The organism is Flavobacterium ponti (assembly GCF_042652765.1).
Lineage (GTDB): Bacteria > Bacteroidota > Bacteroidia > Flavobacteriales > Flavobacteriaceae > Flavobacterium > Flavobacterium ponti.
Genome location: NZ_JBHSGW010000004.1, coordinates 1 through 115,343 on the forward strand (window position 1 = coordinate 1; position 115,343 = coordinate 115,343).

Below are 115,343 nucleotides of genomic sequence, written 5' to 3' on the forward strand. Positions count from 1 at the left end.
GCAGATGGTACTGCAGTAATGTGGGAGAGTATGTCGTCGCCTTTCTTTTAAAAACCCTTATCATTTAGTTGATAAGGGTTTTTTGTTGTTGTAAACTTTTTTTAAAATCATTAAAAATTACAAGTGCTGTAATAAAACAAAATTATGATGTTTACTGAGTGTTGCGTGAGGGATAGGAGCAATTGTTTGAGCTCTTTTTTGTCTCGGTTTTAAAAACGAAACAAAAAAAGCGAGTGCGGATAGCCCGACCCAAAGGGACACGCCCAAAAAAAAATTAGGACTTTTGTTGAAAATATTGACAATGAATATTTATAGAACATAAGTCACATTTTGGGTTTTTGGGTCTGCAAATTTCTCTACCTAGAAATGAAAAAGCCATTCCAATTTCATTCCAAATTTCATAAGGTAATTGTTGCATTAGAAGTTTTTCAATTTTATTACCATCTTTAATTTCAGGAGTTAAACCAATTCTAGGAACTACCCTTATTACATGTAAATCCACTATTATTCCTTCTGCTTTTTTGTTCATTTCTCTTAAAATGACATTAGCAGATTTTCTACCAACTCCTTTTAATTTTATTAAATCATCTAAATTAGTTGGAAAATTTTTATTTATCTGAATAATGCTAGCTGTTTCAAATATCCAATTTGATTTATTTGAATAATTTTTTACTGAAGTAATATAGCTACTTATTTCACCAGAACTTGATTTTGAGAGACTTGTTATATTTGGATATTTTTCAAAAAAATTAACTTTAACTTTATTAATATTTGCATCTGAATCTTGAGCTGAAAGGATTACCATGATTAATAACTCATACAAATTATCATAAACTAATGGATGTTTTTTGTCTTTGTATTTATTAATTAATGGCTGGAGGTTTTCTTTCCAATTGTTGAATAACATTTTTATTTTAAAAGTAATAAAAAAAGAGTTCAACTTATAAAAATTGAACTCTTTTTAAAGATTAAAAAATAATAACTAGTTTGTTAATCCTCTTGAAATAACTATTCGTTGGATTTCAGAAGTTCCTTCATATATTTGGGTGATTTTTGCATCACGCATCATTCTTTCTACATGATATTCGCTAACATAACCATTTCCGCCATGGATTTGAACTGCTTCAATGGTTGTATTCATTGCAGTTTCTGAAGCAAATAGTTTTGCCATTGCACCAGAATGAGAAATATCTTCACCATTATCTTTTTCAAAACCTGCTTTATAACATAACATTCTTGCAGCAGTAATTTGAACATGCATATCTGCTAATTTGAATGCTATTGCTTGATGTTGAATGATTGGTTTTTTAAATGCTACTCTCTCTTGAGCATATTTTAAAGCCAACTCATAAGCACCTTGAGCAATTCCTAGAGCTTGAGAAGCAATTCCAATTCTTCCTCCATTTAACACATTCATTGCAAATGCAAATCCAAATCCGTCTTCACCTATTCTATTTTCTTTAGGAACTTTTACATCAGAAAACATTAAAGAATGTGTATCTGAACCTCTAATTCCCATTTTTTTCTCTTTTGGTCCGATTGAAAAACCTTCCCAACCTTTTTCAACTAAAAAAGCATTAATTCCTTTATGCCCTTTTTCTACATCAGTTTGAGCAATTACAATGTATGTTGAAGCAGTTCCACCATTTGTAATCCAGTTTTTTGTTCCGTTTAATAAGTAATGATCACCTTTGTCAATAGCAGTTGTTTTTTGTGAAGTTGCGTCTGATCCAGCTTCTGGTTCTGATAAACAGAAAGCACCTATTACTTCACCGGTAGCTAGAGGTACTAGATATTTTTGTTTTTGTTCTTCGTTACAGTATTTTTCGATTCCTGCACAAACTAAAGAGTTATTTACTGACATAATTACAGCTGCAGAAGCATCCACTTTTGCAATTTCCTCCATCGCACATATGTAAGAAATACTATCTAAACCAGCACCACCATATTTTGGATCAACCATCATTCCTAAGAAACCTAATTCAGCCATTTTTTTGACTTGCTCTTCAGGGAATTTAGAATGTTCATCTCTTTCAATTACTCCTGGTAATAATTCTGTTTGAGCAAAATCCCTTGCAGCTTGCTGAATCATTATTTGCTCTTCGTTTAATTTGAAATCCATAATCTAAAATATAATGTTTTGAATTTATGTTAAAATAAGTTGACAAATGTACTTATTTATTGGCAAATTTTCAATAAGTATTTGTAATTTTAAGCCATGTTTAAGCAGAACTATAACGTTATCGGAGTTATGTCAGGAACTTCATTGGATGGAGTTGATTTGGCTCATATTAAATTTCATAAAGATTTGAATTGGAATTATGAAATTTTAGAAACTAGTACTATTCCCTATTCCGAAAGTTGGCTAAAAATTTTAAAAGGAGCAGTTGGTTTTTCTGAAACAGAATTGGAAAAATTAAATATAGACTACACAAATTTATTAGCCCATATAATTAAAGATTTTATTTCTAATTTTAAAATTGACGATTTAGATGCAGTCTGTAGTCATGGACATACTGTTCTGCATAAACCAGAATTAGGATTTACATTACAAATTGGAAACTTACCAGTTATTTCAGAATTAACAAACCAAACAATTGTTTGTGATTTTAGGGTTAATGACATTCGACTTGGAGGACAAGGTGCTCCATTAGTCCCAATAGGAGATAAGTTATTGTTTTCAGAATATGATTATTGTTTAAATTTAGGAGGTTTTTCCAATATTTCATTTGATGAAAATCAACAAAGAATTGCTTTTGATATTTCACCAGTCAACACGGTTTTAAACTATAATTCAAATATATTAGGTTTTCCTTATGATGATAGAGGTTTAATAGCAAAATCTGGAAATTTTAATTCAGATTTATTTGATAAATTAAATGATTTAGATTTCTATAAATTATCTTTTCCAAAGTCATTAGGAATTGAATTTGTCAATGAATTTATCTTTCCTATAATTAAAAGTTTCATAATTCCTACAAAAGACATAATGAATACGTTTGTAGAACATATTGCATTTCAAATTAGTAAAGTAATTTATAAAAAAAGAGCAAAATTACTAATAACAGGTGGTGGAGCTTACAATGATTTTTTATTAGAGAGAATTAAATTTTATTTACCTAATATTGAGGTGGTTATTCCTGATAATAAAACAATAGAATTTAAAGAAGCATTAATCTTTGCTTTTCTAGGAATTTTGAGAATGAGAAATGAAATTAATGTTTTGAGTAGTGTGACTGGAGCACAAAAAAATCATTGTAGTGGATTGATATTTGAACGAAAAAGATAATTATCTCTTAATGAATAATATATGTTTTAGGTATTGTTATTAAATTACTAAAACTTTCTGTTTGTTTTAAGTAATCATTCAGAATATGTATATTTGTGGAACACAATTTTATAGAATTAATGAAAGATTTATTACAAAAATTTGAGAACAAAGAACCAGAGATAGTTTTTAATTGGAAAGATCCAGAAACAGAAGCAGAAGGCTGGACAGTTATAAATTCACTTAGAGGTGGTGCTGCTGGTGGTGGAACTAGAATGAGAAAAGGATTAGATATGAATGAAGTGCTTTCATTGGCTAAAACTATGGAAGTGAAATTTTCTGTTTCAGGTCCTGCTATTGGAGGTGCAAAATCTGGAATTAACTTTGATCCAAATGACCCAAGAAAAAAAGGAGTTTTAGAACGTTGGTACAAAGCAGTTTCTCCACTACTTAAAAATTATTATGGTACAGGTGGTGATTTAAATGTTGATGAAATTCATGAAGTTATTCCAATGACTGAAGAATGTGGTGTTTGGCATCCACAAGAAGGTGTTTTTAATGGACATTTTAAACCAACAGAAGCAGATAAAATTAACAGAATAGGACAATTACGTCAAGGAGTAATTAAAGTTATTGAAAATCCAAATTTCTCTCCAGACGTTATGCGTAAATATACTGTAGCTGATATGATTACTGGTTATGGTGTAGCAGAAGCTGTTCGTCATTTTTATGATATTTACGGTGGAAATGTAAAAGGTAAGAAAGCTATTGTTCAAGGTTTTGGAAATGTTGGATCAGCAGCAGCATTTTATTTAGCCGAAATGGGAGCTAAAGTTGTCGGAATTATTGATAGAGATGGTGGATTAATAAAAGAAGAAGGTTTCAGTTTTGAAGAAATTACAGAATTGTTTTTAAACAAAGATGGAAACAAGTTGGTTGCTGAAAACATGATACCTTTTGAAGAAATCAATAAAAAAATCTGGAATATTGAAGCTCAAATCTTTGCTCCTTGTGCAGCATCACGTTTAGTTCAAAAGTCACAAATAGATGAAATGATAGCTTCAGGTTTAGAGGTTATTTCTTGTGGAGCAAATGTTCCTTTTGCAGATAAGGAAATCTTTTTTGGACCAATTATGGAAGAAACAGATAAAAAAGTAAGCTTAATTCCTGACTTTATTTCAAATTGTGGAATGGCAAGAGTTTTTGCCTATTTCATGGAGAAAAAAGTACAAATGACAGATGAGGCTATCTTTTCAGATACTTCTTCTATCATTAAAAATGCTATTCAAAAAGCACATGATCTTAATTCAGATAAGAAAAACATTAGTGCTACTGCTTTTGAAATTGCATTAAAACAATTAATTTAAAAATCATAAAAATATAGATGGAAGCAATTTTAATAATTATATTTATTGTAGGGTATTTAGCCATTGCCTTAGAACACAATTTAAAAGTAGATAAGCTAGTTCCAGCACTTGGAATGATGGCAATTTTGTGGGCAATTATTGCAGTTGCTCATTTAGATGTTTTTGAGGTAAATACAGCAACTAAGTCTTTAGAACAACATCATATTGAAGGTGTTTTACTCCATCATCTTGGAAAAACTGCTGAGATTCTTGTTTTTTTATTAGGAGCAATGACTATTGTAGAAATCATTGATTATTTTGATGGATTTTCAACAATCAAATCCTATGTAAAAACTAAACGTAAATCTAGTTTATTGTGGTTATTTACCACATTGGCTTTTATTTTATCTGCTATTATTGATAATTTAACAGCAACAATTGTATTAATAACAATACTACAAAAAATAGTAAAAGAAAAAGAGGTTCGTTTGTGGTATGCTGGTTTGATTGTAATTGCTGCAAATGCTGGTGGTGCTTGGTCTCCAATTGGTGATGTAACTACTACAATGCTTTGGATTGCAAATAAAGTAACTGCTTCTAGTTTAATCGAACATGTACTTTTACCATCAATTTTCTGCTATGCTGTTCCAACATTTATTGCTTCCAAATTAAAAATTTTTAAAGGAAAAATTGCAACTGAAGAATTAAAAGATGAAAAACCAACTTCAAAACATAGTGCTACAATGTTCTATCTTGGTTTAGCAGGAATATTATTTGTTCCAATTTTTAAAACGATTACACACTTACCTCCTTACATGGGAATGATGTTGTCGTTAGCAATAGTATCAATATTTGCTGAATATTTTAGCAGTTCTAAATTTACAATGGCAGACGCTTCTACTGGTGGTGGTGCATTACCAGCAAGTCATAGTCCAATTCATCATTCGTTATCAAAAATTGAAATGCCAAGTATTCTATTCTTTTTAGGAATTTTAATGGCTGTGGCAGCTTTAGAATCTTTAGGAATGTTATTTGAATTTGCAGGAGTTTTAGAAAGTTCAGTTCCTTTGTTAGGTACAGAGCATGCTTCTACTCATATTTCAGATTTAGTAGTTTTATTGTTAGGAATAGGGTCTGCTATAATAGATAATGTACCTTTAGTTGCTGCAAGTATAGGAATGTTTTCTATTCCAACGGATGAACCTGCTTGGCACTTTATTGCCTATTCAGCAGGAACAGGAGGAAGTATGTTGATTATCGGATCGGCTGCTGGTGTAGTAGCAATGGGAATGGAAAAAATTGATTTCTTTTGGTATTTTAAAAAAATTGCTTGGTTAGCATTGATTGGCTTCCTTTCAGGATTTGCAGTTTTTGTCTTATTAAGAGACTTTTTATTAAATGCAGCTTAATACAATTTTTATAGTACATTTACGTTTTAAATACATATTAATAATTCTATGAGTATATTTCTTCAAGCAGATAGTTTAGCAGTTGCTAACCAGGTATTAACAGATGACCAACCAGTAGAACAAACGCTTTCAATTTGGTCTTTATTAACAAGTGGTGGAATTGGTGGTCAAGCCATTATTTTAGTCTTATTTATCTTATTGTTTTTTGCATTATTCTTGTATTTTGAAAGAATTATGGCAATTAACAAAGCTAGTAAAATTGATTCTAGTTTTATGAATAACATTAAAATGAATATCGCTTCAGGAAAAATTGATAATGCAAAAATGATTTGTGCTCAGTCAAACTCACCCGTAGCTAGACTAATCGAAAAAGGAATTTCTCGTATTGGAAAACCTCTTGAAGACATCAATACAGCTATCGAAAATGCTGGTAATTTAGAATTATACAAATTAGAAAAGAACACTTCAATGCTAGCTACTATCTCTGGGGCTGGACCAATGATTGGTTTCCTAGGGACAGTTGTTGGTATGATTCTTGCTTTTCATAAAATGGCAAGTGGTGGTGGACAAATCGAAGTTGGAGCATTAGCTGAAGGAATTTATACAGCAATGACAACAACTGTAGTTGGTCTTATTGTTGGAATTATTGCTTACATTGGATACAATCATTTAGTAGTAAAAACTAACAAAGTGGTTAATCAAATGGAAGCCAATGCAGTAGATTTCCTTGACTTATTAAATGAGCCAGTATAATGAAGTTAGGTAAAACAAGAAATAAAGTCTCTACAGAATTCAATATGTCATCTATGACTGATATTGTTTTCTTGCTACTGATTTTCTTTATGCTAACATCAACAATGGTAACAACTAATGCATTAGATTTAGTATTACCAAAAGCAAAAGGAAAAACCGATAGTAATAAAAACACAACGGTTAACATAAATGGAAAATCTGAATTTTTCATTGACAAAAACCCAGTTTCAAAAGAACAATTAGAAGAACAACTTTTAGCCATTCTTCCTTCTGGAGATGACAAAGCAAGAGCCATTGTTCTTAGAGCTGAGAAAACTGTTGAGTACGATAATATTATTTATGTAATGGATATTGCTAATAGAAACCAAATTAAAACGGTTTTAGCAGTTGATCCAAAATAGAATTTTTAGGAGCTGTTTCCTGCTGTTCACTATATCTTTTTTTTACAAAAAAAGGATGCCGTTACCATCAGGGCTAGGGTAATTAGTTTAAAATAAAAAATTAGTTTACTATGAAACTTATAGAAACACCAGAAGAAAAAAAATCTTTTGCTATTACATCAGGTATTTTTGTAATCATAGCACTAATATGTATATTTTTCGGATTAACTTATATGGATCCACCACCAGAAAACGGAATTGCAGTTAATTTTGGAACTAGCGATGTGGGTCAAGGAGAAGTGCAGCCAACAGAACCTGTTCAAGCAGCAGCTCCACAAACTCCAAGTAAACCAGTTGAATCTCAAGAAAACTTATCAACACAAGACGATGATTCTCCTGTGGTAGCACCTAAAAAAGAAAAAGTTAAACCAACACCAAAAACAACTCCTAAAGAAACAAAACCAACAGAAAACACTAAACCAGTTGAACCTACAAAGCCTAAAAATTCTGTTTTAGATGGAATGATAAAAGGAAAAGATAAAGGAACAACAAAAGGTGGTCACGGAGATGATGGTGAGCCTGGTGACAAAGGAAATATAAATGGAGATTTATATGCCAATAGTTTTTGGGGTAATGGAAAAGGAACAGGTAGCGGAAACGGTACAAAATGGGGTTTAGCTGGTAGAAGTTTAGCAGGAAATGATAAAGTTGTTCAACAATGTAACGAAGAAGGAACAATAGTTGTTCAAGTAACAGTTAACAAACAAGGAAGAGTAATTGATGCTCAATATTCTGCAAAAGGGTCAAATTCTACGAGTCAATGTTTAATAAAGCCAGCTATTGCAACAGCACGAACATTTAAGTGGAATCAAGCACCAGATGCACCAGATACACAAATAGGTTTTGTAGAAATTAACTTCAGAGTAGGAGAATAATCAATTTTTTTAATGAACTATCAAGAAACAACTGAATGGCTTTTTAATCAATTGCCTATGTTTCAACAACAAGGAGCTTCTGCCTACAAGAAAGATCTATCTAACACTTTAGCTTTAGCAAAACACCTAAAAAATCCCGAAAATAAATTCAAATCTATACATGTAGCTGGAACTAATGGTAAGGGTTCAACATCTTCAATGTTAGCTTCAATTCTTAAAGAAGCAGGTTATAAAGTTGGATTATATACCTCTCCACATTTAAAAGATTTCAGAGAACGAATTAAAATTAACGGTAAAGAAATTGCTGAAGAGTATGTTGTTGAATTTGTAAAAGAAAACAAATCCTTTTTCGAACAGAATCAATTAAGTTTCTTTGAAATGACTGTTGGTTTAGCATTTCAATATTTTAGTGATGAAAAAGTGGATTTGGCTATTATTGAAGTTGGAATGGGAGGGAGATTAGACTCTACTAACATAATCACACCTTTAGTTTCTGTTATTACAAATATTGGCTTTGATCACACCCAATTTTTAGGAAATACTTTAGAATTAATTGCTGCTGAAAAAGCTGGTATTATAAAGAAAAATATTCCGGTAGTTATTGGAGAATATCTTCCAGAAACTAAAAAAGTATTTCTTGAAATTGCTCAAAAAAATAATGCACCTATTTATTTTGCACAAGAAAATAAAAACGAAGATTTGCCATGTGGCTTACTAGGTGATTATCAAGTTCAAAACAAAAAAACAGTTTTACAAGCTATTGAATTAGTTAAACAATATTTTTCAATTTCTGATTTAGCAATTGAAAACGGTTTGTTAAATGTTGTAAAAAATACTGGTTTATTGGGTAGATGGCAGCAATTGGGAGCAAATCCAACTATAATTTGTGATACTGCTCATAATGCTCATGGATTACAAATTGTAATGAATCAAATAAAAAAACAAATATTTAAGCAATTGTATATCGTTTTAGGAGTTGTTAATGATAAAGATTTAGATTCGATTTTGCCTTTATTTCCAAAAGGTGCTTTTTTTTATTTTTGTAAACCAAATGTTTCAAGAGGATTGGATGCTGAAGTTTTAAAGCAATTTGCTGAAAATTACAATTTAAATGGACTAGTATGTAATTCGGTTTCAGAAGCTTATATTCTAGCTACACTAGAAGCTAATGAAGGTGACTTTATTTATATAGGAGGAAGCACTTTTGTAGTAGCAGAAATTGTTTAATTTTTTTTTATTAAAATGTTTGCTACATTAAAAAAGTAGTGTATATTTGCACTCGCAATACGGAACAAGTATGGCAAAATTAAAATAGGGCGATTAGCTCAGCTGGTTCAGAGCACCTCGTTTACACCGAGGGGGTCGGGGGTTCGAACCCCTCATCGCCCACAAAAAAAGCAACTCATTTGAGTTGCTTTTTTTATTTAAAGTAATTTTATTATAGTAAATCCAAGGTTCTTTCCAAAGCCATCCCTCTTGACCCTTTTATTAAAAAAAAACTGTCTGAAACAGATTTAAAAGTGTTTGAAAAACTTTCATAATCCTCAAAAAAGAGAATATTTTTTAATTCTTTCTTTACTTGAAAAAAATGTTTCCCAACAAAATATATTTTTATTTCTGGATGACTTACTGCTAAATCAACAATTTTTTTATGTTCTACAAAACTTTCATCACCAAGTTCAAACATGTCTCCTAGAATAGCAATTTTTGGATTATTATCTAATTGAAAAAAATTAATTAAAGCTGCATGCATACTACTTGGGTTTGCATTATAAGCATCCAAAATGATTTCGTTACCATTTTTGCGAATTAATTGCGAGCGATTATTTTCTGGAATGTAATTTTCAATAGCTTTTTTAATGGCTTCGTCATCAACTTTGAAATATTTTCCAATAGTTACTGCAGCATTAATGTTGTTTGCATTGTATATTCCAATTAAATTTGATTGAATTTCAAAATCATTATATCCTATTGTAACCATTGGATTAGTGGCAACTGATGTAATAAATACATTTGCGTCTTTGTTTTCTTGTGAAAAAGTATATCTATTTAGAAGTTTAGACTTTTCATTTTGAATTGTATCATCTAAGTTGACAAAAACAATTCCATTATTTTCTTTTAAGTAAGTATACATTTCGCTTTTGCCTTTTATAACTCCTTCAACACCACCAAAACCTTCTAGATGAGCTTTTCCAAAATTTGTAATGTATCCAAAATCAGGTTCTGCAATAGTGCATAAAAACTTTATTTCTTTTTGATGATTAGCACCCATTTCAATAATACCAATTTCGGTTTCTTTGCTAAGTCTCAATAAAGTTAACGGTACACCGATATGATTATTTAAGTTACCTATAGTAGCAATAGTTTTAAATTTCTTAGATAAAACAACATTTATTAATTCTTTAGTTGTAGTTTTTCCATTGCTTCCTGTAAGGCTAATTATGGGTAATTGAAGTTTTTTTCTATGGAAATTAGCTAACTCTTGAAGAGCTTTTAGACTGTCATCAACTATGATTGTTCTTTCGTCAATATAAAAGTCTTTATTATCAATAATAACATATTTAGCTCCTTTTTCTAGAGCTTCTTTGGTAAAAGTATTAGCATCAAAGTTTTCTCCTTTTAAGGCTACAAATAATGAATTTTTATCGATTTTTCGAGTATCTGTTGAAACAGAAGAGCATTCTAAAAATTTAGAATAAATAGTTTTTATTTCCATAAAGTAAAGATATAAAAAAAGCCCTTTTTGAAAAGGGCTTTTTTTAAAGTATGTTAAAGAAAATTAATTTCTTGCTTTTTTCTTGTTAGTTTTTGGACCAACTTTAGACATTGCACATCTAAATCCGATATAATCAGTTGACATATCTTGTGGAAAATATCTTCTTGATGCTGGATCTAACCAATAAGCTCTATCTCTCCAAGAACCTCCTTTGTAAACTCTTACGTTATCGTCAACTAAAGTAGTTCTGTCGTTAGATTTGTCATATTGTTTTAATAAGTCACCTAAACTATCTCTTGAAACTGAATGCTCTGGAGAATCATACATTCTATGCTTATCTTTTTCTGCTTCTGATTCTTCTTCTGTATTACCAAAGTCAAAATAACGAGTAGATTGTCTATCACCATCTCTGTAATTTCTGTTGTCAGAAGTCGAGAATTGAGTTCTTAAGTAAGTTTCGTTTTCGTCAACTGGTACTTGAGCAATTTGACCTGGGAAGTTACGAGCAACAATTTTACCATTACTTAAAGTATCATAAGCGATGTTGTCCATAGTTACTAATTCAACTGTTCCATCTTCTCCGATTTTGTTTTTCAAATAAACGTTACCTCTATAGTAGTTGAAATCATTTGCTTCATCATCAACAATAGGTCTGTAAACATCAGCAACCCATTCTGCAACGTTTCCTGCCATATCATATAAACCAAAGTCATTAGGAGCATAAGCTTTTACATATTGAGTAATATCTGCACCATCATCTGACCATCCAGCAATTCCACCGTAATCACCTTTACCTTGCTTAAAGTTAGCTAATTGATCTCCTCTTTTCTTTCTTTTTCCAGAACGAGTGTATTGACCATTCCAAGGATATTTCTTTTGTCCTTTGTATAAGTTGTACTCTCTGTTTCCTACTAAAGCTAGAGCAGCATATTCCCATTCTGCCTCAGTTGGTAAACGATATTCTGGTAAAATTAAACCTGAACTTCTTTGAGCATACACATTCGTTGCAGTCTCGTCAGCATTTTCACCTTTTTTACCTTTAGATCCTCTTGCGCCTTTTTGTAGAACGATTTCTTCATTACCACCATAAGTTTGTGTTGGAGCAGCTAAATATGTTTCAGTACTGAAATTTGCATCAGCAGCAACATCAGTGATTTTTGCATCTTTTTTTAAGAAACCTTCTCTTTCAAGGATATTTTCGTTAACACGATCAGTTCTCCATTTACTAAATTCAACAGCTTGAATCCAGTTAACACCAACTACAGGATAGTTTGCATAAGCAGGGTGTCTTAAATAGTTAAGTGTCATTGTTTCATTATAACCTAAACGGTTTCTCCATACTAATGTATCAGGAACTACACCATCATATATGTTTTTGTAGCTTTCTTCAGTTGGTGGGAAAACTTTCTTAACCCAGAATAAATACTCTGTGTACATAAAGTTTGTAACTTCAGTTTCATCCATGAAGAATGATTGAACGTGTTGTTGATTTGGAGAGTTATTCCAGTCATGCATTACGTCATCTTGAACTTTACCCATAGTAAATGTTCCACCTTCGACTGGAACCATTCCTGGAGGAGTTTCTTGTTTTTTGTACTTTGCATTGTACTGAAATCCACCTTTTTTGTCATTAATTTTCCATCCAGTAGCAGATGAAGCTCCTTTTGAACTACCTTTTTTGCTACAACTAGTAAAACTAACTGTTGCTGCAACAGCTATTAATACAGGTAAGGCTTTGAATTTGATACTTTTCATACTTTAAGTAGGTAATAAATTTTGGTTCGCAAGATAATAATTAACCATTAAATCGCAACATTTTTTTATTTTTTTTTTAATTGGTGTATTTTGAGATACAACTTGATAACGTTATAATTTTATTTTTATTGTTTTTTTATTGTGTAGAAGAAAAAAATATTCTCTCTTTGTAATATAATTTTAAGTTTTTCGTTTTGCTATTGATGAAAAAGAAAGTATCCACACTTATTATATTTTTAATGTTTTCTATTACAATTTTTGCTCAAAATAAAGTAGCAATTAAAATTGAGTGGAAACGGTCTGATTATTCAATACTAGATAAACAATTTGTTTTTCCAAGTTTTCAAGAAAAATATTATGATGCTGATGTAGCTATTAAAAAATTGTACTTCAAAAGTAATTTTGCTTCATCAACGATAAGTGTTGTAAATTTAATTGACTTTAAAACTGAAGTGATTAATGAAAAGGACTTATTTGATTTAGATAAAAATAAATTAGAAAATAAAATAAATTTTCAATCAGGTTATTCTAAAGCAAGAGACGAATATTATATTTCATATTCTTTTAATCCTATATTCATCGAAAATGGAATTATTAAAAGAGTAATTTCTTTTGAATATGAAATTGTCAATTCGCAAAGAGGAATTGCAAATAATAATTTTACTCAAAACATTCAAAACTCCGTTTTAGCTTCAGGTGATTGGTATCGTTTTTATGTTGAAAAATCTGGTGTTTATAAAATTACTAAAGGGTTTCTTGAAAGTTTAGGCTTTAATACTAATGTTGATCCAAGAAACATTAGAATATATGGTAATGGTGGAAGAATGGTTCCTTTGTTAAATAGCACACCTTACCCTATTGATTTGGAGGAAAATGCTATTCAGTTTATTGGAGAAGAAGATGGAAATTTTTCAAATCAAGATTATATTTTATTCTATGCAGAAGGGACGGATACATGGAGTGCTGAAAACAGAACACACCTTAATTTATATGAAGATAAATCTTATTATTATGTAACATCTTCTCTAGGAACGGGAAAAAGAATTCAAGAAAGTGCACAACCAACAGGTACTCCTTTAGTAAATTTTACGGTTTTCGATGATTATAAATTTTATGAAAAAGATTTGTTTAATCCAGGGAAAATTGGAAGAAAATGGCTTGGGGATCAATTTGGAGTTGAAAACGAAAAAACTTTTGAGTTTACAATTCCTAATATTGTGACATCTTCACCAGTAAAATTTTATGCTAATTTGGCTTCTTCTTCTTTTGGTAATACAAGTTTTCAAGTAACTGCTAATCAGCAAAATTTAGGAACTGTGAACATTGTCTCTTTGCCAGATTTTACTTTTGCAGTTGAAAATTTTTTAGAAACAACTTTTAATGCTTCTAATCAAAATATTGCAGTTAAATTAACTTACAATAATGGTGGTGTTCCTGCTTCTAGAGGTTATGTTGACTATATTATACTACAAGCTAAAAGAAATTTGACAGGTTATGGAAATCAATTTATTTTCAGAAATCTTGAAGAGGAAACAAACATTGGAGTTGGTCAATATACCATTACAAATGCATCATCTATATCACAAGTTTGGGATGTGACCGATATTTACAACACAAAAAAATACAGTAATAATCAAGGAACTTTTTCGTACAAAGTTAATTTAGGGCAAGCTAAAAAATATGTTGCAGTTGATGTGAATGATTATTTTAATCCTTTAAAAGAGTCAAATTCAAAAGTTGTAAACCAAAATATAAAAGGAACTATTTTTAATTCAGTTCAAGGAAATTTTGAGGATATAGATTACCTAATAATTACACCTAGTTTTTTATACAGTCAAGCTGAAAAGTTAGCCAATTTTCATAGAAATTATAGTGGTTTAAAAGTACGAACTGTAAAGCTTGAAGATATCTACCAAGAGTTTTCTTCAGGAAAACAAGATGTAGCAGCTATTAGAAACTTAGTAAAATATGTTTATGATAATGCTTCAACTCCTAATAAAAAAGTGAAATATGTAAATTTATTTGGAGATGCTTCTTTTGATTTTAAAGATAGAATTCCAAACAATACTAATATAGTTCCTGTTTTTCATGGGTTGAACACAAATGCTACAATGTCAAATAATTCTTCAAATTACTCTGTTTTAAATTCATTCATGTCTGATGATTTCTTTGGTTTGATGGATGATAATGAAGGACAGATGTTGCCAATTAATCCTGATGGAATTGATATTGCTGTAGGTAGAATGGTGGTAAGTTCATCGCAACAAGCTGAAGATGTTGTAAATAAAGTTATTCATTATTATGATGAAAAATCGTATGGAAGGTGGAGAAATAGTTATGTTATTTTAACAGATGATGCGGATTCTGTTTCGGATTCTGGTCTACAGTTTGGTTTAAATGACATGATAGATAATTTAAACAATAATTATCCCTTTATAAATGCTAAAAAAATTCACACAGATGCTTATGTTCAGGAAGTTTCTGCTGGAGGGAATAGATACCCTAAGGCTAAACAGGATTTTGTAGATGCAATCCAATTAGGTGCTTTAGTCGTAAATTATTATGGTCATGGTGGAGAATATGGTTTTGCTCAAGAAAGATTATACGAAATAAATGAAGCTATAAATTTGAGTAATTACAACAATTTGCCTTTGTTTATTACTATGACCTGCGATTTCAGTCGTTTTGATAATCCTTATTTACAAACTGGTGGTGAATTCACTTTTTGGAATCCAGAAGGAGGTGCTATTAATTTGGTAACAACTACTAGGTTAATTTTTGTACCTGTTGCTTCAACGATGAATGATAATTTTAATTTCTTTTTGTATCCTGATGCAAATAATAATCAAGTGTCAATTGGTGAAGCATTGAGAAAAGCAAAAAACATGAACACTAGTGATAACAGAAGAGTTGTTTTTAATATTGGTGATCCAGCTTTAATGTTAGCAATCCCAAAACCAAAAGTTGTTTTGACAAAAATAAATGGGGTAGATGTAAGTCAGCCAACAGACGTGTTAAATGCTTTAAGTTATGTAACACTTTCTGGAGAAGTAAGAAATTTAAATGACAATTTATTAACAACTTACAATGGGGATTTAGCGGTTCAAATTTTTGATAAAACAATACAAAGACAAACGTTAGGGAATGACGGTGTAAAAGATAGTTCAGGGAATTTAATAGTAATGAATTTCACAACTCTTGGAGAAACTATTTTTAGAGGAAATGCATCAGTTGTAAATGGAAAATTTGAGTTTGGTTTTGTAGTGCCAAAAGACATTAAAATTGCAGAAGGAAATGGAAAGGTTAGTTTTTATGCAAAATCAACTAATCCAACTCTGCAAGATCAAACGGGTCATGATTTTTCAGTTAAAATTGGAGGAATAAATCTAAATGCTCCTGAAGATACAACACCACCAACTGTAAGGTTATACATGAATGATGAGTCTTTTGTTTATGGTGGAATTACAAATGATTCTCCAATATTTCTAGCTTTCTTAGAAGATGAACATGGAATTAATACGGCTAGCGGAATTGGACATGATATTGTGGCTATTTTGGATGGTGATGAAATCAATCCATATGTTTTAAACGATTATTACGAAACAGAATTAGATAATTATCAAAAAGGGAAAGTGCGTTTTCCATTTAGAGATTTAGAACCAGGTTTGCATACGATTACTTTCAAAGCTTGGGATGTTTATAACAATTTAATCACAGCTGAAATTCAATTTTTGGTTGTTGGCGATGACGGAATAACATTAAGTAATGTTCTAAACTATCCAAATCCTTTTGTGAACTACACGGAGTTTTGGTTCAATCATAATCGTCCTTTTGAAATGTTGGATGTTCAAGTGCAAATTTTCACAATAACAGGTAAAGTGGTTAAAACTATTAATCAATCTGTTTTAACAGAAGGATTTTTGTCAAGAGAAATAAAATGGGATGGTAGAGATGACTTTGGAGATAAAATTGGAAAAGGTGTTTATGTTTATAAACTAACAGTTGTTTCAACTATAGATGGTAAAAAATCAGAAAAACACGAGAAACTTGTAATACTTTAATAAAATAGTATATTTGTCAATTAAATAAGAATGAAAAAATGAAAAAAATTGCTTTAATAATTTTAATAATCACAACTTTTAAAACTCAAGCACAAGATAGAGTTATAACAACTGGAGTTCCGTTTTTATTAATTGCAGCTGATGCTCGTTCTGCTGGTATGGCTGACATGGGAGTTGCTACTTCTGCGGATGCTTTTTCGCAACAATATAATCCTGCTAAATATGCTTTCTCTTTAAAAGAACAAGGGTTTTCTTTGAGTTATACACCTTATTTGACTGATATTGCAAATGATATTTCATTAGGACAAGTTACTTATTATAATAGAATAAATGAGCGTAGTGCTTTTGCAGGAAGTTTAAGGTATTTTGGATTAGGTGATATTGAATTAAGACAATCTTTTGACGATACACCTAGAACAGTTTCTCCAAATGAACTAGCTCTAGATGGTTCATACTCTTTGAAATTAAGTGAGAGATTTGCAATGGCAATTGCAGGTAGATTTATTCGTTCAAATCTAAAAATTCCAGATGGAACTACTGATGCTTCAGCTGCTTCAACTTTTGCTTTTGATGTGGCAGGTTATTACCAATCAGAAGAAGAAGCTTATAGTGATTTTAACGGTCGTTGGAGAGCAGGTTTTAATTTACAAAATTTAGGACCAAAAATTAAATATGATAATGATGTAACAAATACTAATTTCTTGCCTGCTAATATGCGTTTAGGTGCTGGATTTGATTTTATCTTTGATGAGTATAATAAAGTTGCATTAACAGGAGAAGTAACAAAATTATTAGTGCCAACACCTCCAGAAATTACAGATGTTAATGGTGATGGAGAAATTGATAGTCAGGATTCTTCACAATTATACAATGAATATAGAAATATTGGTTGGGTTTCGGGTATTTTTAAATCATTTAATGATGCTCCAGATGGTTTTTCAGAAGAGTTAAAAGAATTCACTTGGGCTTTAGGTGCAGAATATAGTTATCAAGACTCATTTTCTATTCGTACAGGTTATTTTAACGAAAGTGTAGAAAAAGGTGCTAGAAAATATTTAACTCTAGGAGCTGGTTTCAAATATCAAATAGTAAAAGTAGATTTGTCATACTTATTCTCAGCATCAAAAGTAAGAAACCCACTAGAAAACACATTGCGTTTTTCTTTAACGTTTAACTTTGGGGATGAATATGATGAATATTAATCGATAAGAAATAAAAATAACTAAATCCAAATTCTATTTTTTTAGAATTTGGATTTTTTTTCCCTTTTAAAGAAATAATATGAGAGAATTAAATATAACTACTGCTTTTAAAGTTTATGATTCTATTGAACAATTGGATTTAAGTGTTAAAAACTTAATGGAAAAAGCTATTGAAATTAGAAAAACAGCATATGCTCCCTATTCTAAGTTTTCTGTAGGAGTTGCTCTAATTTTAGATAATGATGAAATTATAACAGGAACAAACCAAGAAAACGCAGCATATCCTTCTGGTTTGTGTGCAGAAAGAGTTGCTGTATTCTATGCAGGTTCCCAATATCCAAATTCAAAAATTTTAAAACTATGCATTAGTGCTTCTCCAAATGACAGAGATTCGGATATTCCCATTCCTCCTTGCGGAGCTTGTAGACAATCAATTGCAGAATACGAATTCAAACAAAATACTCCTATTGAGATTTATTTTATGGGAGCAAAAGGTGAAATTTATAAATCAGATTCATTGAAGAATTTATTGCCTTTTATGTTCGACAAAAACCATCTATAACGATTTCGTTAATTGTTTTTAACGAATTGTCAGTAAAAAACATAAAAATCATGAAATTTAATTTTTTCAATCAGCTAGGAAATAGTATTTTTGCTAATTATGAAGTGAATTTCATTAAATAACATCAAACAATGAAGCCAATTACAAAAGAAGTGTACCTAAAGTGGTACGAAGATATGCAGTTTTGGAGAAAATTCGAAGACAAATTAGCTGCACTTTATATCCAACAAAAAGTTAGAGGATTTTTACATTTATATAATGGTCAAGAAGCTGTTTTAGCTGGAGCATTACATGTAATGGAATTAGGTGGAAAAGATAAAATGATTACAGCTTATCGTAATCACGTTCAACCTATTGGAATGGGTGTTGATCCAAGAAAAGTAATGGCTGAATTATTAGGTAAAGTTACCGGTACTTCAAAAGGAATGGGTGGTTCTATGCATATTTTCTCTAAAGAACATGGTTTTTATGGTGGACATGGTATTGTAGGTGCTCAAATTCCAGTTGGAGCAGGAATGGCTTTTGCAGATAAATATTTTGAAACAGGTGGAGTTACTTTAACTTATTTTGGTGATGGTGCTGCTCGTCAAGGTTCTTTGCATGAGGCTTTCAATATGGCAATGAATTGGAAATTACCAGTTGTATTCATTTGTGAAAACAATGGATATGCAATGGGAACTTCAGTAGAAAGAACAGCAAATCATACTGATATCTGGAAATTAGGTTTAGGTTACGAAATGCCTTGTGGACCAGTTGATGGAATGAATCCTGTTAAAGTAGCTGAAGCAATGCACGAAGCAATGGAAAGAGCAAGAAGAGGAGATGGTCCTACATTCTTAGAAATGAAAACATACAGGTATAGAGGTCACTCAATGTCTGATGCACAATTATACAGAACAAAAGACGAAGTAGAAGAATACAAAAAAATTGACCCAATTACACAAGTATTGGATATCATAAAAGAAAATAATTACGCTACAGAAGCAGAAATTGAAGCTATTGACGAAAGAGTTAAAGATTTAGTGGAAGAATGTGCCACTTTTGCTGAAGAATCTGATTTTCCTGAAATTCAACAATTGTATGACGTAGTGTACGAACAAGAAAATTATCCATTCATACCTCATAAATTATAAAACATGGCAACAGTAGTAACAATGCCGCGCTTAAGCGACACAATGACGGAAGGAACTGTAGCAACTTGGCTAAAAAAAGTTGGGGATAAAGTTAGTGAAGGTGATATTTTAGCTGAAATTGAAACCGACAAAGCTACCATGGAATTTGAATCATTCAATGCTGGAACCCTTTTGCATATTGGTATTCAAGAAGGTGAAACAGCTTCAGTAGATTCATTATTGGCTATTATTGGTAAAGAAGGTGAAGATATATCTGAACTTTTAAAAGGTGAAACTTCTAATGATGAAAAAGAGGAAGAACCAAAATCAGAAACAAAAAAAGAAGAAAAAGAAACTTCAGAAGCTAAAACTACAAATACCGAACTTCCAAAAGGAGTAAAAGTAGTGACAATGCCACGTTTAAGTGACACAATGACTACTGGTACAGTAGCAACTTGGTTGAAGAAAGTTGGTGATAAAGTTAGTGAAGGTGATATTTTAGCTGAAATTGAGACTGATAAAGCCACAATGGAGTTTGAGTCTTTTAATGCAGGTACATTATTATACATTGGCATTCAAGAAGGTGAAACTGCACCAGTTGATAGCGTTTTAGCTATTATTGGACCAGAAGGTACAGACGTTTCTGGAATTGCTGAGAATTATTCAGCTGCTTCTGAATCTAAAGAGGAATCAAAATCAGAAGAAAAAGAATCGACATCAAAAAAAGAAGAGTCTACATCGCAAACATCTTCATCAACTTCAAATGGTGGAAGAATTTTTGCATCTCCTTTAGCGAAAAAAATAGCAGAAGAAAAAGGAATTGATTTAAGTCAAGTTAATGGTTCAGGTGAAAACGGTAGAATCGTTAAATCAGATGTAGAAAATTATACTCCTTCTGCAAAATCAGCTGAACCAGTGGCTCAAGCAGCAGCAACTTCAAGTGACGTTAAACCATTTGTTCCAGCTGGAGAAGTTTATCAAGAAGAAATCAAAAATTCGCAAATGCGAAAAGTAATAGCAAAACGTTTAGCTGAATCTAAATTTACAGCTCCTCACTATTATTTAACAATTGAGTTAGATATGGATAACGCTATTGCTTCAAGAAATATGATCAACGGTTTGCCTGATACTAAAGTGTCATTTAATGATATGGTTATCAAGGCATCTGCAATGGCATTGAAAAAACATCCTCAAGTAAATTCGCAATGGAAAGACGATGCAATGATTATCAATCACCATGTAAATATTGGTGTTGCTGTTGCCGTTGAAGATGGATTGGTAGTTCCAGTATTGAAATTCACAGACCAAATGAGTTTAACACAAATTGGTGCAAACGTAAGAGATATGGCTGGAAGATCTAAAGCTAAGAAAATCCAACCTAACGAAATGGAAGGAAGTACCTTTACAATTTCTAACTTAGGAATGTTTGGAATTCAGTCTTTCACGTCAATCATTAATCAACCAAATTCAGCAATTTTATCTGTTGGAGCAATCGTTGAAAAACCAGTAGTTAAAAACGGACAAATTGTTATAGGTAATACTATGACAGTAACTCTTGCTTGTGATCACAGAACAGTTGATGGTGCAACAGGAGCACAGTTCTTACAAACATTCAAAGCATTTATGGAAAATCCAGTTACAATGTTAGCTTAATTTTCTTAAAAAATTATAACTAGAAAGTCTCGATTTTTGTCGGGACTTTTTTTGTTTTATTTGTTTTAGTTGTGTAACTAACATTTTGATTTTTAGTACTTCCCTAAATTTGTTTAACAATTTAATCTAAAAATTAAAGTTATGAAAAATCAATTAATAATACTTTTAATGGCTTTTGTTTCTATTTCGACTTTTGCACAGACTGAAGCAAAAAGAGCAGAACAATTTAATTTAGAAAAAAATAAAGTAGCAGTTCAAGGCTATGATGTAGTTTCCTATTTTAAGCAAAACAAAGCGGTAAAAGGGAATAAAGATTTAGCTGTTAGTTATGAGGGTGTAATTTATTATTTTTCTTCACAAACCAATAAAGATGCTTTTAAGAAAAGTCCAGCTTCATATGAACCTCAATATGGAGGTTGGTGTGCTTATGCAATGGGAAATTCTGGAGAGAAAGTTGAAATTAATCCAGAAACATTTAAAATTTTAAATGGTAAACTATACTTGTTTTACAACGCTTTTTTTAATAATACTTTAAAAAGTTGGAATAAAGACGAAGTTAATTTAAAGAAAAAAGCAGATTTAAATTGGAAAAATTATATCAAATAAATCATGAAAAAGTCAATTTTAATTTGGATTATTAAACTTGTTGCAGTTGTAATTCTTTTGCAAACCTTATTTTTTAAATTCACAGCAGCACCAGAAAGTGTTTATATATTCACAACTTTAGGCATTGAACCTTATGGAAGAATTGGTTCAGGAATAGTTGAGTTAATTGCATCAATTTTAATTTTAATTCCAAGAACAACCTTATTAGGAGCAATTCTGGGTTTAGGCACAATGGCTGGAGCTATTTTATCTCATGTAACTAAATTAGGAATCGAAGTGAATAACGATGGAGGAACATTGTTCACACTTGCAATCATTACTTTTATTTGTTGTACGATTTTAATTTTCATTTATAAAGAAAAAATTCCATCGCTATTGAAGTTTAAAATATAAATTGTTGATAGATTTAACAATAAACAATACAATTAAAGTCTCGATTTTGTCGGGATTTTTTTATTTTTACTAAAACTTATACAAAATGAAAAAAATATATTTTTTAGCTTCATTATTAGTAATTGCTTGTGGTTCTCCAAAATTACTTTCAACTTCAGATTCAGTTACTACAGAAACTAATTCTTCAATTGCTAAAATAAATTTTGCTAAAGAAGAAAATGTTGCCAAAACATTGAAATTCTTAGCTTCAGATGATAACGAAGGAAGAGATTCTGGTAGCAAAGGAATTGAAAAAGCCAGTGTTTTTCTTGAAAATATGATGAAAGAAAATGGCATAAAACCTTATTTCAAAACCTATCGAGATACGCTTTCTAATTTTGATAAGCCAGCATATAATATTGTTGGATTCATTGAAGGAAATGATCCAAAACTAAAAAGCGAATATGTTATAATAGGTTCTCATTATGATCATATTGGAAAAATTGCTGCTATAAATGGAGATGAAATTGCCAATGGAGCTAATGATAATGCTTCTGGTTCAACAGCAACTTCGGAAGTAATGAAATATTTTGCCAAAAATAAAACCAATAAAAGAAGTTTGATTTTTGTATTCTTTTCTGCAGAAGAAAAAGGGTTGTTAGGTTCAAAACATTTAGCCAAAAAATTAAAAGCTGAAAATTTAGATTTATATTTCATGTTCAATTTTGAAATGATAGGTGTGCCAATGAAAGACAAAGATTTCCTATTATACATTACAGGTTTTGGAAAAACAAATATGGCTTCAAAAATGAATGAATACAATGGTGAAAAAGTAATTGGATATATTCCAGCTGAGACTAAATATCAACTGTTTAGAGCTTCTGATAATTATCCATTCTTTACAGAATTTGAAGTTCCTGCTCAAACGGTTTCTACATTTGATTTTGAAAATTTCGATTTTTATCACAAACCAGACGATGAATTTGAATTAATGGATACCAAACATATGACAAATGTTATTAATACCATGATTCCTATTTTAGAAATTATGATGAACAAACCAACCAAAGAAATTACGATCAATGCAAAATAAAAATATAATAATCACTGGAACTTCAAGAGGAATTGGTTATGAATTAGCTTTGCAATTTGCTAATGAAGGACATAACGTTTTAGCTCTTTCAAGAAAAACTCAAAAAGCATTAATCGAACACAAAAACATAACATGTTTATCGGTTGATTTAAGTTTAGATGCCTCGATTGATGAGGTTGAAAATTTCATTAAAAACAATTTCAAACAAGTAGATGTTTTAATTCATAATGCAGGAGCTTTATTACACAAACCATTCGAACAAATTACTTCAAGTGAATTTGAAAATATTTATAAAGTAAATGTTTTTGGAGTAGCTAGCTTAACGCGAATTTGTATTCCATATCTTCAAAAAGGCAGCCATGTGGTAACCATTAGTTCTATGGGAGGCATTCAAGGAAGTATGAAATTTGCAGGTTTGGCTGCTTATAGCTCAAGTAAAGGTGCAGTGATTACATTGTCAGAATTATTAGCTGAAGAATACAAAGAACAAGGAGTAAGTTTCAATGTGTTAGCCTTAGGTTCAGTAAATACAGAAATGTTGCAAGAAGCTTTTCCAGGATATGAAGCACCTCTTTCAGCCTCAGAAATGGCAAATTATATTCACGATTTTGCATTGACAGGAAATAAATATTACAACGGGAAAGTATTGCAAGTTTCCTCAACAACGCCATAAAATTGAGTAACGTTTTAGAAAAATATTTGCCTTCTCACGCTGTGGAACCTTGTTTTGAACTTATCAAAATGAATCATGTGCATTTAAAAATTGTTAATGAGCGTCAAACTCGTCATGGTGATTATAGAAAAGATGCACAAGGTTTTCACTTAATAACAATTAATGCCAATTTAAATAAATACAGATTTCTCATAACATTGATTCATGAAATTGCTCATTTAGTTGCTTTTCAAAAATTTGGAAGAAACATAAAACCACATGGAGTAGAGTGGAAACATACTTTTCAAAGATTAATGGTGCCATTCATTAGACCAGAAATTTTCCCAAATTCCGTTTTGTCTTTAGTAGCTAATCATTTTAGAAATCCAACAGCAAGTAGCGATACAGATGCACGATTGGCTTATGCCTTAAAACAATTTGATGAAAGAAAACCTGATGTGTATTTCATTCATGAAGTGCCAAATGGAAGTTTATTCAGAATAAAAAATGGCAGAATTTTTCAAAAAATTGGATTGAGAGTTAAGCGTTATGAATGCACAGAAATGAGTAGTGGAAAAACGTATTTGTTCAATGCAAATGCTGAAGTAGAAATAATTCCAAATTAATTAGTCTAAAGTAAAGTGTATTTCAAAGAAGATAATAAACATTTAATAGAATTTGAGATTAATTAGTATATTTAGAAATTAATTTTGTAAATATAAATTACAAAAAAACAATGAATAAAAATTATTATGCAATATTGATGGCTGGTGGAGTTGGTTCTCGTTTTTGGCCAGTAAGTACAGTTGATTTTCCTAAACAGTTTCATGATATGCTTGGAACTGGAGATACTTTAATTCAAAAAACATTTTCTAGATTAGCCAAATTGATTCCAGCTGAGAATATTTTTATCCTAACCAATGAAAAATACAACAATTTAGTTTTAGAGCAATTGCCGATGGTAAAACAAGAACAAGTTTTGTTAGAACCAGCAATGCGAAATACAGCACCGTGTATTTTATATGCCTCCTTAAAAATTCAAAAGCAAAATCCTGATGCTCTAATGGTTGTAGCTCCAAGTGATCATTGGATTGAAGATGAAGATGAATTTACTCAAAATTTAAAACAATGTTTTGATTTTTGTAATTCAGAAAATGCCTTAATGACCTTAGGAATTCAACCAACATTTCCAAATACAGGTTTTGGTTATATTGAATTTGATAAAACAGATTCAAACCCAATAAAAAAGGTAAATCAATTTAGAGAAAAACCAGATTATGAAACAGCAAAATCTTTTTTAGCTAGTGGTAATTTTCTGTGGAATGGGGGTATTTTTATTTGGAGTGCAAAAGCTATAACACAAGCTTTTTCAGAATTTCAACCCATTATGAATAATTTGTTTGTAAGAGGTTTGGATAGGTTAAATACAAGTGCAGAGCGAGATTTTATCAACGATAATTATGCTGGAGCAGAAAATATTTCAATTGATTATGCTATTTTAGAAAAAGCAAATAACGTTTATGTTTTGCCAGCTACTTTTGATTGGAATGATCTTGGTACTTGGGGCTCCTTGCATGAAAAATTAGATAAGGATGAGAATAAAAATGCTGTTGTTAACGCAACTGTAGTTTTAGAAAATGCATCTAATAATATAATAAGAGCTAACAACAAAAAAACAATTGTTATAGACGGATTAAATGATTATATCATTGTAGATAAAGATGATGTTTTATTAATTTATCCAAAAAGCAAAGAGCAAGATATTAAAAAAATTGTTTCAAAATTATAAGAGTCTATTAGTCAAAATCGAATTTTTAATTATCTATTTATGGGAAGAAAAATACTTTTTACGTTTTTTGTTTTCTTGTTTTTTTCTAACCAAAAAACATTGGCATTAGATTTACAATTAACTGTAACAAATGAAACCTGTACAGGGAATGGTTCTTTAGCTTTTACAGTAACCAATCAAACATCTGGAGTGCCTATTTTTTATAGTGTTTATTTACTGCCAAACACAACTACACCAATTGCAACTGTTTCTGGAAGTTCATACGGAGGTTTAGTTGCTGGAAACTATTTAGTTATAGCTTCACAAACAGTAAATGGTGTTCAAACAACAGCAAGTCAAACAGCTACAATTGCCAATAATATTATTCCTCTAACTTTTTCGATTACTGGGACAAACATTTTGTGTGGTAACGATGGAACAATAACAGTTAGTGCTTCCGCAACTGCAGTTTCTTATCAAATTATAGCTGGTCCAATTACAACAGGAGTTCAAGCAAGTAATGTTTTTACAGGTTTAGTTGCAGGAATTTATAACATAAGAGTTGTGGATAATTGTGGAGATGGTACGGTTCAGGCATTTACATTACTAACAACAACTTCTTCTCTTCAAATTTTTCAACCAGTTTTATTGCAAATTTTAGGATGTAATTCAATTAGTGTTTCTCATAATATATCTTCAGGATCAGGAACTCAAATAGTTTATCCTTTGACAATTCAGACTACAATTATTCCTCCAACTGGTCCACAAATTGTTACAAATCAAGTAATTTCTTCTGGAACATCTTTTAATTTGACTATTCCAACTTCAAACAACCAATCATATCCTTATAACTTATTAATAACTGATGGTTGTGGTAATATATATACTCTTAACAATAATAATGTAACATTTACACCTATAGAAATTTCAGATCCGTCTTTAGATGTTTCTTCAACAGCTACTTGTACAGCTGTGAATGTTGTGCATACACTTGATTTAGATGATACAAATGTATTTTTATATCCAATAACAGTGCAAACTACTATTCATCCACCAGCTGGAGCTGATATTATTCTCAATCAGACCATCTCTTCTGGGACAACCTCAATTAATTTGGCAATTCCAATGGAAAATAATGTTTCTTATGCTTACGATGTTTTGTTAACGGATGCTTGTGGAAACACTTATGTTCTTAATAATAATAGTATAGAGTTTAATATTAGCTTAGAGGCAATTACTGGTATTGCAGGTTGTAATGATAATTTTGTGGAATTAGCACTTTTGAATTTTGTTCCACCTTACAATTTAAATTTTATAACTTTTCCACCTGGTTTTAATCCTTCAAGTTATAATACAAATTTTCCAGGACCTTATAATGATGGTAGTACTTTTTTTGGAGGCTTGGGCAATTCATTACCTCCAGGAACTTATGTCGTAGAGGTAATTGATAGTTGTGGAACTATTTCGCAAGTGACATTTGTTATTTTGCCTCCTCAAACAACTATTGTAGAGGATTTAACTGTTCCTTCTGAGTGTGGATTAAGTGCTGGCTCTATATCATTGTTTTTTAACCCTATAAAAGAAATTGATTCTGTAATATTAACAGCTGCTCCATCTAGTTATTCAAATCCAGTTCCTCAAGATGTTTCTACATTTATAGGTACTAATAATGTTTTCCTTTTAGAAAATATACCTGCTGGAACTTACTCTTTTACGTTGACAGACGTTTGTGGAAATACTTATACACACAACGCAACAGTTGATGCAATTGCAGGAAATATTGGTGTTGGTTATAGACCAGGTTGTACTTTAGATATGACATCGATTGTTATTAATGTACAAAATTCAATTATAACTTATGCTGAAATTTTAGAGGCACCAGCTTCTTTTGCATTTGCCTTGCCATACAATATATCCTCAAACATTGCATCAAACGGTTCATTGTATATGAATTCTTTACCTGGAGGACAATATAAATTCAGAGTTATTGATAATTGTGGTTTTGATAGAACTAAGATTAGTGTAGTTGAAGGTTTGAACGCAGGAAACACATCTATTAATATTGCAGAAAATTGTGGTTCATTTAATTTGCAATTAGCACATACAAGTAATGGAAATTACATATCATCATTTTGGTTACAAAAATATAACGCAACAAATGGTGTTTGGGAGCATCCTTCTACTGGGTTTGATTATATACCTGGTAACAGTCTAAATGCAACTAATGCTGTGCAATTAACTAACAACGCAAATAATATAAACTTAGCTTATTCAGGTTTGTTTAGAATTGTAAAAATGTTTTTTAATTATTCTAATGGTTCATCAAGTTTAAACAGATGTATTGTAGTTTTAGATGAGTTTGAATTTCAAGGTGGTCCAAAAATTATTGACGCATATGCTTTCCCATGTTTAAATAATACTCAAGAGGTTGTAATTATTGCCACTGGTTTGCCTCCTCTTCAATACAGTATTACACTAAAAGATGGATTGCCTTTTGTTGTAAGTAATGGTACTTCAAATACTTTTTCAGGATTAGCTCCAGCAACTTATAATTTTAAAGTAGAAGATGTATGTGGCAATTTTGTAAATAGGTTGTTTGACGTAAATTTATTGCCAGAACCAGAAATCATAGCTTCTAATCTTTGTAATGGAACAAATGGTCAATTAGAAATTCAAGATTTTCCATTTGTTACTTATGAGTGGTATAATACTCTAAATCCAACGGTAATATTAAGCACTTCAAATATTTTGCAGTTTTCTCCTTTTAATAGTGCAAGTGACACGGGTACTTATGCAGTTCAATTGTCCACAACAAATGCCAATAGCTGTATAAACCAAACTATAGAATATACAATAAGTCCAAATGGTTTCAACCCTAATGCTGGTGCTGATAATGCTTCATCAATATGTAGAGAAAATACACAAATAAGTTTAAATTCATTTTTAGCAAACCCACATGATAATGGTGGAATATGGACAGACTCAAATGGAGACCCTGTTAGTGCTACAATTAATCCAACTGATTATGCTGTAGGAAACCATATTTTTACATATACAGTTAATGGATTTTGTGCTGTTTCAGACGAAGCAACAATTACAATTACAATCAAAGATTTACCAGCTTCTCCAGTTTTATCGGCTCCAAGTCCAATTTGTGTGGGTGATGATGTTCTGCTTGAAGCTAGTTTGATTACTAACGCTACTTATTTTTGGACAGGACCAAGTGGTTTTACTTCAACACATCAAAATCCATTGATTACAAGTTTTGATAGTACAAACGATGGAACTTATTTTGTTTATGTAACTGTAGATGGTTGTAATTCTGCAACAGAACAAATGGTTGTAAACAGTAATCCTATTCCAGATTTTTCTATTGATGGAACAACTTCAATTTGTATTGGACAAAATGAAACATTGACAATCACTCCAACAAATTTTAATGTAAATTCAGCTACTATAGAATGGTATTATGAAAACAGTTTGCTTTCAAATACAGCTTCAACGTTACAGATTTCAGAAACAGGAAATTATAGTGTGATTATTAATAATAATGGATGTGCCAATCAAAAAGATATTGAAATTATTGAAAAAATAAATTCATTTGATGTGGTTTTAGAACAAGGTTGTAATGGTAAAAACTATGAAATAAACATTGTAAATTCAAGCGACTTTTCTAATGCAACTTATTCCTGGACAGGACCAAATGGTTTTGTTAGCTTTACGCAAAATATAGTAGTTCCAAATTTAGAGATAGGAACATATAATGTTGAGGTCACAGATGCTCTAGGCTGTAAATCAAGTTCATTTGCAGTTGTTGAAAACACAAATTGTTTTATTCCTAATGGTTTTTCACCAGATGATGATGGAATAAATGATTATTTTGATTTAACAGGATATAATGTGAAGAAAATTTACATTTATAACAGATACGGACGATTAGTTTATGATAAAGATAATTATATAAACGAATGGAAAGGTCAAACCAACGATAATAAACGTTTGCCAGCTTCAACCTATTACTATGTTTTAGAATTTAATGAAGGAGAAAGTAAAACAGGTTGGGTTTACGTTTCTTATTAATTTTGATCTTCTTCAATATACATTTTTCTGACTTTTTTGAATAATTCAGATGAATAAACAAAATCGGTAACGGCTTCATTATCGGTTTTAAAGATTTCTCTATTAGAACCTTCCCAAGCTACTAATCCATTTTTTAAGAAAACAATTTTTTCACCAATTTCCATTACAGAGTTCATGTCGTGTGTATTAATTACAGTTGTAATGTTATATTCTTCTGTAATTTCTTTAATCAAATTATCAATAACAATGGCTGTTTTTGGATCTAAACCCGAATTTGGTTCATCACAAAAAAGATATTTTGGGTTATTTACAATTGCTCTTGCAATGGCAACACGTTTTTGCATTCCACCTGAAATTTCAGAAGGTTTTTTATCGTTTGCATCGATTAGGTTTACTCGATTAATTACAAAATTAACACGTTCACTAATTTCCGCTTTTGTCTTTTTGGTAAACATCGTAAGTGGAAAACCAATATTCTCTTCAACAGTCATACTATCAAACAAAGCACTACCCTGAAAAACCATTCCTATTTCAGTTCTTAGTTCTCTTTTTTCATCATTTGATAGGTTAGAATAAATTCTGCCATTAAATGCAATAGTTCCAGTTTCAGGAGTATGAATTCCCAATAATGACTTCAAGAAAACCGTTTTTCCAGAACCACTTTGACCAATAATTAAATTCGTTTTTCCAGCTTCAAAAGTTGTGGATATTCCTTTTAATACTTTTTGGTCACCAAAAGTTTTTTCTAAATTTTTAACTTCTATCATGAGCTTAAAAGGAGTTGAGTTAATACATAGTTAATCAAAATAATTACAACTGAAGTCCAAACAAAGGCAACAGTACTAGCTTTTCCTACTTCAAGAGCTCCACCTTTCATATAATAACCATGAAATGATGGTATAGTTGCTAAAATAAATGCAAACACACAAGTTTTAATAAAAGCATAAGTAATATGAAAAGGAATAAAATCGGTTTGAATACCTTCAATAAATTCAGCACTAGATGTAAAACCTCCATAAACTCCAGCCATCCAGCCACCAAGAACTCCTAAAAACATACTAATTCCAATTACAAAAGGATATAGTAGAAGAGCAATAAGTTTAGGGAAAACCAAATAATTAAGTGAATTTACACCCATAACTTCTAAAGCATCAATTTGTTCGGTAACACGCATAGTTCCTATACTTGAAGTAATGAATGAACCCATTTTACCAGCCATAATTATGGATATAAAAGTTGGAGCAAATTCTAAGATTACAGATTGTCTAGTTGCAAATCCAATTAAGTGTTTTGGAATTAAAGGATTTGTTAAGTTTAAAGCTGTTTGAATGGCTACAACACCACCAACGAAAAAAGAAATAAAAGCTACAATTCCCAATGAATCAATGATTAAGTCATCAATTTCCTTAAAAATAAGTTGTCTCATGACTTTCCATTTGGTAGGTTGCTTGAAAATTTCTTTCAGCATTATAAAATAACGACCTATCTGAGTTAGGTATCGAATTAGCATCATAGTTTTAAAATATATTCAAAAATACTAATTTGTTTGCATTTAAATTGGTTAGATAAGTTTTTCTTTTATTTTTTTCCAACGATAGTTTCTAATAAACTTCGCTTGCTCTTTCGTAACAAATAATTCCTTTCCTGATGCTTTAGCTTTCCAAAAACCATTTATGTAATCTATAAAAAGGAAAGGTTTTCTCTTTCGTAAAGCTAGTTTTAAAGATGCAATTGCTGTAATCCAAAAACCATAACCCAAACTATAAAACGCTTCTCCTTGTTTATAACGAGCTGCTTTGTTGTAATTGGCTCCAGTTGGTTTTAAGTGTTTTACATGTAAGGTTTCATCTGTAACAACTTTCCAATTGTAAAATTTACATAGTAATTCGTCCACAGTATCCCAACCCATAGCAGCTTTTAAACCACCAATTTGTTTAAAAGTTTCTTTTCTATAAGCTTTTAATGCACCACGAATATGGTCTTTATCGGTTAAGTTTTCTAAAACCCATTCATCATTTTTCTCAATATAACAAAAACCACCAACCATTCCAATTGAATCATCAGACTTAAAGTGATTTAAAATAGTTTCAAAGTAATTTAAAGGTAAAATTAAGTCTGAATCTAGTTTTACAATGACATCATATTCATCGTCTAATTGCGATAACCCTTGGTTAAATGCCTTAATGACTTTGCTTCCAGGTAAATGAATGGATTCAGAATTGTTTTTGATTGTAGTTATAAAGGAGAATCTTTCAGCATATTTTTCAGCAATTTCAAAAGTTTTATCAGTTGAATTATCATCAACTATAACTATTTTTTTGGGTAAAACAGTTTGGTTGACAATTGATTGAAGTGTTAATTCAATAAACTGTTCTTCGTTATAAGCCGGAATGATAATGTAATAGTTCATAAGATAAAATCTATTTTCTATACTCTTTTATCTTTTTTCTCTTTCTGCATAAACTAAATAGTAACGATTAGTAAAGTACCTCAATAAAGGTCTAAAACCAATTTTTTTGACTGGATGTGTAAATTTTATGCTATCTACAATTTTGAAACCTGTTTTCTCTAATAACCAATCTAATTGCCAATCTTCAAATTCGTGATAGTGTCTGTCCCATTTATCTGTTTTACTTCTATAAGCTGATGAAAACCACAATCGCATTGGAATAGAAATTAAAATTTTATTGCATTTTACATTTTCTAAAATGGTATATGGATTTAGTAAATGTTCAAAAATTTCAAAAGCAGTTAAGACAGAATAATCTTCTTTTAGTAAGGTAGTTTGATCATTGTCTAAATCTTCACCTTTAGTGTTTTTTACCGAATAGCCATTCTCATCCATAATTTTAGAAAAAGGATTTGGGACACCTAAATCTAAAATAGATTCATTAGTTGAGATGTGTTTTTTTAAAAAATCTAAAGTAATATTGAATCTTTTGCTTGGATATGTCTTTTCGTACATTGTAAAAGGTTAATTGATTTACAAATTTAATTGTTTCTTACAATTTACAACACATCTTGCAACATTTTTACATTTGGTAAGCAATAGCGTTTATGTTCATTCCAGCACCAACAGAAGCGAAAAGAATAATGTCACCCTTGTTTAACGATTGATTTTCAATTTCACCTTTCATGATTAAGTCATAAAGTGTAGGAACAGTTGCAACACTACTATTTCCTAGTTTATGAATACTCATGGGCATAATTCCTTCAGGATAAGGTTCTTTATAAAGTTTGTAAAAACGTTGAACGATAGCTTCATCCATTTTTTCATTAGCTTGATGAATCAATATTTTCTTAACTTGTTTGATGTTGATATTGGCTTGTTCAAGACATTCCATCATCGCTTTTGGGACATTTGATAAGGCAAATTCATAAATTTTTCGACCATACATTTTAATATAGCGAACATCTGGATCATTATCTTGATTGTATGAATTTCCAAAAAATAAATAATTAGCTTCATCGTAGGTATAAGTTGCTGATTTGTGTGATAAAACACCACCTGCTTCTTCGGTTGCTTCAATAACAGTCGCTCCAGCACCATCAGAGTAAATCATACTATCTCTATCATGTGGATCAACAACTCTTGACAAAGTTTCTGCACCGATAACTAGGCATTTTTTTGCCATTCCTGCTTTGATAAATGCTTGTGCTTGAATGAAGCTTTCAACCCAACCAGGACAACCAAAAAGCATATCATAAGCTACACAACTTGGGTTTTTTATACGTAAATTATACTTGACTTTAGAAGCTAAACTTGGTAGCATGTCACCTTGAATAGCTCCTTTTTTAACGTCACCAAAATTATGAGCAAAAATTATATAATCTAAAGTCTCAGGATCAATATTTGCATCTTCAATGGCTTTTTGAGCTGCAATTGTGGCAATGTCAGAAGTGTTTTGATTTTCTTCAGCATACCTTCTTTCAAGAATACCTGTTATTTCAGTAAATTTTTGTGCTATTACATCATTTGGATAATTAAAAGTCGAACCATCTTCATTTAAAAAATCATGATTTGCAAAATCTTGATTGGTAACTTTTATTGTTGGAATATAACTTCCTGAACCTGTTATTTTGATATTCATCCTGTTAATTTAATGAAGTTTAAATGTAAATTTAATAATTATATATTAGAAAACTTTAATTAATTTATTATGCACGCATACTATTGTCATATTGTTAAAAATGTATAATATATATTGTCAAATCTTTATAATTAATATGTTTTTTATGTAAATTTAATTTGCATTACAGTTGCCATACTCAAAGCGTTGGTTTTCATTTGTTCTGCATATTTACCTTCAAAATTAGCATCTATTGTATTGTAAAAATGAGTTAACCAAGTTTCAAAGTGTTCTTTTTTAAAAGCATGTTTTTCGTTTAAATCTTTATGAATTTGAAACATATTGTTGCTATATCCACCTTTTAAAAAAAGTGATTGCTCCCAAAAAGTAGCTAAAATTTCAAAATGATGTTCTAAATGCTTGTCAACATTCGTTATTTTGGTAAAGTAAAAACTTATGCTCTCATCTATTAAAAGTTTATCATAAAATTCTCTCATGATTAAAAGAATATCTTCTCTATTTTCAATATCATTCATTTTATTAAATTTTAGACAAAGTTAGTATTCTCATGATTCAATTATCTGACTTTTATCATAAAAAAGAAAAAGGTTTCAAAAATTAATTCTGAAACCTTTAACTTCTTATTTCTACCTTCGTACTTCGTGCTTACATATAAGCTTCAATAGGAGCACAACTACAAACTAAATTTCTGTCACCATAAGTTTCATCAACACGACGAACACTTGGCCAAAATTTGTTTTCAGTAACATACTCTAATGGATAAGCCGCTTTTTCTCTTGAATAAGGTAATGTCCAAGTATCAGAAGTTAGCATGTTCAATGTATGAGGAGCGTTTTTTAGTACGTTGTTTGGTTCTTCAATTGTAGCTGCTTCAATTTCTTTTCTGATAGAAATCATCGCATCACAGAATCTATCTAATTCAGAAACATCTTCTGATTCAGTTGGCTCAACCATTAAAGTTCCAGCAACTGGGAACGAAACTGTTGGAGCATGGAAACCATAATCCATTAAACGTTTTGCAATATCAGTAACTTCAATTCCTTTGGCTTTGAAAGCTCTACAATCTAAAATCATTTCGTGAGCAGCTCTTCCTTTTTCTCCAGAATATAGAATTGGATAATGTTCTTCTAAACGAGCTTTCATATAATTTGCATTCAGAATAGCATATTTTGTTGCATTTGTAATTCCTTCTGCACCTAACATACAGATGTAACCATAAGAAATCAAACATACTAAAGCTGAACCATAAGGAGCTCCAGAAATTGCAGTAATAGCTTTTTCACCACCAACATCAACTAATGGGTTGCTTGGTAAGAAAGGAACTAATTTTTCATTAACACAAATTGGCCCAACACCTGGTCCACCACCACCGTGAGGAATAGCGAATGTTTTATGTAAATTCAAGTGACATACATCAGCACCAATGGTAGCAGGATTTGTTAATCCAACTTGAGCATTCATGTTAGCACCATCCATATACACTAAACCACCGTTATCGTGAATAATTTTAGTGATTTCCATAATTGCACTTTCAAAAACTCCATGTGTTGAAGGATAAGTTACCATTAAACATGATAATTCATCTTTATATTGAATTGCTTTTTCCCTTACATCTTCCACATCGATATTACCGTTTTCCATAGTTTTGGTAACGATAATTTTCATTCCAGCCATTGCAGCTGACGCAGGATTTGTTCCATGAGCTGAAGCAGGAATTAAACAAACTGTTCTTTGGTTATCTCCTCTTGACTGGTGATAAGCACGAATAGCCATTAAACCAGCATATTCACCTTGAGCACCAGAATTTGGTTGTAATGTAGTTCCAGCAAAACCTGTAATTACATTTAATTGGTGTTCTAATTTTTTAAGCATTTTAGTATAACCTTGCACTTGATCTAATGGAGCAAATGGGTGAATGGTGTTCCAATAAGGCATACTTAAAGGTAACATTTCAGCAGCTGCATTTAATTTCATTGTACAAGATCCTAAAGCAATCATTGAATGATTTAAGGATAAATCTCTACGTTCTAATTTTTTGATATAACGCATCAGACTTGTTTCAGAATGATATTTGTTGAATACTTCGTGAGTTAAGAATTCCGATTTTCTATTTAAATGCATCGGATAATTGTTTTCCAAAGTATATTCAGAAACTTCAAAAGCTTCTTTGTCAACAGCTTCAGCGAAAATAGCAATTACTTCATTCACATCACTAAATAAAATGGTTTCATTCAATGAAATTGAAATCGTTTCATCGTCAATGTAGAAGAAATTTACTTCTTTACTTTCAGCAATAGCTCTCACTTTTTTAGCATCAGCTTTAACAACAATTGTATCAAAATAAGCAGTATTAGTTTGATAAACTCCTAATTTGTTCAAAGCATCAGCTAGAGTAGAAGCCATTCCGTGCACTTTATCAGCAATATATCTCAAACCATTTGGCCCATGATAAACCGCAAACATTCCAGCCATTACAGACAATAAAACTTGAGCTGTACAAATGTTTGAAGTTGCTTTTTCACGTTTGATATGTTGTTCACGTGTTTGCAATGCCATACGTAAGGCACGATTACCATCAGCATCTTGAGAAACTCCGATAATTCTTCCTGGCATTGAACGTTTATATTCTTCTTTTGTAGCAAAATAAGCAGCATGAGGTCCACCATAACCCATTGGAATTCCAAAACGTTGTGTTGTTCCAACTACTACATCAGCTCCCATTTCTCCTGGAGGAGTTAATTTTACTAAGGATAAAATATCAGCAGCAACCGCTACTTTAATTTCGTTTTCATTGGCTTTTTTGATGAAATCAGCATAATCATAAACTTGACCATATTTTCCTGGATATTGAAGAATTGCTCCAAAATACTCGTTAGAAAAATCAAATTCTTGATGATTTCCAATAACTAATTCTACTCCAATTGGTGTAGAACGTGTTTGTAAAACAGACAAAGTTTGTGGTAAAATCTCTTCAGAAACAAAGAACTTACACACATTATTTTTCTTTTGATCTCTTGAACGAACATCAAATAACAAAGCCATTGCTTCAGCAGCAGCAGTGCTTTCATCCAATAAAGATGCATTTGCGATTTCCATACCAGTCAATTCGATAACTGTAGTTTGGAAATTTAAGATAGCCTCTAAACGACCTTGAGCAATTTCAGCTTGGTAAGGTGTATAGGCTGTGTACCATCCAGGATTTTCAAAAATATTTCTTTGAATGGCTGGTGGAACTATAGTTGGATGATATCCAAGACCAATATATGATTTAAAAACCTTATTAGTACGACCCAAAACTCTAATATGATTTGCATATTCATATTCAGTCATGATGTGTTCCAATTCTAACGGTTTTTTCAAACGAATGTCACTTGGAATTGTTTCATAAATTAATTGATCTAAAGTTTCAACACCAATAGTTTCCAACATTTTTGGCAAATCGTTTTCTCTTGGTCCTAAGTGTCTTAAAGCAAATGAGTCTGTTTTCATTTATGTAAAAGTAAAAGTGTGTAATTGTGTTGTTTTGAATCTGAAAACAAATTTCAGATGGAAGTGCAAAAGTAATTATTATACTTTTAATTTTTTCTTAATTTCACTCGAAATTTTGTCTTTTTTTCAACTAAAAGGCATTCTTATTAACACTTTGATTATTTTTGTGGAATGCGAATTCTAAAATATTTGTTTGACTTTTATATTCAAAGCAGTTTACATGTTGCTTTGGCTGTGTATGCATTGATTAGAATTACATTTTTAAAGTTAAACATTTCTTATGATGAGTCGGTAGCTTATTTTGGTTTTTTTGGAACAATTGTAGGTTATAATTTTATAAAATATGATGAGTTAGCTCGTGTAAAAAAAATAAAATTAACCAAAACTTTTAAAGCAATAATTGTTCTGAGTTTTATTTCATCATTAGCTGCATTTTATTACTTTTTAGAATTAAAAACTAAAACCAAACTAATTGGATTTGGAGCTTTGCTACTCTCAATTTTATATACATTACCTTTTTTTCCACATAAATCCAATATGCGAAATTGGAGTGGTTTAAAAATTTATTTAGTAGCTATTGCTTGGGTTGGAGTTACTGTTCTCTTACCTGTAATAAATGCTGAATTTGATTTTTCAATTTTGGTGATTTTGAAATGTATGCAGCGTTTTATATTGGTTTTTGTTTTGATGTTGATTTTTGAAATAATTGATTTGCAATTTGACGAAAAATCATTAGAAACCATTCCGCAAAAATTGGGTGTGAAGAAAACCAAATGGCTTAGTTATAGTTTGATTTGTTCTTTCTTTGTGATGGATTTTTTTAAACCAAATATTACTTCTCAGCAGTTATTGATTACTTTTTTGGTAGCTTTAATTTTAGCTATCTTTACCTTTTTTGCTACTTCAAAACGCAATAAATATTACACTTCTTTTTGGGTAGAAAGTGTTCCTTTTTTTTGGTTGATTTTGTTATTGGTTTTCAGCTAAATTTTTCAAAACAGCATTTCTAGTTTTAACAAAAGTAATCATGTGTTTTTTTAGAATTAGTCTGTCAAATAGTTTTCCAAAAATTCCAAAAGGAGTTTCGTACATTAAATTGTCAATCATAACCGTTTTGCCATTTTTTTCAATGAAAGAATGTTCATGTTTGAAGGATTTGAATCTTCCTTTTATCATTTCATCAGCAAAATAATCGTGTAATTCCATTTCAGTAATTTTACTTGTATGTGTTAGGTAAATTCCAAAATGTTTGCCTTTCCAAGTTAAGGTTTCATTTAAGTTAATTAAACCAGAAGTTGTTCCAGCAATAGCTTTTTCATTGGTTTTGCTTGCTGAATTTTGATGTACATCAATGTTTCTTGCTAAATCAAAAACGATTTGTTTTGAAGTATTTATTTTGGTGATTAGGTTTATGGTTGTCATGTTTTTTTTAAAATAGAAACCCTTTCAGAGTTTTAAACTCTGAAAGGGTGTTAAATGATTAACCGTTGATTACTATTCTAGCTTCTTTGTGATTTTCTTTAGCTTTTCTTTTTCCTCTGAAGAAGAAGTATAAATTTACAAAAAGCATTATTCCCAAATAAATGGCAAATCCACCGATTTTGTAACTTAATCTTTCGATTAATTCTTGATAGGAATTTTGGTATAAATAAAGTTCTAAAATCATTAAAGCAAATCCGAGATTTAAAAGATAAAATCCCGTTTCGAATAATTTATTGGTTGCTTTTGCAATTTCGTCTCTTCCATTGAAGATGTCTTTCATGTAAATTAAACTGTTTTTAAACAAAGTTTTTGATACATAAATGGTTAGCCCAATTGCAATTGGTAAATAAATAGCGTAACCGATTAAAATTTTTGAAGTTTCCATAAGATGAATATTTAAATTAATTTTTTTACTTGTTTGGTGATGATTAAAATATTGAAATAATGCATTATTCCGATTAAAAATAAAATGATGGATGTTTTGATAGCAATGGTTTCTAATAACTGTGTTTGAGTAGTGATTATGTTCCATTGAACTAAAGTAATAGCACAGTAACCCAAATTGAAAAGATAATAAGCAATCAATAAAACCTGATTAATTTTCAAACACAATTCTTCATGATTTGGAATTAATTGAGCTACAAAAATGTTTCCGTTTGTATAACAGATTTTACCCACTTTTAAAATGATTATTGCTGTTATGGATAAGTAAATGATGTAGCCAATGATGTTTAGGTTCATAATGTTAGGTTTTTAAATGCCTTAGTTAAAGTGTCAAATTCAAATTTAAAACCATTTTCTTGTAATCTTTCAGGAATTACATTTCTACTTTTTAAAACCAATTCAGTTTCTGTTCCAATTATTTTTGCGCCAATTTTTAATATTGGTTTTGGAGTTGGAATTCCAATTGGTATTTTTAAACTTTTTCTTAATTCACTCATAAAATCTCTATTGCGAATTGGTTTTGGTGAAACAACATTTATAATTCCAGTCATTTCTTTTTCAATAATAAATTCGATGGTTCTTGCAAAATCTTTTTCGTGAATCCAGCTTATGAATTGATTTCCTTTTCCTTGTTTTCCACCTAAACCAAACTGTGTTAATCTTTTTAAAGGAATGAATGCACCACCATTTTTGCCTAAAACTATTGAAGTTCTTAAAGCAGTTTTTAATGTTTTTGGAGTATCAGTTTGGAAAAATGCTTTTTCCCAAGCTTTGGCAACATTCATTGAAAAGCCGTTTCCAATTTCTCCGTTTTCTTCTGTCATTTGTTTGTCTTCAGAATGTCTGTAAATTGTGGAAGTGGAAGAATTTAACCAATACTTCGGAGGATTTTTGCATTGTAAAACAGCTTCGTTTAAAATTGAAGTACTATCAATTCTTGATGATAAAATTTCGACTTTGTTTTTGTCAGTGTATCTACAATCAACAGATTTTCCAGCAAGATTGATTAATACATCCGCATTTTCTAATTCTTTTTCCCAACCAGAAAGCGTTTTTGCGTTCCAATTGATATATTTAACTTTGTTTTTAGTTTCAGATTTTCCTCTTGTAAGAATTACAATTTCTTCAAACTTATCTTTAAAATGATTTAAGATAACTTGACCTAGAAAACCTGTTCCTGCTGCTATGATTAGTTTATTTTTCATGATTTTCTTTTAATGAGTAAACAAGTATTGAAAGATACAAGCAAAGTATTGGTGGCAGAAACCAAATCCAATTATCTGCTATTTTAGAAAAGAGTAATAGAAAAAATATTATCACTATTAAGAAATATATTTTAATAGATATACTTTTTGGAAACTTTATCCAATATAATATTCCCAATACTACCTGAATAAGACCTGTAACCATTGTTGAAAGTGCGGCTAGAATAAATAGACCTTCAGCCATAAATCCCAATAATCCAATAAATATTGGAATGAATAATGCAATAGTGTTTAATGATTTTAATTTTGTTTCCATAATTCTTTTTATTTTTAAACTTTCAGAAAAAATTGAAAGTTTTGATTAAATTTTTTTAGGTTAAAGTTTATTTAATTCGTTTTGTTTATTGTTTTTTAATGGTCTCATTGAATAGTTTTTAAGTTTTATATTTTCATTTGATTTAAAAACTATTTCATAATTTTAATAACCAATCTTCCTAACCAATTGTCTTTGAATTCTGTTGCTTTTTCTAACATATTGTCGGCTTTTAGAACAAAGTCGTATAATTTGGTTGTTTGATCAATAAAGTGTCTTTCTTCTTCAGTAGTTTTTGAATCAATAGTAGAAACTTCTTTCAAAACTTTTAAAGCAGGTTTGATTTCTCTTTTACTTCTTTCTCTTGAAATTTTTACAGCTAATTCGTCTAAATCTTTTTCTGCTGTGAAAAATTCTCTTCTTTCACCAGCTTTGTATTCTTTATAAACAATTCCCCAATCCATTAAAGCACGAAGATTCATAGAAGCATTTCCACGGGAAATTTGTAATTCTTCCATAATGTCTTCCATAGAAATAGGTTCGTTGCTAACCATCAAAAGTGCGTGAATTTGAGCCATGGTTTTGTTAATTCCCCATTGACTGCCTAAGGCACCCCAAGTTTGAACGAATTTATTTTTTGCTTCTTTGAATTCCATGAGACAAAGATATATAAAAGTTTTTAAAGTTTCAAAAAAAAATGAAAGTTTGTTTCAAAAAAAACCGAATTGTTTCGAATTCGGCTCTTTATTTAATCTTGATATCTTTTTAAAACCTCTCGTTCTTTATATGATTCTTTCCACATTTCTATTTTGTAAAAATCTTTAGGGTTTTCATCATATGCGGATTTTAGGTTACTTGAATATACACGTATTCTATAATCTCCATTTTCAATTTTAGTTTCCATTTCAACTTCAGAAAACGGACAATCTAGTACTTGTAATACCCCAGAATGAATTTTCAAACTTGCTTCGACAACGTGATCAAATTTACTAAAATTGTCATCTAAATTTTTTGAATTTAAAATTTCAAATAAACAATCTACTATACCTTCATCGTTAGCAATTCCAATTCCTAAAACTCCATCCTCTACAGCAAGTTTATCTTGAAATGCAACTTCTGACCAAAAATTATCTGAACTCGTATTTCCTTTTGCATTTTTATCGTTAATATAAAACTGACCGTAATCTGTTGTAAATTTTAATTTTAATTTCATTAATAGTATTTTCTAAATCAACCCAGCTCGTTTCAACAAAGCTTCAGGCTTAGGTTCTTGACCTCTAAATTTTTTGTACAACGTCATTGGATGTTCTGTTCCTCCTTTTGAGAGTACATTTTCTTTGAATTTTGTAGCCACTTCTTTGTCGAAAATTCCTTTTTCTTGAAAATAAGCAAAAGCATCAGCATCTAAAACTTCTGCCCATTTGTAACTATAATATCCAGAAGAATAGCCACCTTGAAAAATATGCGAAAAAGATGTACTCATGCAATTTTCGGCAACATCAGGATATAGTTTTGTGTTTTTAAAAGCTGCTTCTTCAAAAGATTTTACATCTTCAATAGTTTGCGCTTTTCCATGATAGGCCATGTCTAAAAGTCCGAAACTAATTTGTCTCATCGTTGCAATTCCTTCTAAGAAACTAGCACTTTCTTTGATTTTTTCAACATATTCTTGAGGAATAACTTCTCCAGTTTGGTAATGTTTTGCAAATAAAGCCAAAGCTTCTGGTTCGTAACACCAATTTTCCATCACTTGACTAGGTAATTCCACAAAATCCCAATACACAGATGTTCCTGATAAACTTGGATAAACCGTATTAGCTAACATACCATGTAATCCATGTCCAAATTCGTGAAATAAAGTCGTAACTTCATTAAAGGTTAGGAGTGAAGGTTTGCTTGGTGTTGGTGGTGTAAAGTTGCAAACATTAGAAATATGAGGTCTATCGTTCACACCATTTTTAATAGATTGCGATTTGAATGAAGTCATCCAAGCACCATTTCGTTTTCCTTTTCTTGGAAAAAAGTCAGCGTAAAAAACAGCTACTAATTGGTTTTCAAAATCTAAAACTTCATAGGTTTTTACATCTTTATGGTATTTGTCAATATCAAAAACTTCTTTAAAGGTAATGCCATATAATTTTTCAGCAATCGTGAAAGCTCCGTTTAAAACATTTTCTAGTTTGAAATAAGGTTTTAGTTTCTCATCATCTAAATTAAATAATTTTTGTTTCAATTTTTCAGAATAATAAGCACCATCCCATTTTTCTAAATGATCAATTCCATCTATTTCTTTTGCGAAAGCAGTTAATTCAGTAAATTCTCTTTCTGCAGCAGGTTTCGCTTTTTCCAATAAATCATTTAAAAACGATTTTACTTTATCAGGATTTTGAGCCATTCGTTCTTCTAAAACAAAATGAGCATGAGAAGCATAACCCAATAAATTAGCACGTTCATGACGCAAACGAACAATATCTTTTACATTATTTTGATTATCATATTGATTGTTTTGAAAAGCTTTTTTTCCAGCTGCAATGGCTAATTCTTTTCGCAATTCACGATTATCAGCATAAGTCATAAACGGAATATAACTTGGGTAATCTAAGTTAAAAATCCAACCTTCAATTTCTTTACTTTCAGCTAAATGTTTGGCAGCTTCAATAGCTCCTTCAGGTAAACCTTTTAAATCACTTTCATTTGTGATATGCAATTGATAATTGTTGGTTTCAGCCAAAACATTTTCACCAAAAGTCAGTTTTAATTTGGCTAATTGCGTGTCAATTTCACGAAGTTTTGCTTTTTGTTCGTCATTCAATAAAGCACCGTTTCTAACAAAACTTTTGTATTTTTTATCTAATAAAGTTTGTTGTTCAGTGGTTAAATCCAAACTATCTTTTTGGTCATAAACCGATTTTATTCTTTTGAATAAATCTTCATTTAACGTAATGTCATTACTAAATTCAGTTAATAATGGTGAAACTTCTTGAGCAATTTTTTGCATTTCTTCAGAAGTTTCAGCCGAATTTAAATTAAAAAATATCGATGATAATCTATCCAAAGCATTTCCAGAAAAATCCAAAGCTTCTAAAGTGTTTTCAAAAGTTGGAACTTCTGGATTATTGATAATGGCATCAATTTCGGCTTTAGCTGCTTTGATATTTTCTTCAAAAGCAGGTTTGTAATTTTCCATTTTTATTTGAGAAAATGGAGCTGTTTCGTATTTAGTACTGAATTTTTTTGAAAAAAGTGTCATATGATTTTTTTATTACCGATAAAGTGTATACTTTTACCGACGAAATGATGTTAATTAGTTATAAGCCCTTTTTGCCCCAAGCAAATATTTATTTATGCTTAATTGAATTTCAGATGGCTCCAGAGATGGAGCTTTTTTATTTACAGAGACTCTGAAGATTTTATTACAGCTTCTTTAAGACTTTCTTTATAAAAAATAATTTTATCTAAAACGCATTTGTCAGAAGTTCCGATGATTTGAGCGGCAAGGATTCCAGCATTTTTAGCACCATTTAAAGCGACAGTTGCTACAGGAACTCCACCAGGCATTTGTAAAATAGATAAAACTGAATCCCAACCGTCAATTGAATTACTTGATTTTACTGGAACACCAATTACAGGTAAGGGAGACATAGAAGCCACCATTCCAGGTAAATGAGCAGCTCCACCTGCACCAGCAATAATTACTGAAATTCCACGTGTGTGAGCATTTTTACTAAAATCAAATAATTTTTCTGGAGTTCTATGTGCTGAAACAATATCGACTTCTGTTTCGATGTCAAATCCTTTTAAGATATCTATTGCATCTTGCATTACTGGTAAATCGGATTTTGAACCCATTATTACGGCTACTTTCATTTTTATTTATGTTGTTTATTGTTTGTAGTTAGTTTAAAGTTTCTTGTTTTCAACTGAAAGTATAAAAATACGATTATAAATGAGAATAAAACATTTCCAATAAGTCCTTTTTTAAAACCATGATGTAAGTCGTTTTCATCCATTAAAAATTGATAATAAAAAGTAAAAGGGAAACCTATTTCAAAATTTGGAAATGTTCCATTTATCTTATTAGTAATCGTTGAAATTATTAATGATAAAAAATTCACCACACAAAAAGTGATAAAACTATAAAAGCTAATTTTTAGAAAATTTTTAATCATTTCTATAAATTTTTCTTCCATTCTTTAAAACCAAGAGTGTCTTTTCTAATTTCTTTCATCCATTTTTTTCCAAATGTTTTATAGAGATAATCAAATATTATAAAATTATAATTTTCAGCACAATGAGAACCTACACAACCTAGTTCAAAATAATGTAAGTCGTATTTTTCTTCAAACTTTTCATCTTTATAAAATCTAACTGGAGCTATTCCACTTTGAAGAAAAAGGAAAATTGATTTATTATTTATATCTTTTTCAACCAATGAATTTATATTATCACATTCTGTTTCCAAAGTAACTTTTGAAACATTACTTTCTTTATATGCTTCGTCAAAAGATTTAGTTTGACAAAAACCTAAATTAAATATAAATAAGAAAAAAAGATTTTTCATTTAAAATATTTTACTAAACACTAATCACTCTAATCGAGTTCTTAACTTCTTCAGCAATCTTCCGAGCTTCAACCATATCTTCGTTTACAATTGTAACGTGACCCATTTTTCTAAAAGCACGTGTTTGTCTTTTTCCATAAATATGTGGAGTTACACCATCAATGGCCATTATTTTTTCAATATTTTCATAAACCACTTGACCTTCATAACCTTCTTCACCAACCAAGTTTACCATAATTCCAGCAACTTTACTTGAAGTATTTCCCAAAGGGAGGTTTAAAATCGCACGTAAATGATTTTCAAATTGAGAAGTATAACTAGCTTCTATTGAATAATGTCCGGAATTGTGTGGTCTTGGAGCTACTTCATTAACTAAAATTTCATCGTCTTCGGTTTGAAACATTTCTACAGCTAATAATCCAACATGATTGAAACTTTCTGAAACTTTCAAGGCAACGTCAATGGCTTTTTGAGCTACTTTTTCGTCAATTCGAGCAGGACAAATTACATATTCAACTTGATTGGCTTCTGGATGAAATTCCATTTCTACAACTGGATAGGTTTTTACTTCACCAGAAACCGATCGTGCAACAATTACAGCCAATTCATTTTTAAAAGGAATCATATCTTCTGCAATGCATTCCACATCAGGAAGTTTTACTAAATCTAAAGCTGAACGACAAATTTTTACACCATTTCCATCGTAACCAAATTGAGCACTTTTCCATACAAAAGGAAATTCTAATTCGTCTTTTTCAAGCGATTTTTTCAAGTCATTCAAATCTACAAAACGCAAATGTTTTGAAGTAGGAATCTTATTTTCAACATAAAAATCTTTCTGTTTTCCTTTGTTTTGAATCAAACGCAACGTTTTTGGTGATGGAAAAACAGCTAAACCTTCTTCTTCTAATTTATCCAAAGCATCAAGGTTTACGTTTTCAATTTCGATTGTCAATAAATTGACCATTTTTCCAAATTGATAAACGGTGTCAAAATCCATTAAACTTCCTTTGTAGAAAGCGTTACATCCAAATTGAGAAGGTGCTTCTGCACTTGGATCAAGGACTAAAGTTTGTATGTCAAATTTTCTGGTGTCAGCCAAAAGCATTTTGCCCAATTGACCACCACCTAAAATTCCTAATTTAAAGTCGGAAGAGAAATAATTCATTTGTAGTTGTGTTTGCGCAAAGATATAAAATCCCAATCCTAAATGCTAAAAATCAAATTCAGAAATTGGAAAAACTTAAATTTTCTTCAAAATATTTCGAGCACAAGCTTGATAAGCGGCTGAATGTTCAAAAGCATCTTGCGAAATTATAGATTTTAATTCTTCGTAAATCCAATCGTATTTTTTTCCAAAAACAAACAAAGCTTTCATGGCATAAACTTTTGCAGCTACTTTTTCATCTTGAATTAATCGGTCAACTAAATTCTCAATTATGTTGTGTTCTTGATCTTTTGATAATTCAATTCCGTTTTTTCTGTGATTGCTTTTGGCTAAAAACATGCAGATTTTTGTAGCTGGTCGAACAGCTGAATCCTCTTTTAATTTGGGTAAAATTTCACAAAATTCATCAATGTAAGGCACAAACAGTTTTAGTTTTTTATCACAAACTAATTCTAAGGACCAAAAAGCTTTTACATGATTTTTATGCGAAATATCAAAAGCTATGGAAATTAATTCTGCTAAATTTTCCTCACTTTTCATAGCAAAATTACTAACAGTAACTCTACTTTTTTTGTGAGCTGTACTTTGATCAATTTTGGTAAACATTACTGTAATCATTTGGTAAATATATCAAATTTGCAAAAAAGTATAAATATATTAGATGCAATAAATTATACTTCCTTAAATTTGTAGGCACAACTAAAAAATATTCAAGTGATACAATTACACGATAAACATTTTGAACCTTTTATTTCATCAGATGAGATTGATTTTGCAATTCAAAATATGGCAAAACAAATGGACGATGATTTTTTTGACGAAGTTCCAGTTTTTATTGGAGTTTTAAATGGATCTTTCAAAGTTATTTCCGATTTAATGAAATATTATAGAGGCATGTGCGAAGTAAGTTTCGTAAAATTAGCTTCTTATGAAGGAACTCAATCAACAAATGAAGTAAAGCAATTAATTGGTTTAAACGAAGATTTAGAAGGAAAAACAGTTGTAATTGTAGAAGATATAGTAGATACAGGAAATACAATTGAAGAATTAAAAGCTATTTTAAAGGAAAAAAAAGTAAAACACTTAAAAATTGCTACTTTATTTTTCAAACCTGAAGCTTATAAAAAAGACATTAAATTAGATTATGTTGGGATAAGAATTCCAAATAAATTCATCGTTGGTTTTGGATTAGATTATGATGGATTAGGAAGAAATTTACCAGATGTATATCAATTAGCCATAGAAAACAAACACACAGAAATGATTAATATAGTTTTATTCGGAAAACCAGGAGCAGGTAAAGGAACACAAGCCGATTTTTTAAAGGAAAAATACAATTTAGTACATCTTTCAACAGGTGATATTTTTAGATTTAACATCAAAAATGACACAGAATTAGGTCAATTAGCCAAAACTTACATGGACAAAGGAGACTTAGTTCCAGATGAAGTGACTATTAAAATGTTGCAAAGTGAAGTAGATAAAAACCCACAAGCTAAGGGATTTTTATTTGACGGATTTCCAAGAACGATTGCTCAAGCAGAAGCTTTGGATAAATTTTTAGAATCAAAAAATCAAGAAATCACAGCAACAGTTGCTTTAGAAGCTGACGACGAAATTTTAGTACAACGTTTGTTAGAAAGAGGAAAAACTTCAGGAAGACCAGATGATCAAGATGAAGAAAAAATCAGAAATCGTTATGATGAATACAACCAAAAAACAGCTCCTTTAATGGATTATTACAAAGGACAAAACAAATTTAAAGCAGTTGATGGAATTGGAAGTATTGCAGAAGTTACAGAAAGATTAAGTGCTGTAATCGATACTTTATAATTTTTTTTAGATATTTGTATATATTAAAGAGCTATTGTTTAAATAGCTCTTTTTTTTACAACTCAATTTATGGAAATACTTATTATATTTTTTTTAATTCTTTTAAATGGAGTTTTCTCCATGTCTGAAATTGCATTAATTTCGGCAAGAAAAAGTCGTTTAGAGAGTGCAGCCAAAAAAGGAAATAGAAAAGCAAAAGCAGCTTTAGAATTAGCCAATTCACCCAATAAATTTTTATCAACGGTTCAAATAGGAATTACCTTAATTGGAATATTAACAGGTATCTTTTCAGGTGATAAAATTACAACTGATGTTGAAAATTTTGTTAGTTCATTTGAAATATTGAAACCTTATGCAGATTCTATTGCAGTTGGATTAGTCGTAATAACATTGACATTTTTTTCATTGATTTTAGGAGAATTAGTGCCAAAACGAATTGGATTAAATCATCCTGAAGGGATAGCAAAAACATTAGCAATTCCAATGAAATATATGTCAAAAATCACAAGACCTTTTATTTGGTTATTGACCGTTTCAACAGAGTTTCTTTTAAAAGTACTACAAATAAAACCTTCAGCTGATGGAAAAGTCACAGAAGAAGAAATCAAAGCCATCATTAAAGAAGGAACTGAAGTTGGTGAAGTTCAGGAAATCGAACAAGATATAGTGGAACGTGTTTTTCATATAGGTGATCGAAAAGTAAACTCATTAATGACACACAGAAATGCTGTTGTTTATTTGACTTTTGAAGAATCAGTTGAAGAAATAAAAACAAAAGTTCTTGAAGATTTACATTCGTTCTATCCAGTTTGTAAAAACAATTTAGATGAAATAGTTGGGATAGTTTCTCTAAAGGATTTAATAAAAAATTTCGAGAATGAAGTTTTTGATTTGAAAAGTATTACTAACGAAGCCATTTATTTTATTGAATATACTTTAGCTTATAAAGCATTAGAGCATTTTAAAACTTCAAAAATACATTATGCTTTGGTTACAGACGAGCATGGAGTTTTTCAAGGAATGATAACTTTAAATGATATTTTAGAAGCTTTGGTTGGAGATGCAGCAGATTTTTACCAAGAAGATTTTCAATTAATTGAAAATGAAGACGGTTCATGGTTGGTTGATGGTCATTATTCGCTGCATGATTTTTTAACTTATTTCGAGCTAGACGAATATTTATCAGATTATGAGGTTACAACAGTAAGTGGTCTAATTATTACTGAATTAGGAGCAATTCCAAGACAAGGACAAAAATTAGTTTGGAATAAATTAGAATTTGAAGTAAAGAATATGGATGGAGTAAAAATTGATAAAATTTCAGTAAAAAACATCCTAAAAGAATAAGCTATCAAATTGACTAATAAATCTTACCTTTGCAAAAAATAATTTTAGAGTTAGAATTGGCTAATCACTAATTACTAATCACTAATTACTAATAAAAGTTATGACAGAAGGGAATTTCGTCGACTACGTAAAAATATATGTTTCTTCCGGAAAAGGTGGAAAAGGTTCGTCTCATTTACATAGAGAAAAATTTATTGAAAAAGGTGGTCCAGATGGTGGAGATGGTGGTCGTGGTGGACACGTTTATGTAAGAGGAAACAAAAATCTTTGGACTTTATTTAGTTTAAAATTTTTACGTCACGTAAAAGCTGGTCATGGTGGTGATGGAGGAAGTTCAAGAAGTACAGGTTCTGATGGAGAAGATAAATATATTGAAGTTCCTTTAGGTACCATTGTGAAAGACAAAGAAACAGGAGATGTTTTATTTGAAATTACAGAACATGATGAAACCAAAATATTAGCAAAAGGAGGAAAAGGTGGTTTAGGAAACTGGCATTTTAGAAATTCAGTAAATCAAACACCTCGTTATGCTCAACCAGGAATGCCTGTGGAAGAAGTTGACGTAATTTTAGAATTAAAAGTCTTGGCTGATGTAGGTTTAGTTGGATTCCCAAACGCTGGAAAATCTACTTTACTTTCTGTATTAACTTCGGCAAAACCAAAAATTGCAGATTATCCTTTTACAACTTTGAAACCAAATTTAGGAATCGTTTCCTATAAAGATTTTCAATCGTTTGTAATTGCTGATATTCCAGGAATTATTGAAGGTGCAGCCGAAGGAAAAGGGTTAGGTCATTATTTCTTAAGACATATTGAACGAAATTCGACTTTATTATTTTTAGTTCCAGCTGATGCTGATGATATTAAAAAAGAGTATGAAATTTTATTAGATGAACTAAGAAGATACAATCCAGAAATGTTAGATAAAGACAGATTGGTTGTAATTTCTAAATCTGACATGCTTGATGAAGAGTTAAAAACTGAATTAAAAGCACAATTGGATAAAGAATTTAAAGGAACACCCTACATGTTTATTTCTTCAATTACCAATCAAGGATTATCTGAATTAAAGGATAAATTGTGGAAAATGTTAAATGTTGAGGTTTAACAATCTCCAATAAAAAATAAAAACAAAAAGGCTTTCTAAATATAGAAAGCCTTTTTTATTACTATAATTAATCAACTTTTATTGTTGTGTTTGTTGAATGAGTTGAAAATTCTGGAGCATACATACTTTGTAGTGTTGCAATTCCATCATTGAAATTTCCTGAGTTATTTATTCTGACATCATATTCTAAAACATAAGTTCCTTTATTAATTTTATCAAAAAAGTAATGAGTTGCAACATCTTTTGTACTTCTATAATAAGATAAATTACCTCTCCATTCATAATTTGAAATCACATCAACTGGTTCAAAACAAGAAGCTCTTAAGTCTTTTAAGTGTACAAATTCTAAGTCGTTTTCTGTTTTTATAACTAGTCTAATTGTGATTAAATCTCCTGTTTTTAAATCTTCTTTATTTAAATCAATTAATTCATTTCCTATAGTGGTTTTAACTTTTTTGTAAAGTGTTTTGGTTATATTTAATGCTTTTGTACTATCTGTTTTGATGTTTTCTAAGTTTTCAAAATATTGCCAATAAAAACCACCATAACCAGGAACTTTTGACCTGTTTTCTACTTTAACTGTTCCCATTTCTTTAGTAATTTCGTCTGCCTTCCAATTTAGTTTTATGTAGCCTGTTTCTGCTTCTTTGTCTTTTTCTGATAACTTTTTGGTAAAGATTTTTTCATTTCCAATGGTGAATTTTGTGTTATCTTTTATAGAAATCCAATCGCTTCCTTGTAATAATAATGCATAAACAGCTTCGGTTGTAGATTTTGTGGTAGACCATTTATTAACCTGTTTGTTCTTTAACAACCAAACTTTTAATTCATCTAAAATTTTGTCATCATTTTCAATTTCAGCGAAAGCTTCAATAAGCATAGCTTGCGTTTCTATTGCATTTTGATACCAATAATAACCATTAGAATTTTCTACCCAATACATACCATTGTCTTCATTTCTTGCAGCAGTTTCTTTTAGATTTGTTAAGATTTTTTTTGCGAAAGCTTTATCTCCAAATCTATTCATTGTTAAAGCCAATAATGCTTTTGAATATAAAGTATAAGTTAACCAGTCTTTTTTAAATTCGACTTTTTGAATAGTAATTATTGAATCTATCTTTTTTGATATTGGATATTTTTTAACATAAAAACTTCTAGCATATAAATAATGTAAGTTAGAATACCTATAATAATTAATTCTTTTGTTTTTCAAAGTACTATTTGAGATGTAATTCTGATCCAAAAACGGAATTGCTTTGTCGGAAATACTAGTATAAATCGAATCTTTTTCAGGAAAAAGTTTTGCTAAATGACCTAAACCTTTAACAATATGTTGCGTGATGTAAACATTATCATCACCACCATCAAACCATGAAAAAGAACCCGAAGCTTTTTGCTTTTCTTTTAGTTTTTTTAAAGTGGATTCCATGGATTCTTTCATTGAATTTAAATCCATTAAAAGTGCTAAACGTTTGTTTTTGAACTCTTCATTTTGTGCATCTAATAACCAAGGAGTTTCTGCTAAAACAATTGATTTTAATTCTTCATTCATATTTAATTTTGAAGTCGATTTTCCTTCTCTTTTCCAAGACTCAAATAGAGCAGCTATTTTTGGATTACTATTAATAATTTGAGTGGCAATATAATTAGCATAATATCTTGAAAAAGTTTGTTCAGCACATTCATGTTCGTATTCCATTAAATAAGGAAGTGATTGCAAAGCTAACCAAGTTGGATTTGAAGTGTATTCTAAAGTAAACAAATGATTTTTTAAGGTTGTTGATGTATTGTTTTTTAGATTCGGAAATTCATATTCTTTTTTAGTTTCTCCTTTTACCCAAATTGGAATACTTTCTGTTAATAAAACTTTGTTTGAAAGAACTGGTAGAATGTTTTCTTCACCATCAGAGAAGTTACCCGATTTAGCTACAATTTTATATTGTAAACCTTGTAAACCTTCAGGAATTTTGATTGTCCATTCAACAGGAACGCTTTCTTTTGCTTTACATGAAAAGTTTCTAACGTTGTTTTTATTAGCACAAATTTCATCAATTAAAGTATTTGTTGTTGCATCAAATAATTGAAGCATTGCAATACCAGTTTTAATTTCAGAAGTCATATTGACAACTTTTGCACTAATTTTAATTTCGTCTTTTTCACGAACAAATCTCGGCATATTGGTTTGCACCATTACATCTTTTTGTGAAATAATATCAGCTTGAAAATAACCTGATTCAGCATTTTTATTATGAGCATATAATCTAAGTTTCCATTTGGTTAAAGATTCTGGAGTTGTAAATTCAAAAGAAATTTTACCGTTTTTATCGGTTTTTAAATTAGGATAAAAGAATGCTGTTTCATTGAAGTTTGTTCTGGTTTTTACTTGAGCTAAATCTTTCATAGCGTTTTTTGTTGTAACAACAATTACACCATTTTTACCTTTTTCACCATACAAAGCAACACCTTCAGCACCTTTTACAACTCTCATTTCTAAAATTAAATTTGAATTTAATGATTGTAAATATGTAGCTGTACTTATTTCTCCATCAATAACAATTAAAGCTTCGTTTGATCCAGAAATTGAGCGATTTCCTCTTAATACAATCGAGGTTGTTCTTCCATCTGAATTTGTTGTTACTTGCAATCCAGAAACTTTTCCAGAAAGTGCTTGAACCGCATTTTCGTTCGCACTTTGGTTAATTTCTTCAGATTTTATTATTTGATAACTTGAAGTCACTGCATCAGCTTTTCTATAAACACCAATCGCACCTGTTAAGACAATTTCATCACCAACAAAACCTTCTGGAAGGCTAATTTCATATTTACGAATTTTGCCAACATTTAAATAAATGTCTTTTTTTCCAGGAAAAGAAATTTCTAAGACTTCACCTTCTTTAGCTTCAATTTGAAAATTTCCATCAAAATCTGTAGTCACCTTTCTATCTGTACCTCTTACAACAACAAATGCACCAGCAAGCGTTCCTAATTCATCTGAAACAACACCCGTTATAGTTTTAGCATTATTTGGAATTGTTGTTTGAGTTTTAATTTTATTGAGATAATTATTTAAAACATACTGATTTTTTGGGTCATTAAAATTAAATCCAAACCAATTGATTTCTGGTTTTGAGCGATAATCATTGTAGAAATTTTTTTGAATGTGAAATCCATTAAAATTAGCGTAAGTTTTCAAATCTCTATAACCTAAACGAGGAGCATTAAAATAATTTCTATATTCATAAAAATAGGCATTTGTCCAATTTTGAATTGTAAATTGATCTAATGAACTATCATACATACTAGCTAAAACTTCTGCTTCCAATTTTGAGTTTTTAATTTTAAAAGACCATCTTTCATTGCTTCCAGGTTCGATTTTATTTCTTATAAAATTTATTTCAATATTTAAATTATAAGTTGCCTTTTCTTTTTCAATTGCATAAGTTTTTTCAAGATATTTATTTTCCCAAATGGTGGAAAAATGAAAATTTACTGTATCAGTATATTCTTTCTCTTTTTTGATGCTAAAAACTGTTTTTCCATTTACTAATTGCTGTGTTTTTTCTTGTTGTGGAGTAGTTTTATCCGCATAATATCGTTGCGTAATATATAAATTAGGGATAATAGACTGAACTTCAATTTCAAAATAATTGCTTTCTTTTTTACTGATGTCTTTGTAGGTAAATAATTCTGTTTTAGAAATAGGATTTTTTCTAGATTCAGTTTTTATTTTTCGAGTTGCTTCAATTAAATTATTTTTTGAATCTTTTGCACTAATTGTTATTTCAAATTCATTTGCATTAAATTCATTTAAAAAATCTAAATTAATTTCTCTATTAATTTTAGTATCAAAGTTTAAAGTCTTTACTAATTTTTTTTCAACCTTATAGTCCGAGTTGTCATATGGTTCATGTGGAAAAAGTGCTTCAAACTCTTCTCTAGGTATAGTTTGAATTTCAGGAACTTGAAAAGCTCTATCTTTTAAATATTGTTTTTGAATTAATTTATATATTTTTATTTCTCCTTTTGCATCAATACTAAAGTTGTTGTAAGTGGTACTGTTAATTTTAAGGGTGTTTTTATCTTCAACATACACAATGTTATTAGCTTCTATTGACAATTTTAATGTTTTTTGATTAACAAAAACCTGTTTAGAAGCTGTTCTTGTTTCACCATTTGTATCTGTAATTGTTACATTAATTGTATAACTTATGCTTTGTATTGAATCAATAGAAACACTATCAATAACTGCATGAATTGGAATTTTAAAATTTCCCTTTGAATCTGTTAATATTTCTTCTTCGATCACAGTTGTTTCATAATCCCATTCCTCATCAACGGTTTCATAATCTCTTTTAATTGTATAGGCAACTTTAGCATTTGTGATATTATTTCCTGATAAAGCTTTAGCATTTCCACTTATTTGTAAAGAATCACCAATGGTATAATTTTCTTTAATTTCTTCAAAGTTAACTTCAAACGTAGGTCTTTTATATTCTTCTACTTGAAATGTAAACTCAGCATTATCATTAAAATTCACATTGTCCCAAAAAGAATGTTCATCTTCTTTTTTATCATAATATGCATCATCAACTTCATAATCATCTGCTTCTTCAATTGACATTGAAAATTGTCCTGTTAATACATTTTTTGGAATATCAAATTCACCAGAAAAACTTCCAAATTCATTAGTTTGAACTTCAAATTCTTTAAGTGTGTTATCATTTACATCATTGATGCTGACATGAATACTTAAAAAAGGAACAACACTTTTATTGTTATCTTTTTTCTGAACCATCACACCTTTATAATACATTTTTTGACCCGGACGATAAATAGCTCTGTCAAAGAAAACCATTGCTTTGGCTTCAAAGTTTTTGTATTCTTTCTCTTTGGTATTTGTAGTTTTTTCGTAAATATAACTACGATTGTAATTTCGTTTTAGGGTATCACTTTCTTTAGTGATAAATAGAAAATTATCATAAACTTTTGACGAATCATACTTCATTTTATCTATCAAAACTTTTCCGTTTTTGTCTGAAATAAAGTTTTTTTTATCGTTACTTACTTTTGCATTTTCAATAGGTTTTCCTGATTTTGAATCATATAAATATAAGATATCGTTTTTGTCATCTTGACTTTCGGTAACTATAAAATTTGTAGATTTTATTAGTTCGTAATGAAAAGCATTATCAATTGAGTCTTTAGGGGTTTCCATAAAAATTAAATAATTACCGACATCAAAAGGTTCTAAAATAACTTCAGTTGAATGATTGTTGTAATCTGTTTTTTTAGGTAACTTTCTTATAAAGCTTTTATAAACTTTGTTTTTATTAATAAAGTCGAAAACTAATGAGTCTCTATCTATTCTTTTATTTGAGTAATTGTAATATCTGTTATTGATATAATCATTTAAAGCTATTGGAAATTTAAAATAACTAATTTTTATGGAATCAACATTTTTATAATCTATAAAGGCTCTATTATTTTGATTTGGATAAACTTCTTTTAAAAATTGAACATTTAATGTTTTTTGAAGAATGGTATTTCTAATGTTTTCAGCACTTGATAATACATTGATATTTACTTTTGACATAAATATTGAATCAATTAAATCTAAGGCTTGTTTTTTATAATTTATTTGTAAAGAATCATTTTGTTTGTTAAATAAAACCTGAACTCTTTCTAATTTTAATTGTTGTTTTAGAAATTCACTGTCAGTTGACTTTTCTAATTCAGATAATTTTTTTCTGTAAGTAGTATGGTTGTAAACTTTATTAAAAATATAATTTAATCTATAATAGTAAGCTTTATCTAATTTTTCAAGTTGGTTAGTTTTAAATAAAAACCTTTCATTTTCTTGAAGTATTTCAATAAAAGTTTGAGCATTTTTATTGTAATTCTCTGATAGTTTTTGATTGATAAAAGTTTCAGGTTTTAAAATAAAAAGATTTTCTAATTTTATTTCTTTTGAATTTCTATCCCAATAAACATTTTGAGCAAAGTATTGAATGCTTTTTTCATATAAAAAATCATATAAAGTATTATTTTTTGCATCAACATCAGCATTATAATCAATAATTTCTTTATAATTTTCAAGACTAATAGCTCTTAACTCTTGTTTGTTTTTTAACATTTCTTGATAACATTTTTCAATTTCTTTGTCGAAATCGTTATTTGTCCAGGTTAAAAAGTCTTTGTTTTTATTATTTTCAATAGTTGATCTACGACCAATTGCGTATCTATATTGATTTCTATATTTGTCTAAAATTTTAGAATAGATATAATTTAACAACGCTTCATTTTTTTTTGAAGCTTCCTTAATTTCTTTTCTAATGTTTGAAATTATAGTTGATTGAGCATTTTCATCAAATATTTGTTCAAATTTTGACAAATAGAAAAAACATTTAACAATAGTTACGTCATTTTTTTTTCGTTTGGCTTTTTTGTAGATGCTTTCAACTTCTTTTTGAGCCGATTCAATTTTTCCATCTAATTCATATTGATAGACTTTTTTCCATTCATTTTTAAAATCTTGGCTGTAAGTAAAATTTAAAACTAAAAATAAAATGATGAGATATACTTTTTTAAACATAAGAGAGTTTTATACTATAGAGTTGAAAAATACAAAAAAGGTTGGAATGAAACAGAAATATTTTTTTTGTAAATAATAACCAAAATGATTTCACTATTTTTGAGCCTATTTTTAAAGCAATGAAAATTAAACTTTTATTCTTTTTATTTTTCTCAACAGTTATGATAGCTCAATCCAATTTTGAAAGAGCAGAAAAACTATATTCTGAAAACAAACTTTCAGAATCCAAAAAACTGTTTGAAGACTACTTAAAAGCAAACCCTAATCATTCGAAAGCTACAGAATATTTAGGAGATATTGCAGGAAAAGAAAAAAAATGGGACGTGGCTATTTCATATTATGAAAAATTAAAAGAGAAATTTCCTTCAATTGCAAATTATCATTATAAATTTGGTGGTGCAATGGGGATGAAAGCTAAAAATGTCAATAAATTCAAAGCATTAGGAATGATAGATGATATTGAAACCGCTTTTTTAACTGCAGCCAAATTAGACGAAAAACATATTGATACGCGTTGGGCATTAGTTATGTTATATATCGAATTACCAGGAATTGTTGGTGGAAGTGAAACTAAAGCTCAAAAATATGCAACTGAACTCTTGAATCTTTCCAAAGTTGATGGATATCTAGCTAAAGGTTATATTGATGTATATTTTGAAAGATATACAAAAGCTGAAAACAATTACAAAAAAGCACACGAAATAGGAAATTCAAATACAACCTATGAAAAATTATATGATTTGTATCTGAATAAAATGAAGAATAAAACCAAAGCAGATCAGTTAAAAAAAGAATTTAAAAACTAGGTTTAATTGTTGAACTGTTTATTCGTTTAATCGATTTAACAATTCTACAATTTCACAATTCAACATAAAAATGAGAACACATTTCATAGCCATTGGTGGAGCAGCCATGCACAATTTAGCTTTAGCTTTACATAACAAAGGGTATCAAGTTACAGGTAGCGATGATGCTATTTTTGAACCATCCAAATCACGTTTAAATAAAAAAGGTTTATTGCCTAAAGAAATGGGTTGGTTTCCAGAAAAAATAACTTCAGATATAGAAGCTATTATCTTAGGAATGCATGCAAAAGCAGATAATCCAGAATTGTTAAAAGCCCAAGAATTAAGCTTGAAAATTTATTCTTATCCTGAATTTTTATACGAGCAATCTAAGAATAAAACACGTGTTGTAATTGGTGGTTCACATGGAAAAACTACGATAACTTCTATGATTTTGCACGTGATGCATTTTCATAACATAGAAGTGGATTATATGGTTGGAGCTCAATTAGAAGGTTTTGACACAATGGTTCATTTAACGCACGAAAATGATTTTATCGTTTTAGAAGGTGATGAATATTTATCTTCTCCAATTGATAGACGTCCAAAGTTTCATTTATACCAACCAAACATTGCTTTGCTTTCAGGAATTGCTTGGGATCATATCAATGTGTTTCCAACCTTTGAAAATTATGTAGAACAGTTTGAAATCTTTGTAAATCAAATTACAAAAGGTGGAATTTTAATTTATAATGAAGAAGATGAAGCTGTAAAAAAAGTTGCAGAAGATTCGCAAAATACTATTAGAAGATTGCCATACCAAACTCCGAGTTATAGCGTTGAAAATGGAACCACTCTGTTAGATACACCAGAAGGACCAATGCCAATTGAAGTTTTTGGAGCACATAACCTAAATAATTTAGCTGGTGCGAAATGGATATGTCAAAATATGGGAGTTGATGAAGCTGATTTTTATGAAGCCATTGCCACTTTCAAAGGAGCAAGTAAACGTTTAGAAAAAATCGCAGAAGGAAAAGGAAAAGTAGCTTATAAAGATTTTGCACATTCACCAAGTAAAGTTTCTGCCACTACAAAAGCTGTAAAAAATCAGTATCCTGACAGAAAATTAATAGCTTGTTTAGAATTGCATACGTATAGTAGTTTGAATGCAGAATTTTTAAAAGAATACCAAGGAGCATTGGACTCTGCTGATATTGCAGTAGTTTTTTATTCACCAGATGCTGTGAAAATTAAGCAATTAGAAGAAGTGACCTACGACCAAATAGCTCAATCATTCCAAAGAGAAGATTTAATTATTTATACAAGCCCAAAAGAATTTAAAGAGTTCTTATTTGCTCAAAATTTTGACAACTCAGCATTGTTGTTGATGAGTTCAGGAAATTATGGTGGATTGGATTTTGAAGAAGTGAAAGGGTTGATACAATAATTATTTTTGTTTTTCGTTAATAAGAAAAAACACATTTATGAAAAACTTCCTATTAATTATTGCGACAAGTTTTATTTTATTTTCTTGTTCAAAAAATGACGATGATATACAAAATGTCAATACTTCATTTTTTAATATTAATACTGGGAATAAATGGGTTTACAATCGTTATGCAATTAATGCCTTGGGTAGTACCTCTTCAATTATTCAGATTGATTCAGTTTTGGTTATAGGTGACACATTAATTAATTCTATTTCTTATAAGAAAATAGAACACAAAGAATTTACTGTAAATTCTAATAATTTACTCCAAACTTATTATGAATATTTAAGAATAGATAGTAATGACCATTTAGTTGATACAAATGGATATGTTTTTCATCCAGGTTTTGATAGTCAATATCAAAATGTTTACACTCATTTATCATCACTACATTTGGATTATAATACAGGGAATTATGTGCAAGATACTTGGGGAGTTTCAACTTTTCAAAATGTAGCTCCTCAAAATATAATTGTTGAAGGGCAAAATTATTTTGTATACGATTATTTAGGGAATTTTGTCGGAAATTCTAGCTTAGGTATTCCTAATAATACCATTCATTATATGTATGAAGAAGGAATTGGAATGGTTTTAAGAAGATGTCCTTTTGTTAGTTCTGCATCAAATTATTATGAAGACAGATTAGTTTCATATGTAATTAATTAATTTTCAAACCTATAATGTTCAACAATCTCATGACTAAACAAACAATCCTGCAAAACTTGTCCGCCACCAACATTGTGTACAATTAAATTTCGTTTTCCATCTTCAGATTTTAAATGTGTCACGATTCCAATATGAGGTAGTTTTCCATTAATCATCCATGTTACCAGTTCACCTGTTTTGTAGTCAGAGGCATTTTGTGTTACTTTTAATTTTTCTCCTTTTCTTTCAAAAAACACTTCTAAATTTGGAACTCTTCTGTGGTCAATATTTGTGTCAGTTTTAGTTAAACCCCAAGTTTTTGGATATTTTGAAAAATTAGCTTTCATGTCTTCATGAACTTCTTTTTGCAAATCTATATTTAACTTTCGGTAAGCGCGAACTATTACATCTGTACAAACTCCAGTTTTTGCTGGAACATCACCATTTGGATATTTGATGGAAACATAATTGGGTGTGTAAACTATTTTATCATCAATTATTGAAATAGCAGCATTGGATAATTTTTCAGCAAATGAATTTGGGTTTTCAATTATACTATCATAAACAATTTCCTTTTGATTTGAAGAAATTACTTCAGTTAATTTTGACTCTTTTTTGCAAGAAAATAAAGTGATTAAAGAAAATAAGATGATATAAAATGGTTTGTTCATATTAATTAATTTGTGATAATTCGTGAAATTTGCGGTCTATTAAAAAATTCTAACGCTTTTATTTTGAAGTTATTGTAAAATTATTTTCATTTGTACTTTAATTATAAGCCAAACAAATTATGTACACACCAATCAACCAATGGGCTGAAGACGATCGTCCACGCGAAAAATTTCTACTAAAAGGAAAATCTTCCTTATCTGATTCCGAATTATTGGCTATTTTAATTGGTTCTGGTTCTCCAAACGAGAGTGCAGTGCAATTATGCCAACGTATTTTAGCGTCCACAAACAACAATCTCAATCAATTAGGAAAAATATCGGTAAACCAACTCACCAATTTCAAAGGTATTGGAGAAGCAAAAGCCATTTCCATCGCAGCAGCTTTAGAATTAGGAAGACGAAGAAGAGCAGAAGAATCTGTTGAATTAAAGAAAATCACTTCCAGTAAAATGGTTTTCGAAATTATGCAACCTATTATCGGTGAATTGCCTCACGAAGAATTTTGGATTTTATATTTGAACAATTCCAATAAAGTAATTCACAAAGCACAACTTTCAAAAGGTGGTTTAACAGGAACAGTTGTTGATGTTCGCTTGATTTTTAAAACAGCTTTTGAACAAAATGCAATATCAATTATTTTAACGCATAACCATCCTTCAGGAAAATTATTGGCTAGTGATGCTGATATTCAAATTACCAAAAAAATAAAAGAAGCTTCAAAACATCTCGAAATTAACGTTTTAGATCATATTATTATCACTGAAAACGGATTTTATAGTTTTAACGACGAAGGTATTTTTTAGAAAAGTTTAAGAAATAAATACGTTTCAAATTCTTATCTTGCCACTTGTAAAATTAGAATTCAGAATTCAGAAATTAGAATTTCAAATATTGGAATTTGGAATTTAATATATTGGAATTTATAATAAAATGATAAACACAAAAGACATAACCTTCCAATATCCAAAAGGAGAATTGTTTCACATGCCAGCATTATATTGCACAGCAGGAAACACAATTCTAATCACAGGAAATTCAGGAAGAGGAAAAACTACCTATTTGCATATTCTAGCTGGGTTATTACGACCAAAAACAGGTTCAATCGAAATTGACTCAACTGACATCATTACTTTATCCGAAAGAAAAAATGATTCTTTTAGAGGCAAAAATATCGGAATTGTTTTTCAAAAACCTCATTTCATTGCTTCGTTAACTATTTTAGAAAATTTGGAAATGACAAGTTGGTTAGCCACAGGAAAGAAAAATACAGTTTCAGCTAAAAAACTTCTAAATCAATTAGGTTTAACCGAACACACTTCAAAATTACCATCTCAGTTGAGTGTTGGACAACAACAAAGAGTTTCTATAGCAAGAGCTTTAATCAATGAACCAAAAGTGCTTTTAGCAGATGAACCAACCTCAAGTTTGGACGATAAAAATACCGAAACTGTGATTGAATTATTGACTTCTTTGTCCAAAGAATATAAAGCAGCTTTGATTATAGTTACACACGATAACCGAATTAAAGAGAAGTTTCACAACCAAATTACAATGATATGATTGCAAAATTAGCTTGGAGAAATATTTGGTTTAAACCTTTAAATACCATTTTGAGCATCATTTTATTGATGTCAAGTGTAGCGATAATTACGGTTTTAATTTTATTGGAAAAACAATTTGAAGAGAAATTCAATAGCAATATTGATGGTGTAGATTTGGTTATGGGAGCACAAGGAAGTCCATTGCAATTGATACTTTCATCAGTTTATCAAGTAGATGCACCAACAGGAAATATCAGTTATGATTCTGCTAAAGTTTGGATGAAAAATCCATTTGTGGAAAAAGCAATTCCTTTAGCTTTTGGAGATAATTATAGAGGTTATAAAATTTTAGGAACAACTCATGATTATCTTGAAAAATATGGAGCAAAAATTTCAGAAGGTAAACTATTTGAGCACAATTTTGAAGTGGTAGTTGGAAATGACATTGCTCAAAAATTAAACATTAGAGTAGGAGATACCTTTTTTGGTTCACATGGTGATGCTGCTGAAGGAGAAGTGCATGAAAATGAAGCATACACAGTTGTAGGAATTGCCGAAAAAACTGGAAAAGTTTTAGATAATTTAATTTTATGTAACATTCCAAGTGTTTGGCAAATGCATGGAAGTCATGAAGAACATGACCACGAAGGACATAATCATGAACAGGAATTTTCAGAAAATCCACCACACGGAGAAGAAGGTCATATACATCATGAGGATGAACACGAACATGATCACGTTGCAGAAAACCCAGCTCATGGAGAAGAAGGACATGTTCACGATGACCATGAAAATGACTTAACTATTGATGAACCAGGTATGGAAATCACAGCTGTTTTATTAAAGTTCAGAAATAAAATGGGAATCGTAACTTGGCCAAGAATCATAGCTCAAAACACAAAAATGCAAGTGGCTTCACCAGCAATTGAAGTGAATCGTTTATTCAAATTATTTGGAATAGGAATTGAAGCACTTCGTTATTTAGCTTACGGAATCATGTTAATTTCAGGAATTTCAATTTTCATTGCACTATTCAATACTTTAAAAGAAAGAAAATTTGAATTTGCTTTATTAAGAGTAAGCGGAGCAGGACGATTCAAACTTTTAACGTTGGTCATGATTGAAAGCTTGTTATTATGTGTTGTTGGATTTCTTTTTGGAACGATTCTTGGAAGAATTGCCTTGATGTTGCTATCCAATTCGGCAGAAGATGATTTTAAAATGAGTTTCAATCCGTATGAATTTATTTGGGATAAAGAAGGAATTTTATTTTTACTAACTATCTTTGTGGGAATCATTGCAGCATTAATTCCGGCAATCAAAGCCTATAATTTAAATATATCAAAAACATTAGCAAATGGGTAAGTTTACCAAAATTAGTGTAGCACTTTTTGTTGCATTTTTCTTATTTAGTTTTTCAAATTCAACAAAAAGCAATTTCAAATCTTCTAGTAAAGTAATTGTTGAAGACACCTTAACTTGGAAATTATTAGGAGAAATTAAATACAGTAAAAAAACAGTAAAAGATTATGGAGAAGTTGATTTTCCAGTAGTAAATCCAAAATTAAAAGCATTAGGGAAGAAAACAGTTGTAATTAGTGGATTTATTATTCCAATAGATTCAAAAAATTATGCTATTAGTAAAAATGTTTTTGCTGCTTGTTTTTTCTGTGGAAAATCTGGACCAGAAACATTAGCTGGAATTAAATTCAGAGGAAGTTTGCCAAAGTTGAATACAGATCAATATGTTACTTTAAAAGGAACTTTCAGGTATAATGAAACTGACATTGAGGATTGGATTTACCATATTGAAGATGCTATAATTGTAAAAAAATAAAATGTATCATCACAAAAAACACCTTTTTTTTGATTTAGATCATACGCTTTGGGATTTTGATAAAAATTCTGGTTTTGCATTTGAAACCATATTTAAAAAGCAAGGTTTTGATATTTCTTTACAAGACTTTTTAAGTATTTATATCCCAAGAAATCAGCATTATTGGAAATTATATCAAGTCAATCAAATTTCACATGAAGATTTACGATATTATCGTTTGAAAGATGTTTTTGACACGTTAAATTATAAAATTTCAGATGAAGTAATTCATCAATTATCAGAAGATTATATTACATATTTACCTGAAAACAATCACTTATTTGATGGTGCGATTGAATTATTAGATTATTTAAAACCAAAATATCAATTACATATTATCACCAATGGTTTCAGTGAAGTTCAAAATAAAAAAATAAGTAATTCTAAAATTGGACATTATTTTGAAACTGTAACAAATTCAGAATTAGCAGGACAAAAAAAGCCAAATTCTATTATCTTTGATTATGCGTTGAAAAGTGCAAAAGCGTCTAAAGAAGAAAGTATTATGATTGGTGATAGTTTTGAAGCTGATATTTTAGGAGCTTTAGACTTCGGAATGGATGCTATTTTTTTCAACGAGAATAAAACAAAAATTAATCGCGATGTTTATCAAGTAAATCATCTTTTAGAATTAAAAAATATATTATAAAATGAAGAAAATTATTTTCTTATCCGTTTTTTTACTTTCAATGCTAACTGTAGCGCAAGAAAATTATGAAATCATCATTATGCCCAAAAAGTTTGATTTTTTAAGAGAAGAAAATCAATATAATTTAAACGTTTTATGTAAATCTTTCTTTGAAAAAGAAGGATATACTGTTTATTATGAAAATGATATTATGCCTAATGAAGTTGCCAACAATAGATGTAATGCTTTGTTTCTAAATTTGGTTGAAAATAATAGTTTGTTTAAAACTAAAGTAAAAGTTGAATTAAAAGATTGTCAAAATAATTTGATTTCATTTAGTGAAGAAGGAGAAAGCAGGGAAAAAAACTTAAGTAGAGCTTACAATGATGCTACTAGATATGCCTTAAAATCTATGGAAGGTTACACTAAGTTTAAAAATGCTTATGCTTCCACATCTGATAAAAAAGAGAAGATAGAAGAAATTAAATCTCCACAGCCAGAAGTTATTGCTGCTGTATCTGAAAAAATTCCTAATGAAAACAACACAATAAATTCTGTTTTATATTCTAAAATTGCCAAAAACGGTTACAATCTTGTAGATGTTAATGGTGTCGTGAAATTTGAGTTATTCAAAACATCAAATCCAACAATTTTCATTGCAAAAAAAGATAATATTCAAGGAATTTTTACTTTAAACGGTCAAAATTCAAAATTTGAAAGTTATCAAAATAATGAATTAATTTTGGAAGAAGTTGAGGTGAAGTTTTAAACTATTTAACCAACAACCAACAACTAATACCCATACTTATCCTTCCAACGATTCTTCAAAAACTGACGAATTTCTCTTTCACGGGCATTTTCTCCTGGTTCAAAAAATTTAGTTTCCGATATTTCTGTTGGTAAAAATTCTTGTTCAGCAAAATTATTAGCATAATCATGCGAATATTTATATTCATCACCATAACCTAATTCCTTCATCAATTTCGTTGGAGCATTTCTCAAATGTAACGGAACAGGTAAATCACCAGTTTGTTTTACGATTTGTTGGGCTTTTCCAATAGCTAAATAACTTGCGTTACTTTTAGCAGAAGTTGCCAAATAAACCGCGCACTGACTCAATATAATTCGACTTTCAGGATAACCAATCGTAGTCACAGCCTGAAAAGTATTGTTTGCCATAATCAAAGCAGTCGGATTTGCATTTCCAATATCTTCACTGGCTAAAATCAACATTCGTCTGGCAATAAATTTAACATCTTCACCACCTTCAATCATTCGAGCCAACCAATAAACAGCACCATTTGGGTCACTTCCTCGAATCGATTTGATAAAAGCCGAAACAATATCATAATGTTGCTCACCCGTTTTATCATACAAAACCGTGTTTTTTTGAGCCAATTGCATTACTTTTTCATTTGTAATTTCAATATAATCTCCTTCACTAGCATTAATGACCAATTCAAAAACATTCAATAATTTTCGACCATCACCTCCAGAAAGTCGCAACAAAGCTTCCGTTTCTTTCAGTTGAATATCTTTCGTTTTCAAATAAGCATCGGTTTCCATTGCTCTATGTAACAAAGCTTCCAAATCATCTTTCGAAAACGGATTTAAAACATAAACCTGACATCTTGACAATAAAGCCGGAATTACCTCAAAGCTCGGATTTTCAGTTGTTGCACCAATTAACGTAACCCAACCTTTCTCCACAGCAGCCAACAAAGAATCTTGTTGCGATTTACTAAATCGGTGAATCTCATCAATAAATAAAATCGGATTTTTTGCTGTAAACAAACCACCACTTTGTTTTGCTTTGTCTAAAACCTCACGAATATCTTTCACACCACTGTTAATCGCACTCAAAATATAAAACGGACGTTTACTTTCTTCAGCCATAATTTGAGCCAAAGTCGTTTTTCCCGTTCCAGGTGGTCCCCACAAAATCAAACTAGGAATAATTCCTTTCGCAATTTGATGCGTCAACGAACCTTGTTCACCTACTAAATGCAGTTGACTAATATATTCTGATAATTGTTTTGGTCGAATTCTTTCAGCTAATGGTGCTTCCATTTGGTAAAAATACAATAATTTTATTTTTTTGGAGCACTAACTTTAGGCATTTTTAGAAAGGTTACTTCCTGCTTTCCGTTCCAATCTTTTTTTTCAAAAAAGGATTTTCTCTGCAATCAGGGCTAGGGATTTTCTTTAGGCTTTTTTAGTATGGTCTGACAAAAAAGCATAGAAAAAAATTTGGCTTTATCTTTGAACAATTGATTTCAGATTTGTAATAAATTATACTAAGCAACTTAGAATCTTAGTAACTTACCTACTTCAAAAGAATGAAAAAAATACAAGACAATCCATTCAAATTCACACCTTCGGTAATACTATTTCCGTTGTTGTCAGTATTATCTTTGTGGATTGTCTTTTGGATAGAAAATCATTATCATTTAGATTTTGGACATTACGGAATTTACCCAAGAACTGGATTCGGATTAAAAGGAATTATATTTAGTCCATTTCTTCATGGAGATTTGGAACATTTGTTTAATAATTCTGTAGCTCTATTTGTACTTCTGTTATTCTTGCGATATTTCTATAGAGAGCAATCTGTGACTGTTGTAATAGTTGGAATTTTATTTTCAGGATTAGGCACATGGCTCATTGGAAGACCAAGTTATCACATCGGAATTAGTGGATTAGTTTATGCTTTAGTTAGTTTTATTTTTTTCAAAGGAATTTTTACCAAATATTTTAGATTAGTAGCCGTTTCCCTAACTGTAATCTTATTATATGGAGGAATGGTTTGGTACATGTTTCCAGAAGTAGGGAAAAATAACATTTCTTGGGAAGGTCATTTATTCGGATTCTTAACCGGATTTGTATTGAGTTATTTTCTAAAAACACCACAATTTGACAAAGCCATTCATTACGATTGGGAAAGTCCAGATTTCAATCCGGAAAACGATCCTTTTATGAAAAACTTTGACGAAAACGGAAAATTCGCTCCACCTCCAAAACCAGAAGAAGTGGTGAAAGAATATTTCAATTCATCCATAAAAGTGATTTATGATTTTATTGGGATTAAGAAGGATTGATGATTAAAGATTAACGATTTTTGATTGCAGAATTTTGAAATCAAGTTTTCAACATAAAGTTGTCATTGCGTAGGAATCTCATTTGAATTCCAATATCAACTTCAAAAATCTAAAATCAACATTCTTCAATCAAAAATCTATTGCCTCTGTCTAACAACTTCATACAAAAAAGCACCACAAGCCACCGAAACATTTAAAGATTCAATGGTACCATACATAGGTAATTTTGCTTTTTCATCCACAATTTTCAACACAGAAGGGTTTACACCTCTATCTTCGCTTCCCATAATGATAGCTAAAGGTTCGTTTAGCGTTAAATCATAAATATTTTGATCTGTTTTTTCTGTAGCAGCTATGGTTTTTATTCCACTTCCTTGTAAATGAAAAATCGCATCTTTTATGTGGTCAACTTTACAAATCGGAACATTAAAAACAGCACCAGCACTTGTTTTAACCGTGTCACCATTTACTGGAGCTGAGCCTTGTTTTTGAACAATAATTCCATCAACACCAGTACACTCAGCGGTTCTGATGATTGCTCCAAAGTTACGAGCATCTGATAATTGATCTAAGATTAAAAACAAAGGAGTTTTTTCTTTAGCTAAAACACTTTCCACTAAAGTTTCTAAATCATGAAAAGAAACTGGAGAAATCGTTGCCACAGCACCTTGATGATTTCCAGAAGTCAAACGGTTTAATTTTTCTACAGGAACGTAGGAGAAATTCACGTTATTCTGTTTCATGGTTTTCATCAAATCCTTCATCAAGTCACCTTGAAGTTCTTTTTGTAAAAACACTTTATCAATTTCTGTCTTAGATTGAATCGCTTCAATTATAGCACGAATTCCAAATATTTGATTATCTCTTTCCATTCGGCAAAAATAGTCTTTTTATTAGATTTTAAATAGGTTAGGAGTTTAAAAGTTTATAAGGTTAAAAGCTTTTGAGTAAATTAAGTAGTCTAAAATTTTAAATATCCGAAAACCTATTTTAAAAATAAGTCTTAAAACTCACATGTACAATGGAGTTGGAAAGTTTAATAGTTTGGTTATTTGTAGAACCATTGGCATAGATGAAATTAAATAAACCGTTCTTAGTAAAAAGTCCGAATCCAAAACCTAATCCCAATAAACTATCACTCAAATTAGAGGTTTTATCTTGAAAATAACCATAATCAATAATGGAATGAACATAAATACTCGGAGCCATCATGTAGCGATATTCGGTTAAAATTCCACTGTAAGCATTGGCTTGTAAACTATTTTCACTAAAACCACGAATCGAATTTATCCCTCCAAAACGATATAATTCATTGATTACGTAATCATCACTTTGTAAATAAAAAGTTTCGTTTTTAATATTGATGATGTTTTTGTCATTCAAATATAAATTGTGACTAAAATTAACTTGTCCAAAAAATTGATTTGTTTTTTGAGAACTTATGGTTCTGTTTCCAGTTCCAACTTTTATGTTGAATTTAGTCTTTTCAGGAAAGATGAAATCATCATTATTGAAGTTAGTAAAGTCAAAAGTAGAAGTGATGAAAGTATTCGTAAAATCATTAATACTAAACGAATTTGTGTTTTGAATGTCAACTGAAGTCGTTTTTTGGTAACCTAAATATACTTTAGAATTGTACTTGAAATAATACCCTAAATTTAAATCTGTCTTTGTGTTTTGAAAAGTACTGTCTTGTTTGAAAATTCGTAAATCTGCTTTAATTCCAAACGGACTTTTAAACATGTATGGAATTTCAGTGCCTAAATTAAAACTCGATTGTTGTTTTCCATCATTTTTCCAAAACAAACTCAATTTTTCACCTGAATTTAAAATATTCTGCAATTGTAAATCCAAATAACCATTAAAACGAAGATTGGAATTTTCATCGTTAGCAAAACCTATAAAACCATCAAATTTATTAGGTTTAGCTTTCTCTAGGTAAACATAAACTTTAGTGGAATCTTTTGTGAATAATATTTCAGGATATTTAGTTTGGGTTACAAAACGCAACTCATTAAAATCTTTGTAAATTTTAGAAACATTATCCTGATTGAAATCCAATCGTGAAGCTTTCTTGAAAATTGCTTTTTTAATTCCTTTTGGAAATTTGTCATAGCCTTCAATAACGATATCAGTTAAGTTTCTCTTCTTGTTTAAATTCAAAACTAAAAGAGCATACATTTCATTATCAACTTGATTGTAATTTGTCAATTTCAATTGAGCCAACGAAAAACCTTTTTTCTCTAAAAGAGTAATTTTATTTTGCATAAAGGTTTCTACTTCATTTATTGGAAGTTTTATAGAATCATTTTCAATACCTAAAAGTTGTCTTTCTTCATCGGAAATTACACCTATATATATATGTATAAATTTCACTTGATTTTTTAAATGATATTTAAAGAAAAAAATACTATCACTTAATTTTGATTGAATCAGTAATTCATTTTCGAAATATCCTCTCTGTTGAAGCTTTTGTTCAAATGATTTTTGTTCTTCAAGAATTGCTGCTACAGTGGGATGTTTTTTGATATAACCAATGCTGTCTATTGTTTTTGTTTCTGATGCAGAATTTCCTTCCACAAGCATTTCAAATTGTTGGGAAAATGAAAGTTGAATGAATAAAAATAGTAATATGGAAAGATTAAATTTCATAGCATTTATCTAACGCAAAAAAACGAAATTAATTTCAATTTAAAAGATTCAAACCATAAACAATTAACAATTAACCAAAAACAGTTCGAACAATGTTTTGAAAATTAATAAATTAGATTTGTTTTGTAAAAATATATTCATACATTTGCAACCCGTAAAAAAGCGGGATTAATAAATCACAAGAAAAATTAGTATTTAATTATGCCAACAATTCAACAATTAGTAAGAACAGGGAGAACCCAAATGACTAAGAAGAGTAAATCGGCTGCTTTAGATTCTTGTCCTCAAAGAAGAGGAGTATGTACACGTGTTTACACTACTACACCAAAAAAACCAAACTCTGCAATGCGTAAAGTAGCAAGGGTTCGTTTAACAAATGGTAAAGAGGTGAATGCTTACATTCCTGGAGAAGGACACAATCTACAAGAGCACTCGATAGTATTAGTTAGAGGTGGAAGAGTAAAAGATTTACCAGGAGTTAGATACCACATTGTACGTGGTGCTTTAGACACTGCCGGAGTAAGCGGTAGAACACAAAGAAGATCTAAGTATGGTGCAAAACGTCCAAAAGACGCTAAAAAGTAATTTTTAAAGAAAAGACATGAGAAAAAGAGCGGCAAAAAAAAGACCCCTTTTACCAGATCCAAAATTTAACGATCAGTTAGTAACACGTTTTGTGAACAACTTAATGTGGGATGGTAAGAAATCAACAGCTTTTAAAGTTTTTTATGATGCATTAGATATCGTAGAAGCGAAAAAAGGTGATAATGAAAAAACAGCTTTAGAATTATGGAAAGATGCTTTAACAAACGTTATGCCTCACGTAGAAGTACGTAGCCGTAGAGTGGGTGGAGCTACATTCCAAATACCAATGCAAATTCGTCCAGATAGAAAAATTTCTACGGCAATGAAATGGTTAATTCTTTATGCTAGAAAAAGAAATGAGAAATCTATGGCAGCTAAATTGTCATCAGAAATTTTAGCAGCAGCTAAAGAAGAAGGTGCGGCAGTTAAGAAAAGAATGGATACTCACAAAATGGCAGATGCAAATAAAGCATTCTCTCACTTCAGATTTTAATAAATAAGAAATGGCAAGAGATTTAAAATATACAAGAAATATAGGAATTGCTGCTCACATTGATGCTGGTAAAACAACAACAACGGAGCGTATATTATTCTATACTGGAAAATCACACAAAATTGGTGAAGTACATGATGGTGCTGCAACAATGGACTGGATGGCACAAGAGCAAGAAAGAGGTATTACAATTACTTCTGCTGCTACAACTTGTGAATGGAATTTTCCAACACAACAAGGTAAAATATTACCAGAATCAATACCTTATCACTTTAACATTATCGATACTCCAGGTCACGTTGACTTTACAGTAGAGGTAAACCGTTCGTTACGTGTATTAGATGGTTTAGTATTCTTATTTAGTGCTGTTGATGGTGTTGAGCCTCAGTCAGAAACTAACTGGAGACTTGCTGATCAATATAGAGTTCCTAGAATGGGATTTGTTAACAAGATGGACCGTCAAGGATCTAACTTTTTGGCTGTATGTGATCAAGTAAAAGAAATGTTAAAATCAAATGCAGTTGCAATTACTTTGCCAATTGGTGAAGAAAATGATTTTAGAGGAGTTGTTGACTTAGTGAAAAATCAAGCTATTGTATGGCATGATGAAACGCAAGGAGCAACTTTTGATATTATCGATATTCCTGCTGACATGGTTGATGATGTGAAACACTATCGTTCAATCCTTATCGAAGAAATCGCTACTTATGACGAAAATCTTTTAGATAAGTATATGGAAGATGAAAATTCTATCACTGAAGATGAGATTAACAATGCATTACGTGCAGCTACAATAGATATGGCTATCATTCCTATGATTGCTGGTTCTTCTTTCAAAAACAAAGGAGTTCAGTTTATGTTAGATGCAGTTTGTAAATATTTACCATCTCCAATGGATAAAGAAGGTATCGAAGGAATTCATCCTGATGATGCTGATTTATTAGAAGAAGATCAAAAGAAAATTTTACGTCGTCCTGATCCAAAAGAGCCATTTGCTGCTTTAGCATTCAAGATTGCAACTGATCCTTATGTGGGTCGTTTAGCTTTCTTCCGTGCATATTCAGGTCGTTTAGATGCAGGTTCATATATTTTGAATACTCGTTCTGGAAACAAAGAAAGAATTTCTCGTATCTACCAAATGCATGCTAACAAACAAAATCCAATCGAATATATTGAGGCTGGAGATATTGGAGCAGCAGTTGGATTTAAAGATATCAAGACTGGAGATACAATGTGTGATGAAAAACATCCAATTATTCTTGAGTCAATGAAATTCCCTGATCCAGTAATTGGTATCGCTATTGAGCCTAAAACTAAAGCAGACGTTGATAAAATGGGTATGGCTTTAGCAAAATTAGCTGAAGAAGATCCTACATTTACTGTTAGAACTGATGAAGCTTCTGGTCAAACTATTATCTCAGGAATGGGTGAGTTACACTTAGATATCCTTGTAGATCGTATGAGACGTGAATTCAAAGTTGAAGTGAACCAAGGTGAGCCTCAAGTTGAATATAAAGAGGCTTTTACTAAAACAGCTCAACATAGAGAAACGTATAAAAAACAATCTGGAGGTAGAGGTAAATTTGGAGATATTGTTTTCAGATTAGAGCCTGCTGAAGATGTTGATGGTAAGCCAGCATTTGGATTACAATTCGTAAATGAAGTAAAAGGTGGTAACGTTCCTAAAGAATATATACCAGCTGTTGAAAAAGGATTTAGAGAAGCTATGAAAACTGGTCCATTAGCTGGATATGCAGTAGATAGTTTAAAAGTGACTTTATTAGATGGATCTTTCCACCCTGTGGATTCTGATGCTCTATCTTTTGAGTTAGCTGCAAAAATGGGTTACAAGGAAGTGGCTAAAGCTGCTGGAGCTGTAATTCTTGAACCAATTATGAAAATTGAAGTTATTACTCCAGAAGAAAATATGGGTGATATCGTAGGTGACTTAAACCGTCGTCGTGGTCAAGTAAATAATATGGGTGACAGAAGTGGTGCTAAAACTATTAAAGCAGATGTGCCTTTATCTGAGATGTTTGGTTATGTTACAACATTAAGAACATTATCATCAGGTAGAGCAACTTCTACAATGGAGTTTTCTCACTATGCAGAAACACCTTCTAATATTTCAGAAGAGGTAATCAAAAAAGCAAAAGGTAACGCTTAATTCTAAAGAAAATGAGTCAAAAAATCAGAATAAAATTAAAATCTTACGATCACATGTTGGTAGACAAGTCTGCTGAAAAGATTGTAAAAACTGTAAAAAGTACAGGTGCTGTTGTAACTGGACCAATTCCATTACCTACACACAAAAAGATTTTTACTGTGTTGCGTTCACCGCACGTAAACAAAAAATCACGTGAGCAATTTGAACTAAGTTCATACAAGAGATTATTAGATATTTATAGTTCTTCTTCTAAGACTATTGATGCTTTAATGAAATTGGAATTGCCAAGTGGAGTTGAAGTAGAAATTAAAGTATAGTTTCAAACACTGTTCAATCAGTTAAAAATAAAACCGCTAGTATTTGTTTACTGCGGTTTTTTTAATCTTTAATGCTTTATTAATTGCTTAATTATTCATTAAAAAATAGTTAAGTAATTAATTTTGTATTAATTAAATAATATTTATATATTTGCACCCTCGAAAAAAAGTGCATTTATATATTTATGTGCATAAAATTTAAATAGTAATTAATAATTAGTTTAATATGTCTGGGTTAATCGGAAGAAAAATTGGCATGACTAGCATCTTTGATGAGAACGGGAAGAATATTCCTTGTACTGTAATTCAAGCTGGTCCATGTGTAGTTACCCAAGTCAGAACCATTGAGGTTGACGGGTACGAAGCTCTTCAACTTGGTTTCGATGACAAAACTGACAAACACTCTATCAAAGCAGAAGAAGGTCACTTCAAAAAAGCTGGAACAGATGTTAAGAAGAAAGTCGTTGAATTCAAGTATTTTGAAGAAAAACACAACTTAGGTGATGTGTTGAATGTGGATTTATTCACAGAAGGAGAATTTGTAGATGTACAAGGTGTGTCTAAAGGTAAAGGTTTTCAAGGGGTTGTTAAGCGTCACGGATTTGGTGGTGTTGGACAAGCAACTCATGGTCAACATAACCGTTTAAGAGCACCAGGTTCAGTTGGAGCTTCTTCTTATCCATCTAGAGTATTCAAAGGAATGCGTATGGCTGGAAGAATGGGAACAGATAACGTAACAGTTCAAAATCTTAGAGTTTTAAAAGTTGTAGCTGACAAAAACCTTTTAGTAGTAAAAGGATGTGTACCAGGGCATAAAAACTCTTACGTAATCATTCAGAAGTAATGGAAGTAAAAGTATTAGATGTAAACGGAAAAGAAACTGGGAGAAAAGTACAACTTTCTGATTCAGTATTCGCAATTGAACCAAATAATCACGCAGTATACCTTGATGTTAAGCAGTATTTAGCAAATCAAAGACAAGGAACGCACAAAGCTAAAGAAAGAGCTGAAGTTGCTGGAAGTACTCGTAAGATTAAGAAACAAAAAGGAACTGGAACTGCCAGAGCTGGTAGTGCTAAAAACCCATTGTTTAAAGGTGGGGGAACAGTATTCGGTCCTAGACCAAGAAGTTATTCATTTAAATTGAATAAATCTTTGAAGCGTTTAGCAAGAAAATCTGCCTTCTCAATCAAAGCAAAAGAAGAAAATTTAGTAGTAATTGAGGACTTCAATTTTGAGACTCCAAACACTAAAAATTTCATTAACGTTTTGAAAGCTTTAGGGTTAGATAATAAAAAATCGTTATTTGTGTTGGGTGAGTCAAATAAAAATGTATATTTGTCGTCACGCAATTTAAAAGCGTCTAGCGTTATAACTACTTCAGAATTAAGCACTTATGGTATTTTAAATACTAATAAATTAGTCTTAATGGAGAGTTCGTTAGAAGAAATCGAAACTAATTTAAGTAAATAAGAAGGTATGAATGTTATAATTAAACCTATCATTACTGAAAAAATGACAAAAGACGGTGAAGTTTTTAACCGTTTTGGTTTTGTTGTTGACAAAAAAGCAAATAAAATACAAATTAAGAATGCTATTGAAGCTTCTTATGGAGTAACTGTTGAAAATGTTAACACAATGAATTACAGATCTGATAGATCGGTTAAATACACTAAGAGTGGTTTAATCGTTGGTAAAACAAATGCTTACAAAAAAGCAGTTGTACAACTGAAAGAAGGAGAAGCAATAGACTTTTATAATAATATCTAATAAAAGAAAATGTCAGTTAGAAAATTAAAACCTATTACCCCAGGACAGCGATTTAGAGTTGTAAATAGCTTTGACACTATTACAACTGATAAGCCGGAGCGTACATTATTAGCTCCGAAAAAACGTTCAGGAGGTAGAAATAGTCAAGGAAAGATGACCATGCGCTACACAGGTGGTGGTCACAAACAAAAGTATCGTATGATCGATTTCAAAAGAACTAAGCATGGAATTCCTGCTACAGTTAAAACAATCGAATACGATCCAAATCGTTCAGCATTCATTTCATTGCTTGCATATGTAGATGGAGAGAAAACTTACGTAATTGCTCAAAATGGTTTACAAGTTGGGCAAACTGTAGTTTCAGGACCAGATGCAAATCCAGAAATTGGAAATACTTTACTTTTAAGTAAAATTCCTCTAGGAACAGTAATATCATGTATTGAATTAAGACCAGGTCAAGGAGCTGTTATTGCTCGTTCGGCAGGTACTTTCGCTCAATTGATGGCAAGAGATGGAAAATATGCTACAATTAAAATGCCTTCAGGTGAAACAAGATTAATCTTGTTGACTTGTTCTGCAACAATTGGAGCGGTTTCGAACTCTGATCACCAATTAATCGTATCTGGTAAAGCAGGTAGATCAAGATGGTTAGGTAGAAGACCAAGAACTAGACCAGTAGCTATGAACCCAGTTGATCACCCTATGGGAGGTGGAGAAGGACGCTCTTCAGGAGGTCATCCACGTTCAAGAAAAGGTTTACCAGCTAAAGGTTATAGAACTCGTTCTAAGGTTAACCCGAGTAATAAGTATATTGTTGAACGCAGAAAGAAATAATTAGATAGACATGGCACGTTCATTAAAAAAAGGACCATTTGTACATTATAAGTTAGAGAAAAAAGTTCAAGCTAATATTGAAGGAGGTAATAAAGGTGTTGTTAAGACTTGGTCTAGAGCATCAATGATTACTCCAGATTTTGTTGGACAAACGATAGCTGTTCATAATGGTCGTCAATTTGTTCCAGTATATGTTACTGAGAACATGGTAGGACATAAATTAGGAGAATTTTCACCAACTAGATCTTTTAGAGGTCACGCAGGTGCAAAAAATAAAGGTAAAAAATAAGAAGCAATGGGAGTTCGTAAAAGAGAAACAGCAGATGCAAGAAAAGAGGCTAATAAGTCTATAGCTTTTGCCAAATTAAATAACTGCCCTACTTCACCTAGAAAAATGCGCTTAGTTGCGGATATGGTAAGAGGTCAAAAAGTAGAACTAGCTCTTAATGTTTTAAGATTTAGTACTAAAGAAGCTTCAAGAAAATTAGAAAAACTATTATTATCTGCAATCAATAACTGGGAGCAAAAAAATAGTGAAGCTAGTATTGAAGATGCAGGTTTATTTGTAAAAGAGATCAGAGTAGACGGTGGAGCGATGTTAAAAAGACTTCGTCCAGCACCTCAAGGTCGTGCACACAGAATTAGAAAACGTTCTAATCACGTTACAATCGTATTAGGACAATTAGATAACACACAAAGCAATTAATAAACAGTATGGGACAAAAGACAAATCCAATAGGAAATAGACTTGGTATCATCAGAGGGTGGGACTCAAACTGGTACGGTGGAAATGATTACGGTGATAAAATCGCTGAAGATTATAAAATCAGAAAGTATATCCACGCTCGTTTATCAAAAGCTAGTGTATCAAAAATAATTATCGAGAGAACTTTAAAACTTGTAACCGTTACTATCACTACTGCTAGACCTGGTATTATTATCGGAAAAGGTGGGCAAGAGGTAGACAAGTTAAAAGAAGAACTTAAGAAAATTACTGACAAGGAAGTTCAAATCAACATTTTCGAAATCAAAAGACCAGAACTTGATGCCTTATTAGTAGGAGCAAGTATCGCACGTCAAATTGAAAATAGAATTTCTTACAGAAGAGCAATCAAAATGGCTATCGCAGCAGCTATGAGAATGAACGCAGAAGGTATTAAAGTACTTATCTCTGGTCGTTTAAATGGAGCTGAAATGGCACGTTCTGAGCAATTCAAAGAAGGTAGAATTCCTTTGTCAACTTTCAGAGCTGATATTGATTATTCATTAGCTGAAGCGCATACTACTTATGGTAGAATGGGTATAAAAGTATGGATAATGAAAGGTGAAGTTTACGGTAAAAGAGATCTTTCTCCGTTAGTAGGTATGGACAAAAAACAGTCTAAATCTTCAGGATCTTCTTCTCCAAAAAGAGATGGTGGTAGACCAAACAATCGCAAAAGAAAGTAATTATTTAAACTAAAGAAAAAATGTTACAGCCTAAAAGAACAAAATACCGTAAGGTACAAAAGGGTAGAATGAAAGGGAACTCTGGTAGAGGTCATGAACTTTCAAATGGAATGTTTGGTATTAAATCTGTACACGAAAAAGGAATGTTCTTAACTTCACGTCAAATCGAAGCTGCACGTATCGCTGCAACTCGTTTCATGAAAAGAGAGGGACAGTTATGGATTAAAATATTTCCAGACAAACCTATTACTAAAAAACCTTTAGAGGTACGTATGGGTAAAGGTAAAGGTGCAGTTGAATATTGGGCTGCAGTTGTTAAACCTGGAAAAATAATGTTTGAAGTTGGTGGTGTTCCACTATCAGTTGCAAAAGAAGCTTTACGTTTAGCAGCACAAAAACTTCCAGTGAAAACTAAGTTTGTTGTTGCAAGAGACTTTGAAGCATAATCAAAATTTATTATGAAACAATCAGAAATTATAAGTCTATCAGCAACTGAGTTACAAGAAAAACTTAGCCAGTTAAAGAAAACATACGCTGACCTAAAGAATGCTCACGCGATTTCTCCAATTGAGAATCCGTTACAACTAAGAGCTTTAAGAAGATCTGTTGCAAGAGTTACTACTGAATTGACTAAAAAGTTACAATAATTGTACACTGCTGAAAGATGGAAAAAAGAAATTTAAGAAAAGAGAGAATTGGGGTTGTTACTAGTAACAAAATGACAAAATCTATTGTTGTTTCTGAAACTAGAAGAGTAAAACACCCATTATACGGTAAGTTCGTGTTAAAAACTAAAAAATACGTTGCACACGACGAAACAAACGACTGTAACATTGGAGATACTGTAAAGATCATGGAAACAAGACCTATGAGTAAATTGAAATGTTGGAGATTAGTTGAAATCATTGAAAGAGCTAAATAATTATGGTACAACAAGAATCAAGATTAAAAGTAGCAGACAACACAGGAGCAAAAGAAGTTTTGACTATCCGTGTATTAGGAGGAACGAAACGTCGTTATGCCTCTGTAGGTGATAAAATTGTAGTTTCTATTAAAGATGCTACTCCAAACGGAAACGTAAAAAAAGGAGCTGTATCAACTGCAGTTGTTGTACGTACTAAAAAAGAAGTGAGAAGAGCTGATGGATCTTACATCCGTTTTGACGATAACGCATGTGTATTGTTAAACGCTGCAGGTGAAATGAGAGGAACTCGTGTTTTTGGTCCGGTTGCCAGAGAACTTCGTGAAAAACAATTCATGAAAATTGTATCATTAGCACCAGAGGTGCTTTAATTCTAAAAATGATGACAAAGTTAAAAGTAAAATCAGGAGATTTAGTTAGAGTAATTGCTGGAGATCACAAAGGTGAAGAAGGTAAAATTTTAACTATTCTACGTGAGAAAAATAAAGCGATTGTTGAAGGTGTAAATATGGTATCAAAACATACTAAGCCAAGTGCAACTAATCCACAAGGTGGAATCGTAAAGAAAGAAGCGGCTATTCATATTTCGAATTTGTCTTTAATCGACCCTAAGTCAAAAGAAACGACTAAAGTTGGTTACAAGCAAGAAGGAGATAAGAAAGTGAGATTCTCAAAAAAATCTAATCAAGTATTATAGTGATGGCTTATATACCTAGACTAAAAGAAGAATATAAGAGCAGAATAATTGCTGCACTTACAGAAGAATTCGGTTACAAAAACGTAATGCAAGTTCCAAAACTTGAAAAAATCGTTGTAAGCCGTGGAGTTGGAGCAGCTGTATCTGATAAGAAATTAGTAGATTATGCTGTAGAAGAAATGACTAAAATTACTGGACAACAAGCGGTAGCTACAATTTCTAAGAAAGACGTTGCGTCTTTTAAATTAAGAAAAGGAATGCCAATTGGAGCTAAAGTAACTTTACGTGGAGAAAGAATGTATGAGTTTTTAGATAGACTTGTTACTTCTGCTTTACCACGTGTAAGAGATTTCAGCGGAATTAAATCTGAAGGATTTGATGGAAGAGGTAATTATAACTTAGGGGTTTTAGAACAAATCATTTTCCCAGAAATTGATATTGATAAAGTAAATAAAATCTCAGGTTTTGATATTACATTCGTTACTTCAGCACCAACAGATAAAGAAGCAAAATCATTATTAGCAGAACTAGGATTACCTTTTAAAAAGAACTAAGATATGGCTAAAGAATCAATGAAAGCCCGTGAGGTTAAAAGAGAAGCAACTGTTGAAAAATATGCTGAAAAAAGAAAAGCTTTGAAAAAAGCTGGAGATTATGAAGCATTGCAAAAATTACCTAAAAATGCATCTCCTGTACGTTTACATAATCGTTGTAAATTAACAGGAAGACCAAGAGGGTATATGCGTCAATTTGGACTTTCTCGTGTAACGTTCCGTGAAATGGCTAATCAAGGATTAATACCAGGTGTTAAAAAAGCATCTTGGTAATCTCGCAATAAGTTTGTACTTTTGCAATCCAAAAAATAATTTTAACTGGTTAAAGGTTCATTTGGTGAGTACCTTTTGAAAACCATAACCGTAATTCAATACAGATATGTATACAGATCCTATAGCGGATTATCTAACGCGAGTTAGAAATGCTGTGAGAGCTAACCACAAAGTGGTTGAAATTCCAGCTTCAAACCTTAAAAAAGAAATCACTAAGATTTTATTTGACCAAGGTTATATTTTAAGTTACAAATTCGAAGACACTACTGTTCAAGGTAGTATCAAAATCGCACTTAAGTACGATAAAGAAACAAAAGAATCTGTAATTAAAGATATTCAAAGAATTAGTAAACCAGGTTTACGTAAATATTCAGGTTCTTCAGAGATTCCTAGAATTCTTAACGGATTAGGTATTGCAATTGTTTCTACATCAAAAGGATTGATGACAGGTAAAATGGCAAAACAATTAAACGTAGGTGGAGAAGTAATTTGTTACGTATACTAATATAAAAGAAAAATGTCAAGAATAGGTAAAAATCCAATTGCAATTCCAGCAGGAGTAACAGTAGATGTTAAAGAAGCTGTGGTTACAGTAAAAGGAAAATTAGGCGAGCTTACTCAAGAATTTTCTGATGTAACGGTAAAAATAGAAGATAACCAAGTTATCGTTGAACGTTCATCAGATCATAAAGACGAGAGAGCGAAACACGGACTATATCGTTCTTTGATTAACAACATGATTGTTGGTGTTTCTGAAGGTTTTTCAAAACAATTAGAGTTAGTAGGGGTAGGGTATAGAGCTTCAAATCAAGGTCAAAAACTTGATTTAGCTTTAGGATTCTCTCATAACATAGTTCTAGAAGTTGTTTCTGAAGTAACAGTTGAAACAATATCAGAGAAAGGTAAAAATCCTATAGTAAAATTATCATCATTTGACAAACAATTATTAGGTCAAGTTGCTGCTAAAATCAGAGCTTTTCGTAAACCTGAACCTTACAAAGGAAAAGGTATTAAGTTTGTAGGTGAAGTATTAAGAAGAAAAGCAGGTAAATCAGCTTAAAATTTAAGACTATGTCATTAACAAAAACGGAAAGAAGACAAAGAATAAAATTCAGAATTAGAAAGATTGTGAGCGGAACTGCTGCACAACCTAGACTAGCTGTTTTTAGATCTAATAAAGAAATCTATGCTCAAATCATAGATGATGTAAACGGTGTTACATTAGTAGCAGCATCTTCAAGAGATAAAGGTGTTACTAAAGGAACAAACATTGAAACTGCAAATGCAGTAGGTAAGTTAGTAGCTGAGAAAGCTCTTAAGGCTGGTATTTCAACAATCTCTTTTGATAGAGGTGGATATTTATACCACGGACGTGTTAAATCATTAGCTGAAGGCGCAAGAGAAGCTGGACTTAAATTCTAAGATAGTATGTACAATAATTATAAAAACGTAGAACTAGTAAAACCAGGAGGACTTGACTTAAAAGATCGTTTGGTGAATGTTAATCGTGTTACTAAAGTTACAAAAGGTGGTAGAGCATTTGGTTTTTCTGCAATTGTAGTAGTAGGTGATGAAAACGGTGTAGTAGGTCATGGTTCAGGAAAATCTAAAGATGTTTCAGAAGCTATTGCTAAAGCAGTAGAAGATGCAAAGAAAAATTTAGTTAGAATTCCTCTTCAAGGACAATCTGTACCTCACGAACAAAAAGGTAAATTTGGTGGAGCAAGAGTATTTTTAATACCAGCTTCTCATGGTACTGGAGTTATTGCAGGTGGTGCAGTACGTGCGGTACTTGAGTCAGTGGGTATTCATGATGTATTATCAAAATCTCAAGGTTCATCAAATCCTCATAATGTGGTTAAAGCAACTTTCGATGCATTATTGCAAATGAGAAGTGCTTACACAGTTGCAAAACAAAGAGGAATATCTTTAGAAAAAGTATTTAAAGGTTAATAATTCAAGGAAAAATGGCAAAAATATTAGTAAAACAAGTAAAAAGCAAAATCAATTGTCCTCTGACACAAAAGAGAACTCTTATTGCTTTAGGTCTAAAAAAAATGGGACAAGTTGTTGAGCATGATGACAACCAAGCTATCCTTGGAATGGTAAACAAAGTAAAACACTTAGTTTCTATTGAAGCTAAATAACATATACAGTTATGAATTTAAGTAATTTACAACCAGCGGAAGGTTCAACGCACAACCAAAATAAAAGATTAGGTAGAGGAGAAGGTTCTGGTAAAGGTGGTACTGCGTCTCGTGGTCACAAAGGAGCTAAATCTCGTTCTGGTTACTCTAAGAAAATTGGTTTTGAAGGAGGTCAAATGCCACTTCAAAGACGTGTTCCTAAGTTCGGATTTAAAAATATTAACAGAAAAGAATATCAAGGTGTTAATCTTGATACACTTCAATTGTTAGTTGACAATGGTGTAGTGACTGATACTGTAGATTTTACAGCTTTAGTTGATGCAAGATTGGCAACAAAAAACGAATTAGTTAAAATTTTAGGTAGAGGCGAATTAAAAGCTAAACTTAAAGTGAGTGGACACAAATTCACTGCTACTGCTAAAGCCGCTATTGAAGCTGCTGGAGGAGAAGTAGTAATCTTATAACAATATAGTATAGTAAAATGAAGAAATTTATAGATTCTTTAGTCAATGTTTGGAAAATCGAGGAGTTAAAAAACAGAATTCTGTTAACTCTAGGATTATTATTAGTGTACCGTTTTGGTGCACAAATTACTCTTCCAGGAATTGACGCTACTAAACTAGGAAATTTAACCGACCAAACCGATCAAGGTATTGGTTGGTTAATTGACGTTTTTACAGGGGGAGCATTTTCTCAAGCATCGATTTTTGCTTTAGGAATTATGCCTTATATTTCTGCTTCGATTGTTGTACAATTGATGGGAATAGCGGTTCCTTACCTACAAAAACTTCAAAAAGATGGTGAAAGTGGAAGAAAAAAGATAAATCAAATTACAAGATGGTTAACTATTGCAATTACTTTAGTTCAAGGTCCTGGATATATTTATAATCTTTATTCAACACTTCCTCCTGATGCATTCTTATTAGGATTTAATTCATTCCAATTTTTATTCTCAGCTGTATTAATCTTAGTTACAGGTACAATTTTTGCTATGTGGTTAGGAGAAAAAATTACTGATAAAGGTATTGGAAATGGAATTTCTTTATTAATTATGGTGGGAATTATCGCTAGAATGCCACAAGCATTCATGCAAGAGATTGCTTCAAGAACATCTCAAGCAAATGGTGGTGCACTTATGATAGTATTAGAAATTATTATATGGTTATTGGTGATAGTAGCAAGTATACTATTAGTAATGGCAGTAAGAAAAATTCAAGTTCAATATGCACGTAGAACAGTTTCTGGTGATTTTGAACAAGATTTAATGGGTGGAGGAGATAGACAATTTATTCCTTTGAAATTAAACGCATCGGGTGTAATGCCAATCATTTTTGCACAAGCAATTATGTTTATCCCAGCAGCATTAGCAGGATTATCACAATCTGATGGTGCTCAATCAATCGCAACAATGTTTAAAAATCCATTTGGATTAGTATATAACTTAGTATTTGCATTATTAATTATTGTATTTACTTACTTCTATACTGCGATTACAATTCCAACAAATAAAATGGCAGATGATTTAAAAAGAAGTGGTGGTTTTATTCCAGGTATTAAGCCAGGATCAGAAACTTCAGATTTCTTAGATAAAATCATGTCTTTAATAACTTTCCCAGGTTCACTTTACCTTGCTGTTATTGCTGTGTTCCCAGCTATAGCTGTTAGTTTAATGGGTGTTCAAGGTTCATGGGCTTATTTCTATGGAGGTACATCGTTATTAATTATGGTAGGAGTTGCAATTGACACTATTCAACAAATAAATTCTTATTTATTGAATAAACATTATGATGGGTTGATGAAAAGTGGTAAAAACAGAAAAGCAGTAGCTTAATTATTTTATGGCAAAACAATCAGCAATAGAACAAGACGGAACAATAATTGAAGCATTATCAAATGCTATGTTTCGAGTAGAATTAGAAAACGGGCACATAGTAATTGCTCACATCTCTGGAAAAATGCGCATGCATTATATCAAGTTATTACCTGGTGATAAAGTGAAACTAGAAATGAGTCCTTACGATTTGTCTAAAGCAAGAATCACATATAGATACTAAATCTAATAGCATGAAAGTAAGAGCATCAGTTAAAAAAAGAAGTGCCGAGTGCAAAATTGTACGAAGAAAAGGCAGATTATACGTAATCAACAAAAAGAATCCTAGATTTAAACAAAGACAAGGATAATTATGGCAAGAATAGCAGGGGTAGATATACCTAAACAGAAAAGAGGAGTTATTGCTTTAACATACATTTTTGGTATTGGTAATAGCAGAGCTAAAGAGATTTTACAAAAAGCTCAAGTTAGCGAAGATAAAAAAGTTTCAGATTGGAATGATGATGAGATCGGAGCAATTCGTGAAGCAGTATCATATTTCAAAATTGAGGGTGAATTACGTTCAGAAGTTCAATTAAACATCAAACGTTTAATGGATATCGGATGTCAAAGAGGAATTCGTCATAGAGCGGGTCTTCCTTTAAGAGGTCAGAGAACTAAAAACAACTCTAGAACAAGAAAAGGTAAAAGAAAAACTGTTGCTAACAAGAAAAAAGCAACTAAATAATAAGTAATATGGCTAAGGCAACTACAAAAAAACGTAAAGTTATTGTTGAATCAACAGGAGAAGCTCATATTAGTGCAACTTTTAACAACATCATTATTTCTTTAACAAATAAGAAAGGTGAAGTTATTTCTTGGTCTTCAGCAGGTAAAATGGGCTTTAGAGGTTCTAAAAAGAACACTCCATACGCAGCTCAAATGGCAGCAGAAGATTGTTCAAAAGTAGCTCTTGATGCTGGTCTTAAGAAAGTAAAAGTTTACGTTAAAGGTCCAGGAAACGGTAGAGAATCTGCAATTAGATCATTACATAATGGTGGAATTGAAGTTACAGAAATCATTGATGTAACTCCAATGCCTCATAATGGATGTCGTCCTCCAAAAAGAAGAAGAGTTTAATCAAATATATTTACTATATTTGCACTCTTAAAAATAAATTATAAGTATAACCAAGATAGAATTACGATTATCGAAGGATTAGACCTGAATTCATAATCTCTATCTTAAACAATTAGAAATGGCAAGATATACTGGTCCAAAAACTAAAATTGCTCGTAAATTTGGCGAAGCAATATTCGGAGAAGACAAAGCCTTCGAAAAAAGAAATTACCCTCCAGGACAACATGGAATGTCTAAAAGAAGAGGTAAAAAATCTGAATATGCAATCCAGTTAATGGAAAAGCAAAAAGCTAAATATACTTATGGTATTTTAGAAAAACAATTCAGAAACTTATTTGAAAAAGCGTCTGCAGCTTCTGGTGTAACAGGTGAAATCCTTTTACAACTTTGTGAAGCAAGATTAGATAATGTAGTTTACAGAATGGGTATTGCTCCTTCTCGTAGAGGTGCACGTCAAATCGTTTCTCACAGACATATTACTGTTAATGGAGAATTAGTAAATATTCCTTCTTACCACCTTAAAGCTGGTGATAAAGTAGCAGTTCGTGAAAAATCTAAATCTTTAGAAGCTATCGATCGTTCTTTATCTAATTCATCTCAAGTATATGAGTGGATTACTTGGAATAATGATACTAAGGAAGGTACTTTCGTATCTGTTCCTCAAAGACTTCAGATTCCAGAAAACATTAAAGAGCAACTAATCGTAGAGTTGTATAACAAATAAAAATACACATTAGTCGAATTATGGCAGTATTTAATTTTCAGAAGCCCGATAAAGTTATCATGATCGATTCAACCGATTTTGAAGGTAAGTTTGAATTCAGACCTTTAGAACCTGGTTACGGATTGACTGTTGGTAATGCACTTAGAAGAGTTTTACTTTCTGCATTAGAAGGTTTTGCAATAACATCAGTTAGAATTGAAGGTGTAGAACATGAGTTCTCTACAATTCCTGGTGTAGTTGAAGACGTAACAGAAATTATCCTTAATCTTAAACAAGTACGTTTCAAACGTCAAATTGAAGATATCGATAATGAATCAGTTTCAATGTCTTTATCAGGTAAAGAAGTGTTAACTGCAGGTGATTTTCAAAAATTCATCTCTGGTTTTCAAATCTTAAATCCAGATTTAGTTATCTGTAACCTTGATAGCAAAACTGCAATCAATATGGAATTATCTATCGAAAAAGGTAGAGGATATGTTCCAGCAGAAGAAAACAAAAAAGCAAATGCACCAATTGGTACAATATATACTGACTCAATTTATACACCAGTAAAAAATGTTAAGTATTCAATTGAAAACTTCCGTGTGGAGCAAAAAACTGACTATGAAAAGTTAGTTTTCGAAATCCAAACTGACGGTTCTATCAATCCAAAAGATGCATTAACTGAAGCAGCTAAAACGTTGATTCATCACTTTATGTTGTTTTCTGATGAAAGAATTACACTTGAGGCTGATGAAATTGCTCAAACAGAATCTTATGACGAAGAGTCATTACACATGAGACAGTTGTTAAAAACTAAACTTGTGGATATGGATTTATCAGTAAGAGCATTAAATTGTTTAAAAGCAGCTGAAGTTGACACTTTAGGAGACTTAGTTTCTTTCAACAAAAACGACTTAATGAAGTTCCGTAACTTTGGTAAAAAATCTTTAACAGAATTAGACGAATTAGTCGCTGTAAAAGGTCTTACTTTTGGAATGGATTTAGCAAAATACAAATTAGATAAAGAATAAATTACTTCATATTTTGCTCTCCAAAGTGGATAGTAGCAAGATGAAGGTTAAATAAAAAGTCATGAGACACGGAAAAAAATTCAATCATTTAAGTAGACAAAAAGGACATAGAGCAGCTATGCTTGCAAATATGGCTTGTTCACTTATTGAGCACAAACGTATCAACACAACAGTTGCTAAAGCAAAAGCTTTAAAACAGTTTGTTGAACCGTTAGTAACAAAATCAAAAGAAGATACAACTCACAATCGTCGTATTTGTTTCTCTTATTTAAGAGACAAATATGCTGTAACTGAATTATTCAGAGAAGTAGCTGCTAAAGTTGGAGATCGTCCAGGAGGATACACACGTATCATCAAATTGGGTAATCGTTTAGGAGATAACGCTGATATGGCAATGATTGAGTTAGTTGACTTCAATGAATTGTACAACGGTGGTAAAAAAGAAGAGAAAAAAGGAAGAAGCCGTCGTGGTGGAAAAGCTAAAAAAGCTGAAACTACTACTGAAGCTCCTGTTGCAGAAACTCCTGCTCCTGAAACTTCTGAAGAATCTACTGATAAAGCAGAATAATGAATACCAATTCATAAATACAAAAAAGGATAAGCTAGTTTTTAGTTTATCCTTTTTTTTTGAGTTTTATTTTTTTTTGGAGCATTGTGGTTTGGGCTTTATTTGGTTATGTAATTCCTGCTGTCCATTCTATCTTTTTTTACAAAAAAGGATGCCATTCCCATCAGGGCTAGAAAAGAAACTATTTGATTGTTTATAAACTTATTTTTTTAGAAAAAAGAATTATACTAAATTTGCAAAACAACACACAACAAATGCAATATACTACAAAACAAAAAGCCATCGTTTTATTAGCAGATGGAACAGTTTTTCACGGAAAATCAATTGGAATTAGCGGTACAACCTTTGGAGAAGTTTGTTTCAACACTGGAATGAGCGGTTACCAAGAAATTTTTACAGACCCATCTTATTTTGGACAAATCATGGTTACAACCAATCCTCATATTGGTAATTATGGTGTAAATGTCAACGAAGTAGAATCAAATGGAGTTAAAATCGCAGGATTAATTTGCAAAAACTTCAGTTTTAATTATTCTCGTCCTGATGCATCAGAAAGTTTATACGACTATTTTGAAAAGCAAAATATCGTGGCTGTTTCTGATGTTGACACTAGAGCATTAGTAAGTTACATAAGAGATAATGGAGCACAAAACGCAGTTATTTCAACAGACGGAACATCAATTGAAGATTTAAAAGCTCAATTAGCTAAAGTTCCAAACATGAAAGGTTTAGAGTTAGCGTCAACAGTTTCTACAAAAGAACCTTATTTCTATGGTGACGAAAATGCTACTTATAAAGTTTCTGCTTTAGACTTAGGAATCAAAACTAACATTTTAAGAAATTTAGCAAAAAGAGATTGTTACATAAAAGTATTTCCTTTTAATGCTTCTTATGAAGATTTAAAAAGTTTCAATCCAGACGGTTACTTTTTGTCAAATGGCCCTGGTGATCCAGAACCATTACATCAAGCTCAAAAAGTAGCTAAAGAAATTATTGCAGAAAACAAGCCTTTATTCGGAATTTGTTTAGGACATCAAGTAATTGCTTTAGCTAATGGAATTTCAACTTATAAAATGTTTAACGGACACAGAGGAATTAATCATCCTGTAAAAAACTTGTTAACTGGTAAAGGTGAAATAACTTCTCAAAATCATGGTTTTGCAGTAAACAAAGAAGAGTTAGAAAAGCATCCAGATATGGAAATTACGCATTTACACTTAAATGATGATACTGTTGCTGGAATGCGAATGAAATCTAAAAACTGTTTTTCTGTACAATATCACCCAGAAGCTAGTCCTGGACCACATGATTCTCAATATTTGTTTGATACATTTATCGAAAACATAAAATCTACCAGTTTACAAAAGGTTTAAGAAAAGATAACTAAACAAATTCAAGCTTTCGGTTATAACTCACTAAAACGTTATCGTTTATAAGTTTTTGAAGGTTTAAAATATAGAATGTTTAAATTTGTTTATCCAATTTAAAAAAATCATTAAAAATGAGCATAATTATTAAAGTACACGCAAGACAAATATTAGATTCTCGCGGAAATCCAACAGTTGAAGTTGATGTAATTACAGAAAATGGAATCTTAGGAAGAGCTGCTGTGCCAAGTGGAGCTTCTACAGGTGAACATGAAGCTGTTGAATTACGTGATGGTGGAAAAGCTTACATGGGAAAAGGAGTTTTAAAAGCCGTTGAAAATGTAAATACTGAAATTGCTGCAGAAGTTGTGGGAATGTCAGTTTTTGAGCAAAATGCCATTGACAAAATGATGATTGAATTAGATGGTACTCCAAATAAATCAAATTTAGGAGCTAATGCAATATTAGGAGTTTCTTTAGCAGTAGCAAAAGCAGCAGCAAATGAATTAGGAATGCCTTTATACAGATATGTTGGTGGAGTTTCTGCTAACACTTTACCAGTTCCAATGATGAACATCATCAATGGTGGTTCGCATTCTGATGCTCCAATTGCGTTTCAAGAATTTATGGTTATGCCTGTGAAAGCAAAAAACTTTACACATGCTATGCAAATGGGAACTGAAATTTTCCATAACCTTAAAAAAGTATTACACGATAGAGGTTTGTCAACTGCAGTTGGTGATGAAGGTGGTTTTGCTCCAAATTTAGAAGGTGGAACAGAAGATGCTTTAGATTCTATCAAATTAGCAGTTACAAATGCTGGTTATACTTTCGGTGATGATGTAATGATTGCTTTAGATTGTGCTGCCGCAGAATTTTTTGTAGATGGGAAATACGATTATTCAAAATTTGAAGGACCAACAGGAAAAGTAAGAACTTCTCAAGAACAAGCAGAATATTTAGCTGAATTAACTAAAAAATATCCAATCGTTTCTATCGAAGATGGAATGGACGAAAATGACTGGGCTGGTTGGAAAACATTAACAGAATTGGTTGGTGATAAAGTACAATTAGTTGGTGATGATTTATTCGTTACAAACGTAGAAAGATTAGCGAAAGGTATTGCAAATAACACTGCCAATTCAATCTTGATAAAAGTAAACCAAATCGGAACTTTATCAGAAACTATTGCATCTGTAAATATGGCTCACAATGCAGGTTATACTTCAGTAATGAGTCACCGTTCTGGAGAAACAGAAGACAATACTATTGCAGATTTAGCAGTAGCATTAAACTGTGGACAAATCAAAACAGGTTCGGCTTCTCGTTCTGATAGAATGTCTAAATACAACCAATTATTAAGAATCGAAGAAGAATTAGCTGATGTAGCTTATTTCCCAGGAATGAGAGCTTTCAAACAGAAATAATACAAAATTGTCATGCTGAACTTGTTTCAGCATCTAAACCCTTCTAGAGTTTAAAACTCTAGAAGGGTTTCTTTTTTCATCAAATTCTCAACCAAACCACTCAAATTCTAAATCATCATTATTTCCTAAAAAGTAAATGTTACATTTGTTTATCAATAGTAAATAAATGAGAACAAAAATATTCCTATATCTTTTTTTAATCGTTTCTACAATTGTTCAAGCACAAGACAAAGTGATGGACAGTTTGCAGAATGAACTAGAAAAAGCGAAAAACGATATTGATAAAACAATGGTTTTAAATGCTATTGCTGATCAATACAAGTATTCTGATCCAAATAAAATGGCAGAATATGGAAACAAAGCCTTACAATTAGCCAAAAAAATTAATTATAAAGTTGAAGAAGGAAATGCTTATTTAAACATTGGAACTTCAAAAATAATTTTGGGAGATTATAAAAAAGCGTTAGATGACTTTGGTTTAGCTAAAGATATTTTTGAAGAAAATAATAATTCAGCTTCTAATAAAAGAGAAGTCTCACAAGGTTTAGCCAAAGCTTATGGAAGCATGGGAATTGTGTTTTCTGAACAAAGTAATTACGCTAAAGCACTGCAATTCTATTTAAAATCTGTGAAAATTTATGAAAATTTAGATGACGAAAGTAAATGTTCAAAAATCTATAATAATATTGGAGTTGTCTATAAATCACAGAATGCTGATTTCAAAGCCTTAGAGTATTTTATCAAAGCACAAAAGATTCAAGAAAAATTACAAGACCCAAATACCGGAATTACCTTAACCAATATTGCAAATATTTATCTTAAACAGAAAAATTTAGACAAAGCTTCAGAATATTACGATTTAGCTAAAAAGGCTTTAAACAAGAATCCAAATCCAAGAGCATTGGGTGAATGGAACAATAATATGGGTTTATATTTTGCAGCAAAAAATCAAAGTAAGGAAGCTGTTTCAAGTTGGGAAAATGCTATTCAATCTTTTGAAAAGATAGATGATAAATTCGGATTAGCAGATACCTATATTTTTCTTGGAGAATTTTATTTGAAAAAAAATCAATTAGAAGAAGCGCTTCTAAATACAAACAAAGCTTTGAATTTAGCTACTGAAATTAATGTTTTAGAGCAAAAGGCAATTTCAGAAAAATTATTAAGTGAAATTTATACCCAAAAGGGAAACTCAAATTTAGCTTTAGAACATTTTCAAAAATACAGTATTGCTAAAGACAGTTTAACCAATGAAGAAAATATCAGAAAATCTGTTGAAGCTTCATTAAACTATGAATTTGAAAAGAAAGAATTATTGCAAAAAGAAGAAAACGATAAAAGGGAATTATTGTTAAAAGAAGAAGCTAAAAGTTCAAAATTGAAATTGCTATTTGGTGGTTTAATTGCATTATTATTGTTTGGAATTGGGTTTTTAATTTACAACCGAATGCAATTGAAAAAAACGCTAACCTTACAAAAAGAACTTGCAGAATATGAGCAAAAAGCATTGCACTTACAAATGAATCCTCATTTTGTATTCAATTGTTTGGGTTCAATTTCTAGTTTCATTGTGCAAAACGGTACAGATTCTGCCATAAAATATTTGTCAAAATTTTCAAAATTAATGCGATTAACATTGGAATACTCAAAAGAATCCTTAATTCCAATTGACAAAGAAATAGAAAGTTTGCAAAACTATTTGGAGCTAGAGCAACTTAGATTTAATCACAAATTCAATTTTATCATTCGAAAAAGTCCCGAAATTGAAGATGATGTTGCTCTTCCTCCTCTCATTATCCAGCCTTTTATTGAAAATGCGATTATTCATGGAGTTATCCCAAAAAAAGAACTTGGAAGTGTAACTATTAATTTTTCCATTCAAGAAAATTCCTTGATTTGTACTATTTTAGACGACGGAATCGGAATTAATCAATCCAAATTAAACAAAGAAAATTCAGTAATAGCACACAAATCAATGGCTTTGGACATCATCAAAAAACGTTTAGAAATGATTGCATCCTCAACATCAAAAAAAGCCACAATTGAAATTGAGGAATTAACTGAAAATAATGAAATAAAAGGAACAAAAGTGATTTTGCAATTACCTTTACAATATATTGAGTAACTAGTGATTAGTGAAGAGTAATTAGCCAAGTTGCTTTTTACTAATCACTAATTACTAATCACTAATTACTAAAAAACATGATAAAAGCGATTTTAATTGACGATGACCAAAACCTTAGAGAAGGAATGAAAGGTTTGTTGGAACGATTTGCACCTAATATAAAAATTATTGGAGAAGCAGACAGTGTTGCGACAGGAATCGAGGTTATGGATGCCTTGAAACCACAGGTTGTATTTTTGGATATTCAATTAAATGACGGAACAGGTTTTGATATTTTGGAACAATTGGCTGCTAAAAATGGAGCTATTAAATCCAATATAGTTTTTATTACAGCACATGAACAATATGCAATTAAAGCATTTCGATTTAGTGCTTTGGATTTTTTATTGAAACCAGTCGATCCAGATGAATTGCAAAAAGTGATTGTGAAAATAGAATCGGTTTTAGAGAAAACTAATGATTATGCTCATATTGATTTACTGTTAGAAAACATCAGAAAGAAAGTAGATAATTTCAAGCGAATAGCACTTTCTACTTCTGATGGCATTCATTTATTTGATATAAGTGATATTATTCGATGTGAAAGTGAAGATAATTACACTAAGTTTTACATAAAGAATAGTAAACCAGTAATGATTTCTAAAACCTTAAAAGAATATGAAGAATTATTAACCGAACACGGATTTGAACGCATACACCAATCGCATTTGATTAATTTGAATTATTTGAAATCCTATATTAAAAAAGATGGTGGTTATGTTATTATGGCTGATGAAAGCCATTTGCCAATTTCACAACGAAAACGAGAACGATTACAAGAAATTTTAAAAACCATATAAAAATAAAGTGAATATGTCATTCTGAACTTGATTCAGAATCTCAGAATCTAAATAAAACGCGAATTCTAACTCAAAACACTCATTTACTCATTGAGTAAATAATCAATCAAAAAACAATAGTAAATTTATACAAAACATTAAAGTCATGAAGAAAATATTACTCTTACTACTTTTTATAACTGGAACTTTATACGCACAGCCACCCATCGCACAACCAAACGATTTGATTGTTTGTGATGACATGTCTAATGATGGTATTGAAGCTTTTGATTTAACCATAAATGAAACACAAACTCTAAATGGTTTAAATCCTGCTAATTATACAATTACATATCATTTAGATCAAGCAGGTGCGGATGCAAATAGTAATTTAGCATCACCTCCTAATTCTTTTGTTGGTGGGCCAAATCAAACTATTTTTATAAGAGTTGAAGAAATTTCATCAGGGTTGTATTCTACTACAAGTTTTAATTTGATAGTAAATCCGCTTCCAGCTGTTCTTCAGCCAAATGATATAATAGTTTATGAAAACCCTTTTGATGGTTCAGCAACTTTTGATTTGACTCAGAATGAAACAATTATGACAAATGGAGCAACTGGACTTTCTTTTCAGTATTATTTGACTTTAGCAGATGCACAAGCAGGAACAAATGCAATACCAAACCAATCGACTTTTACAAATACTTCAAATCCACAAACAATCTTTGTAAGTGTTGTTGATAATACAACAGGTTGCTTTTCGATAACTAATTTTGATTTAGTAGTTTTAGACTCTAGTCAAGTTATTTATTTTCCTGATGCGAATTTAAAAGCAGCTTTGGTAAGTGCTAATTCATCCAATTCAATTGCTTTGACTAGTTCAGGTTATGGAGCAGTAGATACAAATAGTGATGGTGAAATTCAATTTACAGAAGCTTTAGCAATTACAGGAATTCAATTACAATCATTTGGTATCACAGATTTAACTGGAATACAATACTTTGATAATATCACCTTTTTTGGAAGTTATCATAATAGTATTAATAATTTTTCAATTCTTAATGGTTTACAGCAATTACAAAATATAAATGTTACCTATAATACAGGTTCAGTTACAGCTTTCAACTTTTCAAATTTACCAGCTTTAACTAATTTTAGTATGACGTATTCAAATATAACTTCTTTAGTTTTAGATAATTTAAGCAATATTATTACTTTGAATATTTGGGGAAATACAAATTTATCTTCACTTGATTTACTAGCACTTACTTCATTAAATAAAATTTCAGCTTTTGATAGCAATGTGTCAACTTTATCAATTACAAATTCTCCTGTATTAACAGAAATTGACTTTACAAATAATGATTTAAATAGTATTATAATTGCTAATTTTCCATTGCTAAAAATATTAAAACTTTCGGCAAATAATATTTCTGATACTTCAAATTTTACAAATATCAACAATATAGAAGAAATTAACATTCAAAATAATCAGATAACAAATTTAATTTTACCTACTTCATTACCAGTTTTAAAATACTTGTATTGTGGTAGCAATGGTTTTTCAAATATTAATATTTCGGGATATCCAAGTCTTTTGAATTTTACTGTAAATAACAATAATATTTCAAATTTAGATTTTTCAAATACACCATTAATACAACAACTTAACATATCAAACAACCCTATTGCAACTATTGATTTTTCAAATTTGTCAAACTTAACCACAATTTCTTGCTCCTCTAATACTATGACTGAGCTTGATTTTTCAAACAATCCTAATTTGATGAATTTAAGTTACTTTAATAATACAAACTTAACTAATGTAAACCTTAAAAGTGGAACAATAAATACGATTAATTACAACAGTAGTTCATATTATAACTTACCAAATCTTATGTATGTATGCATAGATGAAGGAGATACTTTTACATATAATAATCTTTCAGTAACCCCTAATGTTCAAGTTGGAAGCTATTGTTCATTCACTCCTGGTGGAAATTATAATACAATAACAGGAATTACGCAATTTGATTTAAATGGAAATGGTTGTGATGTTAATGATATACCTGTTCAATATTTCGGAATTGGAATAAATTTGAATGCAACAGCAACAAATTCATCTGTTTTTTCAAATGGTTTAGGAAATTACTCTATATTCACTAACCAAATAGGTACTTTTGATTTAATACCAAATTTAGAAAACCCTAATTATTTTAATGTCAATCCAAACCCAGCTAGTGTAAATATTCCAGTTATTGATAACAGTACAACCACTCAAAATTTCTGTGTAACAGCTAATGGAGTACATCCAGATTTAGAGATTGTAATTGCTCCAATTATACCAGCAAGACCAGGTTTTGATGCAGTTTATAAAATTGTATACAGAAACAAAGGAAATCAAACCGTTGATGGATATGTTAACTTTACATTTAACGATGCTGTTTTAGATTTTGTGTCTTCATCTGTAACTCCAAACAATAATTCAGGTGGATTCATAAATTGGTTTTTTCCAGGGTTAGTTCCTTTTGAGACAGGAAGTATATTGGTAACTTTAAATGTAAATTCACCAACAGAAACACCAGCCGTTAATATTGGAGATATCCTAGCTTTTAACGCTTTTATAGATGTAACGACTGATGATAATTGGGCTGATAATAATTTTGACTTTAATCAAACTGTTGTAGGTTCTTATGATCCAAATGACATTACTTGTATTGAAGGAGATGTTGTGTCACCATCTTATATAGGAGAATATCTTCATTATGTAATCAATTTTGAAAATACAGGAACTTATCAAGCAGAAAATATTGTAGTGAAAACTGAAATTAATCCAGCGGATTTTGATATTTCAACTTTACGATTATTAGAAGCTTCTCATAATGTTAGCACGAGAATAAATGGAAATATAATTGAATTTATCTTTCAAACTATAAATTTAGATACTGGTGGACATGGAAATGTGTTGTTAAAATTACAAACTAAAGACAATCTTCTAATTAGTGACATGGTTACAAACAAAGCTGATATTTACTTTGATTATAATTTTCCAGTAGAAACAAATTTTGCAAATACAACTTTCCAAGTGTTGAGCAATTCAATAGTAACCAATGATAATTCAGTTGGAATTTATCCAAATCCTGCGAAAGACAATGTAAATATTAAAGCTAATTCTGCAATCACTTCAATTGAAGTTTATGATGCACAAGGAAGAATCGTTCAGAAAAGAATAACGAATGTAGATAATGAGAATCTAGATGTTTCTAATTTAACCAAAGGCATTTATTTCTTAATGATTAAAACAGAATTAGGTCAAAAAGTAGAAAAGTTAGTTAAAGAGTAAGTTAATTTGTTTGTTAATAGGCTTTCACCCGTAAGATATTTAATATTTTACGGGTGTATTGTTTTTGACTTTTTTTAAAATTTAATTGATTTCATAGTTTTTTTATCTTGAAAAATATAAATATATATATCTACTTAGCAAGTTTTAAAGAATAATTAACGAAAACGATATCAAATTTTCTTTCTAATTAATAAGGAATTCCCTAATTTTGTGGAATTGATAAAATTCAAGATTTTAAAACCCTAACAATATTATGTCAAAAACGGCTACATTAGAATTAGATGGCAAAAAATATGAGTTCCCTGTAATTGTTGGAACTGAAAATGAAGTTGCTATTGAAGTAGAAACATTACGTGGTGCAACTGGTGCAATAACAATAGATCCAGGTTACAAGAATACAGGTTCATGCAAAAGTGAAATTACTTTTTTAGATGGTGAAGAAGGAATACTTCGTTATAGAGGATATTCAATTGAAGAATTAGCTGAAAAAGCAGATTTCTTAGAAGTTTCTTTTTTATTGATTTTTGGTGAATTACCAACCAAAAATGAATTAGAGAAGTTTGAAAACGATATCAGAAAATACACATTAGTGAATGAGGAAATGAAAAACATCATTGATGGTTTTCCAAAAACGGCTCATCCAATGGGTGTGTTAGCAGCATTAACTTCTGCTTTAACTGCTTTTAATCCAAAATCAGTTAATCCTCATAATGAAAAAGAAATGTATGATGCAGTTTGCAAAACTATGGCTAAGTTTTTAGTGATTGCAACTTGGACTTACAGAAAATCAATGGGTTATCCATTAAACAATTACGATAATACAAAAGGATATGTAGAGAACTTCATGAGATTGATGTTTGAATTACCTACTGAACCTTATAAATTTGACAAAAAAGTTATTGCTGCTTTAGATAAATTATTTATTCTTCATGCAGATCACGAACAAAACTGTTCTACATCTACAGTAAGAATTGTGGGTTCATCTCACGCTGGATTATTTGCTTCAATCTCTGCAGGAGTTTCGGCACTTTGGGGACCATTACACGGTGGAGCAAACCAAGCTGTACTTGAAATGTTAGAAGAAATTCATAACAATGGAGGTGATGTTGCTAAATATGTATTAAAAGCAAAAGACAAAGATGATTCGTTCCGTTTAATGGGATTTGGTCATAGAGTATATAAAAACTTTGATCCAAGAGCAACAATTATTAAAAAAGCAGCAGATGATGTTTTATCAGCTTTAGGAGTTGATGATCCATTATTGGATATTGCAAAACAATTAGAAAAAGTAGCTTTAGAAGACGAATATTTCAAATCAAGAAATTTATATCCAAACGTAGATTTTTATTCTGGAATCATTTATCGTGCTATGGGAATTCCTGTTGGAATGTTTACTGTTCTTTTTGCTATCGGACGTTTACCAGGTTGGATTGCACAATGGAAAGAAATGCGTTTAAACAAAGAGCCTATCGGAAGACCAAGACAAGTTTACACAGGTCACACATTAAGACCTTTCAAAGAAGTTAAAGATAGATAATCACAAAAAAAATCCCGTTTCAATTTAAAACGGGATTTTTTTATAGTATAAGGGAATTAATCAGCTTCTTCGAAAGTATCTTTTTTACCTCTTAATTCATCAAACTTATCTTCAGCTTTATCTACGAATTTTGAAGTGACTTCTTTAGCTTCATCAGCTTTTTCTTCAACCCATTCTGATGCATCTTCTAATTTTTCTTTGGCAGAATCAACAAATTCAGAAACCTTATCACCGATACCCATTTCATCTAACTTATCAGAAGCACCATCAATAAATTTAGAAGCTTTTTCTTTTAAATCTCCAGTTACCTCTGTGGCTTTATCAGCAGCTTTTCCAGCTAAATCTTCAGCTTTGTCGCTAACATTGTCAGCAGTTCCTTTTGCTTTTCCAAAAAGTGAACTAAAAAAACTTGAAATTCCCATAATTAATTTAATTTTAGTTATTTGTTAATCAAATGTATAGAAAACTTTTAAATAAATAAGTTATTTTATAATTATGTGGATAATTAAACTTTTTAATCGTTAAAATGCACATTCAGTTTTTTATCTTTGTACCTATGCCAAAAAGCAATTATATGTTACAATTAAATATAAAAAACGAAACAGCAAGACTAAGAGCAGTAGTTTTAGGATCTGCCAAAAGTAATGGTCCAACTCCAACGGTTGAAGAAGCTTATGATCCAAAATCATTAGAACATATCATCGCAGGAACGTATCCTATAGAAGAAGATATGGTTAATGAAATGGAAGCTTTTAATCAAGTTTTTCAAAAATATGACGTAAAAGTTTTTCGTCCTGAAATGATAGAAAATTACAACCAAATTTTTACAAGAGATATTGGATTTGTAATTGAAGATACTTTTATTAAAGCTAATATTCTTCCAGATAGAGAAAGAGAATTGGATGCAATTCAATATGTAATTGATCAAATAGACCCAAAAAAAGTAGTCCGTCCACCAGAAGAAGTTCATATTGAAGGTGGAGATGTTATGGTTTGGAATGATTACATTTTCATCGGAACTTATAAGGGTTCAGATTATAAAGATTATATTACAGCTAGAACAAATATGGCTGGAGTGAATTATATTAAAGAATTATTTCCAAATAAAATTGTAAAAGAATTTGATTTAGTAAAGTCAAAAATTGAAGCAAGAGACAACGCTTTACACTTGGATTGTTGCTTTCAACCAATTGGAATAAACAAAGGAATCATTTATAAAAGTGGTTTCCGCGAAGAAGCTGATTATATGTATTTGGTTAAGCTTTTTGGAAAAGAAAATTTATTTCACATTACACGTGATGAAATGTATCACATGAATTCAAATGTTTTTTCAATTGCTCCAGATGTTGTAGTTTCTGAAAAAAACTTCACAAGATTAAACAATTGGCTAAGAGAAAACGGTTTTACAGTAGAAGAAATTCCATATGCAGAAATTGCTAAACAAGAAGGATTACTTAGATGTTCAACTTTACCATTAATTAGAGAGTAATTAGTTCTATGTTGTAGGTTGTAAGTTTTAAAATATTACGATGAAAAGTTATAAAGATTTAGAAGTTTATAGTTTGAGTTTAGAATTGTTTTACAAATGTCATTCGATGTCCTTAAAATTACCAAAACATGAACTGTATGAACTTGGAAGTCAATTGAGAAGATCTGCTGATTCAGTAACAACTAATATTGTTGAAGGGTATGGAAGAAAAAGATATAAAGCAAATTTTATAAAATTTTTAACCTATTCTTGGCAAGTAGTTTGGAAACGGTATTTCACATTGAGAAAATTTCAAAACTTTATCCTGAAATAATAGATAGACCTGAAGAATTTATAAATAAATACAACGAATTGAATTCAAAAATTTACAACTTCATAAAATACTTCGAAGAAAATTGGAAAACTTAAAAAGTTATAGACAACAAAAGTAAACTTAAAACTTATAACATATAACTTACAACAAATAACATAAAAATGAAACAAATTACAAATTCTATATTAATGATTCGTCCAGTCGCTTTTCGTATGAACGAACAAACAGCTGTAAATAATTACTATCAAAAAGTTTTAGACAGTTTAACTCCTGAAAACGTAAACGCAAAAGCTCAAGAAGAGTTTGATACTTTTGTCCAAAAACTAAAAATGGTTGGTGTGGATGTAACGGTTGTTGATGATACTAAAAATCCAGATACACCTGATAGTATTTTTCCAAACAATTGGATTTCATTTCACGAAAATGGTGATGTAGCTCTATATCCAATGTTTGCCGAAAATCGTCGTGCAGAAAGAAGAGATGATATTCTTGACTTATTGGAAGAAAAAGGTTTTCAGATGAATAACATAGTGGATTATACATCAGCCGAAGAGGACGAAATTTTCTTAGAAGGAACAGGAAGTTTGTTATTAGACAGAACTAATGGAAAAGCTTATTGTGCTTTATCTCCAAGAGCTGATGAAGAATTAATGATTGAATTCTGTGAAGATTTTGACATGGGACCCATTATTTTTGAAGCCTTTCAAACAGTTGATGGTGAACGAAAATTGATTTATCATACTAACGTAATGATGTGTTTGGGAGAAACTTTTGCTGTAATTTGTGCAGATTGCATTGATGATAAAAGTGAAAGAAAGCAAGTTTTGCAAAGTTTAAAAGAAGACGGAAAAGAAATTATTTTAATTACAGAAGACCAAGTAAACAACTTTGCAGGAAACATGTTGCAATTAAAAGGTACAGATGATAAAAGTTATTTGGTAATGAGTAAATCAGCTCATGAAAGTTTAACAGCTGAACAAATTGAAAAACTGGAAAAACATGCTACGATTTTAAGTTCAAGTTTAGATACTATTGAAGCTTGTGGTGGTGGAAGTGCAAGATGTATGATGGCAGAAATATTTTTACCAAAAAATTAAATTTTTAAAACAAACAATTTTTAAACTCCAAGTTCCAATTAAGCATGTTGGAATTTGGAGTTTTATTTTTTTTGGAATTTTCTCAAGTGGTTTTAGCAATATTTCTAATCATTCCACCAAAAATAAAATAATGAAAAGGAACTAAGCTATACCAATACAATCTGCCCAATAAACCTTTAGGTCTAAAAGTAGCAATTTGATGCAAGACATTGTTTTCGTCAATTCTAAATTCCAACCAAGCTTCACCTGGCAATCGCATTTCGGCAAAAAGCAACAACCTTTTTTCGTCTTTATCTGCTAATAAAACCCTCCAAAAATCTAAAGAATCTCCAGCAGCTATTTCATTTAAATGAGTTCTTCCTCTTTGTAAGCCAACACCACCAACCAGTTTGTCCATAAATCCTCTAATTTCCCACATCCAATTGCCATAATACCAACCTTTTGCTCCTCCAATAGACCAAATGTTTTCTAAAACTTTGGCAGTGTTTTCAACTTTGATTGATTTTTCATCTTTCAAACAACCATAAGTTGGAACTTGAACATAACCAACCAATTCTTTTTTAAAACGGCCACTAATTAAACTGTCTTTCCAACTCGAAACGACTAAATTTTGTTCAATCTTTAAAAAAGCTAATTTAATGGCATCTACATACGAAATGGGTTTTATGTTTAAAATATCTCTTAAACGATTGTCTTTGCAAATTACTTCCATTCGCATACTGTCCACTAAGTTTACGGCTAATTTATAAGATGTAGAAGTTACGAAATAAAGCCAATAGGAAGATAATTTAGGTGTCATTACAGGCAAAGTAAAAATCCAAAGTTTAATGTTTCGAGTTTCAGCATACAGCAGCATCATTTGTTTATAAGTAATAATGTCTGGTCCACCAATATCAAAAGAATCATCATAGCATTTTTCATTTAGCATTACACCAATTAAATACTGAATCACATCTCTAATGGCTATGGGTTGAGATTTAGTTAAAACCCATTTTGGGGTTATCATCACGGGAAGTTTTTCACACAAATCTCTAATGATTTCAAAAGAAGAACTTCCAGAACCTACAATTATAGCTGCTCTTAAAACAGTAGTTTTAAAATTACCTTTGTATAAAACTTCTTCCACATTTAATCTAGATTGTAAATGTTTTGAAAGATACTCTTGATTAACAATTCCACTTAAATAAATAACTTGTTTGACTCCAATTTCATTAAGGTAAGTGTTAAAGTTTTCAGCGGCTTTGGTTTCTAATTCATCAAATTTATCGGTTGATGAGGTCATAGAGTGAATTAGATAAAAAGCAACATCAAATTTTTTAGGAAGATTTTCTAAAATCGGTTCTTCTAAAAAATCAAGTTCCCAAATAGTTATTTTTGCAAGTGTTGCAGCATCAAGACCAAGTCGGTTTTTGTTTCTCACACAACAAACTACATCATGTCCGTTATTTAATAATTCAGGTAATAGTCTTTTCCCAACATAACCGTTTGCTCCAGTGAGTAGAATTCGCATGTATTTCTTTTTTTCTTAAAGTTAAGAAAATTTGAAACACTAAAAGAGGATGACTAAAATTTTAATACTTGTTTAACCCATTACCTATTACCTAATACCCATTGCCTTATTAAATTCCTCTAATAATACTCAAGATAGCACTAATGATGTATTGAATTCCAATTGCAATCGTCAAGAAACCTACAATTCTAGAAATAGCAACAATCCCTGAAGAACCTAAGATTCTTGATAAGAAATAAGCACTTCTTAAAATGATGAAAATAACAACTGCTATCAAAAGAATAGCAATGCAAGAAGCTATAATTTCACCAGTTGTATTGTGTTCTTGATAAAAAGCAATCAATAAAGACATAGATCCTGGTCCAGCAAGCATAGGCATAGCTAAAGGAGTTAAAGCAATATCACTTCTTTCTTGTGCTTCTTCTTCTGTTTTTTTATTGATTCCTTTGTTTTTGCTGAATTTACCGTTAAGTAATCCAAAACCAGAATTAGTAATTAAAATTCCTCCAGCAATTCTTAAAGCAGTAATTGTAATGCCAAAAAAAGATAGCACATATTGACCAACAAAAAAAGAAATCATTAATATGATGAATACATTTATGGCAGTCCATAAAGAAGTTTTGGAAAGTTCAGCTTTACTATATCCTTCAGTTAATCCTACAAATATTGGAACTGTTCCAATAGGATTTAAAATTGAGAATAAGGCTGCAAATAAGAGTAAGAATACTTCCATTTGTTTTTTTACAAATGTAACATAAATTATTTTTTAATTGGTTTTATTAAAAGGTTAATTTATGAGTTTTAAGTCTGTTTCAATTTTTGATTTTCAATCTTTTCTAGAAATTTCATGAATCTATCAGTCTTTTTTGAAATATCAATGCTAATAAAATGATGATCAATATGAAATGTCATAGTGTTACCCGGTTTAAAAATAACCAATTTATAAAAAGGTATAACTAAAGCATAAACTTCAAGTTGTGATTGAAACCCAATAATAATTCCGCTAGGTCTCAGCTCTATGTTGGCATACTTAATAGTATTATTTTTATTCAAAATAGCACTAATTTCTTGACTTGCTTTCACTATAATCATTCCTGTAGAACCAGTGCCTTTCATTTTGATATTCTCTATGATACCAAATGAATTGCCTACCAAATCATTTATTGCTTTCTTGATTTTTTTATCGTTATGTGAGATATTGAAAAGCATTTTTCCTTAAAAATAATTATAAAATTAAAGTTAAATACAACTCTTTGGAAATATTTATAAATTGTTTATTCGTAATTTTGTTTTATTAAATAAAAAACATGAAAAAGACATTAGTAATCGGAGCCTCAACAAACCCAGAAAGATATAGTTTTAAAGCTATTAATAGTTTGGTGAATCACAAGCACACAGTTGTGGCAATTGGTCAGAAAACAGGAGAAGTTGCAGGTGTAAAGATTCAGTCAAAAGCAATTCCTGTTACAAAAATCCATACAGTAACTTTGTATTTAAACGCAATAGCTCAAAGAGATTATTATAATTACATCATTGGTTTAGAGCCAAAAAGAGTAGTGTTTAATCCAGGAACAGAAAATCCAGAATTTTACCAACTTCTCAAAGCTAACGGAATTAAATATGAAGAATCTTGTACGTTAGTTTTGTTGGCTACGAATCAATATTAGTCCTAAGAAAGTTAAGAATCCATTTACCATTAAAATTTCAAACCCAAAGGTATAATTAAACCAAACTTCTCCATAAGCATTTAATAATAGTGAAATTATTACGGCAGAAAGAGCAACTATAGGAACCAATTTATCTTTTACATTCCACTTGGTGAATAATCCAAAACTGTATAATCCTAATAACGGACCATATGTAAATCCTGCAAATTTTAAAACTTTATCAATGATACTTGCATCGTTGAAACCATATTTAAAAATCAGAATTACAATTATGGATACCAATACAAAAGCTAGATGAATTTTCTTTCTAACAGCTATTTGCTTGGCAGCATCATATCTTTTTTCAATATTTAAAATATCAATACTGAATGAAGTCGTCAGCGAAGTCAAAGCACTATCTGCAGAAGAAAAAGCAGCAGCTATTAAACCTAAAATAAAACTAAAAGCTACAATAACTCCCAAATGATTATTGGCTAAAACAGCAAAAAGTTGGTCTCTGTGAGCATCAATTCCGTTTTTCAAAGCATATTCAGTAAATAAAAGTCCTAGAACTAAGAATAGGAAATTTACAAAAGTCAAGACAATGGTAAACCAAAACATATTCTTTTGAGCATCTTTCAAACTTTTGCATGTTAAGTTTTTCTGCATCATATCTTGGTCTAAACCAGTCATTACAATCGCAATAAAAGCTCCAGAAAAGAATTGTTTCCAAAAATATTTAGGAGAACTCAAATCATCAAAAAAGAAGGTCTTAGAAAAATCACTGTCAGCTACATAGGAAGAAATGGAAGAAATATTCAAGCCTAAATCTTGTGAAACAACTACTATACAAATCACTACCGAAACTAACATAAAAAGCGTTTGTAAAGTGTCTGTCCAAATAATAGTTTTTATACCAGATTTATTAGTGTAAACCCAAATTAAAAATATAATTGAAGTTACAGTAACCCAATAAGGAATTCCAAGTGGTTCAAACACCAAAGTTTGCAATACATCAGCCACTAAAAGCAAACGTAAATTAGAACCAACAGTTCTAGAAACAATAAAAAACCAAGCACCTGTTTTATAGGAATAATTTCCAAAACGCTCTTCTAAATAGGTGTAAATAGAAGTTAATTGTAATTTATAATACAAAGGTAAAAGAATAGCACCAATAACAAAATAACCTAAAATGTACCCAATAACAATTTGAAAATAAGCAAACTGAGCAGCTTCAACTTTTCCAGGAACTGAAATAAATGTTACTCCAGAGAGTGACGCTCCAATCATTCCAAAAGCTACTAAATACCAAGGAGATTGTCTGTTAGCTTTAAAAAAAGTATCGTTGTTTTCTTCTGATTTTTTTCCAGTGAAATAAGAAAATAAAATAAGAACTGTAAAATAAACAAGTACAAGAATTAGTATCGAAATTGGTTGCATAGATTCGGTTTTTGTACAAAATTAATAGAATAAAATTAAGTTCAAATTTTTTGTTGAAATAACTATATTTGTAGGGTATGGAATTATCATCAAAGAAATTAGAAAAAGCCGTTAATGAAATGGCTCAATTACCTGGAATCGGAAAACGAACTGCTTTGCGATTAGTACTTCATTTATTAAAACAACCCAAAGAACAAACACAGTTTTTAGCAGAAGCTTTGCAAAATATGCGTGAAGAGATAAAATTCTGCAACAATTGTAATACATTGTCAGATAATGATATTTGTGAAATTTGTGCTAATCCAAAAAGAGACAAATCTATAATTTGTGTGGTGGAAGACATTAGAGATGTAATGGCTATTGAAAACACAGGTTTGTACAAAGGATTATATCATGTTTTAGGAGGAAGAATTTCTCCGATTGATGGTATTGGGCCTTCGCAATTAAGTATTTTTCCAATTGTTGAAAAAGTAAAAGCAGGTGAAGTGAAAGAGCTTATTTTTGCATTAAGTTCCACTATGGAAGGAGACACAACTAATTTTTATATTTACAAGCAAATTCAAGAGTATTCCATAAATGTTTCAACAATTGCTAGAGGAATTGCTATTGGTGATGAATTAGAATACACAGACGAAGTGACCCTAGGAAGAAGTTTATTACACAGAATTCCATTTGAAATGTCCATTAAAAACGCTTAACAGTTTAATATTGCTATATTTATTACCTCTTTTAATCGTTTTGTTTATATTTGCCTACTAATTGTTAAGGAATGAAAATTTTTAAGTTTTTTATACTGTTTGTTGTGGTTTCAACCTTTTTTTCATGTATTCCAAATAGAGACTTAATCTATCTTCAAGACTATGGAAATAAACCAGAAGGCATTGTAATCAATGAATTTGATGCAAAGCCTTATAGAGTTCAAGTTAACGACATTTTAAGCATAAACATAAAAGCACTTGATCAGAAATTGGTAGAGATGTTTAATGCTTCTACTCAACAAAGTCAACAACCTAATACACAGACAATATACTTTTCTGGATATAATGTAAATCAGCATGGTAATATAAGAATACCGGTTTTAGGTGAAATAAATGTTCTAGGTTTTACATTAGAAGAAATAAGAGCAACTATAGAAAAAAAATTAACGGATGAATATTTTACAGCGGAAGCTAGAATATTTGTTACCGTAAAATTAGCTGGGTTCAATTATACGGTTAATGGAGAAATAGCTAGTCCTGGTTCTAAAGTATTGTTTCAAGAAAAAGTTACTATTCTAGAAGCTATTGCTAATTCAGGAGATATTACAATTACAGGAAATAGAAAAGAAGTCCAAATACTAAGAAAACAACCTCATGGTTTTGAAATGTATTCGTTGGATTTAACAGATGCAGAAATAGTTAATTCACCTAATTTCTATATTCAACCTAACGACTACATTATTGTTAAGCCTTTAAAACAAAAGTCTTGGGGAACAGGAACAACAGGTACACAATCTATCGCTACAATAATAACAGCATTATCACTAGTTACCACAACAATTTTATTGCTTAGAAATTAACTATGTTAGATATAAAAGATTTTAATATTCTAGAAACACAAAACAGCTTTGATTTTAAAGGTTTTTTATCAAAGTTAATCAGCTATTGGAAATGGTTTATATTGTGTTTGATTTTGACTTTTACCATTGCATACCAAGTAAATATTCGCAAAGAGAAAATTTATGGAATGGAAACTCTCATTGTGGTGAAAGATGAAAATAACCAACTTTTCTCATCTAACACAAGTTTGGTTTTCAATTGGGGAGGAACATCAGATAAAGTTCAAACCGTTATTACAACTTTAAAATCTAGGTCTCACAATGAGATAGTAGTTAGAAATCTACAGTTTTATATCAATTACTTAAAACAAGGAGAATATAATTTTCTAGATGCTTATGGAGAAACACCTTTTAAAGTAGTTATAGATGAAAATAAAGGACAAGTTGCCAATCAACTTATAAAGATTAAATTTTTAAACCAAAATCAATTTGAACTTTCTACTACGTTTGAAAATTCCATAGCAGAATTATATCATTATAAAGACAATACAAAAAGTAATGTCAAAGTTCCAATAGGTGATTATAAAAGAACTTTTGAGATTAATGAAAAAGTAGAATTACCTTTTTTAAGTTTTAAATTGACCCAAGATTTAATGAATCTTTCTAATTTGAAGCAAGAATATTTTATTAAGTTTTCAGATTTTAATGCAACGGTTGCTAATTATAAAAATGTAGATGTTGAAGCTGATGTAAAAGGAGGTTCAATTATAAAAATAGCAAAGGCTGGTACTAATAAAGCTAGATTAGTTGATTTTTTAAATTCAACGGTTAAGACCTTGAAAAAAAGACAGTTGGATAGTAAAAATCAATTTGCAACTAACACAATTAAATTTATTGATAGCACCTTAGTTGATGTTGAAAAACAAATGAATGAAGCAGAAGGTGATCTTAAAACTTTCAGAAGAGATAAGAATGTGTATATGCTTGATGGAGGTGGAGAAGCTTTAACTTCAAAATTATCAGAATACGATGTGCAAAAAGACATTGTAAATAGAAAATTATCCTATTACAACTTGCTTAAAAATTATCTTGAAAAAAACAATGATTATTCAAAATTACCAGCACCAACTGTAGCCGGAATTGAAGACCCAAACATCATAGGAAATGTTTCTAAATTGATTCAATTATCTACAGAACGCTCGGAATTAGCCTATTCAGTAAAAAATGATAAGATGTTTGCTGATTTTGATGTCCAAATGGAATCTGTAAAAAAGATATTATTAAATAATATTGAAAGTTCAAAAAGTGCTTTGCAAATTGATTTGTCTTTGCTTTCCAGAAATATTAATAACGCAGAGAGTACCATTAGGCAACTACCAGAACAACAGCAAGATTTAATAAACTTTACCAGAAAATTTAATTTAAAAGACAATATTTATACAACTTTTCTCGAAAAAAGAGCTGAAGCAGATATTATTAGAGCTTCTAATTTGTCAGATATCGAATTTATAGATCCAGCAAAAGATGTGGGTGATGGTTTGATTGGTCCAAAAACAGGAGTAAATTACATTTTAGCTTTATTGCTTGGTTTAGGAATTCCATTTGTTATTGTTTTTATTAAAACATTGTTAGATAATTCGATTCACACAACTGACGATATAGAAAAACTGACTAGAATTCCAATTATTGGAGTAATAGGTAAGAATACTGAAATTGGTAATTTAGCTGTTTTCGACAAACCAAAATCGGCTATTGCAGAGTCATTCAGAGGTATTCGTTCTTCATTGCAATTCATTTATAAAAAACAAAAAATAGAAGGGTCAAAAATTGTGATGTTAACCTCATCTATAAGTGGTGAAGGAAAAACATTTTGTAGCATGAATTTAGCTACTGTTTTTGCAATGAGTGGTAAAAAATCTGTTATTGTAGGGTTAGATTTGAGAAAACCTAAACTTTTTGATGATTTTAATATCGATAATAACATAGGTTCAGTAAATTATTTAATAGGCCAAAAGAAATTAAGCGAAATTGTTCAAAACACACATATTCCTAATCTTGATATCATTACTTCAGGTCCAATTCCTCCTAATCCAGCAGAATTAATTATTAGTGATGCAATGAATGAAATGATTGAAGAATTAAAACAGATTTATGATTACATCATTTTAGATACACCTCCAGTTGGCTTAGTATCAGATGCTCTAGAATTAGCTCAATATTGTGATGCAACTTTATATATTGTCAGACAAGAAGTTACCAAAAAAGGGATGTTGTCTGTAGTAAATGAGAAACACAAAAGAGGAGAATTGCATAATATCAGTATTGTACTAAATGATTTCAGAAAAAAATCAAAATACGGATATAACTATGGTTATGGCTATGGAGACTATAGTGAAAATGACTATGAGGAAACCTCCAATAAAAACTTTTTAAAACGATTAATGAAAAAATAGCAGATGAATATTACCAAAAAGAAAATACTCATAACAGGTGGAGCAGGGTTTATTGGATCCAACTTGTGTGAGTATTTTTTAAATAATGACAATAAAGTAGTTTGCTTGGATAATTTTGCTACTGGTCACAAACACAATATTGATAAGTTTTACTCAAATTCTAATTTCACTTTAATTGAAGGTGATATTAGAGATTTGGATACTTGTAAGAAAGCTGTTGAAGGAGCAGATTATGTGTTACATCAAGCAGCTCTTGGAAGTGTGCCTCGTTCCATAAACGACCCTATTACTTCTAATGATGTGAATGTTTCGGGTTTTTTAAATATGTTAGTGGCTTCAAGAGATGCAAAAGTTAAAAGATTTGTGTATGCTGCAAGTTCTTCCACTTATGGAGATTCTAAAGGATTACCAAAAGTAGAAGATGTTATAGGGAAACCATTGTCTCCTTATGCTATTACAAAATACGTCAACGAATTGTATGCAACTATTTTTAGCAATACGTATGGTTTAGAAACGATTGGATTGCGTTATTTCAATGTTTTTGGTAGAAATCAAGATCCAAATGGTGCTTATGCAGCCGTTATTCCTAAATTTGTAGCCCAATTTATCAATCACGAAAGTCCTGTTATAAATGGTGATGGTATGTTTTCAAGAGACTTTACTTACATTGATAACGTGGTTCAAATGAATGAAAAAGCCTTGATGACAAATAACCCAGAAGCGATTAATACAGTTTACAATACCGCTTTTGGAGATAGAACGACTTTGAATGATTTGGTTAATTATTTAAAAGAATTTTTAACAGCGTACGATGCAGAAATAGCCAATGTTGAAGTGATTTACGGGCCAAATAGAGCAGGAGATATTCCGCACTCTTTAGCAAGTATAGATAAAGCAAAAAACTTATTGGGATATAATCCAAAGTATTCGATGAGAGAAGGGTTAAAAGAAGCAGTGGACTGGTATTGGAAAAATTTAGGGAAGAAGGAGTGAGTAGTGAGTGGTGATTGTTAGGATGACTTTTTATATAAGGGAAATAGCTTTATTTGCAAACTTGTCAGGCTTTAAGGGGTTTCACTAATTTGGTTTTACTCTTAAACTTGATGATCAGAGGGAGGAGCTTAAAGAAAGATAAGAAGAAGTTTAAAATAGTTCAAAAGCAAACATACAATTAACCCTCAGTACAAGTTTGCTGATTCATCGGAGTGTATCGAGAACAGTTTTTTAGAAGAAAATAGAATTTATTAAATAGAAAATAGAATTAAATTATAAAAAATGATTAAAAATATATGTTGTATTGGTGCAGGATATGTGGGTGGACCAACTATGGCCATTATTGCACAAAAATGCCCAGGTATTAAAGTTACTGTCGTTGATTTAAATGAAAAAAGAATTGCCGATTGGAACGACCCAAACGTGGAGAATATTCCTATTTATGAGCCAGGTTTAAGTGACGTAGTAGCTGAGGCTAGAGGTAGAAATTTATTTTTCTCAACGGAAGTAGACAAGGCTATTGAGGAAGCTGAAATGATTTTTATATCTGTAAACACGCCAACTAAAACTTATGGTGTTGGAAAAGGAATGGCAGCTGATTTGAAATATATTGAATTATGTGCCAGACAAATTGCACGAGTAGCTAAAACCAATAAGATAGTGGTTGAAAAATCTACTTTACCTGTTAGAACAGCAAGTGCTATTAAAAGTATTCTAGATCATACAGGAAATGGTGTGCAGTTCCAAATTTTATCAAATCCTGAGTTTTTAGCAGAAGGAACAGCTGTAGAAGATTTATTAGCTCCAGATAGAGTTTTAATAGGTGGTGATTCTTCTGAAGAAGGTCAAAAAGCTATACAAGCTTTAGTTGATATTTATGCTAACTGGGTGCCAAAAGAACAAATATTAACAACAAATGTTTGGTCTTCTGAATTGTCTAAATTAACAGCCAATGCTTTTTTAGCTCAAAGAGTTTCTTCTATAAATGCTATGTCTGAATTGTGTGAACGCACTGGTGCTGATGTAAATGAAGTAGCTAGAGCCATTGGAATGGATAGCAGAATTGGACCAAAGTTTTTAAAGTCATCTGTTGGTTTTGGAGGCTCATGTTTTCAGAAAGACATCTTGAATTTAGTTTACATAGCAAAATCATATGGTTTAAATGAAGTAGCTGATTATTGGGAGCAGGTCATCATTATGAATGATCATCAAAAAAGAAGGTTTGCTAAAAATATAATTAAAACATTATACAATACGGTTTCAGGAAAAAAAATTGCCTTTTTAGGTTGGGCTTTTAAAAAAGACACTAACGATACCAGAGAGTCAGCCGCTATTTATGTAGCAGATGATTTGCTTTCAGAACAAGCTCATATAGCTGTTTATGACCCTAAAGTAAGTGAAAACCAAATTTATTTTGATTTGAATTACTTGGAAAGTCGTTCAGAATTAGAAAATAAAAAAGGACTAGAAGTACTTACTGATCCTTATGAAGTATGCAAAGATGCACATGCTATAGCTGTATTGACTGAATGGGATGAGTTTAAAACATACGATTGGCAAAAAATATACAATCAAATGCAAAAACCAGCTTTTGTATTTGATGGAAGAAATTTATTAAACAAAAAAGAATTAGAACAAATAGGGTTTGTGTATCAAGCCATTGGATCATAAAAAAAAACAATTAATGAGTACAAAGATAGCAGTAGTAGGACTTGGATATGTAGGTTTGCCGTTGGCAAGATTATTTGCTACGAAATTTCCTGTTGTAGGATTTGATATAAATCAAAATAGGATTAATGAATTAAATGCAGGTAAAGACAATACATTGGAAGTAGAAGATAGTATTTTACAAAAAGTATTAGTAAAAACACCTTCTGATGCAAATGGATTATATTGCTCAGCTAATTTAGAAGATATTAAAAACTGTACCTACTATATAGTTACAGTCCCAACTCCTGTAGATAAAAATAACCGACCTGATTTAACCCCTTTATATAAGTCGAGTGAGACTGTTGGAAAAGTGCTTAAAAAAGGTGATATAGTAATTTATGAATCTACTGTTTATCCAGGTGTAACTGAGGAAGAGTGTATTCCTGTTTTAGAACGTGTGAGTGGGTTGAAGTTTAATGTTGATTTTTTTGCAGGTTATTCCCCAGAACGCATTAATCCAGGTGATAAAGAGCATACGGTTGAAAAAATATTAAAAGTAACCTCAGGATCTACTCCAGAAATTGGAAAAAAAGTAGATGATTTGTATAAAAGTGTAATCACAGCTGGCACTCATTTAGCACCTACCATCAAAGTAGCTGAAGCCGCAAAAGTTATTGAAAACTCGCAACGCGATATTAATATTGCTTTTGTAAATGAATTGGCTAAAATTTTTAATTTATTAGATATCAATACCCACGATGTTTTAGAAGCTGCTGGAACCAAGTGGAATTTCTTGCCTTTTAAACCAGGATTAGTTGGTGGACATTGTATTGGGGTTGACCCATATTATTTGGCACAAAAAGCCCAAGAAAAAGGCTATCATCCTGAAATTATTTTAGCAGGAAGACGATTAAATGATAGTATGGGAGAATATGTGGCTTCTCAAGTGGTTAAATCTATGATTAAAAAAGGAGTCACTGTTAATGGAGCTACTTTATTAATGTTAGGAATTACTTTTAAAGAAAATTGTCCAGATGTGCGTAATACTAAAATTGTGGACGTTATTGCTTCATTAGAAGAATATGGTATAGCAGTTACAACTTATGATCCATGGGCAAATCCTGCAGAAGTGCAACACGAATATAAAATTACAAGCACGAATGAGATTCCAAGTCAAAAATTTGATGCAGTTGTGTTAGGTGTTTCACACAAAGAATTTTTAGGATTGGATATTCCGTCATTACAAAAAGAGAATAGTGTTTTATATGATGTAAAAGGAATTTTAGGAAACAACGTAGATGGTAAACTTTAATTGTTTTTAATATAGAGTATTTAAGGCCTTGCTTATTGCAGGGCTTTTTTTTGGAACACAGATTAGAGAAATTAAAAAAAATTTTATAATCTTTTTTAATTTTAATTGCTTTAATCTCTAACTCACAACCGACTGCCTCTCCACAAACTTGTCACCCTGTAAGGGTCTCACTTTTTAGGTTTTCATAACAACGGTTCTCGATACATCCTGATGAATCGGGACACTCAAACTGACGGTTGGGATTGCGTTTGGTTTTTATAAGAACGAAATGCCCCACAAACTTGTCACCCTGTAAGGGTCTTGCCTAAACATTGTTCGTTAGAACTTAATTATCATGATACCACAAATTTTCATAACAACGGTTGTCGATACATCCCTATGAATCAGGACACTCAAACTGACGGTTGGGATTGCGTTTGGTTTTTATAAGAACGAAATGCCCCACAAACTTGTCACCCTGTAAGGGTCTTGCCTAAACATTGTTCGTTAGAACTTAATTATCATGATACCACAAATTTTCATAACAACGGTTCTCGATACATCCCGATGAATCGGGACACTCGAACTGACGGTTGGGATTGTGATTGGTTTTTATAAGAACAAAATGCCTCGCAAACTTGTCATCCTGTAAGGTCTCACTTTTTAGGTTTTCATAACAACGGTTCTCGATACATCCCGATGAATCGGGACACACGAACTGACGGTTAGTATTACGTTTTATTATATTAGAACACCTTAAAATTAATTTATATATTACCTTATAACTAACAATAAGTTACAGTTACAACCTTTATTAAGGTTATTAATTTGTAAATAGGCTTTATAACTCACAAATAAAGTTTATTTTTGCAAATTATCGTTATTTACATTGTTAATTTCATATGCATGAAAAATATACTTATAACTGGAGGAGCTGGTTTTATTGGCTCACACGTGGTAAGAAGATTTGTTACTCAATACCCAAATTATCATATTTATAATTTAGATGCCTTGACTTATGCAGGAAATCTTGAAAATATTAAGGACATTGAAAACCAATCGAACTATACTTTTGTAAAAGGAGATATTCTTAACGAAACTT

General features: G+C 30.7%; 116 protein-coding genes and 1 tRNA gene (1 of these 117 running past the window's edge). 83 read left to right on the forward strand and 34 right to left on the reverse strand.

Going from position 1 to position 115,343, the window contains the following annotated elements; all coding sequences use genetic code 11:
* Positions 1-274: 274 nt before the first annotated feature.
* Together ACFO3U_RS05280 and ACFO3U_RS05285 are read right to left on the reverse strand one after the other, a co-directional pair.
* Positions 275-907, reverse strand: coding sequence for an endonuclease III domain-containing protein (locus tag ACFO3U_RS05280; RefSeq protein ID WP_379738800.1), 633 nt, complete (start codon positions 905-907; stop codon positions 275-277).
* 75 nt (positions 908-982) lie between these two features.
* Positions 983-2,122: an acyl-CoA dehydrogenase gene (locus ACFO3U_RS05285; protein ID WP_379738803.1), complete on the reverse strand. Its 1,140-nt coding sequence runs from the start codon at positions 2,120-2,122 to the stop codon at positions 983-985.
* 96 nt (positions 2,123-2,218) lie between these two features.
* On the opposite strand from ACFO3U_RS05285, the gene ACFO3U_RS05290 reads away from it, so the two are divergent.
* The 8 genes from ACFO3U_RS05290 to ACFO3U_RS05325 all read left to right on the forward strand — a co-directional run bounded on the left by ACFO3U_RS05290 (position 2,219) and on the right by ACFO3U_RS05325 (position 9,480).
* The gene (locus tag ACFO3U_RS05290; protein ID WP_379738806.1) at positions 2,219-3,289 is read left to right on the forward strand and encodes an anhydro-N-acetylmuramic acid kinase; all 1,071 of its coding nucleotides are present in this window, start codon (positions 2,219-2,221) and stop codon (positions 3,287-3,289) included.
* A gap of 119 nt (positions 3,290-3,408) precedes the next feature.
* Positions 3,409-4,635 carry a Glu/Leu/Phe/Val dehydrogenase dimerization domain-containing protein gene (locus ACFO3U_RS05295; RefSeq protein ID WP_379738809.1) on the forward strand — a complete coding sequence of 409 codons (1,227 nt, stop codon included), beginning with the start codon at positions 3,409-3,411 and terminating at the stop codon, positions 4,633-4,635.
* A gap of 17 nt (positions 4,636-4,652) precedes the next feature.
* Positions 4,653-6,023, forward strand: coding sequence for a sodium:proton antiporter NhaD (gene nhaD, locus ACFO3U_RS05300; protein WP_379738812.1), 1,371 nt, complete (start codon positions 4,653-4,655; stop codon positions 6,021-6,023).
* 48 nt (positions 6,024-6,071) lie between these two features.
* Positions 6,072-6,776, forward strand: coding sequence for a MotA/TolQ/ExbB proton channel family protein (locus tag ACFO3U_RS05305; protein ID WP_379738815.1), 705 nt, complete (start codon positions 6,072-6,074; stop codon positions 6,774-6,776).
* A complete protein-coding gene (locus ACFO3U_RS05310) occupies positions 6,776-7,177 on the forward strand; it encodes an ExbD/TolR family protein (RefSeq protein ID WP_379738818.1) in 402 nt (133 codons plus the stop codon). The genes ACFO3U_RS05305 and ACFO3U_RS05310 overlap by 1 nt, the downstream gene beginning before the upstream one ends.
* Before the next feature lie 110 nt (positions 7,178-7,287).
* Positions 7,288-8,091, forward strand: a complete 804-nt coding sequence (locus ACFO3U_RS05315) for an energy transducer TonB (RefSeq protein WP_379738820.1) — start codon at positions 7,288-7,290, stop codon at positions 8,089-8,091.
* A gap of 12 nt (positions 8,092-8,103) precedes the next feature.
* Positions 8,104-9,318 carry a bifunctional folylpolyglutamate synthase/dihydrofolate synthase gene (locus ACFO3U_RS05320; RefSeq protein WP_379738823.1) on the forward strand — a complete coding sequence of 405 codons (1,215 nt, stop codon included), beginning with the start codon at positions 8,104-8,106 and terminating at the stop codon, positions 9,316-9,318.
* Positions 9,319-9,405: 87 nt separating this feature from the next.
* Positions 9,406-9,480 (forward strand) — tRNA-Val (locus ACFO3U_RS05325).
* Positions 9,481-9,529: 49 nt separating this feature from the next.
* Here ACFO3U_RS05325 and ACFO3U_RS05330 read toward each other — a convergent pair.
* Together ACFO3U_RS05330 and gldJ are read right to left on the reverse strand one after the other, a co-directional pair.
* Positions 9,530-10,807 (reverse strand): UDP-N-acetylmuramoyl-tripeptide--D-alanyl-D-alanine ligase, encoded by a 1,278-nt coding sequence (locus tag ACFO3U_RS05330; RefSeq protein ID WP_379738826.1) that lies wholly within the window; start codon positions 10,805-10,807, stop codon positions 9,530-9,532.
* Between the two features lie 63 nt (positions 10,808-10,870).
* A complete protein-coding gene (gene gldJ / locus ACFO3U_RS05335; protein WP_379738829.1) occupies positions 10,871-12,562 on the reverse strand; it encodes a gliding motility lipoprotein GldJ in 1,692 nt (563 codons plus the stop codon).
* A gap of 203 nt (positions 12,563-12,765) precedes the next feature.
* Here gldJ and porU point away from each other — a divergent pair, with 203 nt between their 5' ends.
* The 12 genes from porU (at position 12,766) to ACFO3U_RS05395 (ending at position 29,723) form a co-directional block, all read left to right on the forward strand.
* Complete coding sequence (gene porU, locus ACFO3U_RS05340) at positions 12,766-16,623, forward strand: type IX secretion system sortase PorU (RefSeq protein ID WP_465254190.1); 3,858 nt, start codon at positions 12,766-12,768, stop codon at positions 16,621-16,623.
* Positions 16,624-16,661: 38 nt separating this feature from the next.
* On the forward strand, positions 16,662-17,825 hold the full coding sequence (gene porV / locus ACFO3U_RS05345; protein WP_379738835.1) for a type IX secretion system outer membrane channel protein PorV: 1,164 nt from the start codon (positions 16,662-16,664) through the stop codon (positions 17,823-17,825).
* 79 nt (positions 17,826-17,904) lie between these two features.
* Positions 17,905-18,387, forward strand: a complete 483-nt coding sequence (cdd, locus tag ACFO3U_RS05350; protein ID WP_379738838.1) for a cytidine deaminase — start codon at positions 17,905-17,907, stop codon at positions 18,385-18,387.
* Between the two features lie 131 nt (positions 18,388-18,518).
* On the forward strand, positions 18,519-19,520 hold the full coding sequence (gene pdhA / locus ACFO3U_RS05355; RefSeq protein WP_379738841.1) for a pyruvate dehydrogenase (acetyl-transferring) E1 component subunit alpha: 1,002 nt from the start codon (positions 18,519-18,521) through the stop codon (positions 19,518-19,520).
* A 3-nt stretch (positions 19,521-19,523) separates the two neighbouring features.
* Positions 19,524-21,152: a pyruvate dehydrogenase complex dihydrolipoamide acetyltransferase gene (locus tag ACFO3U_RS05360; RefSeq protein ID WP_379738844.1), complete on the forward strand. Its 1,629-nt coding sequence runs from the start codon at positions 19,524-19,526 to the stop codon at positions 21,150-21,152.
* Positions 21,153-21,293: 141 nt separating this feature from the next.
* Positions 21,294-21,758 carry a YHS domain-containing (seleno)protein gene (locus ACFO3U_RS05365; protein ID WP_379738847.1) on the forward strand — a complete coding sequence of 155 codons (465 nt, stop codon included), beginning with the start codon at positions 21,294-21,296 and terminating at the stop codon, positions 21,756-21,758.
* 3 nt (positions 21,759-21,761) lie between these two features.
* On the forward strand, positions 21,762-22,151 hold the full coding sequence (locus ACFO3U_RS05370) for a DoxX family protein (protein WP_379738850.1): 390 nt from the start codon (positions 21,762-21,764) through the stop codon (positions 22,149-22,151).
* An 85-nt stretch (positions 22,152-22,236) separates the two neighbouring features.
* Positions 22,237-23,223: a M20/M25/M40 family metallo-hydrolase gene (locus tag ACFO3U_RS05375; protein ID WP_379738852.1), complete on the forward strand. Its 987-nt coding sequence runs from the start codon at positions 22,237-22,239 to the stop codon at positions 23,221-23,223.
* Positions 23,213-23,896, forward strand: coding sequence for an SDR family NAD(P)-dependent oxidoreductase (locus tag ACFO3U_RS05380; RefSeq protein WP_379738855.1), 684 nt, complete (start codon positions 23,213-23,215; stop codon positions 23,894-23,896). Before ACFO3U_RS05375 ends, ACFO3U_RS05380 begins: the two co-directional genes overlap by 11 nt.
* Positions 23,897-23,898: 2 nt before the next feature.
* A complete protein-coding gene (locus tag ACFO3U_RS05385; protein WP_379738858.1) occupies positions 23,899-24,501 on the forward strand; it encodes a SprT-like domain-containing protein in 603 nt (200 codons plus the stop codon).
* Between the two features lie 110 nt (positions 24,502-24,611).
* The gene (locus ACFO3U_RS05390; RefSeq protein WP_379738861.1) at positions 24,612-25,664 is read left to right on the forward strand and encodes a mannose-1-phosphate guanylyltransferase; all 1,053 of its coding nucleotides are present in this window, start codon (positions 24,612-24,614) and stop codon (positions 25,662-25,664) included.
* Between the two features lie 39 nt (positions 25,665-25,703).
* Positions 25,704-29,723 (forward strand): T9SS type B sorting domain-containing protein, encoded by a 4,020-nt coding sequence (locus ACFO3U_RS05395; protein WP_379738864.1) that lies wholly within the window; start codon positions 25,704-25,706, stop codon positions 29,721-29,723.
* On the opposite strand, the gene ACFO3U_RS05400 is transcribed toward ACFO3U_RS05395, so the two are convergent.
* The 7 genes from ACFO3U_RS05400 to gcvP form a co-directional block, all read right to left on the reverse strand.
* The gene (locus tag ACFO3U_RS05400) at positions 29,720-30,490 is read right to left on the reverse strand and encodes an ABC transporter ATP-binding protein (protein WP_379738867.1); all 771 of its coding nucleotides are present in this window, start codon (positions 30,488-30,490) and stop codon (positions 29,720-29,722) included. The two genes, ACFO3U_RS05395 and ACFO3U_RS05400, sit on opposite strands and share 4 nt — an antisense overlap.
* Complete coding sequence (locus ACFO3U_RS05405) at positions 30,487-31,236, reverse strand: MlaE family ABC transporter permease (RefSeq protein WP_379738870.1); 750 nt, start codon at positions 31,234-31,236, stop codon at positions 30,487-30,489. The genes ACFO3U_RS05400 and ACFO3U_RS05405 overlap by 4 nt, the downstream gene beginning before the upstream one ends.
* Before the next feature lie 48 nt (positions 31,237-31,284).
* A complete protein-coding gene (locus tag ACFO3U_RS05410; protein WP_379738873.1) occupies positions 31,285-32,133 on the reverse strand; it encodes a glycosyltransferase family 2 protein in 849 nt (282 codons plus the stop codon).
* A 27-nt stretch (positions 32,134-32,160) separates the two neighbouring features.
* Positions 32,161-32,688 carry a class I SAM-dependent methyltransferase gene (locus ACFO3U_RS05415; RefSeq protein WP_379738876.1) on the reverse strand — a complete coding sequence of 176 codons (528 nt, stop codon included), beginning with the start codon at positions 32,686-32,688 and terminating at the stop codon, positions 32,161-32,163.
* 67 nt (positions 32,689-32,755) lie between these two features.
* On the reverse strand, positions 32,756-33,814 hold the full coding sequence (locus ACFO3U_RS05420; protein WP_379738880.1) for a 3-oxoacyl-ACP synthase III family protein: 1,059 nt from the start codon (positions 33,812-33,814) through the stop codon (positions 32,756-32,758).
* 143 nt (positions 33,815-33,957) lie between these two features.
* A complete protein-coding gene (locus tag ACFO3U_RS05425) occupies positions 33,958-34,329 on the reverse strand; it encodes a group III truncated hemoglobin (RefSeq protein WP_379738883.1) in 372 nt (123 codons plus the stop codon).
* A 130-nt stretch (positions 34,330-34,459) separates the two neighbouring features.
* A complete protein-coding gene (gene gcvP, locus ACFO3U_RS05430) occupies positions 34,460-37,303 on the reverse strand; it encodes an aminomethyl-transferring glycine dehydrogenase (RefSeq protein ID WP_379738886.1) in 2,844 nt (947 codons plus the stop codon).
* A 171-nt stretch (positions 37,304-37,474) separates the two neighbouring features.
* Here gcvP and ACFO3U_RS05435 point away from each other — a divergent pair, with 171 nt between their 5' ends.
* Complete coding sequence (locus tag ACFO3U_RS05435) at positions 37,475-38,290, forward strand: UbiA prenyltransferase family protein (RefSeq protein ID WP_379738889.1); 816 nt, start codon at positions 37,475-37,477, stop codon at positions 38,288-38,290.
* On the opposite strand, the gene ACFO3U_RS05440 is transcribed toward ACFO3U_RS05435, so the two are convergent.
* The 13 genes from ACFO3U_RS05440 to ACFO3U_RS05500 all read right to left on the reverse strand — a co-directional run bounded on the left by ACFO3U_RS05440 (position 38,273) and on the right by ACFO3U_RS05500 (position 47,082).
* Positions 38,273-38,725 (reverse strand): SRPBCC family protein, encoded by a 453-nt coding sequence (locus ACFO3U_RS05440; protein WP_379738892.1) that lies wholly within the window; start codon positions 38,723-38,725, stop codon positions 38,273-38,275. The two genes, ACFO3U_RS05435 and ACFO3U_RS05440, sit on opposite strands and share 18 nt — an antisense overlap.
* A 58-nt stretch (positions 38,726-38,783) precedes the next feature.
* Complete coding sequence (locus tag ACFO3U_RS05445) at positions 38,784-39,170, reverse strand: hypothetical protein (protein WP_379738895.1); 387 nt, start codon at positions 39,168-39,170, stop codon at positions 38,784-38,786.
* A gap of 11 nt (positions 39,171-39,181) precedes the next feature.
* Entirely contained in the window at positions 39,182-39,526 is a 345-nt protein-coding gene (locus tag ACFO3U_RS05450; protein ID WP_379738898.1) for a hypothetical protein, read from the reverse strand.
* Positions 39,523-40,434 (reverse strand): TIGR01777 family oxidoreductase, encoded by a 912-nt coding sequence (locus tag ACFO3U_RS05455; RefSeq protein WP_379738902.1) that lies wholly within the window; start codon positions 40,432-40,434, stop codon positions 39,523-39,525. The genes ACFO3U_RS05450 and ACFO3U_RS05455 overlap by 4 nt, the downstream gene beginning before the upstream one ends.
* Positions 40,424-40,750 carry a hypothetical protein gene (locus ACFO3U_RS05460; protein ID WP_379738905.1) on the reverse strand — a complete coding sequence of 109 codons (327 nt, stop codon included), beginning with the start codon at positions 40,748-40,750 and terminating at the stop codon, positions 40,424-40,426. Before ACFO3U_RS05460 ends, ACFO3U_RS05455 begins: the two co-directional genes overlap by 11 nt.
* 149 nt (positions 40,751-40,899) lie before the next feature.
* A complete protein-coding gene (locus tag ACFO3U_RS05465) occupies positions 40,900-41,403 on the reverse strand; it encodes a GbsR/MarR family transcriptional regulator (protein WP_379738908.1) in 504 nt (167 codons plus the stop codon).
* Between the two features lie 92 nt (positions 41,404-41,495).
* On the reverse strand, positions 41,496-41,960 hold the full coding sequence (locus tag ACFO3U_RS05470) for a hypothetical protein (protein WP_379738911.1): 465 nt from the start codon (positions 41,958-41,960) through the stop codon (positions 41,496-41,498).
* 12 nt (positions 41,961-41,972) lie between these two features.
* Positions 41,973-43,997, reverse strand: a complete 2,025-nt coding sequence (locus ACFO3U_RS05475) for a M3 family metallopeptidase (protein ID WP_379738914.1) — start codon at positions 43,995-43,997, stop codon at positions 41,973-41,975.
* A gap of 140 nt (positions 43,998-44,137) precedes the next feature.
* On the reverse strand, positions 44,138-44,614 hold the full coding sequence (gene purE, locus ACFO3U_RS05480) for a 5-(carboxyamino)imidazole ribonucleotide mutase (RefSeq protein ID WP_379738916.1): 477 nt from the start codon (positions 44,612-44,614) through the stop codon (positions 44,138-44,140).
* 2 nt (positions 44,615-44,616) lie between these two features.
* Positions 44,617-44,916: a hypothetical protein gene (locus tag ACFO3U_RS05485; protein WP_379738919.1), complete on the reverse strand. Its 300-nt coding sequence runs from the start codon at positions 44,914-44,916 to the stop codon at positions 44,617-44,619.
* Between the two features lie 2 nt (positions 44,917-44,918).
* Positions 44,919-45,308, reverse strand: a complete 390-nt coding sequence (locus ACFO3U_RS05490; RefSeq protein ID WP_379738922.1) for an FEKKY domain-containing protein — start codon at positions 45,306-45,308, stop codon at positions 44,919-44,921.
* 13 nt (positions 45,309-45,321) lie between these two features.
* Complete coding sequence (locus ACFO3U_RS05495; RefSeq protein WP_379738925.1) at positions 45,322-46,476, reverse strand: 5-(carboxyamino)imidazole ribonucleotide synthase; 1,155 nt, start codon at positions 46,474-46,476, stop codon at positions 45,322-45,324.
* A 75-nt stretch (positions 46,477-46,551) separates the two neighbouring features.
* Positions 46,552-47,082 carry a hypothetical protein gene (locus ACFO3U_RS05500; RefSeq protein WP_379738928.1) on the reverse strand — a complete coding sequence of 177 codons (531 nt, stop codon included), beginning with the start codon at positions 47,080-47,082 and terminating at the stop codon, positions 46,552-46,554.
* Positions 47,083-47,184: 102 nt separating this feature from the next.
* On the opposite strand from ACFO3U_RS05500, the gene ACFO3U_RS05505 reads away from it, so the two are divergent.
* From ACFO3U_RS05505 to obgE, 3 genes are all read left to right on the forward strand, one after another.
* Positions 47,185-48,309 (forward strand): adenylate kinase, encoded by a 1,125-nt coding sequence (locus ACFO3U_RS05505; RefSeq protein WP_379739887.1) that lies wholly within the window; start codon positions 47,185-47,187, stop codon positions 48,307-48,309.
* A 120-nt stretch (positions 48,310-48,429) separates the two neighbouring features.
* Positions 48,430-49,656 carry a hemolysin family protein gene (locus ACFO3U_RS05510; RefSeq protein ID WP_379739890.1) on the forward strand — a complete coding sequence of 409 codons (1,227 nt, stop codon included), beginning with the start codon at positions 48,430-48,432 and terminating at the stop codon, positions 49,654-49,656.
* 100 nt (positions 49,657-49,756) lie between these two features.
* Positions 49,757-50,764 (forward strand): GTPase ObgE, encoded by a 1,008-nt coding sequence (gene obgE, locus ACFO3U_RS05515; RefSeq protein WP_379738931.1) that lies wholly within the window; start codon positions 49,757-49,759, stop codon positions 50,762-50,764.
* Between the two features lie 67 nt (positions 50,765-50,831).
* Here the strand turns inward: obgE and ACFO3U_RS05520 are convergent, their stop codons facing one another.
* Positions 50,832-57,356 (reverse strand): alpha-2-macroglobulin family protein, encoded by a 6,525-nt coding sequence (locus tag ACFO3U_RS05520; RefSeq protein WP_379738934.1) that lies wholly within the window; start codon positions 57,354-57,356, stop codon positions 50,832-50,834.
* 119 nt (positions 57,357-57,475) lie between these two features.
* Here ACFO3U_RS05520 and ACFO3U_RS05525 point away from each other — a divergent pair, with 119 nt between their 5' ends.
* From ACFO3U_RS05525 to ACFO3U_RS05535, 3 genes are all read left to right on the forward strand, one after another.
* Positions 57,476-58,162 carry a tetratricopeptide repeat protein gene (locus ACFO3U_RS05525; protein WP_379738937.1) on the forward strand — a complete coding sequence of 229 codons (687 nt, stop codon included), beginning with the start codon at positions 57,476-57,478 and terminating at the stop codon, positions 58,160-58,162.
* Between the two features lie 70 nt (positions 58,163-58,232).
* Complete coding sequence (locus ACFO3U_RS05530; RefSeq protein ID WP_379738940.1) at positions 58,233-59,588, forward strand: UDP-N-acetylmuramate--L-alanine ligase; 1,356 nt, start codon at positions 58,233-58,235, stop codon at positions 59,586-59,588.
* A 37-nt stretch (positions 59,589-59,625) separates the two neighbouring features.
* Positions 59,626-60,297: a hypothetical protein gene (locus tag ACFO3U_RS05535; protein ID WP_379738943.1), complete on the forward strand. Its 672-nt coding sequence runs from the start codon at positions 59,626-59,628 to the stop codon at positions 60,295-60,297.
* Here the strand turns inward: ACFO3U_RS05535 and ACFO3U_RS05540 are convergent.
* A complete protein-coding gene (locus ACFO3U_RS05540; RefSeq protein WP_379738946.1) occupies positions 60,294-60,947 on the reverse strand; it encodes a DUF1287 domain-containing protein in 654 nt (217 codons plus the stop codon). The genes ACFO3U_RS05535 and ACFO3U_RS05540 overlap by 4 nt on opposite strands.
* Positions 60,948-61,066: 119 nt before the next feature.
* Between ACFO3U_RS05540 and radC the strand changes: the two genes are divergently transcribed.
* From radC to ACFO3U_RS05570, 6 genes are all read left to right on the forward strand, one after another.
* Positions 61,067-61,750, forward strand: a complete 684-nt coding sequence (gene radC / locus ACFO3U_RS05545) for a RadC family protein (RefSeq protein ID WP_379738949.1) — start codon at positions 61,067-61,069, stop codon at positions 61,748-61,750.
* Between the two features lie 127 nt (positions 61,751-61,877).
* A complete protein-coding gene (locus tag ACFO3U_RS05550; protein WP_379738952.1) occupies positions 61,878-62,507 on the forward strand; it encodes an ABC transporter ATP-binding protein in 630 nt (209 codons plus the stop codon).
* A complete protein-coding gene (locus ACFO3U_RS05555) occupies positions 62,504-63,853 on the forward strand; it encodes an ABC transporter permease (protein ID WP_379738955.1) in 1,350 nt (449 codons plus the stop codon). The genes ACFO3U_RS05550 and ACFO3U_RS05555 overlap by 4 nt, the downstream gene beginning before the upstream one ends.
* Complete coding sequence (locus ACFO3U_RS05560) at positions 63,846-64,325, forward strand: hypothetical protein (RefSeq protein ID WP_379738957.1); 480 nt, start codon at positions 63,846-63,848, stop codon at positions 64,323-64,325. Before ACFO3U_RS05555 ends, ACFO3U_RS05560 begins: the two co-directional genes overlap by 8 nt.
* Before the next feature lies 1 nt (position 64,326).
* Complete coding sequence (locus tag ACFO3U_RS05565; protein ID WP_379738960.1) at positions 64,327-65,013, forward strand: YjjG family noncanonical pyrimidine nucleotidase; 687 nt, start codon at positions 64,327-64,329, stop codon at positions 65,011-65,013.
* A gap of 1 nt (position 65,014) precedes the next feature.
* Entirely contained in the window at positions 65,015-65,761 is a 747-nt protein-coding gene (locus ACFO3U_RS05570) for a hypothetical protein (RefSeq protein WP_379738963.1), read from the forward strand.
* Positions 65,762-65,784: 23 nt separating this feature from the next.
* On the opposite strand, the gene ACFO3U_RS05575 is transcribed toward ACFO3U_RS05570, so the two are convergent.
* A complete protein-coding gene (locus ACFO3U_RS05575; RefSeq protein WP_379738966.1) occupies positions 65,785-67,062 on the reverse strand; it encodes a replication-associated recombination protein A in 1,278 nt (425 codons plus the stop codon).
* Between the two features lie 269 nt (positions 67,063-67,331).
* Here ACFO3U_RS05575 and ACFO3U_RS05580 point away from each other — a divergent pair, with 269 nt between their 5' ends.
* The gene (locus ACFO3U_RS05580) at positions 67,332-68,090 is read left to right on the forward strand and encodes a rhomboid family intramembrane serine protease (RefSeq protein ID WP_379738969.1); all 759 of its coding nucleotides are present in this window, start codon (positions 67,332-67,334) and stop codon (positions 68,088-68,090) included.
* Positions 68,091-68,227: 137 nt separating this feature from the next.
* Here ACFO3U_RS05580 and rlmB read toward each other — a convergent pair whose 3' ends face one another.
* A complete protein-coding gene (gene rlmB / locus ACFO3U_RS05585) occupies positions 68,228-68,962 on the reverse strand; it encodes a 23S rRNA (guanosine(2251)-2'-O)-methyltransferase RlmB (protein ID WP_379738972.1) in 735 nt (244 codons plus the stop codon).
* Between the two features lie 118 nt (positions 68,963-69,080).
* Positions 69,081-70,742: a BamA/TamA family outer membrane protein gene (locus ACFO3U_RS05590; RefSeq protein WP_379738975.1), complete on the reverse strand. Its 1,662-nt coding sequence runs from the start codon at positions 70,740-70,742 to the stop codon at positions 69,081-69,083.
* 201 nt (positions 70,743-70,943) lie between these two features.
* Here ACFO3U_RS05590 and rpsL point away from each other — a divergent pair, with 201 nt between their 5' ends.
* From rpsL to ACFO3U_RS05780, 38 genes are all read left to right on the forward strand, one after another.
* Positions 70,944-71,327 (forward strand): 30S ribosomal protein S12, encoded by a 384-nt coding sequence (gene rpsL, locus ACFO3U_RS05595; protein WP_338378150.1) that lies wholly within the window; start codon positions 70,944-70,946, stop codon positions 71,325-71,327.
* 16 nt (positions 71,328-71,343) lie between these two features.
* A complete protein-coding gene (rpsG, locus tag ACFO3U_RS05600) occupies positions 71,344-71,820 on the forward strand; it encodes a 30S ribosomal protein S7 (RefSeq protein WP_379738979.1) in 477 nt (158 codons plus the stop codon).
* A 10-nt stretch (positions 71,821-71,830) separates the two neighbouring features.
* Complete coding sequence (fusA, locus tag ACFO3U_RS05605; RefSeq protein WP_379738982.1) at positions 71,831-73,987, forward strand: elongation factor G; 2,157 nt, start codon at positions 71,831-71,833, stop codon at positions 73,985-73,987.
* Between the two features lie 11 nt (positions 73,988-73,998).
* Complete coding sequence (gene rpsJ / locus ACFO3U_RS05610) at positions 73,999-74,304, forward strand: 30S ribosomal protein S10 (RefSeq protein ID WP_008254495.1); 306 nt, start codon at positions 73,999-74,001, stop codon at positions 74,302-74,304.
* Between the two features lie 226 nt (positions 74,305-74,530).
* Positions 74,531-75,148 (forward strand): 50S ribosomal protein L3, encoded by a 618-nt coding sequence (rplC, locus tag ACFO3U_RS05615; RefSeq protein ID WP_379738986.1) that lies wholly within the window; start codon positions 74,531-74,533, stop codon positions 75,146-75,148.
* Positions 75,148-75,777 (forward strand): 50S ribosomal protein L4, encoded by a 630-nt coding sequence (gene rplD, locus ACFO3U_RS05620; protein WP_379738989.1) that lies wholly within the window; start codon positions 75,148-75,150, stop codon positions 75,775-75,777. The genes rplC and rplD overlap by 1 nt, the downstream gene beginning before the upstream one ends.
* A gap of 6 nt (positions 75,778-75,783) precedes the next feature.
* Positions 75,784-76,074, forward strand: coding sequence for a 50S ribosomal protein L23 (rplW, locus tag ACFO3U_RS05625; RefSeq protein ID WP_379738992.1), 291 nt, complete (start codon positions 75,784-75,786; stop codon positions 76,072-76,074).
* Positions 76,075-76,083: 9 nt separating this feature from the next.
* Positions 76,084-76,908, forward strand: a complete 825-nt coding sequence (gene rplB, locus ACFO3U_RS05630) for a 50S ribosomal protein L2 (RefSeq protein WP_379738995.1) — start codon at positions 76,084-76,086, stop codon at positions 76,906-76,908.
* A gap of 10 nt (positions 76,909-76,918) precedes the next feature.
* The gene (gene rpsS / locus ACFO3U_RS05635; protein ID WP_026717857.1) at positions 76,919-77,197 is read left to right on the forward strand and encodes a 30S ribosomal protein S19; all 279 of its coding nucleotides are present in this window, start codon (positions 76,919-76,921) and stop codon (positions 77,195-77,197) included.
* Positions 77,198-77,203: 6 nt separating this feature from the next.
* The gene (gene rplV, locus ACFO3U_RS05640) at positions 77,204-77,614 is read left to right on the forward strand and encodes a 50S ribosomal protein L22 (protein ID WP_338378157.1); all 411 of its coding nucleotides are present in this window, start codon (positions 77,204-77,206) and stop codon (positions 77,612-77,614) included.
* An 8-nt stretch (positions 77,615-77,622) separates the two neighbouring features.
* Positions 77,623-78,357, forward strand: coding sequence for a 30S ribosomal protein S3 (gene rpsC, locus ACFO3U_RS05645; protein ID WP_338378158.1), 735 nt, complete (start codon positions 77,623-77,625; stop codon positions 78,355-78,357).
* A gap of 20 nt (positions 78,358-78,377) precedes the next feature.
* Positions 78,378-78,803, forward strand: coding sequence for a 50S ribosomal protein L16 (gene rplP, locus ACFO3U_RS05650; protein WP_338378159.1), 426 nt, complete (start codon positions 78,378-78,380; stop codon positions 78,801-78,803).
* Positions 78,804-78,815: 12 nt separating this feature from the next.
* Positions 78,816-79,004, forward strand: a complete 189-nt coding sequence (gene rpmC, locus ACFO3U_RS05655) for a 50S ribosomal protein L29 (protein ID WP_026717861.1) — start codon at positions 78,816-78,818, stop codon at positions 79,002-79,004.
* Between the two features lie 17 nt (positions 79,005-79,021).
* Complete coding sequence (rpsQ, locus tag ACFO3U_RS05660) at positions 79,022-79,279, forward strand: 30S ribosomal protein S17 (protein WP_338378160.1); 258 nt, start codon at positions 79,022-79,024, stop codon at positions 79,277-79,279.
* Positions 79,280-79,281: 2 nt separating this feature from the next.
* Positions 79,282-79,650: a 50S ribosomal protein L14 gene (gene rplN, locus ACFO3U_RS05665; protein ID WP_007803649.1), complete on the forward strand. Its 369-nt coding sequence runs from the start codon at positions 79,282-79,284 to the stop codon at positions 79,648-79,650.
* 11 nt (positions 79,651-79,661) lie between these two features.
* The gene (rplX, locus tag ACFO3U_RS05670) at positions 79,662-79,976 is read left to right on the forward strand and encodes a 50S ribosomal protein L24 (protein ID WP_379739893.1); all 315 of its coding nucleotides are present in this window, start codon (positions 79,662-79,664) and stop codon (positions 79,974-79,976) included.
* Between the two features lie 2 nt (positions 79,977-79,978).
* Positions 79,979-80,530, forward strand: a complete 552-nt coding sequence (gene rplE / locus ACFO3U_RS05675) for a 50S ribosomal protein L5 (RefSeq protein ID WP_379739002.1) — start codon at positions 79,979-79,981, stop codon at positions 80,528-80,530.
* Positions 80,531-80,533: 3 nt separating this feature from the next.
* Positions 80,534-80,803 carry a 30S ribosomal protein S14 gene (gene rpsN, locus ACFO3U_RS05680; protein WP_379739005.1) on the forward strand — a complete coding sequence of 90 codons (270 nt, stop codon included), beginning with the start codon at positions 80,534-80,536 and terminating at the stop codon, positions 80,801-80,803.
* 106 nt (positions 80,804-80,909) lie between these two features.
* A complete protein-coding gene (gene rpsH, locus ACFO3U_RS05685; protein WP_379739008.1) occupies positions 80,910-81,308 on the forward strand; it encodes a 30S ribosomal protein S8 in 399 nt (132 codons plus the stop codon).
* A gap of 12 nt (positions 81,309-81,320) precedes the next feature.
* Positions 81,321-81,863, forward strand: a complete 543-nt coding sequence (gene rplF, locus ACFO3U_RS05690; protein WP_379739011.1) for a 50S ribosomal protein L6 — start codon at positions 81,321-81,323, stop codon at positions 81,861-81,863.
* Between the two features lie 11 nt (positions 81,864-81,874).
* Positions 81,875-82,225, forward strand: a complete 351-nt coding sequence (gene rplR / locus ACFO3U_RS05695; RefSeq protein ID WP_379739014.1) for a 50S ribosomal protein L18 — start codon at positions 81,875-81,877, stop codon at positions 82,223-82,225.
* Positions 82,226-82,231: 6 nt separating this feature from the next.
* Positions 82,232-82,756, forward strand: a complete 525-nt coding sequence (gene rpsE, locus ACFO3U_RS05700; RefSeq protein WP_379739017.1) for a 30S ribosomal protein S5 — start codon at positions 82,232-82,234, stop codon at positions 82,754-82,756.
* A 14-nt stretch (positions 82,757-82,770) separates the two neighbouring features.
* Entirely contained in the window at positions 82,771-82,950 is a 180-nt protein-coding gene (gene rpmD, locus ACFO3U_RS05705; RefSeq protein ID WP_379739021.1) for a 50S ribosomal protein L30, read from the forward strand.
* 11 nt (positions 82,951-82,961) lie between these two features.
* Complete coding sequence (gene rplO / locus ACFO3U_RS05710) at positions 82,962-83,414, forward strand: 50S ribosomal protein L15 (RefSeq protein ID WP_379739024.1); 453 nt, start codon at positions 82,962-82,964, stop codon at positions 83,412-83,414.
* 17 nt (positions 83,415-83,431) lie between these two features.
* Positions 83,432-84,781, forward strand: a complete 1,350-nt coding sequence (gene secY / locus ACFO3U_RS05715; protein WP_379739027.1) for a preprotein translocase subunit SecY — start codon at positions 83,432-83,434, stop codon at positions 84,779-84,781.
* Between the two features lie 7 nt (positions 84,782-84,788).
* Positions 84,789-85,004, forward strand: coding sequence for a translation initiation factor IF-1 (gene infA, locus ACFO3U_RS05720; RefSeq protein WP_008254466.1), 216 nt, complete (start codon positions 84,789-84,791; stop codon positions 85,002-85,004).
* A gap of 10 nt (positions 85,005-85,014) precedes the next feature.
* A complete protein-coding gene (ykgO, locus tag ACFO3U_RS05725) occupies positions 85,015-85,131 on the forward strand; it encodes a type B 50S ribosomal protein L36 (protein ID WP_073370549.1) in 117 nt (38 codons plus the stop codon).
* 2 nt (positions 85,132-85,133) lie between these two features.
* Positions 85,134-85,508 carry a 30S ribosomal protein S13 gene (rpsM, locus tag ACFO3U_RS05730; protein WP_379739033.1) on the forward strand — a complete coding sequence of 125 codons (375 nt, stop codon included), beginning with the start codon at positions 85,134-85,136 and terminating at the stop codon, positions 85,506-85,508.
* 8 nt (positions 85,509-85,516) lie between these two features.
* Entirely contained in the window at positions 85,517-85,900 is a 384-nt protein-coding gene (rpsK, locus tag ACFO3U_RS05735) for a 30S ribosomal protein S11 (RefSeq protein WP_026717875.1), read from the forward strand.
* Between the two features lie 118 nt (positions 85,901-86,018).
* Positions 86,019-86,624 carry a 30S ribosomal protein S4 gene (gene rpsD / locus ACFO3U_RS05740; protein ID WP_379739037.1) on the forward strand — a complete coding sequence of 202 codons (606 nt, stop codon included), beginning with the start codon at positions 86,019-86,021 and terminating at the stop codon, positions 86,622-86,624.
* Positions 86,625-86,644: 20 nt separating this feature from the next.
* A complete protein-coding gene (locus ACFO3U_RS05745; protein ID WP_379739040.1) occupies positions 86,645-87,637 on the forward strand; it encodes a DNA-directed RNA polymerase subunit alpha in 993 nt (330 codons plus the stop codon).
* 61 nt (positions 87,638-87,698) lie between these two features.
* A complete protein-coding gene (rplQ, locus tag ACFO3U_RS05750; protein WP_379739043.1) occupies positions 87,699-88,205 on the forward strand; it encodes a 50S ribosomal protein L17 in 507 nt (168 codons plus the stop codon).
* Positions 88,206-88,459: 254 nt separating this feature from the next.
* Positions 88,460-89,578 (forward strand): glutamine-hydrolyzing carbamoyl-phosphate synthase small subunit, encoded by a 1,119-nt coding sequence (gene carA / locus ACFO3U_RS05755; protein ID WP_379739046.1) that lies wholly within the window; start codon positions 88,460-88,462, stop codon positions 89,576-89,578.
* 128 nt (positions 89,579-89,706) lie between these two features.
* On the forward strand, positions 89,707-90,999 hold the full coding sequence (gene eno, locus ACFO3U_RS05760; protein ID WP_379739049.1) for a phosphopyruvate hydratase: 1,293 nt from the start codon (positions 89,707-89,709) through the stop codon (positions 90,997-90,999).
* Between the two features lie 166 nt (positions 91,000-91,165).
* Complete coding sequence (locus ACFO3U_RS05765) at positions 91,166-93,124, forward strand: tetratricopeptide repeat-containing sensor histidine kinase (protein WP_379739053.1); 1,959 nt, start codon at positions 91,166-91,168, stop codon at positions 93,122-93,124.
* Between the two features lie 77 nt (positions 93,125-93,201).
* On the forward strand, positions 93,202-93,963 hold the full coding sequence (locus ACFO3U_RS05770; RefSeq protein ID WP_379739057.1) for a LytR/AlgR family response regulator transcription factor: 762 nt from the start codon (positions 93,202-93,204) through the stop codon (positions 93,961-93,963).
* A 145-nt stretch (positions 93,964-94,108) separates the two neighbouring features.
* Positions 94,109-97,285, forward strand: a complete 3,177-nt coding sequence (locus ACFO3U_RS05775) for a DUF7619 domain-containing protein (RefSeq protein WP_379739060.1) — start codon at positions 94,109-94,111, stop codon at positions 97,283-97,285.
* A gap of 253 nt (positions 97,286-97,538) precedes the next feature.
* On the forward strand, positions 97,539-98,822 hold the full coding sequence (locus ACFO3U_RS05780; protein WP_379739063.1) for a citrate synthase: 1,284 nt from the start codon (positions 97,539-97,541) through the stop codon (positions 98,820-98,822).
* 56 nt (positions 98,823-98,878) lie between these two features.
* Here the strand turns inward: ACFO3U_RS05780 and ACFO3U_RS05785 are convergent, their stop codons facing one another.
* Complete coding sequence (locus ACFO3U_RS05785; protein ID WP_379739066.1) at positions 98,879-99,244, reverse strand: hypothetical protein; 366 nt, start codon at positions 99,242-99,244, stop codon at positions 98,879-98,881.
* Between the two features lie 152 nt (positions 99,245-99,396).
* Here ACFO3U_RS05785 and ACFO3U_RS05790 point away from each other — a divergent pair, with 152 nt between their 5' ends.
* From ACFO3U_RS05790 to ctlX, 3 genes are all read left to right on the forward strand, one after another.
* Positions 99,397-100,311 (forward strand): dimethylarginine dimethylaminohydrolase family protein, encoded by a 915-nt coding sequence (locus tag ACFO3U_RS05790; protein ID WP_379739069.1) that lies wholly within the window; start codon positions 99,397-99,399, stop codon positions 100,309-100,311.
* Positions 100,312-100,351: 40 nt separating this feature from the next.
* The gene (locus ACFO3U_RS05795; RefSeq protein ID WP_379739071.1) at positions 100,352-100,624 is read left to right on the forward strand and encodes a four helix bundle protein; all 273 of its coding nucleotides are present in this window, start codon (positions 100,352-100,354) and stop codon (positions 100,622-100,624) included.
* Positions 100,625-100,785: 161 nt separating this feature from the next.
* On the forward strand, positions 100,786-101,721 hold the full coding sequence (gene ctlX, locus ACFO3U_RS05800; protein WP_379739074.1) for a citrulline utilization hydrolase CtlX: 936 nt from the start codon (positions 100,786-100,788) through the stop codon (positions 101,719-101,721).
* Between the two features lie 82 nt (positions 101,722-101,803).
* Here the strand turns inward: ctlX and ACFO3U_RS05805 are convergent, their stop codons facing one another.
* The 3 genes from ACFO3U_RS05805 to ACFO3U_RS05815 form a co-directional block, all read right to left on the reverse strand.
* Positions 101,804-103,231, reverse strand: coding sequence for an SDR family oxidoreductase (locus ACFO3U_RS05805; protein WP_379739077.1), 1,428 nt, complete (start codon positions 103,229-103,231; stop codon positions 101,804-101,806).
* A 109-nt stretch (positions 103,232-103,340) separates the two neighbouring features.
* Complete coding sequence (locus tag ACFO3U_RS05810; RefSeq protein WP_379739080.1) at positions 103,341-103,964, reverse strand: MarC family NAAT transporter; 624 nt, start codon at positions 103,962-103,964, stop codon at positions 103,341-103,343.
* 68 nt (positions 103,965-104,032) lie between these two features.
* Complete coding sequence (locus ACFO3U_RS05815; protein ID WP_379739083.1) at positions 104,033-104,440, reverse strand: hypothetical protein; 408 nt, start codon at positions 104,438-104,440, stop codon at positions 104,033-104,035.
* 98 nt (positions 104,441-104,538) lie between these two features.
* Here ACFO3U_RS05815 and ACFO3U_RS05820 point away from each other — a divergent pair, with 98 nt between their 5' ends.
* Complete coding sequence (locus tag ACFO3U_RS05820) at positions 104,539-104,898, forward strand: CoA-binding protein (protein ID WP_379739086.1); 360 nt, start codon at positions 104,539-104,541, stop codon at positions 104,896-104,898.
* On the opposite strand, the gene ACFO3U_RS05825 is transcribed toward ACFO3U_RS05820, so the two are convergent.
* The gene (locus ACFO3U_RS05825) at positions 104,869-106,317 is read right to left on the reverse strand and encodes a sodium:solute symporter (protein WP_379739089.1); all 1,449 of its coding nucleotides are present in this window, start codon (positions 106,315-106,317) and stop codon (positions 104,869-104,871) included. The genes ACFO3U_RS05820 and ACFO3U_RS05825 overlap by 30 nt on opposite strands.
* A 77-nt stretch (positions 106,318-106,394) precedes the next feature.
* On the opposite strand from ACFO3U_RS05825, the gene recR reads away from it, so the two are divergent.
* The 7 genes from recR to rfbB form a co-directional block, all read left to right on the forward strand.
* Positions 106,395-107,015 (forward strand): recombination mediator RecR, encoded by a 621-nt coding sequence (gene recR / locus ACFO3U_RS05830; protein ID WP_379739092.1) that lies wholly within the window; start codon positions 106,395-106,397, stop codon positions 107,013-107,015.
* Between the two features lie 71 nt (positions 107,016-107,086).
* The gene (locus ACFO3U_RS05835; RefSeq protein ID WP_379739096.1) at positions 107,087-107,875 is read left to right on the forward strand and encodes a polysaccharide biosynthesis/export family protein; all 789 of its coding nucleotides are present in this window, start codon (positions 107,087-107,089) and stop codon (positions 107,873-107,875) included.
* A gap of 2 nt (positions 107,876-107,877) precedes the next feature.
* Positions 107,878-110,307, forward strand: coding sequence for an exopolysaccharide transport family protein (locus ACFO3U_RS05840; protein ID WP_379739099.1), 2,430 nt, complete (start codon positions 107,878-107,880; stop codon positions 110,305-110,307).
* A gap of 3 nt (positions 110,308-110,310) precedes the next feature.
* The gene (locus ACFO3U_RS05845; protein ID WP_379739102.1) at positions 110,311-111,300 is read left to right on the forward strand and encodes an SDR family oxidoreductase; all 990 of its coding nucleotides are present in this window, start codon (positions 110,311-110,313) and stop codon (positions 111,298-111,300) included.
* A gap of 282 nt (positions 111,301-111,582) precedes the next feature.
* The gene (locus ACFO3U_RS05850) at positions 111,583-112,971 is read left to right on the forward strand and encodes a UDP-glucose 6-dehydrogenase (protein ID WP_379739105.1); all 1,389 of its coding nucleotides are present in this window, start codon (positions 111,583-111,585) and stop codon (positions 112,969-112,971) included.
* A gap of 13 nt (positions 112,972-112,984) precedes the next feature.
* Positions 112,985-114,262 (forward strand): nucleotide sugar dehydrogenase, encoded by a 1,278-nt coding sequence (locus tag ACFO3U_RS05855; RefSeq protein ID WP_379739108.1) that lies wholly within the window; start codon positions 112,985-112,987, stop codon positions 114,260-114,262.
* Between the two features lie 885 nt (positions 114,263-115,147).
* Positions 115,148-115,343, forward strand: the 5' end (the start) of a protein-coding gene (rfbB, locus tag ACFO3U_RS05860) for a dTDP-glucose 4,6-dehydratase (protein WP_379739111.1). 851 nt of this gene lie beyond the right edge of the window; the window shows 196 of its 1,047 coding nt (coding positions 1-196); the start codon lies at positions 115,148-115,150; its stop codon lies beyond the right edge, outside the window.

Excerpts from the sequence above, each read along its gene's own strand:
- ACFO3U_RS05280 (WP_379738800.1), bottom strand. The coding sequence starts at position 907 with ATGTTATTCAACAATTGGAAAGAAAACCTCCAGCCATTAATTAATAAA.
- ACFO3U_RS05285 (WP_379738803.1), bottom strand. The coding sequence starts at position 2,122 with ATGGATTTCAAATTAAACGAAGAGCAAATAATGATTCAGCAAGCTGCA.
- ACFO3U_RS05290 (WP_379738806.1), top strand. The coding sequence starts at position 2,219 with ATGTTTAAGCAGAACTATAACGTTATCGGAGTTATGTCAGGAACTTCA.
- ACFO3U_RS05295 (WP_379738809.1), top strand. The coding sequence starts at position 3,409 with ATGAAAGATTTATTACAAAAATTTGAGAACAAAGAACCAGAGATAGTT.
- nhaD (WP_379738812.1), top strand. The coding sequence starts at position 4,653 with ATGGAAGCAATTTTAATAATTATATTTATTGTAGGGTATTTAGCCATT.
- ACFO3U_RS05305 (WP_379738815.1), top strand. The coding sequence starts at position 6,072 with ATGAGTATATTTCTTCAAGCAGATAGTTTAGCAGTTGCTAACCAGGTA.
- ACFO3U_RS05310 (WP_379738818.1), top strand. The coding sequence starts at position 6,776 with ATGAAGTTAGGTAAAACAAGAAATAAAGTCTCTACAGAATTCAATATG.
- ACFO3U_RS05315 (WP_379738820.1), top strand. The coding sequence starts at position 7,288 with ATGAAACTTATAGAAACACCAGAAGAAAAAAAATCTTTTGCTATTACA.
- ACFO3U_RS05320 (WP_379738823.1), top strand. The coding sequence starts at position 8,104 with ATGAACTATCAAGAAACAACTGAATGGCTTTTTAATCAATTGCCTATG.
- ACFO3U_RS05330 (WP_379738826.1), bottom strand. The coding sequence starts at position 10,807 with ATGGAAATAAAAACTATTTATTCTAAATTTTTAGAATGCTCTTCTGTT.
- gldJ (WP_379738829.1), bottom strand. The coding sequence starts at position 12,562 with ATGAAAAGTATCAAATTCAAAGCCTTACCTGTATTAATAGCTGTTGCA.
- porU (WP_465254190.1), top strand. The coding sequence starts at position 12,766 with ATGAAAAAGAAAGTATCCACACTTATTATATTTTTAATGTTTTCTATT.
- porV (WP_379738835.1), top strand. The coding sequence starts at position 16,662 with ATGAAAAAAATTGCTTTAATAATTTTAATAATCACAACTTTTAAAACT.
- cdd (WP_379738838.1), top strand. The coding sequence starts at position 17,905 with ATGAGAGAATTAAATATAACTACTGCTTTTAAAGTTTATGATTCTATT.
- pdhA (WP_379738841.1), top strand. The coding sequence starts at position 18,519 with ATGAAGCCAATTACAAAAGAAGTGTACCTAAAGTGGTACGAAGATATG.
- ACFO3U_RS05360 (WP_379738844.1), top strand. The coding sequence starts at position 19,524 with ATGGCAACAGTAGTAACAATGCCGCGCTTAAGCGACACAATGACGGAA.
- ACFO3U_RS05365 (WP_379738847.1), top strand. The coding sequence starts at position 21,294 with ATGAAAAATCAATTAATAATACTTTTAATGGCTTTTGTTTCTATTTCG.
- ACFO3U_RS05370 (WP_379738850.1), top strand. The coding sequence starts at position 21,762 with ATGAAAAAGTCAATTTTAATTTGGATTATTAAACTTGTTGCAGTTGTA.
- ACFO3U_RS05375 (WP_379738852.1), top strand. The coding sequence starts at position 22,237 with ATGAAAAAAATATATTTTTTAGCTTCATTATTAGTAATTGCTTGTGGT.
- ACFO3U_RS05380 (WP_379738855.1), top strand. The coding sequence starts at position 23,213 with ATGCAAAATAAAAATATAATAATCACTGGAACTTCAAGAGGAATTGGT.
- ACFO3U_RS05390 (WP_379738861.1), top strand. The coding sequence starts at position 24,612 with ATGAATAAAAATTATTATGCAATATTGATGGCTGGTGGAGTTGGTTCT.
- ACFO3U_RS05395 (WP_379738864.1), top strand. The coding sequence starts at position 25,704 with ATGGGAAGAAAAATACTTTTTACGTTTTTTGTTTTCTTGTTTTTTTCT.
- ACFO3U_RS05400 (WP_379738867.1), bottom strand. The coding sequence starts at position 30,490 with ATGATAGAAGTTAAAAATTTAGAAAAAACTTTTGGTGACCAAAAAGTA.
- ACFO3U_RS05405 (WP_379738870.1), bottom strand. The coding sequence starts at position 31,236 with ATGATGCTAATTCGATACCTAACTCAGATAGGTCGTTATTTTATAATG.
- ACFO3U_RS05410 (WP_379738873.1), bottom strand. The coding sequence starts at position 32,133 with ATGAACTATTACATTATCATTCCGGCTTATAACGAAGAACAGTTTATT.
- ACFO3U_RS05415 (WP_379738876.1), bottom strand. The coding sequence starts at position 32,688 with ATGTACGAAAAGACATATCCAAGCAAAAGATTCAATATTACTTTAGAT.
- ACFO3U_RS05420 (WP_379738880.1), bottom strand. The coding sequence starts at position 33,814 with ATGAATATCAAAATAACAGGTTCAGGAAGTTATATTCCAACAATAAAA.
- ACFO3U_RS05425 (WP_379738883.1), bottom strand. The coding sequence starts at position 34,329 with ATGAATGATATTGAAAATAGAGAAGATATTCTTTTAATCATGAGAGAA.
- gcvP (WP_379738886.1), bottom strand. The coding sequence starts at position 37,303 with ATGAAAACAGACTCATTTGCTTTAAGACACTTAGGACCAAGAGAAAAC.
- ACFO3U_RS05435 (WP_379738889.1), top strand. The coding sequence starts at position 37,475 with ATGCGAATTCTAAAATATTTGTTTGACTTTTATATTCAAAGCAGTTTA.
- ACFO3U_RS05440 (WP_379738892.1), bottom strand. The coding sequence starts at position 38,725 with ATGACAACCATAAACCTAATCACCAAAATAAATACTTCAAAACAAATC.
- ACFO3U_RS05445 (WP_379738895.1), bottom strand. The coding sequence starts at position 39,170 with ATGGAAACTTCAAAAATTTTAATCGGTTACGCTATTTATTTACCAATT.
- ACFO3U_RS05450 (WP_379738898.1), bottom strand. The coding sequence starts at position 39,526 with ATGAACCTAAACATCATTGGCTACATCATTTACTTATCCATAACAGCA.
- ACFO3U_RS05455 (WP_379738902.1), bottom strand. The coding sequence starts at position 40,434 with ATGAAAAATAAACTAATCATAGCAGCAGGAACAGGTTTTCTAGGTCAA.
- ACFO3U_RS05460 (WP_379738905.1), bottom strand. The coding sequence starts at position 40,750 with ATGGAAACAAAATTAAAATCATTAAACACTATTGCATTATTCATTCCA.
- ACFO3U_RS05465 (WP_379738908.1), bottom strand. The coding sequence starts at position 41,403 with ATGGAATTCAAAGAAGCAAAAAATAAATTCGTTCAAACTTGGGGTGCC.
- ACFO3U_RS05470 (WP_379738911.1), bottom strand. The coding sequence starts at position 41,960 with ATGAAATTAAAATTAAAATTTACAACAGATTACGGTCAGTTTTATATT.
- ACFO3U_RS05475 (WP_379738914.1), bottom strand. The coding sequence starts at position 43,997 with ATGACACTTTTTTCAAAAAAATTCAGTACTAAATACGAAACAGCTCCA.
- purE (WP_379738916.1), bottom strand. The coding sequence starts at position 44,614 with ATGAAAGTAGCCGTAATAATGGGTTCAAAATCCGATTTACCAGTAATG.
- ACFO3U_RS05485 (WP_379738919.1), bottom strand. The coding sequence starts at position 44,916 with ATGATTAAAAATTTTCTAAAAATTAGCTTTTATAGTTTTATCACTTTT.
- ACFO3U_RS05490 (WP_379738922.1), bottom strand. The coding sequence starts at position 45,308 with ATGAAAAATCTTTTTTTCTTATTTATATTTAATTTAGGTTTTTGTCAA.
- ACFO3U_RS05495 (WP_379738925.1), bottom strand. The coding sequence starts at position 46,476 with ATGAATTATTTCTCTTCCGACTTTAAATTAGGAATTTTAGGTGGTGGT.
- ACFO3U_RS05500 (WP_379738928.1), bottom strand. The coding sequence starts at position 47,082 with ATGTTTACCAAAATTGATCAAAGTACAGCTCACAAAAAAAGTAGAGTT.
- ACFO3U_RS05510 (WP_379739890.1), top strand. The coding sequence starts at position 48,430 with ATGTCTGAAATTGCATTAATTTCGGCAAGAAAAAGTCGTTTAGAGAGT.
- obgE (WP_379738931.1), top strand. The coding sequence starts at position 49,757 with ATGACAGAAGGGAATTTCGTCGACTACGTAAAAATATATGTTTCTTCC.
- ACFO3U_RS05520 (WP_379738934.1), bottom strand. The coding sequence starts at position 57,356 with ATGTTTAAAAAAGTATATCTCATCATTTTATTTTTAGTTTTAAATTTT.
- ACFO3U_RS05525 (WP_379738937.1), top strand. The coding sequence starts at position 57,476 with ATGAAAATTAAACTTTTATTCTTTTTATTTTTCTCAACAGTTATGATA.
- ACFO3U_RS05530 (WP_379738940.1), top strand. The coding sequence starts at position 58,233 with ATGAGAACACATTTCATAGCCATTGGTGGAGCAGCCATGCACAATTTA.
- ACFO3U_RS05535 (WP_379738943.1), top strand. The coding sequence starts at position 59,626 with ATGAAAAACTTCCTATTAATTATTGCGACAAGTTTTATTTTATTTTCT.
- ACFO3U_RS05540 (WP_379738946.1), bottom strand. The coding sequence starts at position 60,947 with ATGAACAAACCATTTTATATCATCTTATTTTCTTTAATCACTTTATTT.
- radC (WP_379738949.1), top strand. The coding sequence starts at position 61,067 with ATGTACACACCAATCAACCAATGGGCTGAAGACGATCGTCCACGCGAA.
- ACFO3U_RS05550 (WP_379738952.1), top strand. The coding sequence starts at position 61,878 with ATGATAAACACAAAAGACATAACCTTCCAATATCCAAAAGGAGAATTG.
- ACFO3U_RS05555 (WP_379738955.1), top strand. The coding sequence starts at position 62,504 with ATGATTGCAAAATTAGCTTGGAGAAATATTTGGTTTAAACCTTTAAAT.
- ACFO3U_RS05560 (WP_379738957.1), top strand. The coding sequence starts at position 63,846 with ATGGGTAAGTTTACCAAAATTAGTGTAGCACTTTTTGTTGCATTTTTC.
- ACFO3U_RS05565 (WP_379738960.1), top strand. The coding sequence starts at position 64,327 with ATGTATCATCACAAAAAACACCTTTTTTTTGATTTAGATCATACGCTT.
- ACFO3U_RS05570 (WP_379738963.1), top strand. The coding sequence starts at position 65,015 with ATGAAGAAAATTATTTTCTTATCCGTTTTTTTACTTTCAATGCTAACT.
- ACFO3U_RS05575 (WP_379738966.1), bottom strand. The coding sequence starts at position 67,062 with ATGGAAGCACCATTAGCTGAAAGAATTCGACCAAAACAATTATCAGAA.
- ACFO3U_RS05580 (WP_379738969.1), top strand. The coding sequence starts at position 67,332 with ATGAAAAAAATACAAGACAATCCATTCAAATTCACACCTTCGGTAATA.
- rlmB (WP_379738972.1), bottom strand. The coding sequence starts at position 68,962 with ATGGAAAGAGATAATCAAATATTTGGAATTCGTGCTATAATTGAAGCG.
- ACFO3U_RS05590 (WP_379738975.1), bottom strand. The coding sequence starts at position 70,742 with ATGAAATTTAATCTTTCCATATTACTATTTTTATTCATTCAACTTTCA.
- rpsL (WP_338378150.1), top strand. The coding sequence starts at position 70,944 with ATGCCAACAATTCAACAATTAGTAAGAACAGGGAGAACCCAAATGACT.
- rpsG (WP_379738979.1), top strand. The coding sequence starts at position 71,344 with ATGAGAAAAAGAGCGGCAAAAAAAAGACCCCTTTTACCAGATCCAAAA.
- fusA (WP_379738982.1), top strand. The coding sequence starts at position 71,831 with ATGGCAAGAGATTTAAAATATACAAGAAATATAGGAATTGCTGCTCAC.
- rpsJ (WP_008254495.1), top strand. The coding sequence starts at position 73,999 with ATGAGTCAAAAAATCAGAATAAAATTAAAATCTTACGATCACATGTTG.
- rplC (WP_379738986.1), top strand. The coding sequence starts at position 74,531 with ATGTCTGGGTTAATCGGAAGAAAAATTGGCATGACTAGCATCTTTGAT.
- rplD (WP_379738989.1), top strand. The coding sequence starts at position 75,148 with ATGGAAGTAAAAGTATTAGATGTAAACGGAAAAGAAACTGGGAGAAAA.
- rplW (WP_379738992.1), top strand. The coding sequence starts at position 75,784 with ATGAATGTTATAATTAAACCTATCATTACTGAAAAAATGACAAAAGAC.
- rplB (WP_379738995.1), top strand. The coding sequence starts at position 76,084 with ATGTCAGTTAGAAAATTAAAACCTATTACCCCAGGACAGCGATTTAGA.
- rpsS (WP_026717857.1), top strand. The coding sequence starts at position 76,919 with ATGGCACGTTCATTAAAAAAAGGACCATTTGTACATTATAAGTTAGAG.
- rplV (WP_338378157.1), top strand. The coding sequence starts at position 77,204 with ATGGGAGTTCGTAAAAGAGAAACAGCAGATGCAAGAAAAGAGGCTAAT.
- rpsC (WP_338378158.1), top strand. The coding sequence starts at position 77,623 with ATGGGACAAAAGACAAATCCAATAGGAAATAGACTTGGTATCATCAGA.
- rplP (WP_338378159.1), top strand. The coding sequence starts at position 78,378 with ATGTTACAGCCTAAAAGAACAAAATACCGTAAGGTACAAAAGGGTAGA.
- rpmC (WP_026717861.1), top strand. The coding sequence starts at position 78,816 with ATGAAACAATCAGAAATTATAAGTCTATCAGCAACTGAGTTACAAGAA.
- rpsQ (WP_338378160.1), top strand. The coding sequence starts at position 79,022 with ATGGAAAAAAGAAATTTAAGAAAAGAGAGAATTGGGGTTGTTACTAGT.
- rplN (WP_007803649.1), top strand. The coding sequence starts at position 79,282 with ATGGTACAACAAGAATCAAGATTAAAAGTAGCAGACAACACAGGAGCA.
- rplX (WP_379739893.1), top strand. The coding sequence starts at position 79,662 with ATGACAAAGTTAAAAGTAAAATCAGGAGATTTAGTTAGAGTAATTGCT.
- rplE (WP_379739002.1), top strand. The coding sequence starts at position 79,979 with ATGGCTTATATACCTAGACTAAAAGAAGAATATAAGAGCAGAATAATT.
- rpsN (WP_379739005.1), top strand. The coding sequence starts at position 80,534 with ATGGCTAAAGAATCAATGAAAGCCCGTGAGGTTAAAAGAGAAGCAACT.
- rpsH (WP_379739008.1), top strand. The coding sequence starts at position 80,910 with ATGTATACAGATCCTATAGCGGATTATCTAACGCGAGTTAGAAATGCT.
- rplF (WP_379739011.1), top strand. The coding sequence starts at position 81,321 with ATGTCAAGAATAGGTAAAAATCCAATTGCAATTCCAGCAGGAGTAACA.
- rplR (WP_379739014.1), top strand. The coding sequence starts at position 81,875 with ATGTCATTAACAAAAACGGAAAGAAGACAAAGAATAAAATTCAGAATT.
- rpsE (WP_379739017.1), top strand. The coding sequence starts at position 82,232 with ATGTACAATAATTATAAAAACGTAGAACTAGTAAAACCAGGAGGACTT.
- rpmD (WP_379739021.1), top strand. The coding sequence starts at position 82,771 with ATGGCAAAAATATTAGTAAAACAAGTAAAAAGCAAAATCAATTGTCCT.
- rplO (WP_379739024.1), top strand. The coding sequence starts at position 82,962 with ATGAATTTAAGTAATTTACAACCAGCGGAAGGTTCAACGCACAACCAA.
- secY (WP_379739027.1), top strand. The coding sequence starts at position 83,432 with ATGAAGAAATTTATAGATTCTTTAGTCAATGTTTGGAAAATCGAGGAG.
- infA (WP_008254466.1), top strand. The coding sequence starts at position 84,789 with ATGGCAAAACAATCAGCAATAGAACAAGACGGAACAATAATTGAAGCA.
- ykgO (WP_073370549.1), top strand. The coding sequence starts at position 85,015 with ATGAAAGTAAGAGCATCAGTTAAAAAAAGAAGTGCCGAGTGCAAAATT.
- rpsM (WP_379739033.1), top strand. The coding sequence starts at position 85,134 with ATGGCAAGAATAGCAGGGGTAGATATACCTAAACAGAAAAGAGGAGTT.
- rpsK (WP_026717875.1), top strand. The coding sequence starts at position 85,517 with ATGGCTAAGGCAACTACAAAAAAACGTAAAGTTATTGTTGAATCAACA.
- rpsD (WP_379739037.1), top strand. The coding sequence starts at position 86,019 with ATGGCAAGATATACTGGTCCAAAAACTAAAATTGCTCGTAAATTTGGC.
- ACFO3U_RS05745 (WP_379739040.1), top strand. The coding sequence starts at position 86,645 with ATGGCAGTATTTAATTTTCAGAAGCCCGATAAAGTTATCATGATCGAT.
- rplQ (WP_379739043.1), top strand. The coding sequence starts at position 87,699 with ATGAGACACGGAAAAAAATTCAATCATTTAAGTAGACAAAAAGGACAT.
- carA (WP_379739046.1), top strand. The coding sequence starts at position 88,460 with ATGCAATATACTACAAAACAAAAAGCCATCGTTTTATTAGCAGATGGA.
- eno (WP_379739049.1), top strand. The coding sequence starts at position 89,707 with ATGAGCATAATTATTAAAGTACACGCAAGACAAATATTAGATTCTCGC.
- ACFO3U_RS05765 (WP_379739053.1), top strand. The coding sequence starts at position 91,166 with ATGAGAACAAAAATATTCCTATATCTTTTTTTAATCGTTTCTACAATT.
- ACFO3U_RS05770 (WP_379739057.1), top strand. The coding sequence starts at position 93,202 with ATGATAAAAGCGATTTTAATTGACGATGACCAAAACCTTAGAGAAGGA.
- ACFO3U_RS05775 (WP_379739060.1), top strand. The coding sequence starts at position 94,109 with ATGAAGAAAATATTACTCTTACTACTTTTTATAACTGGAACTTTATAC.
- ACFO3U_RS05780 (WP_379739063.1), top strand. The coding sequence starts at position 97,539 with ATGTCAAAAACGGCTACATTAGAATTAGATGGCAAAAAATATGAGTTC.
- ACFO3U_RS05785 (WP_379739066.1), bottom strand. The coding sequence starts at position 99,244 with ATGGGAATTTCAAGTTTTTTTAGTTCACTTTTTGGAAAAGCAAAAGGA.
- ACFO3U_RS05790 (WP_379739069.1), top strand. The coding sequence starts at position 99,397 with ATGTTACAATTAAATATAAAAAACGAAACAGCAAGACTAAGAGCAGTA.
- ACFO3U_RS05795 (WP_379739071.1), top strand. The coding sequence starts at position 100,352 with ATGAAAAGTTATAAAGATTTAGAAGTTTATAGTTTGAGTTTAGAATTG.
- ctlX (WP_379739074.1), top strand. The coding sequence starts at position 100,786 with ATGAAACAAATTACAAATTCTATATTAATGATTCGTCCAGTCGCTTTT.
- ACFO3U_RS05805 (WP_379739077.1), bottom strand. The coding sequence starts at position 103,231 with ATGCGAATTCTACTCACTGGAGCAAACGGTTATGTTGGGAAAAGACTA.
- ACFO3U_RS05810 (WP_379739080.1), bottom strand. The coding sequence starts at position 103,964 with ATGGAAGTATTCTTACTCTTATTTGCAGCCTTATTCTCAATTTTAAAT.
- ACFO3U_RS05815 (WP_379739083.1), bottom strand. The coding sequence starts at position 104,440 with ATGCTTTTCAATATCTCACATAACGATAAAAAAATCAAGAAAGCAATA.
- ACFO3U_RS05820 (WP_379739086.1), top strand. The coding sequence starts at position 104,539 with ATGAAAAAGACATTAGTAATCGGAGCCTCAACAAACCCAGAAAGATAT.
- ACFO3U_RS05825 (WP_379739089.1), bottom strand. The coding sequence starts at position 106,317 with ATGCAACCAATTTCGATACTAATTCTTGTACTTGTTTATTTTACAGTT.
- recR (WP_379739092.1), top strand. The coding sequence starts at position 106,395 with ATGGAATTATCATCAAAGAAATTAGAAAAAGCCGTTAATGAAATGGCT.
- ACFO3U_RS05835 (WP_379739096.1), top strand. The coding sequence starts at position 107,087 with ATGAAAATTTTTAAGTTTTTTATACTGTTTGTTGTGGTTTCAACCTTT.
- ACFO3U_RS05840 (WP_379739099.1), top strand. The coding sequence starts at position 107,878 with ATGTTAGATATAAAAGATTTTAATATTCTAGAAACACAAAACAGCTTT.
- ACFO3U_RS05845 (WP_379739102.1), top strand. The coding sequence starts at position 110,311 with ATGAATATTACCAAAAAGAAAATACTCATAACAGGTGGAGCAGGGTTT.
- ACFO3U_RS05850 (WP_379739105.1), top strand. The coding sequence starts at position 111,583 with ATGATTAAAAATATATGTTGTATTGGTGCAGGATATGTGGGTGGACCA.
- ACFO3U_RS05855 (WP_379739108.1), top strand. The coding sequence starts at position 112,985 with ATGAGTACAAAGATAGCAGTAGTAGGACTTGGATATGTAGGTTTGCCG.